This window comes from Clostridium zeae, from assembly GCF_017312485.1.
GTDB classification, from domain to species: Bacteria; Bacillota; Clostridia; order Clostridiales; family Clostridiaceae; genus Clostridium_AR; species Clostridium_AR zeae.
Window position 1 is genome coordinate 672635 of record NZ_BMBA01000002.1, and the last position, 115343, is coordinate 787977.

Genomic DNA, 115343 nt, shown 5'->3' on the forward strand with positions numbered 1-115343 from the left:
ACTGGAGCTTCTGGTCTAGGTTTAGTTGCTTTTGGATATTTCTTCAACAATATAGGTGGAGTAGTAAATCCTGGTTCTCCAGTTGCTTTCAATGGATCAGTTCAAAACGGTTTGGGATTTACACCTATTTCAACCTTTGTATCAATCGTGACTTCAGGATTATACGAAGCTAGATTCATAATTATAGCTGCAGATGATAATCTTCAAAGTATAGCCCTTAGAATTAATGGTACTCTGATAGTTTCGACAACAGTTTATTCTACCCCTAATGATACCAATCTTATTATAGGGCAGGCTATAATTCCACTGTCAACTTCAGAGACAGTAGAATTAATTAATAACTCAGAAACCCCAATAATATTAAATTCAATTAACTCTGTATCTGCATCATTGATTTTGACTAAATTAGATAGTTAATAAATATAAAAAAATCGCTAAAGCAGCAATCTTTAGCGATTTTTTTGCGTTCTTCTTCTCAGAATCATTATGATTGCTAAAACTATAGGTAACCCTACACCTAAAATCACAGATACCGGCGTCCATATATTAGCCAGAAATTCGATATAGTCATTATGATCCCTTCCTAGATAATTAGTAATAAAGACACAAATTATAGATAATGGTATCAATATCATTGGATCTTTTTTCACTCTTGTTGATTGCTTGAAACTATACATTGAACAATAAAGCATCACAACCGACTGCACAAAAAGCCCCCAAACAAAAAAACTAACCATTATTAATTCATATCTAGGCAAATACTGTGTTAATTCAGCACTTCTTACTTGTTGCATGCAAACTACTACAAATTGTTTCATTACATCAGCACCAAGAACTCCTGTCTCAAAAACTGGCCATATTATTACACTAATTATACCTAGCAGGGTACCCCCTAATGTTATCTTGTTGATATTTTTCTTATTATTGAGTATCGGATATATAATCAGTATTGATAATATAATCATTGATATATCAAGAAAAACATAAGGACTAGCTGTAACATTGGCTATTATCCCCCTATCAAATAGGGGCTGCAAATTCTGAACTCTAAAATCTCTAAAGGTTCCAAGAATCATAGTTATATTTATTAACATTGTCATTATAAATCCGAAAAAGGAAAATCTAATTATTACTTCTATTCCTAGCCATGCACCATATGTACACAATGCTATGTATACTATACATAGCATTAAAAATGGAGTTTGTGGAAGCAGATATTCTTTCAGATGCAACATAAGAACATTTGAAGATATGGTGAAAGCTACTGCAAAATATATTCCTAATATTATACCAAGAAGGTATGAAGACCTAGGTCCAATAGCCTTTTTTGTAAATTGTACTATGCCATCTTCACCAAGTCTAATTGCTATTAAACTAGTTAGCATAACAATTAAGGTTCCTATCATAAAGCCTATAAGCATAGAAGTCCACACATCTCCTCCTACCTTCCTTACCACTATGCCAGAAGTTATACCTATAGCCTTTCCATAAATAAGATTAGGAATCATAAAAAAATACTGCAACCTACTTATCTTTACCTTCAACCTTTTCTCCTCCATTTATCTTTTCATTCTGTATCGGGATTTGGAATAAAGAACTAGAATCTACATTTATTTTGGCCTCTACTTTTACTGAAGCCTTTCTAAACTTTTCCCCCCATTTATATTTCAAATTTTTATCCCATTGCTCCTTATTTTGTATATGAACAATCCTACCAAAAGCAACAACATCGCTATCGAATTCTGTTTGAAGCTTTTTTATCGCATCTTCAGTATCACCTTTAATTTTTGCTTCTATTAAATTTTCTACTTCTTTTTTAAATATATCAATTGATACATTTGATACTTCATCTTGTTCCGTAATCTCACCTACGGCATTAATATTTATAGCAATCTGAGGGGTATCATCAACAATTGTAGATTTAATTTTTGTTTTAATATCATGAAGCTCAACAGTAACTCTTTTATTGTTTAACAAAATTACGGGTAAAGCAACTGATAATATAGAACTTTTAACTTTTTCTCTTACAAAATTTATTCCTCTAGTTTCATCTGGAGTTAAGAAACCTACTAGTTTATCATCTTTTAATACACCAGCTCCTACTAACTCTACTTGAGTATCTTTTTTAGAAGTATTGGTAACCATATTCAATTGAGATATGATTGGTTGTTGCGAATCACTTTTATAATCCCTAAAGATCGTCAACATATCAGATTTAATGCTCTTTGCAGGCAACTCACCATACTTATATAGTCTAGCTAAAGATAACGCCGGAATACTTTCCATACCAGTCTTTGCTTCAATATAAGGTCTTGCTTCTCCTTTAACTACTGCTACCCATGTTTTCATTCTTAATTCACTATTGTGTGTGAAAAAATCTATGACTGGAGTTATACTATCTCTTGCAAGATCCTCTCCAATTACTATGATATTATTGTGGGCCCACATAATCCTTCTTGATGACATCTTTGCAACATTTCTTATTGCATCAAAAATCGTCTTACCAGTAGCTGTTCCCACCCATACCGGTTCACTACTTGCTCCTTTATTCCCTCCACCAGCTTCATTAGGCTTTGCCACTTGCACTGTTACTGAAAACTCATCTTCATCTTTTTTATCTACACCAACAGCCATAACTAACCCCAACTCATTGATTTCTCTCATATCCCAGCAACCCTGAAAAAGTGTTGCAGTTATACATATCTCCAAAATCGCACATAATCCTCTAAGTTTCTTCATATGTAATCACCACTTTCTAAACCGCATATACAAAATCAACTTTTTGGCTTCTCAGGTTTGTTTCCTTCTGCTGACTGCCTATAACTCTCCTTTGCTCCATAAACAGAAGAACGTTTTTTCATGGCCCATAAAGGCGCTTTAAACAACATATCCCTTCTACCTCTAGAAACTACTGGATCTAACGTCCCTAAGAACTGCACACCGAATGATCTTAGTGATAATAAGTGAAGCGTTATAAAGATACCTGAGCCTAAGAACCCTAAAATTCCAAAGATTCCAGTACAAATAAGAATTAAAAATCTCGTTAATCGTAAGGAATAGGAAGCACTGTAAGCAGGTATTGCAAATGAACTTATTGCCGAGCCTGCTACCATAATAACAAGTAGTGGTCCTACTAATCCTGCGTTAACTGCAGCTTCTCCAATTACAAGAGCTCCAACAATGCCTACAGCCTGACCTATCGGTTTAGGCATACGTAATCCTGCTTCTCTCATAAGTTCAAACATAAATTCCATAAATAATGCTTCCAGAATTGACGGAAAAGGCACCCCTTCCCTAGAAGAAGCAATATTCAAAGCCAATGGTGTAGGTAACATCTCTTGATGGAAAGAAACTAACATAACATATATAGATGAAAGTGTCATCGACATAATCAATGCAAATACTCTTAGCCATCTTAAAAAGGTTGCTATTTGAAATCTCTCGTAATAATCATCTGACGCCTGAAAAAACTGCCAAAACACAACAGGTAATATTAAAACAAAAGGACTGTTGTCAACAATTATAATTATTTTTCCTTCTAATATTGAAGCACATGCTTTATCTGGTCTTTCAGTTACTTCAATCTGAGGAAACAAAGAAAAAGATGAATCTTCTATCATTTCCTCTATATATGCACTGTCCAAAACAGCATCTATATCAATTCTATTTAACCTATCATTTAATTCTTTTAATACATCTTTATTTACAATTGAATCTATATAAGCTAAAGCAATATCAGTTTTAGTTCTTTTCCCTATTTTTAATGAGTCAAATCGCAAATCATAATCTCTTATCCTTCTTCTAATTAATGCAGTATTAGCTCTAATGCTTTCTATAAAACTATCTTTAGCACCTCTTATACTTGCTTCATTACTTGGTTCAGCTATACTTCTCATCTGAAATCCACGTGTTGATATAATCATACCCTGATCTATAGTATCTATAAAAACAATAGTGTCTCCTGCTAATAAGCCATCGAGGAGCTTCTCAAAATCCTTTGATGTAGTAACTGATTTAGATATAATTCCTTTACTTATCAATTGGTCTAATGCATTATTTTCTTGCGGATTTATGTTTTCGTTTTTTCTCGACATAAGTGGTCTTAGTAGAATATCGTCTATCTCTTTGGCACCAACTAACCCATCTATATAAACAGCCAACGCATTTTTATCCCCAAACATAGGTATAGTAAACTCCCTATACATTACATCTCCACTACCACCAAGCTTGCCTTTTATGAAATTTATATTATTGTCCAATTGAGTTGCTACTACTCTATTTTCCATTTATAAGCATCTCCTAATTGCACTGCGAAATATACAATTGTAATTATATCCAATAAGGATATTAGTTATACTAAATCAAATTTAGCAAAAAGAAAGAAGCCACTGAAAAATGGCTTCCTTAAATCTTATGTCTATGCAAGATTATTATCCCACTATCTTTTAATTGTATTACTATAAAAACAAGTAATATTAACATAATATTTTTTATAATCACCGGAACTTTATATTGTATATTCAGTATATATAATTAATCTTCTTCACTTTCATAATCAGACACTCTTTCTGGATTTATATAATCATCATATTCTTCCAAATAAGAATGCTTCACGCCATCTTTTTCCCATCCTATTATAGAATTCATGTTTACATTCTTTGCTGCATTAAATATAGACTTTTCTACATCTTTGAAATCTTTTTTCAAGTTTTCTATCATTTCTTTTATTTCATATCTCTTATTTCCAACCTTCTTTGCAGCAACCATACAAGCACAGTTAAGCGGCCATATTCCCGCATTCTGAGTGAATCTTTTTATATATGTTTCTTCCACGTAATACATCGGTCTTATTAGCTCCATACCTTCAAAGTTATCAGACTTTAATTTTGGAAGCATCGTCTTAAAACTTGCTCCATAAAGTATGTTTAGCATTGTAGTTTCAATTACATCATTGTAATGATGCCCTAGGGCAAGCTTATTGCAGCCTAATTGCTTTGCTCTATTGTAAAGTGCTCCTCTTCTCATTTTTGCACACATATAGCATGGATAATCCTGTGCTATCTTATCTACTATATCAAATATACCTGACTCAAAAATTGTTATTGGTATATTAAGATGTTCGCAGTTACTTATAAGCAATTCTTTTATTTGAGGATGATATCCAGGATCCATAACAATAAATTCCAGTTCAAAATTCATCTGCCCATGTCTTTTAAGCTCTTGAAAAAGCTTTGCCATAAGCATAGAATCCTTACCGCCTGATATGGCTACAGCTATCTTGTCTCCTTCTTCTATCATCTTAAAATCTTTAATTGCCCTTACAAACTTTGACCATATATTTTTCTTATAAGTCTTTCTAAGACTTCTTTCTATCTCATCAAGTGACTTTCGTTCATTAAATGGAACAACTATCTCGCATCCATTTCCAGCTATACCGCTCATATGTTCACCTCATTATAATATTTTGTACAAAATATTATAACACCATTTATCATTGTTTTTCAATTTCTTATAACTTTATACTAGTAACTGAATCGTTGTAAAATACTTCCACTACATCTTTACTAATTGATATAGAAGGCTTATTTTTCCACAATTCTTGAAAAGCATTATCATAAGGATGTGCTAGCACAGCTGAGCCAAAAATGTACTCACCTTCCTCTATAGTTGCATATAATCCTGGAATTTTCATCTTACTTGGATATAATATATTTGAATTTGGAGGAGTGTACTTACTTAAAACATCTCTATTATTAAGCAAATCCACTAATGCTGATCTTCCATTATCTCCGTTACAAATAACATACTCTCCTTCTTTACAATGATCTTGTATCTCTGAAGCTACTACTGGAAATCCACCTTCAACAACATCAAGCTTTCTTTCTGTATTTACTATATGAAGTCTTACGTGCCACTGTCCTAAAGCAATTAGCCATGTTTTTATCTTAACATTTTCCCATGGATGCCACTCTGAAAAAATAGTATTTCCTTCTATTTTTACCTGATCACATCTACGTCTCGTTCTATAATAATTGTCTCTTTCGCTTAGAGCTAAAGCAGAATCAAATGCAAACTTATCAAGGCTATAATTATCTTTTGAAATATTAAACCCAAAATGATTGGAATACGCAAACTTTGTGTATTTTTCCTGAGTATAGTTGGGTTGGAAATCCGCATATTGCCCTGAAGTCAAGCAGAATACATGTTTTGATCCTTCATCATGATTTAATATCATAAACGCTGGTTTAATAGAGTGTATTTCATCAAGTCTCGGCAAAGTTTCTTCTTTCACTATCCAAAATTCATCTTCTTTTTTTAATGCTAATATCAAAAAACTCTTAAATGCCCAATAAGGAGATCCTGGTGCATTATACTCCTCAGCCATAGATATGTTTCCATACCCATATCCAATGGTTAATAATCCTTCATCTGAAAGTATAGGTTGCTTTATCCACCACCTTAGGTGTCTTAATATTATTCCCTTCATTACACCTAAGGAATAAGGCCTCAAGTCTGCATAAACCATAGCACTCCAAAAAGCACACTGCGCAAATCTATAAGTTAAACTTCTTCCAAAAGGAAGTGCTTTTCCTTCTTTATCGAACCAGTAAATAAAATCTTTGGCAAAGATATATGCTCTTCTCTTAAATATTTTAGCTCTCTCAGAATCCTCACTCTTCATAGCTTTAGCATATATAAGACCATAAAAATGCATTGCGAAGGATATATAGTAATCTCTTTGATTAGTTAACCCATCTGAATACCATCCATCTCCTATATAAAACTCTTCTATTCTTTGCAAGCTTTCTTCTAAAATCTTTTTATTAAATTTCCATCCTACTTTCTTTAACCCTATAGAAACAAGTATTCTAAAAAAGTGCCAATTATTATCAGGAACTTCTTTTTGTATCTCTATACTAAGCCAATTTAAAAAATTTGCCTTCTCTTCTTCATTGAAATAATCTAATAGTTTGTCACCAGACATTATCAGTCCTACTCCATAAACGGCCATTTCAACTAACTTTTGAGAATAGTCTTTAACCTCTCCCCAATATTCCTTATGATTAGGATTAGTACCATTTTTAATGCCTTCAATAAAGTAGCTTAGTTCTTTTAACTCTTCTCCACTTGCCAGACTAAAAAACACCGCCCATAAAGGTCTTGAAAAAGCTTCAAAACCAGCTACTTTTTTACCATAGTGAGCTTCTGTAACTCCAAAATTTAAATATGCTTTTCCTTCTGAAAACTTATTCATCATAGGTTGTAAAAATTCTTCTGTCAATTTTACTAAATCAGATTTATTTTCTATAGCGACCATAAAGACCTCCATCTCCTTTTAGACACCCTTTTTTTGATGTAGGATTCCACTTTTAAATTATAGAATTGTCTCAGTTATTTACAATGCTACTTTTTTTAGATTTGCAGTTCTTTTTCAATATAATTTTCTAAAGAATAAAAAAGTCAACTATATTCAGTTGACTTTTCACTAGCTTACTTTCAGTATTCTTTTTACATTGTTCACATAGGATAGTTTCCTTAGTAAAACTAAACCTTCTTCAATCTCACCTTCTGTATATCCATCAACTAATAAGCCTATCTCATTATCAAATATATCAATAAACTCAGCAGCCAAAAATCTACCATTTAATTCTTTAATAAGATTCTCCTTATTATCTGTATGAATTCTAATAAGACTTTGAACCTTTTCTTTTAAATTTGACTCTATATTAATTTTTTCTTCTGAGAAACTATTTATTACAATACTATTTTTATTTAAAGCTAGATCAATAATATCTCCATATACAGCTGAAGCTGTAGGAAGCATACCAGCTCCACTACCTTTAAAGACTAATTCACCAACAGCATCTCCACTGACAATAACTGAATTAACTTCATTGTTTACTCTGTAAAAATCTGATTCACTGTCTATCAGAACAGGTTTTACAGAAGCAAAAATCTTGTTTTCTTCCTTTTTGCTATAAGATAATAACTTTATCTTACAGTTTGCTTTCTTTGCATATGCAAAGTCCTTACTATCAATAGATGTTATCCCCTCAACCTCTATATCCTTCCAAAAAACTCGCTTTTTAAAAGCCAAAGTTGAAAGTATAGCAAGCTTTCTAGCTGCATCGTACCCTAACACATCTGAATCTGGATTTGCTTCGGCAAAGCCTAGCACTTGTGCTTCTCTAAGAGCTTCTTCGTATTCGACGCCTTCTTCATACATTTTAGAAAGTATGAAATTAGTAGTCCCATTTATTATACCTTTTACACTTCTAATATCATTACCGCTTAAGGATTCAGTAAGTGGTTTTATAATTGGTATTCCTCCTGCAACTGAAGCTTCAAACTTTAATGAAGCTCCATTATCCTTAGCTAATTCGAAGAGCTCATCACCGTATTCTGCAATCAAATCCTTATTAGCAGTAACAACATGCTTTCCAAGTCCTAAAGCTTTTTTTACGTATTGGTACGCTGGATTAATTCCACCAATTACCTCTACGAGTATATCCCACTCCTTAGAAAAGACTTCCTCAAAATTATCTGTTATCTTATCATTTAATTTTTTCATAATATGCTTTTCTTTATGTTTTACTAATATTGTTTCAACTTGGATTTCAGCTTCTCCATCTCTATTTTTGTTTTTTTCAATTAATTCTATTAGTCCTGTTCCAACCACACCATACCCTAATACTGCTATTTTTTTCATATAAGCCTCCCTTTTCATTAAGATCCTACTATAGAATTTTTAAGCCAGTTATCATATAACCTTATTCCATCCTCTTTCCAGCTTTCAATTATGTCATTACAGGGATTATTTTTTACAAAATAATTTTTTGGTATATTTATTGGTAACCCCTTGTTCAAATCTCTAAAATACTCATTTTTTAAAGTTTCCTTATGATATTCACAATGACCTAATATATACAAAGAATTGTCATCAATTATTACATACTCTCCTGCTTCATCTGATCTTGCAATAACCTTTAAAGCCTTGCAAGCTTCTACATCAGCACTTACTAGTTTTGTATGTCTAGAATGAGGAGCAAAAAGATTATTGCTTATACTTTCTAAAATCCAGTGGTTTTCTAATTTATTATGGTCAAATATTCCAAAGACCTTATTATCACAAAGTTCTTTACGAATTCCATGATAATGATTTAATGCCGCTTGAGCTCCCCAACATATAAATATGGATTTTTTATTACTTTTCTTAGCAAAGTCAAGTATTTCATTTAATTCATCTATATAGGATACTTCTTGAAAATCTAACTTTTCTACAGGTGCTCCTGTTACAATTAAACAATCCAATTCATTTTTTATATCGTTAAAAGCTTCGTAATTTTCGACTAAATATTCTTTTGGAACAGACTTGCATTCGTGTGTAACAAGCCTTATAAACTTAACCTCCATATTTAAAGAAGTTCTAGATAGCAATTCTAAAAGCTGCCTTTCTGTTTCATACTTATTTGGCATTAAATTTAGAATTCCTATTTTAGGTAAGTTCTTTTCAACTCTGTCTATTACAATATTTTTATTATATTTTATTAAATCTGCTCCCATTAATTTCGATTTACAGTATATAGTCATACCTAGCTTACCTCCTCAAATTTAAAATCTATATAAAATCGCTGTTGTATATTTAAAAGTTAATAATAAAAAAGACTACCTAATATGATTTTTAAAAAATCATAGGCAGTCTTCTATCAGAAAATAATCCGTTATTGATGTAACACTTCGGATTAAAACTTCATAGTTTCCAAACGAACTAGTACATCTCTAAAACTATCTCTATAAAAAAATAAAAACTATTTTTCTATAGAGATAGAGAAATAGCTTAAAAAACATTGCAAATATACAATTCCAATGTGTTTAGCATATATCTATTATCTCTCAGGAATATAATCCTGCAGGATTTAGCACAATTCTAGCTAATGACTGCTAGCTGTTGCTAGGCTTCAAAGGGCCAGTCCCTCCACCGTTCTTGATAAAAGACCTAACTATTCAATTATGTTTGCTCTAATTATACAAGAAAAGTCTATATGTTCAAATATCCAATTAGGATAATAGGAGTGAAACCGCAAGACTATAACTCTGATTTTCTCCTATTATCTCTATTTTTTATCACTTTTCTCTTTTTTTCTATTAATTGCTTTCTTTACTATTCTTATCAGTTTGCTCAGTTTTTTCACTTTCACACTTTTTTTCTTGAGCTTTTTCTGCATCTCTGCACTTAAAACATTCTTTATCAGTATACTCTTCTAATACTTTTTCCATGTTTTCAGTATCATAATCATCTTCTATAATAAACGGAACAGATATAACAGCTATGTTCCTTCTCTTAAGTAATGTACTTCTTAAGAACATTGCAGTTTGGTTATGCAGTGCATTTCCCCACCATTTTTCTGCATTAAACTGAGGTATAACAACAGTAACCATATCTTTTTTACTTTGTCTGAAGTTGCCATTTTCAATAAAATCAACTAATGGATTAACAACTTCTCTATAATCAACTTCTCTAACTATAAGAGGAATTCCCATTTCATATTTATCCCATTTTTCTTTAAGCTTAGCTGTTTCCTCTTCATCAGTAGATGCATGGAAAGCAGTTATATCATCAGATAAACACTTTGCATAGTTTATTGTTTTTACAACAGCCTCATTTAAAGCTCCTACTGGAACGATAAATCTTTTAGCAGCATTACTATTAAATACTGGGAAGTAGTTATTATCTAAACTTAATTGTCTAGCCACTTTAGCGTAATGTCTTCTTATTCTTTTCATAAGAAGCATTAATGATGGGATAAGTATTATAACTACCCATGCTCCATGCTTAAACTTAACTATAGATATCACGATCAAAGTTATAAATGTTATTGTAGCTCCTAAACCATTTATAAAAGCTTTATGCTTCCAACCTGGTGCTTTTGTTCTTACCCATCTCATTACCATACCACTTTGAGATAAAGTAAAGGATATAAATACTCCAATAGCATATAGAGGTAACATTAAGTGATTTTCACCCTTAAATACAATAACCAATATAGCTGCTGCAACTGCAAGTAATATTATACCATTTGAGAAGCTTAACCTATCTCCTCTTTTAGCGAACTGTCTTGGTGCAAATCCATCCTTAGCTATAAAAGAAAGCAATAATGGAAAATCTGAAAAAGCTGTATTTGCAGCCATTATAAGGATCAAAGTAGTTGCAAATTGCATTACGAAGAACAATAAACTATTTTGTCCAAAAACTTGGCCAGCAATTTGGGATATAACTGTTCTATCTCCACCTGCTGTTGTATGATAAATAGTTGAAAGGTATGATACACCTCCAAATATAATCACAACTATTAGGAATAATAAGCTTAGAACTCTTTTTGCATTCTTAGTTGCAGGTGCCTTGAAGTTAGCAACTCCATCACTAACTGCTTCGATACCTGTAAGAGCTGTACAACCTGCTGCGAAAGCTCTTAAGAATAAGAATAGTGTCATATCTCCAATTGTATTTTGCATTTGTGCTACTTGAGCTGTTTCAACAGGAACATATCCATATATAAGATACTTAATAACACCAACTGCTATCATTAATAAACTAATAAACAAAAAGAAGTATGTAGGCACACTGAATAACTTAGCTGATTCCCTAACTCCTCTTAAATTTCCAACAGTCATTATAGTTATTATAAGTAAAGTTAACGGAACTCTAAATTCTAAAAGTGCTGGAAAAGCTGAAGTAATTGCTGCAACTCCAGCAGTGGAACTTACTGCCACAGTCAATATGTAATCAGTGGTTAGTGATGCACCAGCTAATAAACTTGGTGTTACACCTAAGTTCTCTCTCGAAACAATATATGAACCCCCACCTTTAGGGTAGCTATCGATAGTTTGTCTATAAGAAAAAATCAAGATACACAACAATGCAATTATTGCCGCAGTAACATATATTAAGTACTTGTATGAAAGTATACCCATTACTGGAATGAGCACTATTAGTATTTCTTCACAAGCATATGCGACTGAAGAAATTGCATCAGATGATAGTATTGGAAGACCTCTGAATACACTAAACTTTTCATGTGTGATTTGTGATGATTTTAAGGGCTCACCAATTACCTTTCTTTTTATCTTTTCCATAAGAATCCTCTCCCGAAAATATTTCTAAATAATTAATGGAACAATTTTGTATTATATCAGTGTGTGCTATAAGCTTCAAATTCTTTAAATTGATTTAAATTCATAATATATTAACATATTGTAAGATGTGATGATTCTATTTATGCTAATTACCTATTTATAGTCGAAAACCGTCCAATATAGCCAAATTTAGCATGTACTATTTTTTTGTATTTTCATAATTTTATATCAAATAATCTTATTTAAGTTATAATATACTATTTGCAGACACATTTTTTAATAGATGTAAACATTTAACCAATTGATATCAGCTAGTTGTACTTTTTCCCATACTTATTATATAATTAAATAATTAATAAAAGCAGCCCATTTATAAAATAATAACATTAATTTAATTTTCTTTTTGTATATGAAGTATAATTAAGATTAAGTGTCTTTATTTTATGTTAAATATTAGAATTTATTTATCTTAATATTATATAACATAGTTTTATGATCTTATTTCATAAAAAAGAGGTGATACAGATATGATTATTTATTTAATAAGGCATGGCCAAACAGAATGGAATCAGAGCTTTAGATATCAAGGAAGTAAAGATGAGGAATTAAATTCTAAAGGACTAGACCAAGCTAATAATATTGCTGAAACTTTAAAAAATTGTGCTATTAGCAAAATATATTCGAGCCCTTTAAAAAGAGCTCTAAAAACTTCAGAACCTCTTGCTAACAAGCTTAGCATTAATGTGGATATTATAAATGAATTTAAAGAGATCAATCTTGGTAAGTGGGAAGGGAAAACCTGGGATGAAATAAAAATTGAGTATAAAGAATTTTTAGAAACTTGGTCTAAAGATATTGCTGGTATTGCTCCCCCTGAGGGTGAATCTTACCTAGAGCTTAAAGAACGAGTTTTTAATGCACTCTATTCTCTTTTACCTAACAATAATAGTAATATAGCCATGGTATCTCACGGTGCAGTTATTAAAGTAATTTTATGCACTATTTTACAAATACCTCTTCAAAACAGAGCCGCACTAGACATTCCAAACGGAAGTATAGCCGTGATAGAATATCTTGAAGACAAAAATTCCTTTAGAGTATTAGCTGTAAATTCAAACTTTAACTTTGCTGAAAATTAGAAATATTTCAATATAAATTCTTTTTCACCCCATCTTCCTTTACAAAAATAGCCTAATGATTGTGCTAAATCATTAGGCTGTTTCTATAAGTTTAATAGTATCTTATTAATTTCTTCACTTACATTTTTTCTTTCTTCATACACCCATTCTTCATCAAATTCAAGCTTAAAATTTCTTGAGAAGGAGTAGTACAAATTAATTTTTTGATAATAATTCTCCAATTCCTTCAAGTCATAAAACTTAAGACCTGGCTTTGTAAGTGTATTACTTTTAGCCACAAAATGCTCATCCACATAATTTATAAAAGCTTTCATTATATCCTCATTTGATATATCTATCGGAATTCTCATAAGCTTCCATTGCTTTTCTTCTGGTATCTTATAGCTTTTTACAGCATCAAGGATAACTAAATATTCACTAACATCCATTTTTCTATAATAATGTAGTTTTTCCTTTTTTGTACTCCACAAAGCTAATTTTTCCCTTAAAGATAAGCTTTTTATTTTTAGTATTTCTTCGCTTGGTCCTAGAACTGCTTCTTCTATTACTTGATCTTCTACTAAAAGGTTTTCTTCTATAAAATTCTGGTTATTTCCACTGCAAGCAACGAAGCCTTCATCGTAAATTCCTTTTCTTCCTGCTCTACCGCCTATTTGCTTTACTTCCTGACTTTTTAGGAATCTAATTTCATTTCCATCAAACTTCTTTATATCCATGAATACTATTCTTTTTATTGGAAGATTAACCCCCATCCCTATAGCATCAGTAGATATCAAGATTTTACTACTTCCGCTTATAAAACTTTCATATTGCTTTCTTCTTACTTCAGGTGGGAGATCCCCATATATTAAGCTGGCCCTCATCCCCAGAGAAGAGTAATGCATTCCAAGCTCTAATACTCTCTTCTTCGAAAATACAACTAGTGCATCACCTGGATTAATGTCTTTTAATGTGAAAGCTTTCTCATCTACTATCAACGGAATCTGTCTTTTATATTCAATTATCTCATATTCATCTTCACAATCTTCTAGTATTTCAAGCAAAAGTTCTTTTGAATTTTTTGCACCGCAGACATGTATTTCCTTACATCTAAGCCCTAGCAATGCTCGAGTCCAGGCAGCCCCTCTCTGATCATCATCTATCATTTGAATCTCGTCTATTATAGCTATCTCATATTGTTCATTTATATCAAGCTTCTCTATTGTGCAAGAAATATGTTTCGCATCTTCATGTATTATTTCTTCTTCTCCAGTTATAAGATTGCACTTTATGCCTTCATTGTTAAGTCTTTCATAATTTTCTAATGCTAATATTCTTAAAGGAGACAAGTATATTCCTTTTTCACATTGCTTTAATCTTTGCATTGAATTATAGGTTTTTCCAGTATTAGTGTCTCCAAGATGTAAAAATATTTTTCTTTTTATAGCTCTTGCTCTCCTATATTCATCCTTAGGATTTCTAGGAAATACTTCATCAAACTCCTGTGATATTATCTTAGGTATATGTTCAGCAATAAGTACGCTTATAATCCCTGAGCTAACATAGCTTTCAAAATTATTTCTTACAATTGAATAAAAATCAAAAGATGAATTATTCTTTTTATTATAATCCTCAAGAAGTCTCTCAGAAATATAATTTAAAACATCAACATATCCATCATAAACTTTATCATAATCCCTAAGCTCCTCTCTTCTAAACTGGCTTAGCTCCTTAAGCTTTTTTCTAACTGAAGCTTCATGTTCCCATAATGCATTAGTTTTAGTATGTCTTACTATTTCATCAATTTGTTGAATTTGATTCTTTATCTTTCTAAAATTTCTCTCATCTGCTCTCTTCATCTAATTTACCCCTATGCTTACGGTGTAACCCGCATTTTCCCTATAAATTGTTATATTGTTATATTCTAATATTCTCACAAATACTTAATTGCTAATTTACTAATTTGATCAAATATTTGTTGCACAAGTCTCATACTCATTATATAAATACTTAGCTACTGCTTTAATACTATTTTATCAAGTTTTCCCATTAGAAATCAACTTCCTGAATTTATAAACCAATATGCTTTACACTGTCTTATTTCAATCTTTAAAACATAACTTAACCTATGATCTACAATCAATAATATTATTAAGCCCAAATAATAAATTCACAACAGTTCTAATTTCCCACAAATTTAAACTTTCAATACTCTTAAATATAAGTTTAGGCTGAGAAAAAAATTCTCAGCCTTAATTTAAACTATTCTTCACATAGGTATCTTCCCATTAGTATTCCCATCACTGAGGCCATCATAAGTCCTCTTGTCCAGCCGCTGGAGTCTCCTAAACAGTGAAGATTTTTTATATTTGTTTCAAATCTTTCATCTAAATTAATCTTGTTGCTGTAAAACTTTATTTCAGGTCCATATAATAAAGTTTCACTACTTGCAAAACCAGGAACTACAACATTCATAGCTTGTATAAAATTAAGTATGTTGGTCATAGTTCTATAAGGGATAGCTGAAGTTAAATCTCCTGCTACCGCATCTGGCAATGTATATCTAACATTTGATCTATCTAGTTCATAGTCCCAAGTTCTTTTTCCGTCTAATATGTCACCATATCTTTGAACTAAAATCTTTCCATTACCAAGCATGTTTACAAGTTGAGCTACTTTTTTACCATATTCTATAGGTTGATTAAATGGTTTTGAAAAATTATGAGAACTTAGTATAGCTAAGTTTGTATTATTTGATTTCTTTTCTTTAAATGAATGACCATTAACTATCGCTATATTATCATCATAATTCTCTTGAGCAACAAAGCCTCCTGGATTTTGACAGAAGGTTCTAACCTTATTTTTGAAGGGTGCCGGATAACCTATGAGTTTTGATTCATAAAGCACTTCATTAACTTTTTCCATTACTTCATTTCTTAATTCCACACGAACTCCTATATCAACAGTTCCTGCATAATGGTTTATGTCATGCTTAACACACATATCATTAAGCCAGTCAGCACCCTTTCTTCCAGTGCCAACGATAATTTTATCTCCAAATACATCTTCATCTTTTGATTTTGTCATAGCGTCTGTGATTTTTATTCCTTTAGCTTCCCCATCTTCTATTATTAAATCTGTCACTAAAGTGTCAAACCTTATTTCTATTCCTGCTTCTATTAAATAGTTTTCTATTCTATAATAAAGTTCATGAGCTTTTTCAGTTCCAAGGTGCCTAATAGGACAATCAACTAGCTTTAACCCTGCTTCTATAGCTTTTCTTCTTATTTCTTTTACTTCTTCCTCATGACCAAGTCCTTCAATTTTTGGATCAGCTCCAAATTCTAAATATATATTATCAGTATAATCTATAAATTGTTGTGCTACATTTGCTCCTATAAGGTCTGGAAGATCTCCACCCACTTCGTAGCTTAGAGATAACTTTCCATCTGAAAAGGCTCCAGCTCCAGAAAATCCTGTAGTTATATGACAATAAGGCTTACAATTTACACAGTATTTTGTTTTTTCTTTTGGACAATGTCTCTTATCTACACTTTTTCCCTTTTCAACAATTAAGATTTTCTTATCTTTGTTTTGTCTTACTAGTTCTAATGCTGTAAATACTCCTGATGGACCTGCACCTACAATAATGATATCATATTTCATAATAACCATCCTCCTCAAAATAACTGATGACTGTATTTTTACTTATAGCCAAGAGCTTTTTACGGTAGCTCGGTAGATACATCTAGCCCATATTACTAGATTTATATAAGTGAACATTGTTAAATTTATAGACAATAATATTCTTCCCAATACGAAAGTTTACAACAAATTCTTAAGAAATACAACAGTTTTATTTAGAAGTAAATGTTAATTTTTTATTACTTTTACATTTTACTTAATTACTCTTCTTCAAGTACTAATCCATCTTTTTTCCCTTTATTTAAAAGTTTATTTACTTTTCTGTATTTCTTGCTTTTAAACACTATATCAAAGTCGTAATCTTCCGGATAAAGCTCACCTTTACTAATATATTTAGAAAGCCTTTTTTGGTTAATCTTTATTTTCTTTTTCATTACCATAACGCCATATTCGCCTTTTGAATTTTCTTCTTCGCATATTATGCCTGTTCTATTCATGAAGCCAATAAATACTGAATCGCCTATTTCAAACAGAGGTTTTTGACTTTGTTTTTGTCTCTCTATCTTTCCATTAATCTTGTTAGAAGATTTTATATTTGAAACTTGCTGATAATGCTTTTCCTTCTCCTCTTCTCTCTCATCTTTTTCTAAAGCCTTTTGATCAAAAATTATATCACCATAATCTTTATTTTCCTTATAAGTTACCTTATGAGCTCTTTCTATTATTTTCTTATCCATTCCTAGTCTAAGCGCTATTAAAAATGCATTACTTTCACCAGGTTTTCCTATATTAAGTTTGTACTTTGGTTTAAGAGTATTTATATCAAATTCCATCGAACCATTTATAAAACCTTCATGATCTTTAGCAAAATCCTTTATTTCATTATAGTGAGTAGTAGCACAGATAATTGAGCCTTTCTCATAAAGTTTTTCTAAGACAGCTACAGCTATTCCCATACCTTCTCCCGGATCTGTTCCTGATCCAACTTCATCTAATATTACCAAGGTATATTTATCTGCCATCTCTAGAATACTTATAATATTTTTTATATGAGAAGAAAAAGTACTTAGATTTTGTTCGATGCTTTGCCCATCACCAATATCGGCTAGTATATCCCCTAACATTGTAAATTCACTATTTTTACCTGCTGAAACATGCAGTCCTGACTGAGCCATGATACTCAACAATCCAACTGTCTTTAATGCTACTGTTTTTCCACCTGTATTGGGACCTGTAATTACAAGCCCTTTATACTGTTCACCTATAATAAAATCTAAAGGAACAGCATTATTTCCTAGCAAAGGATGCCTTCCTGCGTTTATCTTTATTATATTCTTAGCATTAAAGGTAGCCTCATTTCCATCAATAGACTTACTATATCTTCCTTTCGCCAACAGAAAATCATAATAACTCATGCCCTCGATGTTTATATTAAGCTCTCGCTCATAGGATGCAACCATAGCAGTAAGCTCTGATAGAATTCTATATATCTCTTTTTCTTCTTCAAACTTTTCCCCCTCAAGCTCATCTTGGTATTTCTTTACTTCAGCTGGTTCAATAAATACTGTAGATCCACTTTGAGATTTGTCATGAACACTACCATCAAAATTTCTTTTATGCTCGCTTTTAATAGGAATAACATACCTTCCATTTCTTTGACTTACTAAGGAGTCTTGTATATAACTTTTATATTTGTCGTTTCTCAAAATATTATCTAACTTAGATTTGATTCTCTCTTCTAAAATAAATATCTTTTTTCTGATTTTTTGAAGCTTATTACTTGCTCTATCATCTACCATACTCCTAGAAATTGATTTATCAATTTCCTGCTCTACTTCCTCCATTTCATATAGAGACAAACCATAGGAACTTACCGATGGCGCCACTTGTTCTTTTGTTTTCATAAAGTTCTTAAGCCTTCTTACATCTTTTAATAAACTACCTATAGACTCAAGCTCTTCTGCAGAAAGTATCATACCCTTTTTCAGTTTTTCTTGAATAATAGTTATTCCTTTTAAACTATGAATTGGAATACTTGAACTTATATTTACTATTGCTCTTGCCTCTGTTGTTTCTCTCATATGCCTTTTAACAATATTTATATCCATATATGGCTCTAATTTGTCTATCTTCTCCTTAGCTAAATCTGACAACGCAAACTCTTTTAGTATTTCCTTTATTTTATTAAACTCTAATATTTCGACTGCTTTATTATTCAACTTTTATTCCTCCAATATTTTTAAAGTTTTGTTTTCTTCGTTTATCCTTGATTGATTTACCTACAATGCTCATATTTCATTCCTCCCAGGATTTTTTTAATCTTTAACTTAGACTGTGTTTAAGGAGTTCCTATGTCGAAACTTAATTTATACTTGTTTGAAAATCTCGGCTTCTGGGGATTTTCGGGCATGTATAAATTAATAGTTGAGTTAGGAACTCTATAAAACTCTCTATCACTTAAACATAGTCTCATTGAAAATTTTTATATAAAATCGCTAATGCGACTTTAAGCATAAAAAACTTCTAAAACCATTAAAATGTCTAGGTTTAGCCACCTTGCTAATTCTATAATCTCCTAAACAAAAAAAGCTGTAAGTGAAAAACTTCTTCACTTACAGCTCTGCATTTCATTTTAGAGAATAGCGTTCCTTTTCTATAATTTATATCTATTTCATCTCAACATATAATCCACATAATAGATTTTAGTCATTAAGACATATATAAATTAAATTCACACAAGGATTACTATAGTACCTCATTAGGTATACATATATCTGAGAGCTTATTAACATAAACTTATTTATATTTATGATTATTTAGCCCAATAAAAAAACCGCTGAAGCGACTTTCTTCAGTGTTTTTTTAACGCATCTGCCTTTCCGAATGCATATGAGGAAAATCTGGCAGGCGACATATTCTTCTTTTTTTATTCTTTAACTTATATTATGACTTAAGTCTGTTCGCATAATTACCCACAGATATAATTGAGATATAAATTCCTAAAGAATAAAAAAAGCTGTGTACAAACACAGCTACATATACCTTATAAAAGAATGCTGCTTATGATGTTTCACTAAGTTATGTCTAAAAGTGCATCACAAATAAGCCTCAAATCAGGCTCCTTTTGCAAAATTTAGACCATATTCAATTTACTTAGTTTGAAACCTCAGCATTCATAAACATTCTCCTTGTTACTTTAAGATAATCTAATTATAGCATTTCCAAAATAAAAATTTCAATACCTTTAACCTTACTTTTAAAGTCCAGCTTCTGGGTCTGCAATCATATTTATTGTTGTTTGTCCTAAATTGCCGTTGTGATTTATAGTTTTTATTGTTGGAACCATAAATACTCCTAGTAATACAGCTACTAAAACTAATCTTGCAAATTTCTTTTTCATTATTAACCACCTCATAAATATATTTTTATTAAAATTGTGTTTAATATTATTGTTGAAATTTAAACACAACCAAATATTCTTATTCATCTAGTAATATAGGCTTCAATTTATGTAATAAACTAAGACTTTCTTCAATATTCCCTTCTTTTGTGCTTATTTCTATAAGCTTATATATTGCATAACTTCTGCCCTTATCAATATTATCTTTATCCAAAGTGTCTAAGAGCATCTGCGCTGCTTCTTTTACTTTTTCTAAATCGCCTATAAGTTCATATACTTTTATTAAATGCTTATATACTTCAACCAGAACAGTAAATTGTTTATATTCCTCAGCAAAATTTATAGCTAATTCAAATATCATAATACCTTCATTATAAAGTCCTTGCTTTAAGAATATCTTTCCTTTTGTATCCAAAATAATAGAAATAAACTCTCTATTTCTTAATTTTTGCGCTCTATCAATGTATTTTAAGCTTTCTTCAAATTCTTCATTCTTGTAATGGTATTCAGCAATATTGTTGTAAATCATTGACCTCGTATCTATATCATCTTCTTTTAAACTTTCAATTATTTTTAGATATTCCTGAAGAACTTCTTCTTTTTTACCAATTCTTAAATAAGTATTAGCCTTTAATATTCTAGCCTTTAATAACTCTTCGCTTTCTGCACTTATATTCTTTGCTAGTATATTTCTTTCTATTACTTCTAGACACTTTTCATATTCTTTTATTTTTGAATATCCTAAAGCTAAATTGTAACTAGCCTTTATAAAATACACATCATCATTTTGTTCTTTAGCATACCATAAGGCTTGGCTAAAATAAAAAACTGCTTCTTCATCCTCATTTCTTCTAATTTTACATACACCCATAGCATTATAAATATATGGCTGCAATGAATTTCGATTAAGTTCCTTACATCTTCCTAATGAACTACTGAAGTTAGTAAAGGCATTCATATAATCTGCTTCTACAAAATATCTCTCTCCATTAATCTTATATGCATTAATTAACATATCACTTAACTGATACTTTTTTGCCACAGCTGTAATTTCTTTAAGTACTTCGTGTGTGATTTCCTTTTTTGAAAGTTCATTTTCGCAGAAAAATCTTGCATCTTCTTCAGGAAGCCTATAAAAATACTCATCATCTAGATTTATATTAATGGACATTTCTTTAGCTATCGAGTTAAATTTCCTTGCTAATATCTCAGAACTCTTCCTGCTTATTTTCCTTTTTCCGCTTTCCATCATGCTGATAAAGGCTCTTGTCATATTAACATCTTCTAAAAGTGATTGATTGATTCCAAACTGCTTTCTCATGAGCCTTATCTTTTCGTTAGGATTATAGAAATCCACCTAAACCGCCCCCGTTTTATATAAAAATTAACATTAGTTTATAAATATATATTTAATTATATTCCTATTTTTACAAAAAATCACTATATTTTTATATTTCAGTTAATTATTTTATTATTTTGCTGTCATTAATCTTATTTTCCACTCAATTCAGTATATCTCTCCTCTTTTACACTTAAACAAATCATTTATAAGTTTTGCCTTATTATAATTTCATAAAAAAAGCTATATTAAACTTTTTAGTTTAATATAGCTTAAATTCGCGCTATTTTTAAGATTATACTATTATTTTTCTTCACCTTTTATTATTCTCTTTATATTAGCTTTATGTCTAAATATCAAAAGAGCTGCAGCAAATACAGTACAAAGCACTACAGGATTTGGATATCTAAATAGTATTGCAGCCGCAATTAGTGCAATAGCAAGAATCATAGATCTAATAGATACTATTGATGTAGCCAACTTTAATATAAAGAAAACTACTGCCGCAACAATTAACGCTTTAGGAGCTAAAAACAAAAAAACCCCTGCTGTTGTGTTAACACCTTTTCCACCTTTAAATTTCAGAAATATAGGGTAGTTATGTCCTACTATAGCGCTAATACCTATAATTGCAAGTAATATATTTTTATCAAAATTAATACTTATAATTCCTTTATTTATTAAGTAGCTTGTTATTGCTACTGGAAGTAATCCCTTTAATATATCAACAACTTGAGTTGCTAGTGATATATAAGTTCCACCTATTCTTCTTACGTTAGTAGAACCAATATTGCCACTTCCAACCGTTCTTATATCTATTCCTTTAATTTTTTTAATCAAAATGTATCCTGTAGGTATAGATCCTGCCAAATATGCTATTAAACTTAAAACCAAAGATATTAAAATGTCCATCAATTCATTTCCTTTCATTTGTTGTTACATTCAGATATTTGCAATTTAATATATCAACTCACATTTTATATCTATAATTAAAGCTTTATTGTCTTAGTTATGGAGTTGTTATATGTATCAGATAATTATACCCTTTATATTTTGATAAATTGACCATTAAATTTATCTACCTTTACTATAATAAATGAAAAATGCTTTTAAGAAAACAATTTTCAATATTTTTTTAGAATTTTTTATGATTATTTTATATAAACCAAATTAATCCAACAAATTTTCCTTTGTAAAAAATATCCCATTAAAATATCTATATTTAGTGACCACAAGAATTTCACACTTTCCTTTACAGTAAAAATAGAGCGAACTAGTTTACTTCGCTCTATTCTACATTTCTATATATAGGTGAACCTCTTGATACTTATAATTTATGTGTTAATATTTAGGCCATGTTTAAACACGGTACTTTAACAGCACAAATATTTAAAATTATTGTTTTACTTCAGACCAAATCTTATCAAACTCAGTTACGTGATCTCCAATATCTTTTAAATATTCTCCCTTTTTAACCTCATCATCAGGAGGATAAACCGCTTCATCCTTCATTATCTTATCGCCTATATATGGATAAGCTGATGTATTAGGATTTCCATAAGGGAAATATTGAGATATTTCTGCACTTATCTCAGGCTCCATAATGAAATTAATAAACTGTTCTGCAGCTTTTACGTTTTTAGCTCCTTGTGGAATAACAAAATTATCTTGTTGTAAGAAGAGTCCTTCCTTAGGAATCACATATTTAACATTAGGATTATCTCTTCTAGCCAGGCTCGCTTCTGCTCCCCAAGCAAATATTACTTTTGATTCACCATTAATCAAGCTTGTTTTAGGACTATCACTATCATAGGATTTAATATTAGGTTGAAGTTTTTTCAGTTCTTCTTTTGCCTTTTTTAATGCTTCAGGACTTGTCTCATTTAATGAATACCCTAATCTCTTTAAAGTCATTCCAATAATAGCTCTTTCATCATCTAAAACCGTAAGTGAATTTTTAAATTCCGGCTTCCAAAGATCTGCATAACTAGTTATAGTTCCATCCGGAACTTTTGAACCATCATAGGCTATTATACCTGCAAGCCACATATAAGGCACACTATACTTATTTCCTTCATCAAAGGGTAAGTTTAAAAATTGGCTACCTATATTCTTTAAATTAGGCAAAGCTTCTGTATTCATAGGTTGAATTAAATTTTGCTTTTTTAGTATCTCAACCATAAAATCGCTGGCAACAGCTATATCATACTGTCCCCCACCAGCCATAAGCTTTGCTAACATCTCTTCATTTGAAGAAAAAGTACTATAGTTCACTTTAATATTATAAGTCTGCTCAAACTTATCAATTACTGACTGCGGTAAATATTCTGACCAATTGAAAACATTAAGAACCTGTTGTGGTTCTTCATTAGCCTTAGCATATGCCCATACCCCATAACTAGAACTTCCAACTAACACAAATATAGCAGTAAGTATACCACCTACTCTTTTCATGCTTAAATTAACATTTCTCATAACTACTGAAAGTACAATTATTATAACAGTAAAAAGCAATATTATCGTAGATAATGCGTTTATTTCAGGAGTAACTCCAAATTTAACCATAGAGAATATCTTTAAAGGTAAGGTTACACTTCCTGGACCAGCTACGAAAAAGCTTATTATTACATCATCTAAAGATAATGTAAATGCAAGTAACCCTCCTGCTATAACGCCTGGCATAATTATCGGTAAAGTAACATAAAAGAAAGTTTTAAATGCACTAGCACCTAAATCCATAGCTGCTTCCTCTACTGCCTTATCAAAACCATCTAATCTTGTTCTTACTACAGCCACAACATAAGCTACACTAAAAGTCACATGTGCAATTATAAGAGATAATCTTCCTAAATCCATCTTCACTATAGAAAAGAAAGCTAGGAGAGAAATCCCCATGACTATTTCAGGTATAACAAGTGGTATATATAGAATAGTATCAAGAATTTTTTTCCCTCTAAACTCATATCTATATAAACCAACTGAAGCAAGTGTACCAATTACAACAGAAATTATAGTACTAACAATTGCTATTATAAAGGAATTCTTAACTGCCTCTAATATACCTGCATTATGGATTAAACTTTGATACCATTTAAAAGTAAATCCCGTCCAAACTACATTTAATTTCGATGAATTGAAGGAAAATGCTATGAGTACCATTATCGGTACATACAAAAACATATACATTAAAAAGGCATAGGATATTTTTAATATGTTTCCTTTTTTCTTTTTCATTATTAAAGCACCTCCCTTTTATCGACCTTACCACCAAGTTTTGTATATAAACTTATGAGAGCAATCATTATTATTATCAACACCACTGAAATTGCTGCCCCAAAAGGCCAGTCTCTAGCAGTTAAAAATTGATTTTTTATAAGGTTACTCATAAGAACAACTTTGCTACCTCCCATTAAATCCGTCACAAAAAACAAGCCAAGGGTAGGGACAAAAACTAGCAACGAACCAGAAAGAATGCCCCCTTTTGTTAAAGGAAGTGTAATCTTTAAAAATTTATCTACTGGTCCAGCTCCTAAATCATCAGCTGCTTCTAGAATTCTCATATCAAGCTTTTCTATAGAAGAATATAATGGTAGAACCATAAATGGGAACATCATGTAAAGCATACCTATCATTACGGCAGTATTATTATACATTAGATGAAGTGGCACTTTTATTATTCCTATATTTAATAACAAGGTATTTATAATTCCTTCTGTACGCAATAATATAATCATCGCATAGGTTCTAACCAAGGAGTTTGTCCAAAAAGGCAGTATTATTAAAAGCAACAATATTGGTTTTATCGCTTTATTTGCTCTTGCAATTATAAATGCAAAAGGATACCCAAATATTAAACAAATTACTGTTGTTCCAATTGCAATAAGTAGAGATTTAAAAAATATTGTTATATACAAAGTATTTATAAGTCTCGTATAGTTATCAGCAGTGAATGAATACACTACATCTCCTACTTCACCTCTAATACAAAAGCTTACAATAACTATAAGTGCTAATGGAATTAAGAAAAACCCTAACATCCATAAAGCTATCGGAGCTGTAGTTATAAGCTTTGCTAAGAGATTATCTTTAAAAATTTTCCTTTTCAATATACTCACCTCTTATGCTTTTATAACTACAGTGTTCTGAGGATTCCAAGTTACGAATACATCCTTATCGAAATCCTTGAACTTGAAGTCATGTCCAATTGGTTCATTCACTACTATTTCTTTTCCATTTTTCAATAACATTACTGTTTTCACACTTGAACCTATGTAAATTCTCTCTTTAAATTTGCATTGAAGCCATACATCATTTTCTTCTGGATTTTCCTTTATCGTTATCCTTTCAGGTCTAATTGAAACAGTAAATTTCTCACCTATTTCATAATTCTTATTTGGAATCCTTATAATGTCTTGCTCTTGTTCAAGGTTAAGCAGCACTTCAGCTTCCTTAATTTTTATAGCTTCCCCATCTAAAAGATTAGTTTCGCCTAAAAAATCGGCTACAAATCTTGTTTTAGGATTCTCATAAAGTTCCTCTGGAGTACCTATTTGTTCTATAATACCTTTATTCATAACCACAATTCTATCAGACATAGTTAAAGCCTCTTCTTGATCATGCGTTACAAAAACAAAAGTTATTCCAAGCTGCTTCTGAAGATGCTTGAGTTCCAATTGCATCTGCTTTCTAAGCTTTAAATCTAACGCGCCTAAAGGTTCATCCAAGAGTAAAACCTTAGGATTATTTACTATTGCTCTAGCAATAGCAACACGCTGCATCTGCCCCCCACTTAACTGCGAAGGCATTCTATTCTCAAAGCCTTCTAGTTGAACCATGGCCAGCATTTCAGCTACTTTACTCTTAATATCACTTTTTGAAACTTTCTTCATTTTTAACCCAAAGGCTATGTTATCAAAAATATTCATATGTGGAAACAACGCATAGTTTTGAAACACTGTATTTACGCATCTTTCATGCGGCGATTTATCTGTCATATTATCACCATCTATTACAATATCTCCAGCACTTGGCGTTTCAAAACCAGCAATCATTCTTAGTGTAGTAGTTTTACCACAACCACTAGGACCAAGTAAAGTTAAAAACTCACCCTTCCTAATATCAAGGTTCAAATCATTTATAACATTTTCACCTCTATCAAAGCTTTTACTTACATTAGACAATTGAAGAAAAACATCCTCTGTCACACCTTAACAACTCCTTTTTTATTAATTTTTAAATTTAGAAAAAAGAAAACCCCCTTATTGGCTTCACTGCCAAAAAAGAAGTTTTATTTATTAATAGATAAATAAGTTAATTTCTAACCTATTCATCCTTAGTTATAATTATTCATAATTGGATATTATTATAACTGAAAAAAATATAGCATATTATCTTCTAAATATCAACACTAAAATACTGATTTACACTATATTTTTTCACGAAAAATATATTTTCGTAATCCACTCTAAAAAATCACACTTACAAAGTCATTTTGTAATATATTGTTATAAATTTGCATATATCTCGCATAATTTTTCACAATATAAAGAATATTTTATCATGTTCTTTGCAATAATTAATATTCATACTCTCCCACATTTTCACAAATTGATATCTTTAAATTTTTATCATCTTGAAGCTTCTTGTATGAACACAAAAATTCATTTAGCTCTACATCTTGAAGATCAATCTTCTTATTACTTTTTAATATGACGCTATCGCCTTCCAATATTAGCTCTAACTCATTTACTTTATTACTAACTTTGTAAGTAAGTACACTCTTAGGAACTGTTTTACCTTTATATTTCTCAGTAAAACTAATAGTTTTTCTCATAGCTTCATAATTTTGACCAGCTCCCAAGTTTCCAACAGAATTAGGATTAATTCCTAACATTTTAGCTTGGTTTTCTATAAAACTAGGATCAAATCCATATCTCTCCATAAGTTTTTTTTGCATATTAAAGAACTTTTCTTGTGAAATATTATTCTCTTCCATATACTTCATTATTTTTGTAGTAAAATCAGCCATAGATAGTGTACCTTGAGCTACCGAGTAATACAAACCGTAGATATAGTCTTCAAACTTATCTACGTCTTTATCCTTAGCTTTATTTTTGAGTTCATTAAAATCTACTATTTTATCATCCATTTAACTTTTTACTCCTTCCTATTATTTAAAATTTTTATACGGCTGCACCACTTCTTATTAAAAATGGACTTATGTTCGGACTGGTACATCTTTATATAAATTTATTGAAAATTCTAAAACATCTTCATTAATCTTATTATAACAAATCAATCTTAATATACTATTAATTATTTATTATATTTATATCAAGATTTATGCAGTTTATAAAAATATGATACTAAATTAGATAAACTACCACTGCAATTTCAATATCTATATGTTGATTCTTAATAGATTTTGATAATTTTAGATAAAATTAAAGGACTTTATTATTGAATAAAGTCCTTTAATAATCTGCTAAATAAAATATACAATGCTATCAGTACTATCTTTATACTTATTGACCAAATCTTCAAGGGTTATTGAATCAAAATAATCATTTATTTTCTTATTTATCATATCCCAAAGATTATCATTTATACACTTATCTAAGCTATCTATATCCTTATCATGATTTATATCTACTAAAACCAAACTACCTTCTAAAATCCTAAGTATCTCTCCTACAGTTATCTCACTTGGAGATTTAGGTAAAGAATATCCTCCTTGTGCACCTTTTCTGCCAATTACTAAGCCACTTCTTCTAAGCACACAAAATATCTGTTCAAGATAACCTTCTGATATATTTTGTCTCTCTGAAATACTCTTAATAGTAACAGTTTCTTCTCCTGAGTTAATCGCTAAATCTATTAATGCTTTTAATCCATATCTTCCTTTAGTTGAAACTTTCACAAAATCACCCATCCTACATTCTTATGTTTTTATTCTACCTATAAATGAACCTTTTCATAATTAAATTTATATTTCCAACTCCTTCTCTCAGAACTCAGAGAAGTTTTGAAAATAGATTTCATATGGAAGTATTTCATCGTTATATATGCAAACTGTATATATCCTATCTATATTATACAAAATTTAAAATAATATAATCAACTACCGATGTACAACTTCCTAATTTAATTTGCATTTTAGTTTCTAGAGATGAATCACTTCATACCTAAATTTATATTTTCAAATTCTCCTCTCAGAACCCAGAGTAGCTTTGAAAATAGATTTCGGATTGAAGTGTTTCATCTTTAACTGCTCTCTCTATGTTCATTTCTAAATATTAATTACTAAATAATTTTATTAATGTATCTCTACTTTGATAAATTAATCCTTCTACCTTACAATATACAATTCTTCCAGCTCTCTATTAATTCTTTCTGGGATAACATAATTATTATTTCTAAAATACAATTGTGGCATAGCTTCTCTATAGTAACTAAGCAGAACTACTAGAAAAGTTTTCATACTTATCTGTATATTATAATTCAAACTTTGAGCTATTGCATTTCCATTTGAACTATATATTGATAATACACCTACAAATCTATTTTCATCCCCTTTACTTGTAGTAAATAAACTTTCGTTTATAGGATCATCAGTAACCACATTATTATTATACTTTAATAACTCCCCATCATTTTCTTTAAGATGTAATGCTAAACCAATGATAAAGCTTCTTAGGCTTATTTGTATATTTGAATTGGCAAAAGGTACTATTGAGTTTCCATTAGAAATGTAACCACTTAAAAAAGTAAAAACTCTATTATCATTATAATAAACATTACCAGTTTGACAATTTATATTATTCCTTAAATTATCACTATCTCCAGACTCACGATTATTGTATCTGAGGTCATAATAATTATCAGTATCTTTTTTACCCTTACCTCTTTTCAACAAGCTCACCCAATAAAATTGATTATATTAGTATTTTATAATTATAATCAAAATTTGTTATTGTAATTAATAATAAAGCCTAAAAATAAGTTTTTTAAAACAGATAATTCCTAATAACTAACTATGGTCATTAGGAATCATCTATATATTCTATAATACTTTCGTTGGTAAAGTCATTATAAATTCGCTACCTTCGTTCAATTTACTTCTCACTTCTATCGTTCCACTGTGTAAATCAACCAAATTCTTTACTAAAGTCAACCCAATTCCACTACCCATTTTATTAGTCATAGAATTATTATCTACTTGACTAAATCTCTGGAATATCATACCTTGATCGTCTTCAGATATCCCAATACCTGTATCTTTTACAGTTATCCTTACATGCTCATCTAAGTCATTTATTAATACAGTTATTCTTCCACCTTTATTAGTGAATTTGACTGCATTAGAAAGAAGATTTATCACACATCTTTCAATTTCAGTAGGGGCACATTCAATCTTTTTCTCCTCAATATCTGGATCAATTATAAGTTCCAATCCGTTGTTTTCAATATAATCTTTCATTGAAAGTGCTGTTTCTTCAACTACATTAACTATGTCAGTCTCAATAAATCTAAGCTTATATTGCCCAGCTTCTATTTTTGACGAATCTATTAAATCATTAATAACCTTTAATAATCTATTAGAATTTCTATCCACGATATCCATATAGCTTTTAAGTTTAGGTTTACTTATCCTATTCTGTTCCTCGTCATAGCTATTTACCAATTGTACTGCTGAAAGAATAACATTTAACGGAGTTCTTAACTCATGAGATAAATTGACAAAGTAATTATTTTTAAATTTTTCATTGTCTATTAATTTAGCATATAATTGTTCATTTTCTTCAAATTTACTTTTAAGCTCTGAAGTTCTTTGTTTCACTAAGTTTTCTAAAATATTAACATAATTCCATATAAAATATGCAATAGCCACAAATATAAGAATATATATTAAATAAGCATAAATTGATTTCCATGGTGGTTTAGTTATTATTATTTTTATACTTACAGGCTTACTCCAAACTCCACTACTATTTTTCCCTTTTACTTTAAATACATAAGTGCCACTATTTATATTAGTATAGGATGCTATGTTTCTATTGGATGAATAAACCCAATCCTTATCTACACCTTCTAACATATAAGCATATTCATTTTTATTTGTATTCTTATAGTCGGTAACAAAGAAGTTAAAAGTAAAGTAGTTTTCATTATACTTAAGCTGCATTTCATTCTCAATATTAATATCCTTATTGAAAACTTTAAGCTTCTGTATTGAAACTGTTGGTGCATATCCTGTTTGAATGATTTCAGAAGGATAAAAACTATTTAATCCGTTTATACCTCCAAAAAACATTTCTCCAGACAACCCTTTATAAAAAGAATATTCATTAAACTCGTTTCCTTGAAGTCCATCTGATTCATCATAATTTACAAAGGTATTCTTATTTACGTCAAACTTTGAAATTCCTCCATTAGTGCTTACCCATGGATTATTATATTCATCTATTAAAACCCCGTACAAATAATTATTAACAAGTCCATCTTTTTCTGTATATCTTTCAAATTGCTCTTTTTCCTTATTTAGTCTATTTAATCCATGATTGGTTGCAATCCATATGTTACCTATACTATCCTCTGCTATAGATTTTACACTATTAGAAGTAAGAGAATTTTTATCATTGCTATCATTTCTATATATATTTATCTTATTTGATTTTCTATCAAATCTTATAAGTCCACCATCTAGACCACATCCAACCCACATTATACCTTCTTTGTCTTCATATATGTATGAAATAAAGCTATCAGTTACACCATTCTGCTTAAATAGGTCTTTATAATGAGTAAACTGACCACTATTTATATCTAAAGAATCCAAGCCATCTCTAGTACAGATCCAAAGAATTCCGCTCTTATCTTCATATGTAAACTTAACATTTTTATCTGCAATAGAAGTATTTTCCGTTTTATCCTTCTTAACGCTAGTAGTATACAAGTTAAAGTCTTTAGTATTCTTATTAAAATCATATAACCCATTTTCAGTAGATACCCAAATATGACCTTTAGCATCTCCACTTAAACTTGTTATTCTAGAATTGGACCCATTTTCATAGTACTTAACCTCGCCAGTAGACCTATCAACCATGTTTAGAGTTCCAGAATTTGTTCCAACCCAAAGCATTCCTTCATTATCTTCATATACACCGCTTATCATATCATCGCTTAGACCATTTTTTTCAGCAGGATTCATAGAATAGTTTTTAAAATTTACATAAGGCTGAACAGTACTTATTCCTTTATTTGTTCCTACCCAAATAAGTCCTGATCTATCTTGATATATACTTACGACATCATCATTTACGAGGCTTTTTGGATCATAATACTTGTTTCTATAATTAACAAACTTATTTGTAACGCTGTCGTATTTACTCAAGCCATTATTTGTTCCTACCCATAAGTTTCCTAAAGAATCCTTATATAAGGCTTGGATACTATTTGATGGAATTGAGTTTTTGTCCTCAACTTTATTTCTAAACTCTACATAAGTCTTCTTATACTTGTTATATTTTCTAAGTCCACTATCATATGTACCAGCCCATATATTTCCACTACTATCTTCACATATCTTTGTTATATAATTACTATCATTACTTCCATCTGAATTTTCGTTACTAAAATATCTTGTAAATTGTTTTTTAGTAGGATCATAACTATTAAGCCCATTTTTAGTTCCTATCCATATCAAGCCATCTAAGTCTTGAAACAAGCATGTTATAAAATTATTACTTAAACTATTATCATCCTTTGGATTATTGCTGTACCTATAGAAACTATCTGTAGCTTTATTATATATATCCAATCCTGCTGTAGTTCCAGCCCATATATTGCCATCCCTATCCTTTAAAAGAGCCCACACATTGCTACTGGATAAGGTATTGACATTCTTTTCATCACTTGTATACCTTGTTATTTTTTCTGTACTCGGATCAAGTTTGTTCAATCCTTTACTAGTCGCTAACCATATTAATCCATCGTTATCTTCAACAATATCATCTACGTTATTTGAAGTAAGACTGTTCTTAGTGTCCAATTCATATTTATAGGTCTTATACTGATGTCCATCATATCTATTAGCACCATCAGAAGTTCCTATCCACATATATCCTTTTGAATCTTGTATAATAATTTGAGCAGATGTTTGAGATAATCCATTTTCAGTTTCAACTCTTTTGAATTTCGTATCGCTTTCAATTGCGCTAGCTTTAGTAATGTCCATTGATACACATAATATAAATATAATAACGAAGTTTATTAATTTTTTAATAATGCCCTTACTAATATAGACCCCTCCTACAAATGCTGTAAGATTATTCTCTGCATCTTTTATCATTTTTCAACATAAATATACATTTATTTTACCTTATTAGTTACTTAAACTTCAAGTGCTATTATTTTTTTGTTATAAATAAAATACTATTAAAGGGTTTATAAAACATGTTACTTCAGTAAACTTTTTCAAATCAATATAGTTATATATAATTTTTATAATTTTTTAAAATTTAACACACAACTATTAAAACAGTGAAAAAGAAGATGCTTAGCTTATCTAAACACCTTCTTTTTTATGAATACTAAATATATATTTTCAATTCTTGTTTACTATTAAAGGAATTATCTATTATCCCTCCACCTAAACAGCTATCTCCATCATAAAACACAACAACCTGACCTGGGGTTATTGCCTTCTGTGATTCGTTAAATTCTACTACACAACAATCATTTTCTTTTATATAAAGTGTTACATCTTGATCCTTTTGTCTATACCTAAACTTAGCTGTACATTTAAAACTACCTATTTTTGCTTTATCACTTATCCAATTGACATCAGTAGCCAAAAGCCCATATGAATATAGTTTAGGATTTTTCTCTCCTTGAACTACATACAATATATTGTTTAGTAGATCCTTCTCAGCCACAAACCAAGGATCTCCTTCTCCACCTATTCCTAATCCTTTTCTTTGTCCTAAGGTATAGTGCATTAATCCAAAATGCTGTCCCTTTACCTCTCCATCAAACGTCATAATTTTTCCACTCTTAGCAGGAAGATAATTATCTAAAAACTTATCAAAATCACGTTCTCCTATAAAACATACTCCAGTGCTATCTTTTTTATCTGCAGTAGCGAGACCATTTTCCTTGGCTATTTTTCTTACTTCTGATTTATTAAGGTGCCCTATAGGGAACATACTTTTAGACAATTGATATTGATTAAGTTCACAAAGAAAATATGTTTGATCTTTATTAGAATCATTTCCTCTGATCAATCTATATTCTCCGTCCTTAAAATCAACTTGAGCATAGTGCCCCATTGCAATATAGTCCGCTCCCACCTTCATAGCAAATTCAAGAAAAGCTTTGAACTTTATCTCCTTATTACACATTACATCTGGATTAGGTGTCCTCCCTTTTTTATATTCAGACAAGAAATATTGAAATACTTTATTCCAATATTCCTTAACAAAATTAACAGTATAGTACGGTATATCAAGCTTCTGACACACTCTTCTAACATCATCATAATCATCTACTGCAGTACATACACCGCTTTCATCTTCCTCGTCCCAGTTTTTCATAAAAACCCCGATAACCTCATACCCTTGCTTTTTAAGCAACAGCGCTGCAACAGAAGAATCTACTCCACCTGACATCCCAACAACCACTCTTGTATTCTTTGGATCCTTTGTCATCTTCGTATATCTACCTTTCCATCTATATTGATGCACCACTTCGCAACGGAATTTATATTTTAAAATTTTCTCACCAGAAGCCGTGAAAACTTTGAAAATAATGTTAGGCTTGAAGTAGTTCATCTTTAGTTTTGTTAAGTATTATAATACACATTACTCCCGTTTTCAATGTACTGTTTTATCCAGGTATTTCTTAGCGAAGTTCATTTAAACATTATAGGTAAGAACACTTCTTTTTTACTATTACCAGCTTTTTAATATGCCTTTGAAATTAATTGGTTATACAGGAGACGCTCTATGAGCGAGCTATTAGAATTAAATGATTTTTTCAGATGGAATGGCGTTAAAAAACTGTACTGTTCGAACGAAGTGAGTTATACAGTTTTAGCTGCTTCATTGGAAAAAATTATATTAATTCTTCACGAAACTCATCAAAGCATTGAAGGTAGGAGCACCTTAATTTCAGTTAATATGAAAAAACCAGCATTTCTGCTGGTTTGTTTACTCCTTAAGTAAATTAAAACTATTAGTTTATAAACGATTACTTTTTCTTTGGATTTTTCTTAGTATCTTGTTTTTTACCGTTATTTTTTGTTGAACCACTCTTGCTCTTTCCCTTATCAGGCATAATATCTCCCCCTGGCACACAAATATTATATTAATAATTCAAGTTGTTTATCTATATGTTCCAGGAGGTAGAATTATTACTCTGATATTAGAGTTTTATTTTTTACATTTGCTTACTATGCCTTCATAGAGGTATCTAAGATACTCTGTATCTATATTATTTTCCTCTAACTTTTCAATTCTATTTTTAGCTTTATCAAGACTTTCCCTTGCCTCAGTCCAATCTTTATCCTTTATACATGAACTTGAATATTGCAAAAGATAATCTATTTTTAAAACCAATTCAGCAAGCTCTTCATTCCCATCATTAACTAAATCAACTAAAATTGAGTATATCTTTGGAGATGCCTTTGTTTTTGCTGTATTCAATAAATCATTATTTCTAGCATTTACTTTTGCCATTTTTATCACCTCTTTAGTTATATTTTATGTTTATTCTATAAATAAGCACTTCATTTGCTTTTCCTATATAGGATAATTTTTTAATAGTATCGAACACTAAAGTGGTATATCTCAAGACATACCACTTTATAATCTAATCCATATTTTATTATCCCACTATAAAACATGCCACCGCAACTATTAAGTACACACTCATCAATTGAAGCCCTTCAAGCCAGTTAGACTCTCCATCATAAGCAACTTTATTTGCAATTATAACGGCTAATACCAAAGAAATCAACTCATACTTATTGAATATTAAGGCCATAGGTGTAAAAACTAGGCTCAATAGTACTAAAACCGGAGCAACGAAAAGGATTATTTGTAGACTTGATCCTATAGCTATCTCTACTGATATATCCATCTTGTTCTTTAGAGCTGTAACTATAGCTGTTGAATGCTCTGCCGCATTTCCTATAATAGGAAGGATTATAAGTCCAACAAATAAATTACTTAAATGTAATTGTTCTGTCATAGGTTCTATACTTGATACAAGAAACTCACTCTCAAAAGCAACAAATATAGTTGCAACTACCAATACCATTACACTTTTTTTCTTGCTCCATTTTCCTGTAAGAGCTTCATGCTCAGTTCCAAATATATCTTTGTGTGTAAAAAATGAAAAGTATAAACTACTTATATATATTAGTAGCATTATAACAGCTATTAAAACACTAAGATTTTCATATTTCATAGGATTAACATCAGCTACACTTATGTTATCTGTAAATGCAGCAGGTATTATTACACCTATTATAGCGAAAGTAAGCATACTCAACGAAAAATTGATACTGTTTTTAGAGAACTTCTGCACCTTAAACTTAGTTCCACCAATAAACATGCTTGCACCAAGTACTAATAAAATATTTCCTATTATGGACCCCGCAATGGATGCTTTAACTACTTCTAGCAGCCCCGCCTTAAGCGAAAATATAGCAAGTATTAATTCAGTAGCATTTCCAAAAGTAGCATTTAGAAATCCTCCGAGTCTTGATCCAAGGTATACTGACAATTCCTCAGTCGCTTCACCCATAAGTCCAGCTAGCGGTATTATCGCTAAAGCCGTGAATACAAAGGTAAGTATTGGACTTAGATGAAATACTTCTTTAGATAAAAAAGAAACTGGTATAAAAATTAGTAAATAATATAGTTTATTCATAAATCCCCCTAAAAAATAGTATGATACCACAATATATTTATATTGAACAATTTACCAAATTACCTTGCTAATTGCAATAAAAATTGTAATTATATTATATAATTCCACACTGATACATGAATTAAACAAATATTATATATTTGTTTAAAAATTACTTTATAAAGCAATACTATATGTAGATGTCCCTATATATAAGTTATAGATATAGAAAGGAATTTTATTATGAGTATAGATAGTAACTTAAAATGCCAAAAATGCTCTAGCAATAATTTAGAGATTAAACGTGAAGCTACATATGTTTATACATACGATATAAGTAGTTCAAGTTCTGATAGATCAATTAGAAGAGCAGAAGAAACACCTTTTATGTTTGATGATAGAAAAAAAGTTAAAGAAAAAGACTTTCTACATTGTAAAAATTGTGGAACAATATATGAATTTTCTGTAGATGATATTAGTAATAATGTAGAATTTACTATAGTTCAAAAAGCCATTCGCTCAGATTATCAAGAAACTCCAGAATTTTTAGGATAAATTTTCTGTTTTAGAAAATAGGTAGAGTAAATAATACATTTACCTACCTATTTATACTAAGGTATAATTTAACTAGAATAATTTATTATAAAGTTTTAATAATCTCATAATTTATATTGAGATACATTTGGAGGTTAATTGCATGAGTATAAACAATGATAAGTCACTAGTTTATGTAGGCACGTACACTTATGGTGATAGTAAAGGTATATATTCCTTTGAATTCGATCATAAAAATCATCAAATAAGCAATCTACAGCCAGTTGCTACACTTGCACACCCTACATACGTAATTACTTGCAAAGAAAGAAACCTATTATACGCTGTGTTGAAACAACAAGATTTCGGAGGAGTTAGATCTTTCAAAATAAATAACGATAATACTCTTACTGAATTAAATACTGTTCTGGATGAAGGAAAGTCACCTTGTCACCTTTCCTTTGATAACGAGTATAAATATGTCTTCGCTGGCAATTATCATGAAGCTACTATAACAGTACTTCCAATTAAAGAAGGCGGTACACTCGCTTCCCCTACATCAGTTATTAGACATACTGGAGATGGTTCTGGGATAGTTGCTGACAGACAAGAAAAACCTCATGTTCATTATTGCTATCTTACACCTAATGAAAAACATCTATCAGTAGTTGACCTTGGAAGAGATTCTATAACTTTTTATCCATTTGACAAAAACACCGGAGTATTGGACGAGCAAAGCAAAAAAGTTATACAATCAGAACCTGGTTCTGGTCCACGCCATCTAATATTTCACAAGGAGTTTAACTTCTTTTACGTTATAAATGAGCTAAATGCTAATGTGGATGTATATAGTTATGAAGAGCCTGAACTTGTTATAACAAAGTTACAAACAATTAATTCTCTTCCTAAAGATTACGAAGGGCATAATCTCGGTGCAGCAATAAGAATTTCTCCTAACGGAAAGTTCTTATATACTTCAAATAGAGGTAGCGACACCATCTCAATTTTCAAAATTGATGGCAGCTCAGGATTACTTACTTTTGTTGATTATATTTCAACCTTTGGTGAAGGTCCAAGAGATTTTTCCTTTGATCCAAGTGGAAATTTCTTAATTGCAGCAAATCAAAATACTAATTCAATAATTTTATATAAAGCAAATGCTGATACTGGCCTATTAGAAAAGCTAGAAAGTGATTTAGCTGTACCTAATCCTGTTTGTATCTCCATAATTAACAATTAAGTTTCAACCGTTCAAAGGGTTCCAACTTCAACTATTAATTTATACTCTTAGAATTTCCCAATAGGTATAAATTGAGTTTTAGTAATGGAACCCTTTATTTATATGATTTGTTTAAGAAAATTATTGAAATTAATTGGCTATACAGGAGACGCTATATGTGCTAGCTATTAGACTATGGTAAATCAATGTAGTTATTATTTAATAAAAATTTTACTATCTCATACAACGCATCACAATAAGTTTCTTGTAGACCAGATTTTGCTTCAATTACTTCACCGTTGTTATTTTTCAAACTTACAACAACTTCATACTGTTGATTATTTAGGTTAGGTGCTGGAAACTGTCCAGTATAATCCTGAACAATTTCGATAAGCTCTCCTACTTTTACATCATATCCATATTTTAAAAGTAATTCATCTTCATGCTTATCATCTCTTTTGTATTCATCTCCTAAGTACTCTCTTGTAAGTCCTGTAACTAAAGAAAGTAGCTTTATCCTATCGTCATACCCAATTTCTTTTAACTGCCTTCCTAATAAATGTTGTTTCATACTATAAGCACCACCTTAAATTTATATTATTATTCTTATTATTTACCTTATATCATTTTTATGCAATTAAAATTTTTATAATTTTCTAAACAATAAACTATATGCTTATTAAGCTTTACAAGTAATGCAATTACCATATTAAAATCTTCCACTTACGTTTGATAAATAATATTTATATTTATCGGTAATTATAAAACATAGAGATTTTTATATTTTTGATTATTCAAAAGTAATGTATTGAAATAAATAGATACTTTCATTGAATACATCAATTAGTTTTGCAAATAATTCTGGTACTATCCTTCAAAAAAGCATATCAATATGTACAAATCATAGAAAAATTAGAGGTGTTAAATATGGATACTTTTAATGTACAAAGAGAGGAACTAGAAAGAATTTATGGAAAAATTAGTCCTTTCGAATTTAAAAACAGACTTATAAGCTTAGCAAATGGACAAAAGGAAAAAAGCGCTCATGCACTACTAGATGCAGGAAGAGGTAATCCAAACTGGACTGCAGCTACTCCTAGAGAAGCATTTTTCACCTTCGGATTATTTGCTGTTCAAGAAACAAGAAATACCTGGTCAGAAGGTGATCTTGCTGGAATGCCTAGACGTCAAGGTATTGCAGATCGTTTTTATAATTATGTAAAATCTAATGCAACCGCACCAGGAATAGATTTACTAAAACGAATTATAGATTATGGCATAGTTGAAAAAGGATTCGATCCAGATACTTGGGTTCAAGAGCTTACTGATGGAATAATAGGTGATAACTATCCCTCACCAGATAGAATGCTAATTCATATTGAACAGCTTGTTAATTCCTATTTAGTTCAAGAGATGTGTTATAATAAGCCACCAGAAGGCAGATTTAACATCTTCGCTGTAGAAGGTGCAACAGCTGCTATGTGTTATATATTTGATTCTCTTATAGCAAATGAACTGTTGGCAAGAGGTGATAAAATCGCCTTAATGACACCGATCTTTACTCCTTATCTAGAGATACCTCTTTTACCTAGATATAATTTTGATGTTATTAAAATAAGAGCCACAGAACTTACTGAAGATGGTACACATACATGGCAATATCCTAAGGATGAACTAGACAAATTAAAAGATAAATCCATAAAAGCCCTGTTTGTAGTTAATCCTAGCAACCCACCTTCAGTAGCTATGAAAAATGAATCAGTTCAAGTCATAGTGGACATTGTAAATAATCATAATCCAAATCTAATGATAATATCTGATGATGTTTACGGTACCTTTGTTCCCAAATTCCGCTCATTGATGGCTGATTTACCATACAACACTATCGGCGTTTATTCATTTTCTAAATACTTTGGGGTAACTGGTTGGAGACTTGGAACTATTGCTTTACATGAAAGGAATGTATTCGATAAACTTTTAAGAATGCAGCCAGAATCTATAAAAGAAGAACTTAGACAAAGATATGGTGATTTATCTTCAGATCCAGATAATGTTCTTTTCATTGATAGGATAGTTGCTGACAGTAGGCAAGTGGCACTGAATCATACAGCTGGTCTTTCTACACCTCAACAGGTACAAATGGCCTTTTTCTGTGCATTTTCCTTGTTGGATGATAAAAATGTATATAAACAACAAACAATTGATATATGCCACAGACGCCAAAAACTACTTTTTGATGGATTAGGACTTGATCTTAGAAAAGATCCATATGATGCTGCGTATTACACAGAATTTGATTTATTAGAGTGGGCTTGCCATTATTATGGAGATGAATTTGCTGAATATCTTCAAAGAAATCATAAACCAATAGATATCTTGTTCCGTTTAGCTGAAGAATCTTCTATAGTACTTTTAAGCGGAAGTGGGTTTCATGGTCCTGAATGGTCCATTAGAATTTCCCTTGCAAATCTAAGTGACGAGTCTTATTCTCGAATAGGTGAAGTACTCCACAAGGTTTTAGATGAATACGTACATTCATGGCAACTTTCATTTTCACATGTATAAAATCAAGCTTTAAAACAAATTAACCTATTGATGCTTAAGGTGTAGTTTCTCATCATCAATAGGTTAACTCTATACCACTTCTAGTCCTCAAATATATTTAACTCCCCTTATATCTAAGGAACGAATTTTTCAAAAATTCTTCCAAAAGCAGTACATTTATATAAGATTAATATCTTAGGAGGCAAAATTATTTATCTATAATTACTATATAATAATAGGCTGTTTAAAAATATTGTTTAAATTAGTTGGTTAGAGAGGAGATGCTATATGAGCGAGCTATTAGAATTAAAAGATTTTTTCAGATGGAATGGCGTTAAGAAACTGTACTGTTCGAACGTAGTGAGTTTACAGTTTTAGCCATGTAATATGACAAAATCTTATTAATTCTTAGCGTAAGCTCATTAAAGCATCGGATGTCTAACCTATTAATTTCAACCTATAAATTTAAGCTATTTAACTATCTTATTTAGTGCTTGGTCTAAATCATATATTAGGTCATCTGCATCTTCAATACCTATAGATAATCTTATTAGATCTGGTGTTACTCCTGCAGAAAATTGTTGTTCTTCATTTAATTGAGCATGTGTTGTACTAGCTGGATGTATTACTAATGATTTAGCATCTGCAACATTTGCAAGATGTGAGAAGATTTTAAGACTTTCAATAAAGTTCTTTCCTTCTTCAGTTCCACCTTTTATACCAAAAGTAAATATTGATCCTGCACCCTTAGGGAAGTACTTTTTAGCAAGCTCATTATATTTGTTTCCTTCTAATCCTGGATAGCTAACCCAAGAAACTAGAGGATGTTTACTTAAAAATTCTACTATCTTCTTAGTATTAGAAACATGTCTTTCAACTCTTAAGGATAAGGTTTCAAGTCCTTGAATGAATAAGAAAGAGTTAAATGGGCTTATTGCAGCTCCAGTATCTCTCAATAATTGAACTCTAGCCTTAGTAATATAAGCAGCAGCTCCTACATCTTGTGCGAACCTTATACCATGATAGCTTTCATCTGGTTCTGTAAGACCTTTAAATCTTCCACTTGCTATCCAATCAAACTTTCCAGCATCTATTATTACTCCTCCGATTGAAGTTCCATGTCCACCTATAAACTTAGTAGCAGAATGTACTACAATATCAGCTCCAAACTCAATTGGTCTTATTAGATATGGTGTACCAAAAGTATTATCAACGATTAGTGGAATTCCATTTTCATGAGCAACAGCTGCAACTGCTTCTATATCAACAAGGTTTATTCCAGGATTACCTATACTTTCAATATAAAGTGCTTTTGTTTTTTCTGTAATTGCATTTCTAAAGTTTTCTGGATCGTCTGGGTTTACGAACACTGTCTTTATTCCATACCTAGGAAGGGTAGCTCCAAATAAATTATATGTTCCTCCATATAATGTACTAGCTGCTACTATTTCATCACCTGCTTCTGCAATGTTTATGATAGCATATGTTATAGCAGCTGAACCTGATGCAACTGCAAGGGCTGCTATTCCGCCTTCAAGTGCTGCTATTCTCTTTTCAAAAACATCTGTAGTTGGGTTCATTATTCTAGTATATATATTTCCTGATTCTTTTAATCCAAACAGATTAGCTCCATGTTCAACGCTGTTAAATACATATGATGTCGTTTGATATATTGGAACCGCTCTTGATCCCGTTGTTGGGTCCGCCTCTTGTCCTGCATGTACTTGTAATGTATCAAATTTTAAACTTCTTTCTTCACTCATCTTAATCTCTCCTCATTTTAAATAATTTATTTTCTATAATGACAAATACTAAATTTATTACAAACTGATAAAATCAAATAATTTTATTAACATTGACTCTTTAATTTTTAGAGAATAAAACAAAAATACCCCCTTTCTCAAAAATGTATGACGAAAGAAGGTATAATTAACCACAAAACTCTACCATCTCTCATCTTTCCTTAGGTAATGATCCTAAAGCAGGATTTGGCACCTTTTCAGATAAATGGATCTGAAGGTTGCCGAGGTTTCGTAGGGCCAGTCCCTCAACCTCTCTTGATAAGAAATATAAAATATTAAATTATTGCATTTTAGTAAAATAAAAAAACCTCTTTACTGAGAAAGAGGTATGATAAACACACATACTTATCTCTCAGCTAACGCTGTTGGACTTAGCACCATGTATAATGAAATACTGGTTGCTGGGCTTCACAGGGCCTATCCCTCCACCACTCTCGATAAGGTCTTTATTTAATTTAAATTGCTTGTTCTTATTATAATTACTAAAAAATAGGTTGTCAACAATAATTTTTATATTTTTATTAATGTAAATTGACGCAGGAAAATATTGCCTATTTATGTGTCATTATATATTAACTATACATACCTATATAAGAGATAACTTAATAAAAAATATTAATTACCGGAGGATATCTTATGAGCGACGTATTTAAGATGAAAGATGAGTTTAAGCTAGACTATGCAGAAGCTTATGTATTACCTCAACCCTTTAAAGATCTATATGATATAAAGACTGCTTTTGAACGTGGCACTATATTCAATGATTTATATAGACCTTACGAAAAAAAGAAACATGGGAGGGAGTACTAATGGAACAAAAGAAATTACTTTCTATGATTCAACAAGTTGGTTTCTATCTAGTGGAACTTAATCTTTACCTAGATACTCATCCTGATTGCCAGGAAGCATTAGAAAGATTAAATTATCTTTCCGAAAAACTTACAGCACTAAGAAAAGAATATTGTTGCAACTTTGGTCCTTTAACTAACTACGGTCTCCAACCGGCTGAATGTTGGGATCAATGGGTTTCAGAACCATGGCCATGGGAAAGAGAAGCAAATTAAATTAATGGAGGAATACTGAATGTGGTATTATGAAAAAAGATTAGAATATCCAGTAGATATTAAAACCCCTGATTTAAAAACAGCAAAGATTATTATGACTCAATTAGGTGGCCCTGATGGAGAACTTGGTGCTTCTATAAGATACTTAAGTCAAAGATATACAATGCCTACAGGAAAAACAAAAGGATTATTAACTGATATCGGAACAGAAGAATTAGCTCATTTAGAAATAATTTCTTCAATGATCTATCAGCTAACTAGAAAAGCTACACCTGAGCAAATAAATGCTGAAGGCTTTGACTCCTACTACGTTGTTCATGGTACAGCTGTTTACCCTTCTGACCCAAATGGCACTCCATGGACTGGTGCATATATACAATCAACTTCCGATCCAATAGCTGACTTACATGAAGATATGGCCGCTGAACAAAAAGCTAGAGCTGCATATGAAAGATTAATTCAATTAATCGATGATAAAGACGTACTTGATGTATTATATTTCTTGAGAGAAAGAGAAGTTGTACATTTCCAAAGATTTGGTGAAGCATTAGTGCAAGTTCAGGATCATTGTAAAAAGTAGTAATTACTTAGAACATCTTTAAATATACTACACACTATGAAAGGTGTTTTTCGCTGTTTTTATTTGAGAAAATAAAAATTGAAAAGGCTATTAGCATGATTTTTTTTGCTAATAGCCTTTTCGAATTTATGGATGTACCACTTCGCAATAAAATTTATATTTTCAAATTCTCCTCTCAAAATCCAGAGGAGTTTTGAAAATAGATTTCGGATCGAAGTAGTACATCTTTATTTATTTTACCAACCTACTCTAATTATAAGTCCTTTAGGATCTCCAACTTCAAGATAAGCTGCTTGCTGATTAACGTCGTCATAACAGAAGCCATATGCAAGCTTATCTATGCTATGATCATGCCAGAATTTAGCATAGTAATTTGCTGGAGAAGCTTTATAGTATGCAGTTGGATTATTCCAATTTGCAGTATCAGTATATACATGTCTATTTATCGCAGCACATATTTGAGGATTTTGTTGTAGTCCATTTGTTCCTAGTAATATATCTTGTGTTGAGTAGCTTGAATATCCTGCAAAGTAGTTAGCATTTGCTCCACCTACTGCAAAGGAACCATGTATTGGTGCAACAATTCTATATGGTGCTTGAATTGTAGCTAAAGACTTAAATTCTGTTGGAACTTCATTTTGGTATTTTGTAAATATACCTGCTCTAGTCTCTGATTCAAGTTCACCAACAGTTTTATCGTAGTTACCTGCTTTATTAACTAATCTGTGTTGTATTGGGAATCCAAATCCATCAACTCTTGTTGTATTTCCATGATAGCCAGTATTATCTACTGTAAACTCAACAAAATCAAAGTAAATATCTCTGTTTGGATCTGTAGGATTGTCTACGTTAGGTCCTGCAAAGCCTGTATCATAAGTCTTTATATAACATGGTGACCCAACACTTAAGAACATTCTTCCTGATGTTATCTTAGGCATTTGTACCCAATTTGCTTCACTAACTTTATGATAGATATTAGCATAATTAACGCCGTTCTTTGTTAAGTGACCTGAAGCATCATTTAATGCATTTGATATTGGTACTAAATTGCCATTTAAATCTAAGTAACACCATTTTCCTGTAGCAGGGTTTATTCCTATTACTCCCCAATATATATTACTATCTGCATATGCTCCATTTGTTCCATTCATAACCTTAACATTAACTGCACCACTTACAGTCGGTGTTGGTATTGAAGAAGCTGTAATTGAGTATATTGAACCACTTGTTGTGGGAGGATTAGTAGTACCTGATCCTACAGTATAGTTAACCCACGCTGTATCATATGCTGGTGTTCCATTGTTGTAAGTAAATGCATAAGATATAACATTTCCTGAAGCAACTGTGACGCTTTGCTCATATCTGCCTGTTGCGCTGTTATAAGTCATTCTAAAGTTTTGTTGAGCACCTGAGTTTATCTTATAATGTACATCTACCCAGGTAGTACTTACATTAGATTTGAACCAAATAGTAGCTGTGTTTCCTGATACACTTACACCGTTTGTATAATCTGCTGCCTTAGCAGTTACACCCGATAAAAATAATCCCATGAAAAGTAGAACAGTAAATATAGATACTGTTTTATAAATCTTTTTAAACATAAATTTACCTCCTATAGATATAAAAATATTTTAGTACGAAATTTTAATAGCAAAAACAAGCCAATTTAATTTTCAAAATTGAACTTAAACAAATTATTTAAAGCTCTTTTCACCTCCCCAAGAATACTAAACCATTTATAAAATATAGATATTTCATTTCTAGTTATAATGGCTGAATATTATATTTAGTTGTGTAAACGTTTAGATAACAAGACAGATTTGAAATTGGAGTATAAAATTTTGAAATGACATACCTATTGGTTTGTTTTGTTTAGAATTATTACATTAAGAATTTTCACAAGAATGTTTACGACTATATCATGTATTTTTATTAAATATACATGGTAATTTTAGAAATTTTGATTTGGATACTATATAGAAATTATATTAGATATTTACCATCCTTAGTTATTTAAGATACAAGTTTCATAAACTATTAATAATAAGTATTATATTATATTATATATTAATACCCTATTAAACACAGATAAAGATACGATTCGTTGCTTCATTTATTATTTAATTACATTGATTACATATAAATGTTACCTTCATTTACTTATATTGTCAATATTGATTTCCAAATATTTAATTCTTTATTTATTTTTAAATTTTCATATAAATTAAAATTTATTTTTTCAAAATTATACCAATTAAAATACGAAATAATCAATTTTTATACAGTAAAAAATTAGGGCTTTGCATACTTTTTGTTTGCAAAGCCCTATCTATTATAAAAAACATTGTATGCCTGTCAGCTCCACTTTCAGGTAACTGCTGCAACATGTTTCATATACTTATTTATATTAAAATCACTTAACATTTGTTCCTAATTATTTTTATCTAACAAGAATTTTTTCCTTTAATTTTTCAATCACATATTCATCAGTTGCTGGTTGTTTTTCTGAAGCTTCCATCACAGATATAAGTGATTCATTTATTTCCTCCTTAGTTACTATATTATTTTTAATTAAAACATCTACTAATGCATCTACTTTATATGAGTATGTACTCAACATATCTGCTACTTTTTTTATTGCATTATCATCCATTTGCATCATCTCCTATTTTTCTTTTTTCTTGCTTCTTACTGGTACAAATTCTGACAATGTATCATTCGGGTCTATATTTACGTAATCGCCGTATTCATTTTTCTTTAATCCTAATGAAGCCATCTTTTTTCTTGTATTTTTAATCTTAGTTGCCATAATTAGTTTGCCTCCGATTCAAGATTAAATTCTTTTATTTTGCACATTGTATCTAATTCCAACAGGATTCTTAAATGCAACCTATTTTAAAATTGCTCTTCTCTTATATGTTTACCATTTAAAGCTTGTTTATACTGTATAAAAATCATCCATAATCTAAATTAATTTTTATTATGAATTAACTATAAAATTAAGGTGCTTCTTTATAACATAAATAAAGATTTTTATGAGAAGCACCTTGAATTATTGCAATCTTTATCTTGCTGTATCACCAGATTTTACAAATAAAAGTTTATATGCTTGAATTAATACAAATGGTAATAATGCTAAACCATAAACCCAAACATATTGAGAAATATTAAGAGGTACTACTTCAAATACACCCATTATAGGCTTAAAAGTAAGGACTAAAGTAAGCAATGCTACACCTAATATAACTGCATACCATACAAATGGATTTGCAAATACTCCAACTTTAAATATCGACTGTTTTGCTCTGCAATTAAAACCATGGAATAATCTTGAAAGACATAGTGTTGCAAAAGCCATAACTGTAGCTACTGAATGATCTCCAGTTGAAAGTCCTATATGGAATGAAAGCATTGTAACTACTGCTATTATCAAACCTTCTACAAGAACTTCTAATCCAAATTCTTTACTTAATATTGGAACATTTATATTTCTCGGCTTTTGTTTCATTATATTTTTATTATGAGGTTCAAGTCCTATAGCTATAGCAGGTAAACTATCTGTTAGCAAATTAATAAATAATAAATGAACCGGAGCAAATGGTATTGGTAGTGCAAATAAAGTTGCATAAAGTACTGATAAGATTCCTGCTGTATTTCCTGACAATAAGAACTTTATTGAATTTTTTATATTTTCATATATACTTCTACCATTAGATATAGATTTTACTATGGTTGAAAAATTATCATCAGCTAGCACCATAGCTGCGGCATCCTTTGCAACCTCAGTACCTGTTATACCCATTGCTATGCCTACATCTGCTTGTTTTAAGGCAGGACCGTCATTTACACCATCACCTGTCATAGCAACTATGTTCCCTTTTTCTTGCCAAGCTCTTACTATTCTAATCTTGTGTTCTGGAGATACTCTAGCATATACTGATATATTCTCAACTTTTTCTCTAAGTTCATCATCTGTAAGCTTTTCTAATTCATAACCTTCCATAGCTTCTGCTTCATCTTTTAAAATACCTATTTGCTTTGCTATTGCCGAAGCTGTTATCTTATGGTCACCAGTTATCATAACAGGCTTTATACCTGCACTAATACAATCAGCAACTGCTTTCATGGATTCTTCTCTTGGTGGATCCATCATAGATATAAGTCCTAAGAATATTAAATCTTTTTCATCTTCTAACCCTATATCTTTTTTGTCATCAATTTCTTTATATCCAAAGGAAAGCACTCTTAATCCTCTTGATGAAAAATTCTTATTAATCTTTTCTATATCCTTTTTATGAGCATCTGTTAATGGCTCTTTTCCTTTTGAGGTTTCTATCATTGTAGCTCTCGATAAAAGCACATCTAAAGCCCCTTTTGTCACCATCATTTTCATGTCATTAACTTCATTTAAAGTACTCATAAGCTTTCTATCTGAATCAAATGGCACTTCTGCAATTCTCTTATACTTATCTCTTATTTCTAATTCATCAAAGCCATATACTTCACCAAAATTAACTAAAGCAACTTCTGTAGGATCGCCAATTTCTTTCTTCTCAATAGTCACTGCATCATTACAAAGTAAAGAACTTAAAACTAACTTTTTTTGTAATTCATCTTCTTTGTTAAGTTTATCTTTTTCTATTACTCTGTTATCTACATAAACATGTTGCACTGTCATTTTATTTTGTGTTAATGTTCCGGTTTTATCAGAGCAGATTACTGATATACTTCCAAGACTTTCTACAGCATGAAGCTTTCTCATAATCGCATTTTCTTTAGCCATCTTTTGAGTTCCGAGTGCTAACACTATAGTAACAATGGAACTTAAAGCCTCTGGTATAGCAGCCACTGCCAATGAAACTGCAAACATAAAGGAATCTATGATGCTGTTTCCTCTCATTACATTTAGGGCTAAAATAACAACTGAAATAGCTAGTATTACTATAGCTAGCTTTTTACCAAAGTTATCTAAGTTTACTTGAAGTGGTGTCTTTTTTTCCTTAGCACTTTGAAGTAAGTTTGCTATTCTACCTATTTCAGTGTTCATTCCTATATCAGTTACAAGTACTACTGCTCTACCATAGGTCACAAAGCTGCCTGAAAACACCATATTTTTTCTATCACCAATAGCTACGTCTGCAGAATTTATTACCTCTGTATGTTTTAAAACACTTTCCGATTCTCCTGTAAGAGAACTTTCATTTACCTGCAAACTATAGTTTTCTATTATCCTACCATCTGCACTAATATGATCACCTGCATCAAGATAAATGATATCCCCTACAACTATTTCTCTAGAAGGTATTTCAATTCTAGTGTTATTTCTCAAAACCTTTGCTACTGGAGATGACAATGCCTTTAAACTACTTAGAGACCTTTCTGCTTTAATATGCTGAACAGTACCAAGTATAGAATTTATTATAACTACAACTAGGATAACTATTGCACTTTCTAATTTACCTAAGAATGCTGATATTATCGCTGCTGCTAATAGAATTATAACTAAAAAATCTTTAAATTGACTTAAGAATACACCTATTGCACTTAACTTTTTACCTTCCTCTAATTCATTAAATCCATACTTTTCTCTCCTTTGAGTAACTTCATCATCCTTTAGTCCACTTTTATTAACGTCTAAAAGTTTCATAGAATCATCTATAGAATCGCTATAAAAAGCACTCATCGAATTACTCCTTTCGCTATTTACTTTAATATTCCCATCTTTAATATTTTTGCTAATTATCAAAATATCAACCTCCAAAATAATTAGAATTTGAATAAAATAACATTTATCGTTTAGTAAATTTAACCAAATTAATTAGCTGCAAAAAATAAAGACTCTATAGCTAGAACTATTCTAGCTATAGAGTCTCACTAAACAACGTTGTTAGCAAAGCCGGGAAAAATCCGAATTGACGACCTTGCTCTTAATAGAATTAAATCTATCAAGAAGTTACTCCCTCTACAGGGTACACATTACCTTATATTAAGTTTGTTAATATTATATTACTAGGTATCTACTCTTGTGTCAACCTTATTTTTATAAACTTAACTTCAAATTTATCTACGTTTAAGAATATTGTTAAAATTAATTGGTTATACAGGAGATGCTATATGAACGAGCTACTAGAATTAAATGATTTTTTCAGATGGAATGGCGTTAATAAACTGTACTGTTCGAACGTAGTGAGTTTACAGTTTTAGCCATGGAATATGAAAAAATCATATTAATTCTTTGCGAAGTTCATTAAAGCATTGGATGTATGACCAATTAATTTTAAGACGTGCTTTAACAGCATCTAGAAATTATATATTCAAACTTTCTTTAAGTGCTCTAATTTCTTCATCCTTTTTCGCCATCATCTCTTTGTAGTCTGCTTCCATTCTGCATAAGTTTTTATTTAGCAGATTTATCATAGAAGCCATTTCATCAGCACTTCCTGATATTCTATTAAAAAGAAGAAGGTTAGATTCGAGTATTTCTGGAATTTCTCTATGTGAATATCTTAATTGATGATCTATTTCTCCATACCCTTCTTCAAATATGGTTCTTACTTGAATTTCAGCTATAACCTTTTGGCTAGTTGGATAAAATTCTATAAGATAATGAACCGATCTGTAGCCTGACTTTCTAGACTTGATTTGAATATCTAACTCTTCAAATCTTTTAGTATCATCACCATCTCTTACATTTGCAGTAATCTCTATTACCTTCCAAGTATCTAATATGAACCTGTGGATTTCTTCCCAATCTTGCTTGAATATATGAATTGCTCTTATTCCTATAAGATCGTTTATTTCCTCTTTATAATTATCCACACTAAATTGAAAATCATCAGTATATTTATTTTTTCTATCCTCTGTCTTCCTAATAACTTTTTCTATAAGTCTTTCAGGATATTTAACTCTAGACTTAACTGAGTGCACTTTTGGATGAGTTCTAAGTATATTTGCAATAAAATCAGCCTGACTTTCATAAGTATCTTTTACTGATATATAGTCGCTGTAAATCTCTTCAAGAACTTCTGTATTAATGTTATTTTTCTTTATATCAGCTTCTGCAAAGGGATATTTTTTAAAAAACTGTTCTATATTTAGCTTGTTTATCATTAATTCACTCATCCTTTTCTTATTATATTTGCAATTTAAATCTTTTAAATAAAATATCAATTAAACTTCTTACTTAGTCAGATAAAGATTTAAAAGTATAAAGCTTCACATTTAAATAATATTCATTTGTATACATATATAATTTTACTCCAAGTTGGATACAAGCGCTTCAAACTTTAGGGGCATTCTATCAATCCACTGTCCTATTTTATTATAACCTAAACCAACTCAAATTCGTATTGTTATTATCTTGAACAATACAAGAATAAGCATTACCGCATTTCCTAAAGTTATCCTTATCACTTGCAATTACTTAGTTTATCTATCATAAAAACTTTATACTTCTATACACAATAAAATAAGGTCAGAAGCATGTACTGCCGCCAACCTTAATTGTATTTTATCTACTTTTAATTATTTCATCGATAAGCCCATAAGCCTTTGCCTCTTCTGCTGACATGTAATTATCTCTTTCCATATCTTCTAAAAGCTTCTCAGCAGGCTGACCTGTATTTTCACTATATATTTCAGTTAATCTCTTCTTGGTTCTTAAGATTTTATCCGCATAAATTTTTATATCTGTCGCTTGGCCACTTAGCCCTCCTGATATAGATGGTTGATGTATCATTATTTCACTGTTTGGAAGTGCAAATCTCTTTCCTTTAGTTCCACCAGCAAGTAGGAAGGACCCCATACTAGCAGCCATACCTAAACAGATAGTTGATACATCACATTTTATATACTTCATAGTGTCATAGATAGCAAGCCCTGAAGTAATCACTCCACCGGGACTATTTATATAAAAAATAATGTCCTTATCTGGATCTTCTGCTTCTAAAAATAGCATTTGAGCTATGATTAAACTTGCTGTAGTATCATTTACTTGATCACTTAATACTATTATTCTGTCCTTTAAGAGCCTTGAGTAAATATCATAAGATCTTTCTCCTTTGTTCGTCTGTTCTACAACCATAGGTACATAACTCATATAAATCTCTCCTTTAAGCAAAACTTTTTATAGTTACTATACTCCTCAGCATTATTGATTGAAATATCATATAACTGCATGCCTTAATTTCATCATAGAAATTACTAAGATTATATATAATTCAACTGATGCCATGCCAGCTTTATGCAGCTTTGCAGGACATACTTATTGCAGACGAAGAAACCTTTGTAATCTTTGCTATTTCTAGCTTTTTATATAGCAAGACTCTCTGCTGTGTCTTTCTAATCTTACTTGGTGAAACTCCAAACATCTTTTTAAAGGCTCTCGAGAAAGCCTCTTGAGAACTAAATTGATATTTTAAAGCTATATCAACAATCTTTTCTTTTCCTTCCACAAGATCTTTAGCTGCCTCAGTAAGCCTTCTTTTTCTTACATATTCCATAACTGGCTCACCAGCTATATTATGAAATACTCTATGATAATAATATTTAGATAAGTAAGCTGCTTTTGCAATATCCTCAAGAAGAATCTTCTCACTAAGATTATTTTCAATATATTCAATTGACTCTTGAATTTTATCAATATAATCCATATCATAACCTCCAAAATTTAGCACTGTGTTATATAGCTCGTAATTTAATTAACTATAAAAGTTTTTATATTTTAACTTAATTATAAAGCCTTAAAAGCAAAAAATCCTGACATTTATTGCTCATATCATATAGATAACTTACTTAATATATAAAATTAAAAATATTGTTGAAATTACTTTTATATTTACATTGAATTAAATAGCATAATAACTTAGTATACTATTATATATGATTATAAAGTTTCTATGATATATATTATATCTTGAAACCTTCATATTTTTAAAAAGTATTAAAGTAAAGAAGATTAGATGTCTATAGTACATAAAATCTGAAACATACGAAAGGGTGACACAAAATGAGCAATTTTAATTTTACAAATTTAAAAAATTCTAATTTAAAAGTTTCTGTATCAAGTAATAGCCAAGAGGAACATACTCATGGAGGCCGTTATGAAGGAGCTTTAAAAGATGGTAAGAAGAATGGTTTCGGAATTTTTACATATAGCAATGGGACTAGATATATTGGTTACTGGAAAGACAATATGTTCCATGGAGAAGGTACGCTTTCATTTACAAACGGCGAGTTATATCAAGGCAATTGGGAAGAAGATGAAATGAATGGCTATGGTATATATAGCTGGCCAGATGGTGAAAGATATGTAGGCGAATGGAAGGATGGCTCAAAAACTGGTAACGGGATTTATATCTGGGACAATGGTGATCAATTTATAGGTCTGTGGAAGGAAGATAACCGTGAAGGTGATGGAATTATGATTTATTCTGATGGTGAAAGAATCATAGGTACTTGGGAAAATGATGAACTGCTAAATAAATTAGTATAATAACCTTCTAACATCTTATGATTAGTAGTAGAGCTTTAAAAGTTATAACAATAGACTTTTAAAGCTCTCTTTTTAATATATTATACGTCAAATGTATTCTTCATAACCTGCTCAATGATTTTTTCATCCAAAAGTGATAGATAAATTTAACCCACAGCTTTATTTTTCTGATATAAATAAAAGATGGTTGCTTGCTCCTAGAAATTCAGGCTTTTCACAACAATAAAAGTGATAGTTAAGCCAAGCTTTATAACTTTCATCATCCATTGCATTAATTTTATCTGCTAACAATTCACTTAAGCCATCTGTAGCCACTTCTCCACAAACTGCTAGATTAGAACCCTTAAGTAATTTTCTACAATCATCCACTGTATGGAATACAAATGGAAAGTCTACAACCTTAAAAGTTTCATGATCATATTCCTTGCCCATTAAAAAATTAGAATCATAGCACATTGCTTCAGTTGTAATAACCATATCATTAGAAATAAAAGCAAAAAACATCTTAGCATTATCTGTGCTAACTCGTTTTACTTCCTTTATGCAAGCTAACTTGTCCTCATTTTTCTTTAAATGATATAGTGGACCAAAACATAAAATAATATCATAAGCTTTATCCTTTATCATTGATAAATTAACTGCATTGCCTTGAAACACTTCGAGAGAAATATCCTCGGTTATTTTATTTTTAATTTGCTTAACATGCTTTTCCACCAATTCAATGGCTGTAACCTCAAACCCTCTTTTTGCAAAATATAAGCTGTATTCTCCTGTTCCAGCTCCCAAATCTAATATCTTCATACCCGGTTTAAGATATTTTTCAATCTGTCTCACAGTTGTTAAAAACTCGATTTGAGTTGCTTTAGTAGATAACCTTGAGGATTCGTTAAAAATATCATAAATGGCTGAAACCTGCTCTTCTTCATTTTCAATTTTAGAAACTTCTTTAATATTCATATACTCTCCCCTACTTCCTTATAGATTTTATAGCACTACCCAATCCACAATTAAGTCCTGTTGATTTTATAGCACTGATCTTAACTCAATTTATAAAAAATGAATTATCAATACTATAAATTTATTAAACACTATTCTAACTAATCCAGCGGTTATTGTCAAATAATTGAAACTATGTTATATAAAATCATTTAATAAGTTTTAAGTAAAATATATACAAATTTTTCTTGACTACAAGCATACCTAGTATTACTATGTATATATAAGATACCTAGATTTACTAGGTATACATAGGAGGTAGTTATGAAAGTAAGCAAAGAACTTCTAAAAGGAAGTACAACTATTATTATTTTAAGCCTACTTAAAGATAAATCCATGTATGGATATGAGATGATAAAAGCAATCGAAAACAAATCAAATGGAATCTTCGCCTTTAAAGAAGGTACACTCTACCCCATACTTCACTCACTTCAAAGTGATAGTTATGTGGAGTCCTACTGGGAAGAGAGCACAGAAGGTAGAAAAAGAAAATATTATAGGATAACTAGTGAAGGTGAAAAACACCTAAAAGAAAAGAAAAAAGAGTGGGAAACTTATAAAAACGCTGTGGATAGCTGCTTATGGGAGGGCATAGTATGGGGATAGAAAAAAATTCATTTGATAAATTTACTGAGGAAGTTTGTTCTCTGATAAAATGTACTGAGGTTCATAAAGATATAAAGGAAGAGCTAGCTTGCCATCTTGAGGATATAAAAGAAGAATATATAGCTCAAGGTTCAAGCTTTCAAGAAGCAGAAAAGCTTGCAATTTCTCATATTGGAGACAGCGAAAAGATTGGTTTTGACCTAAATAAGGTATACAAGAAAGTACCTGAATATAAAACTTTGATAATATGTTCATTATTTGTGGCCTTTGGTCTTTTTACCCAGTTTTCAATCTTTAAAAATGCTCCTAAGGTAATGTCATATAGTAACTACATAACAACTATTGTATGTACCATATTAGGAAGCTTAATAGCAATTACTGCTTACTTGTTTGATTATAGAAAAATCGAAAAGTACTCATGGCAAATATATTTCATAACAAACTTTGTTTTCCTCTTAATAGTGTCTTTTCCATATAAAATTAATCTTATCATAGGAATAAAACTAGTAGGAAAGAACTTTGATATTGCACTAGCAGCAATTATATTAAATTCAATTGCCTTAAATGGCATATTGCCTAAATTGACTAATGTAAAATATTCAATAATCAAAAAGTTATCTCTAATAGCTTTATGTATTTATTTAATATTAATATCAAATCAGTATTTTTGTGTAGCGTTATTTTCAATTTTTTCTATAATTTTATTGGTAAACTCTAAAATAAAGATAAGATATATAATAGCTACCATAGGTGCAAGCATATCTGTAATTTATTTTGCTATGTTCACTACACAATATAGATATTATAGGTTAATAGATCTCTTAAATTTTAGAAATAACACTAGTGAAGTTAATTCTTTAAATGAAATAATCCAAAAAATAATTTCAGCTTCAAATCTATTTGGAAATGGTATATCAACTGAAATTTTATCAAATACTCCAGTTATAAATGAAGGCTTAATTTATACTTATATAATTTATACTTTCGGTTGGGTTGTAGCATTAACGCTTTTAATATTGATTCTATTTTTATTAATCAATCTTTTCAGAACTTCTAAGTCTATAAAAAACCAGTATGGAAGAAATTTATTCACATTAATATCCTTTATATTAGCTGTTGAATTTTTATTATCAGTAGCTTTAAACTTAAATTTAATTCCATTTGTATCTGCATTTATGCCATTTTTGGGTTATAGTCCTTTTTCTACAGTTGTTAATTTAACTCTTATAGGCATAATTTGTAGCATCTATGGCAGAAAAAATTTAAGCAAATCCTTAGTTAAAACTAAATTACAGATTAATAATTAAAATTAAATGGTTGAATGGATTAATTCTTTCAGCCATTTTTTAATTTAACTGTATTGAAATTAAGTCTTTATCTAACTATTGTTTGAATATGAATTAGTCATGTTTAAAATATTCCTTTATTTCCTCTGAAGCTTTAAATGCACCAAATACATTAATATTATTGATTGTATTCTTAATCAAATCTAAAGAAACATCTTCCGTTTGATGCTTATTTATAAACTGTTCAGTTATATTTTCATTCTTCGTTAATTCATTATAGCTACACTTAAAAAACTCGTCCTATTATTATATACCCCTTTTTTATCAGCAAATCAATTTTTCCTAAATCCACTATGTTCACATTTACGCTCACTTTTTCTATATTCATAATAATCCATCCTCCCCACATAATATTTTAGTAATATAATTGTATTATATTACTAATTGTAAATAAATTAAATTTATTTAATTTTATGTATAAACATAATTCAAGGTAATTTTTATTTGCGACTTTTTGCATCTACCTTCATCAAGATGATATAATTAGGTTAATATGTAAATTAATAGTTGTTAAATTGAATCGCTAATGAAATTCAAAAAAACTAAATAATCTATTACCAATGGAATGAATGAAATGATTGTTTTAAAATATTCGAAAATTCTATTTTAAAGGGAGATTTTTATGGGTGGTATACTATGGCTTTTAATAGTGTTATGTTGCTGTATATGGGCGGCAATGGACGCTTCTGCTAGAGATAAATCTGGATGTTTAGTATTTATTCTAGTGTTATTTCTCGGACCAATAGGCCTAATAATATGGTTACTTATTAGACCAGAAAAGTAATATATCAGAATTTGTAACCGAGTGTTTGATTTAAAAGTCTATGCTTAAGAATATTATTTAAATTAAATGGTTAGGCAGGAGATGCTATATGGGCGAGCTATTAGAATTAAATGATTTTGGCAGATGTAATGGCGTTAAGAAACTGTACTGTCCGAACGTAGTGAGTTTACAGTTTTAGCCATGGAATATGACAAAATCATATTAATTCTTTGCGTAAGCACATTAAAGCATTGGATGACTAACCATTTAATTTAACACAGTGCCTTAACATCACAAAATCAATTTATCTTTCTAAATCAATTTCCCTAATTCTATCAGTTATCTTTGCTAATTTATCTGAACTGTTTCCAAGAATTCTTATAGTTATCATTTTTTCATGATTTATGCTCGCCCCAGCTATGATGCCCTCTTGAGAATTTAGATAATCTACCACTTTATCTCTAAACTCTTCATTTATTTTATCATTTATCATATAAACATTAGCCTGATGAGTAAATCCTTCGTAATAGCCTATTTCATCTAGATTTTGCTTCTTTGGTTCAAGAAAGGTATTATCAAAGAAAATTAACTTTCCATCGTAATATAGCTTAGTTTTTGATGAGTATATATTGAAATCAAATCTTTCTCCAGACATATATCTTCCACAGGATAGTATTTCTCTATATAACAGCTCACTTCCATTTTCAAGATGTATATCTGATTCACTAAAAAAGTTAGATCCCTTAAATGGCATTGTAGGCATTAGAAAATACTCAAACCTACTGTTCTTTTCTAAGCTTACTTTAAGTTTTTGATAAGCACTGTCTTCCTTCATATTGAATATCTTACTGTAAGATTGTGAGTATATATGAAGTCTAGCACCTTCTTTAATCCTAAAGTTTAAGAAATACTTATCTCCCTCTAATATTCCTGGAGATACATTCATCATACATAGCTTCATAATATTATATTGTTCATCATAAAAAGGTCTTATAGTTTTAAAAGGAGCTGTAAAATAGCTATCTTCTAAAATACTCCTTCCTCTTTTAACTGAAGCTATTATATCGATATGACTATCTTTTTCGTAATTATTGCTCATTACACGCCCTCAAGCAGAACATTTTCTTTAATCCAGTTTATTACCTTATCTAGTCCTACCTTGTTATGAAGATCTGTAAAAATAAAAGATTTAGTTCCTCTCATCTTTATAGAATCTCTTTCCATTACCTCAAGACTTGCGCCAACATATGGTGCTAAATCTATCTTGTTTATAATAAGAAGATCTGATCTTGTTATTCCTGGGCCGCCTTTTCTAGGTATCTTATCTCCTCCAGATACATCAATAACATATATAGTTGAATCTGCTAAGTCTGGACTAAAGGTAGCAGATAGATTGTCTCCACCACTTTCTATAAATATTATCTCTACCTCTGGAAATCTTTTTGCCATTATATCCACAGCTTCAAGATTCATAGAAGCATCTTCCCTTATTGCTGTATGAGGACAACCACCGGTCTCTACCCCCATGATTCTTTCCTTTGGAAGTATGCTGTTTGCAGTCAAAAACTCCGCATCCTCTTTTGTATATATATCGTTTGTTATTACAGCTACGCTGTATTCTTTACTCATTTCTCTTGTAAGTCTTTCGATTAATGCAGTTTTCCCTGATCCAACTGGACCTGCAATTCCTATCTTTACGTAACTCATATATTCACTCATGTTGACTACTTAAAAATCAACATTTCCTCCTCTCCAAAATCACATTAACTATTAGCATATATCTTTAAAATCTCGCATACAGAACCTCATAAATTTCAACACAATACTTAATTTTAAGACATATACAGTCTAGAATATAAATCCTCATGCTGCATTGCTCTTATATCCGCCCCTATACTACATCTTCCGATATCATTCATGGTAAGCTCCAATATTTCCTGGGTAATATTCGACATAACTTCTTGCAAACTAAACAATGCTTTTTGACCATCTAACTGTCCTAAGGGAACAAGTTTAGTACAGTTATTTATTATTGAAGAAGCTTGATTATATACATACGCCATCAGAGCTTCTTCCTTTGATATATCGCACTCTGCCGCAAAAATTCCAAAAGAAATGCAGTACTGTCCATAAGCTTTTTCTTCTTTTACAGCTTTCTCATACAAATCAATAAGTTCGGTCTTTTTTATAGTGTTAACAAGCTTAATAAATCTAGTACATAGCTTCATACTACCTTCCTTTATTTCCCGTGGTGCCTTAGAGCAGGTAAGCAAACCGTCAAGTTCTAATATTCTATCTACATCTCTTGCTTTTGCATACTCATAGGCTAACTTCACAGCTAATCCATCATTATATTTTACACTACTTGTAAGCATGTGCTTTAAATATTCCTTTGATGATTCACTGTCCTTTACAATTCCTTTTTGTACATAGGTTTCAAGTCCATTTGACTGAGTATAAGAACCTATTGGAAATATTGAGTCAGCAATCTGAAGTAGTGTAAAAAACTGATTACTAATGTTCATGCTCATGGCTATGTCCGTGGCTATGACTATGGCTGTGAGTCTCTAAACCATTTATAAGTCTAGCTGAAACCTTCTGTGGATTAAACTTATTTTTCTCCAGCAGCTTCATCAAGGGTTCATCATAAGGCACAAGTATTTCCTGCTGATGCAAAAACAGTGGAATGTGTTTATTTCCAATCTCGTAACATATTCTTCCCATTTCCTCCATAGTTGAAGGCTTTATAGAAATAGCTTCACACTCAGGTATATTTACAATCACTATAAATTCAGAATCATCATGAAGCACATCCTTGTGATTAAGTTTTCTGCTTCCATCCAGTCTAATTCCAACTTGTCTTCCGCTAGAACTTACTTTCTTTATTATCTTTTTATTAACTTCATACCACTCTATATCCACAAAGTCTATTTCTTTCCCATGGACATCGAAGTCTTCTAAAGTTCCTAGAATATTTTCAACTAACATAAATTACTCCTATCTAACTGGTAATTTATAAATATATAATCATGTGATTTTATATTTATATAATTATGTGTTCTTTTAATGTTATAAATATATATTTATATGAATATATAGGCATATCAACGGTTTGAAGCATTTCTTTTAAAACAAGAAATATCTCTGAGCTAAGGAAGCTTCCTTAATTGGTTTACAGGTCACATGCTGTCCATCAACTTTAACTTCATAGTTTTCAGGATTTACCTCAATCTTTGGAGTCTCTGAATTTAAAATCATATCCTTTTTACCGATATTCCTACAGTTCTCTACTGGAAGCACAGTCTTATTAAGTCCTAGCTTTTCTATATTTCCATTTTCTAAAGAGGCCTTAGATACAAAGGTCATACAGCATTTATATTTTGCTTTGCCGAAGGCTCCAAACATATTTCTATATATAACTGGTTGAGGAGTTGGTATAGATGCATTTGCATCTCCCATTCTGCTTGCAGTTATCATTCCAGCCTTTATTATCATCTCAGGCTTTACTCCAAAAAAGGCAGGCTTCCACAATACTAAGTCAGCATATTTTCCAACTTCAACTGAACCTACATATTTTGATATACCATGGGTTATCGCTGGATTTATTGTATACTTTGCCACGTATCTTTTTGCCCTAAAGTTATCACAACCTAAATCATTATCTTCTGGTAAAAGCCCTCTTTGCTTCTTCATCTTGTCTGCAGTCTGCCAAGTTCTTATGATAACTTCTCCAACTCTTCCCATAGCCTGAGAATCTGAACTTAACATGCTAAAGATCCCCATATCGTGGAATATATCCTCTGCAGCTATAGTTTCTGGTCTTATTCTTGAGTCCGCAAAAGCTATATCTTCTGGTACTTTCTTATCTAAATGATGACAAACCATAAGCATATCTAAATGTTCATCTATAGTATTCACTGTATATGGTCTTGTTGGATTTGTAGATGAAGGAAGTATATTAGGAAAAGATGCTATTTTCATAATATCTGGTGCATGACCGCCGCCTGCTCCTTCTGTATGATAAGTGTGAATAGTTCTTCCACCTATTGCTGCTACAGTATCCTCTACAAAACCTGCTTCATTTAAAGTATCAGTATGAATAGCTACTTGAACATCATATTCATCTGCTACTGCAAGACAAGTATCTATGGCTTTAGGAGTGCTTCCCCAATCTTCATGAAGCTTAAGTCCAAGAGCACCAGCTTCCACTTGCTCTCTTAAGGCGTCTAAAGAAGAAGAGTTTCCTTTTCCTAAAAAACCAAGGTTCATAGGAAATTCTTCTGCTGCTTCAAGCATTCTTTCTATATAAAAAGCTCCTGGAGTGCAGGTAGTAGCATTAGTTCCGTCAGCTGGACCTGTGCCTCCACCAATCATTGTAGTTATACCGCTGTACAGAGCAGTTTCAATCTGCTGAGGAGATATAAAGTGGATATGAGTATCTATTCCACCAGCAGTTAATATCATTCCCTCTCCAGCTATAGCTTCGGTGGATGCCCCTACTATCATATTTTCATCAACATTATCCATTACATCAGGATTTCCAGCTTTACCTATACCTACAATCTTTCCATCCTTTATCCCTATGTCCGCCTTAAATATTCCTGTATAATCCAATACTAAAGCATTAGTTATAACTAAATCCAGTACACCTTCTGCTCTTTTATCTAATGCTGACTGTCCCATACCATCCCTTAGAGTTTTGCCTCCGCCAAACTTACACTCATCGCCATAAGTTGTATAATCCTTCTCTACTTCTATGATTATATCTGTATCAGCAAGTCTTACCCTGTCTCCAGTGGTTGGTCCATACATATTAGCATAGTCTCTAGCCTTTATTCTAAAGCTCATATTACTTCACCCCTTTAAAAGAGCTTTCTCTTGCTCTATTCAAACTATCCTCTTTATTAGCTTCATCAGTAGCTCCAGAAGTCAATCCATTAAGTCCATATACCAGCTTCTTACCACCGATTTCAACTAATTGGATTTCTTTTTCTTCACCCGGTTCAAAACGTACTGCAGTACCTGATGCTATATCAAGCCTCATACCAAAAGCTTCAGCTCTATCAAATTGAATACACTTATTCACCTCAAAGAAATGAAAATGTGAGCCTACCTGAACTGGTCTATCTCCAGTATTGGAAACAACTAAAGTCTTAGTTTTTCTTCCTTCGTTGCATATAATATCTCTATCTTTAACTATTATTTCACCTGGTTTCATTTTAACACCTACCTTATTGGATTATGGACAGTGACTAGTTTTGTGCCGTCTGGAAAGGTTGCTTCTATTTGAACTTCATCAATCATTTCAGCTATTCCCTCCATCACATCCTCTTCCTTTAATATCTTTGTTCCAAGGTTCATAAGCTCTGTTACAGTTTTCCCATCTCTCGCTGCTTCCATAAGCTCAGAACATATAAGAGCAACTGCTTCAGGATAATTAAGCTTTAAGCCTCTATCCTTACGTTTTCTTGCAAGCTCTCCTGCATAGTGAAGCATTAGCTTTTCCATCTCTCTAGGAGTAAAATACATAAAAACACCTTCCCTTTCGAAATAATAAAAAAAGGCATCTCTATTAAGAGATACCTCATTGTATCAATATTCTATATTTGTTTTGTTTATGTGGAATATTTTTCTTATGGCAATATTATACCCTCACTACTAAATTACTACAATTATTTTTTTACTTAGCATATCTTCATTTCCGGATATTTATGTATATATATCTGAGAATTCAATTTTTATCTTTTCTACGTTAGACAGACTACCTTCTATACTTGCTTTTTGCTTTTTTTCAACCTGCTTTATAGGAAGTTCAATTATGAATTCGCTGCCTTTTCCAAGTTCACTTTTTACAGATATTCTGCCCTCATGGAGTTCAACTAGAGATTTCACTAATGACAAGCCAATTCCGCTACCTTCTGCTCTTCTTCTTAGTGTACTGTCTACCTGCACAAATCTATCAAATATTTTATCCTGCATCTCTTTTGGAATACCTATACCGTTATCCTTTACTGAAACCACTATACAATCATCTTTATCATAAATATTAATCATTATAAAGCCTCCAGCTTCTGTAAACTTAATTGAATTAGATAACAGATTGAGTAATATTCTTTCAATCTTATCATGATCAAAGGCCATATACTTTTCTTCTACCTCTGTATCAAATATAATTTCTATATTTTTCAGATTTGTATATTCAACAATGGACATTGAAATATCTTCAATAACTCTTATAATGTCGTCATTTGATAAATCTAAAGTGAGATTTTCTACTTCAATCTTATTTATATCAATAAAATTATTTATTAATCTAAGAAGCCTAAAGCTGTTTTGTTTTAATATTTTTAGATATTTCTTAAAGGCATCGTTTTCTATAACTTGTATTTCCATTAATTGAACACAACCAAGAATAATATTTAAAGGTGTTTTAAGCTCATGTGACATAGTAGCCATAAAGTTCGCCTTTAAATTACTGTATTCCTCTACCTCATTAATTTTTTGATTATAGCCTTCTGTGATTTGATTAAAGGCATCTACAACCTCTTCATATTCATCTACCCTATTACTATCAACCTTGTAATTTTTATCTTTGTAAAGAGCCTTATTGGTTGCATCCTTTATCTTGTTGATTGAGTATATATGCTGTCTTCCAATAAGAAAAGCTATTATAAACGAAACAATATATACTAGTATTAATGCCATTAAGTCATTCTTTACTCGTTTTATCTCACTCCCTGTTATCTCCGATATAGGTGATGTTGCATAACAACTCCAGCCAATATCTTTAATCGGATAATCTACCCCCACTTGCTTTGTGCCATCTAAGTCTGATATTTTATAACTATATCTAGAAACCTCTCCCTTAAGTGCCTTCCATGCATTGGAGTTTTGTGGAATCATTCTTTGTTCATAGGATAACCACTTGCTGTCATTTGCATAAACAATTCTGCCATTCTTATCTATCAATCCATATTTACTTGACTTTCCTGTTCTTGTTGCAGGCAGTACACTATCTAATCTTTTTATATCAATATTGCTTATAATAATTCCTTGTAATTCACCGTTAACTCTTATAGCTCTTGCCACTGGAATTATTAAATCATATCCATTTGATGCATATCTTAAATCTCCAATTACTTTATCTTTTCCTTGCATTATAGCTTGTACATAATCTCTATCTGATATATTTTTCCCTCTAACCCCAGCACTTGTACTTGTTACAACATCACCATTTGGTTTTAGCCAGGTATAGCTAAATATACCGTTATCATAAGGAAGCACAGCATTCATAAATTGTTCTACATCACTCTGTGTCCACTCTTTGTTTAAAGCCATGGAAAGTCCAATTGAGTATTGATTTGTCCATACCTTAGTAATATAGTTTGTAAATGAGCTACTTATGGCTTCGCAATAGTCTTGACTTGAATTCAATTCTTGATTAATACTTGAAGTAAAATTACTTTTTATTTCATATACTACTAGGAAGGTTAATGGTATAAGTGTAATAAAAATTAATATAAATAATTTTCTTCTCATACCAATAAGTCTATGTTTACGCTTTTTCATAATCTGACTCCTTTTCACCTTTTAATCCATTAGAAAAGCCCAGCCTTAATTTTATAGCATTGTTGTCTTTTTAAGCCTCCATAACCTAAATTATATTTTCATTTTACATAATTAGCAATATTATTGTATAATTGTAAATATTTTTCACACAAAAAAATGTAATATGACAGAAAGACCTTAGAAAAAAAGTATGGTGGAGATTTAAAGAACTTATTTAAAGATGAAGCCTCATTAGATAGCTTTTTAAAAAGTTAAGTGAGATTATCTAAGAAAAATAACAAACTCCCTTTATGTACAAAATAATCTATATGATTTATAATAAAATCAATTTACATTCGAAGTATAGACTAACTGTTGATTAAGCATTTATATACTATATGAAAGGATTGATAAAAATGGCTGAAGTAACAATGTGTCAAAGCTGTGGTTTACCATTTAACGAAGAACATAAACATTTTATAGCAATAGAACCAAACGGTAATAAAAGCATCTACTGCACCAATTGTTATAAAGACGGAAAATTTATAGACCCAAATATATCAATGAAAGAAATGATTGATCTAATTGTGCCTATTTTGGGAAAAGCAATAGGCGAAGAAGAAGCAAGAAAAGAAATGACAAATTTATTACCAACTCTTAAACGTTGGAAATAAGCATACTCTGCATAAAACTTAATACACAATATTTATATATAAAAACAGAAGAAGCCTGATCATTAAAGGCTTCTTTTAATATTGCTATTATACTTAAATTTTATTATAAATTTTTAAAGAAATATTATTTCTCGTCTTCTAACTGTTCAACTATGAATCTATCAAACTCGATATCTTCAATGAAGTTATCTTCATTAAAGGTAGTCTTTCTTCTTCTATTGTACTCTCTTGTGTTAGTGTCTAACCAATAAGGCTTTGAAATATCAAACTTGTCACAAAGTTCATTTATACATTCTTTTACAGCTACTTCAAAGTTATCTTCATTATCAGATGTAGCCACATCATCCATAATTATTTTATTATTTTTAATCACTTTTCCCCATATTCTTATCATAACACCTGTCCTCCAACTATTCATCAGTACTGCTATATTATAAAGTGTACGTTATCATTTTAATAATATATTTCATTTTGTTCTTTAATTTAGAATATCAATTTACCCCTGTCTTAAGATCCTTCGGCATAACCTTTCAAACAAGTACAAATTAATTTTTCTAATGCAATCATATACTAAGTTTTTCTTAGGATTATACTCTAATATATTAATATTATCAATACGGTAAAATTGATAATACTTTCCTTCCACTTCCATATCTAAATTTTTACCAACACCATTTTACTTTTTAGTAATCGAAGAAGTTTAAATAATTTTATATAAATTATCTTATAATCCATTCTTTCACTTACAATTTTTTATTCAAAGTCTAATAACTAAATTATTCCACATTACTGTACAATTCCTTTCAAGTTAAAAAATTCCCTACCGATAATAGAAACACAACTATACGATTAGGGGGAATACAGATGAGAAAAAAGTCAGGAAAGAAAACTAAAGGCTTAGCTATAAAGACAAAGCTTACTTTAGTAATGGTCTTATTATTAAGTATACCTGTACTGGCATTAGGGATAGCCAGTTATTACGTAGCAAGAATACAGCTTGAAAACAGTGGAAAAGTTATATTAAAAAACAGTGTAGAAATGACATTACAAATAATTGATCAAAATCAGAAACTTGTGGATGAAGGTAAGTTAACTCTTGATGAAGCTCAAGAAAAAGTTAGAGAATATATGCTTAGTAAAAAACAATCAGATGGCACACGCTCTATTAATAAAAATTTAAGTTTAGGACAAAGTGGTTACTTACTTGCTTATACACAAGATGGGGTTGAAGCAGTCCATCCTACTTTGGAAGGTAAAAATGTATTAGAATCAAAAGATAAGAAAAATGGTTCCCTATTTGTTAAGGACCAAATTAAAATAGCTAATGCTGGTGGAGGATATTTAACCTATTGGTGGACACTTCCTAACTCAGATAAAGTTGCAAATAAAATAACTTATCAAAAAACCGATACTCATTGGGGATGGGTAGTATGTGCAGGAACTTACATGAATGATTTTAATAGTGGTTCGAATAATATTCTTATTACTACTCTTATAGTGTTATTAGTAGTGCTTATTTTAGGTTCTGCGGTAATTATTCTGTTTGCCAAACACATATCTAATCCTATTAAACAGATTAGTAACGCTGTAGATGTGGTAGCTTCAGGTGATTTAAGCATTGAAAAAGTGGAAATAAAAAGTAAAGATGAAATTGGCAATCTAAACGATTCCTTCAACATTATGGTTAAGAATATTAATGAATTTATTGGTTCAGTAAAAGATTCTGTTAATGTTGTTTTTGACTCTTCTAAATTATTAGATGATATTGTTTATGAAAATACAGCTTCAATAACCGAAGTTGCATCATCCGTTGATGAAATTGCTAAAGGCTCAAATCAACAGGCCAGAGAAACTGAAAATGGAGTTACTAAAATAAAAAATTTATCAGACAAAATTGATTTAGTGACAAAGCTTACTATAGAAACCAACGAGGTTGCCGTTGAAACTGCTAACATAAGCAATAAAGGACTACAAGCAATTGAATTACTTTCTAAAAAATCAGATGAAAACAACCAAGCTACTGAAAAGACAAGTGACATAATTATGGAAGTTGATAGAACTTCTGTAGAAATCGGATCTATTACTGAAGCCATAAGCCAAATTTCAGAGCAAACAAATCTATTATCTTTAAATGCTGCCATAGAAGCTGCAAGAGCTGGCGAGCAAGGAAAAGGCTTTGCTGTAGTTGCTGAAGAAGTTAGAAAGTTAGCTTCACAATCTTCAATATCCGCTGCAAAAGTTAAAGAATTAATTCTTGGAATACAAGATAAATCAAAGGCTGCCGTAAAAGCTATGGAAAATGGAAAGATAATAGCAAAAGAACAAACTAACTCTGTTATAGAGGCTAAAGATATCTTTATTGAAATACTACATTCTATAGAAAAGATTACAAACGACATGAAGAATTTAAAAACTTACAGTATTGAGATGGATAAAGAAAAAAATGAAATAGTTGAAGTTTTAGAAGTTCTTTCAGCCTCAACAGAAGAGAATTCTGCTGCAACTGAGCAAATTTCAGCTACAACTGAACAGCAATTAGCAAATGTAAACCAAATAGCTCAGTATACCCAAGACTTAAATAAATTAGCTGAGAAACTTAGACAATCAGTTAATACCTTTAAAATTTAAAGTAAAGAAGCATTTTCTTCATCAGAGGAAAATGCTTTTTTTAACTCAAATTTTAAAATTATTAATATAGTTATATTTCAACTAATCTATAATAACAATTTTATAACAAATAGAGTTAATCTTTGCGAATTATATGTTGATTGATATATAAAAAAACAAATTTACTAATTTCAATAAGTATATTATAATAAATAAAGATTAAGGTATTATCAAAAAGCATTGCAAAATCGTTACATTAATAACAAAATAATAACTTTTGATAATATTAAATATTTAAAAGGAGGACAACATATGAAAAAGAAGCTAAGTTTCAATCAAAACTTGCTGATAGGCTCATTATTATTCGGACTATTCTTTGGTGCTGGTAACTTAATATTCCCAGTTCAAATGGGACAACAAGCTGGAAATCATGCTTTTACTGCTACTATTGGATTTTTAATAACTGGTGTAGGACTACCTATTCTTGGTATCATTGCTTCAGCTCTTTCAAAAAGCGAAAGCTTGTTTGATATGGCAAGACCAGTTAGTTCAAAATATTCAACAATATTTACATGTTTATTGTACTTAACAATCGGTCCATTATTTGCAATTCCTCGTACTGCTACAGTGGCATTTGAGGTAGGAATCCATCCATTTATTTCTGATGAATATTTAAAACTAGGACTTATTATTTTCTCATTTATATTTTTTGCAGTCACTATTTATTTTTCATTAAAACCAGGTCAGATTTTAGATTGGGTAGGTAGATACCTTACTCCTATTTTCTTGGTATTATTATCGGTTTTATTAATAGCTACCTTCATGAATCCTATGGGACATGCAAGTGACTTTGTAGCTCAAGGCAATTACGTAGCTCAGCCATTATTTACTGGTTTATTAGATGGATACAACACAATGGACGCCTTGGCTTCAGTAGCCTTTTCTATAATTATTATTTCTAATATTCAAAAACTAGGTGTTAAAGATTCTAATTCAATTGCTGTTGAAACCAGTAAGTCAGGCTTAGTTAGTGTTGCTGGTATGGCTATCATATACGCTTCCTTAGCTTATATGGGTGCTACAAGTTTAGGTAGTGTAAGTCGTGCAGATAACGGCGGTGCTATACTATCAATGGTTAGCAATCATTATTTTGGTGTTGTTGGGCAAGTATTATTAGCTGCTATTGTAGGAGTTGCCTGTGTAAAGACAGCTATTGGTTTAATAACCTCATGTGCTGAAATGTTTAGTGAGATGTTCCCAAAAACAGTTTCTTATAAGAAATACGCTATTGCTTTTACACTTTTCTCATTTGTAATTGCTAACTTTGGGTTGAGTAATCTTATAAAATTCTCTATCCCAGTGTTAATGTTCCTTTATCCATTAGTAATCACTTTAATTTTGTTATCTCTATTAGCTCCATTCATCAATAAGCAAAGTGATATATACAAATGGACCACTGGATTAACAGTTGTTGCAGCCTTCTTTGATCTTCTAAAAGCACTTCCACAGCCTCTTGCTGGAAATGCTGTAATTACTCAGCTTGTTAGCTTTGCTGCTTCTCATCTACCAGGATATAATTACGGATTTGGCTGGGTTATACCTGCACTTTGCGGATTTATCATTGGTTTAATTGTCTGGTGTGTTCGTGGAAAGAAAGTAAGTGCTGCATAAAGAAACTGTATAAAGATGAACCACTTCAATCCGAAATCTATCTTCAAAACTCCTCTGGGTTCTGAGAGGAGAATTTGAAAATATAAGTTTAATTATGAAGTGGTTCATATATAGATAATTATCACTTCCATAGAATTTTAACTGCTTTTTAGATTTTCTGCACAGGAGCTTCTAAACACAGATAACTTTTATGGAAGTGATTTTTTAAATTTTGGTGCTGTTAAAGCACCGTGTTGAAATTAAACATATCTTTAATTTTAATGCTGTACGTCTTTCTTACCGGATAATCTTATAGTAATATATTTACATACAACTGTCATAGTCAAAAATAGAATAAAAGAATAGGTATGTTTCCACGCAAGTGGTTCATAAATATTGATCCAAATTGCTATAGGTTCCTCAATATAAGCTCCTATAGCAGATAATACTATATTAGCCGTTATGAAGGCTTTCCAGTTTGAATTATATTGGAATATCAGCATAGATACGATAGGAATAAAAACTAAATCATGTACTAAGAAAATTCCCACTGGAAGCATTCTTATTGGATATCTCCATAAAACAAAATTAACACCTACTACATCCATAACTGTAGCCATTAGACTAATCATAAGTCCATAGGTTAAAATCTCAAAACTTCTTTTTCTATCTAGTAACTTATATAATAAAAAAATTGGGATAATTAAATATATAAATTTTATCCACCATTGCCAAGTAAATAGTTCGTAATTATACCAATGCTGAAGCGACAAGTCAAACTCTGTCTGTTTTAGTTCAAGTATTTTTTCATGTAATGACTCCCTGCTAGAATTCATATACTTTCTCCTATTTTTAATTATTTTTCCAGGCCCCATCTTATAAATATTATTCCCTTGATTAATATAATTTATATAAAGGAGTGATACAAATTGTCATTAACATCTATAGTTCTTAATTTAATGTTCAAAAAGGGAGACGCATTAAGAGATAAAGGACTTACTACTCCTAAAAGCATCAAAAGGCATGTAAATATAAATTATTATGGAGACACGACTGAAGAACACTTGCTTGACGTATATAATCCATTAGAGAACGAAAAACCTCTACCAGTAATAATTTCAATTCATGGTGGAGGCTGGGTTTACGGAAATAAGGACACCTATCAGTTTTACTGTATGAATTTAGCTAACTACGGATTTAATGTAATAAATTTTAGCTATCGCCTTGCTCCAAAATATAAATTTCCTGCTGCTCTAGAGGATGTGAATGCAGTCTTTCATTGGGTAAAAGAAAATGCTGAGGAGTTTAACTTTGAGCTTAACAATTTGTTCGTTGTCGGTGATTCAGCTGGTGCTCAGCTTGCAAGCCAATATGCCGCTATAACTACCAACTGTGAGTATGCGAAACTCTTTAGCTTAAAAACTCCTGATATCAAAATAAAAGCGATGGGATTAAACTGTGGCATATATGATCCTCTTGATAGATTAAAAAATATAGACAATATCTTAATAAATAGATTTATTAAAAATTTACTAAGAGATTATCTAGGTAAAGATGTTTATGAATATGAACGAGAAATGGATTTTCAATCAAATATTACGCCTTCATATCCCCCATCTTTTATCTCATGTAGTATTAATGATATATTGATAGGTTGCAAACCTGTGTTGCTTGATAAATTAAAGGCTTTAGGTATTACTCATATTTACAAAGAATACGGTCATAATGACAAGTATGCTAACCATGTATTTCATCTTAATATAAGAAATGCTGAGGCAATAAAGCTGAATGATGCTCAAGTAGCATTTTTTCTTAGGTTTACCGATAATTAAAAGCATAATCGTTGGTTGTGTTTAAAAACTGTACTAAAATTATGGTTTTTTATAATTTATTTTTCTAAAACAGCTCTTTGCCTATATTGATAAGGCGAACAGTCATAATATTTCTTAAAGGTTCTTTAAAAGTGATCACTGGAATTATACCCAATAAGCTCTGAAATCTTTTCTATAGTCATATTGGCGTTCTTTAAATATTCACAGGCATCGGACATTTTTAATCCTGTTATTAGTTTCATAAATCTTAATCCTGTATTCTTTTTAATTAAAAAGCTCATATATGCTTCGCTATAATGAAAAACTTTGGATAATGAGTCCAAAGTTAAACTAATGTACTTTTAGGCACGGTAATATAAATAAAAAATAAGAAACAAAGATTCTTTCTCAAAGGACCTTTGCTTCTTATTTTTTATGCATTCTTTATTAGAGTAATATGATACAATTAAAACTTATTTGTTTGTTCCTTTTTATATTTATTCAACCTTTCATTGAGCTGTTTTGCTTGTGCATGTCCGTCTATATACATCATTGCATAAACAACTACTTTAACAGCAAAAATTATAATTATATATAATAGAATGTTATTACTATCAACGGCTTTATTTGGACTAAATAGCCATAACCAAACAAATATAATAACATCTGCAAGTGTAGAAAAAATGAACAAATTAAAATTTTGAGTCTTTTTATCTAAATCATACTTATTTACAAAGGCAAACTTGAAAAATACATATGCTGAACTCAATAATATAACTTGCCAAAGTAGCGAGGTTTCAATTACTGCAATAGAGTTACTACTGAAATAAATTGTGACAACAATCATCAAGAACCCAAAAGCTTTAAAAAAATCTTTCAACATAAATTTCAAATACTCATTAATTTTCATAATACATCCTCCTTATAACCCTAATTCTTTTTTTAGTATTGGAACATATTGTCTGGAAATATATACCTTTTCTCCATTTTGTAATAAGGCTTCAAATCTACCATAAAAAATTGGACTTACAGATTCTATTTTTGCGATATTTAGGATAGTGGATTTTGATGCTCTAAAAAATCCAAGATTCTCATATTCTGTCTCAATTTCATAAAGCCTAAGCCTAGATTCGAAAACCTTTTCTTCACAATAAATGAATACTTTATTGTCTACTGATTCGAAATAAAAAACATCTTTAGGATTTATTACATGCATTTGTAATCCTGTAAGCCCAATAATCTTTTTAGAAGAGGCTTTAATATAATGAATCATCTGCAATAACGATTCATCAAGTTCATTGCATCTTACTATTATTTCAGGCTCATTTCCGTCAGGAATATTTTCAATAGTAACTTTCAATTGGCTTCCCCCCTCACTTCTCTTTCTATGTTTTCAGTATATGTTAGTAGCTCTCTACATTCAACACCCTATATAGTAAGCTACAGTTTTTGAGAAGTAAGTTGCTTCATCGGAAGGATATGCTGCATAGTAATATATATTTTGTCATGCAAATGATGAAGTTTTATATGAGAATATTAAGTTGGAACAATTTTATAACTAAATAAAAAAATAATAGTTTACATTAAAATAACCTATGATTTTAAAGCAAATCATAGGTTATGCATACTGGCTTATTTTCTCTAGGATCTTTTACAATCTCCGCATCAATATTAAATAATACTTTAAGGTTCTCTTTAGTCATAACTTCATCTGGATTTCCATCACAAACGATGTTTCCTTCTTTTACTCCAACCATATAATCAGCAAATCTAGCTGCATTGTTAAGCTCATGGATTACCATAACTATGGTTCTATTTTGCTTTTCATTTAAATCCTTTAGAAGTTCTAATATCTCCAACTGATGAGCTAAATCCAAGTAAGTTGTTGGTTCATCAAGTAATAGAATATCAGTCTGCTGAGCTAAAGCCATTGAGATCCACACTCTTTGTCTTTGTCCTCCAGATAAAGCTTCTATTGGTCTAGACTTAAATTCTTTCATTCCTGTAACTTCTAAAGCCCAATCAATAATTTCTCTATCTTCCTTTTGAATCTTTCCAAAACCACTTTGATGAGGAAATCTTCCGTAAGCAACAAGTTCTTCTACAAGCAGCCCATTTGGTGCTTGAGGACTTTGTGGAAGTACAGCCATAACCTTTGCTATTTCTTTAGAATCCTGCTTTTTTATATCTTTTCCATCTATATAAATGGCACCACTTTTAGGTTCTAAGATTCTAGCCAGGGTTTTTAAAATAGTTGATTTACCACAACCGTTAGCTCCTATTATAGTTGTTATCTTTCCTTTAGGTATATTTAGATTTAACCCTTTAACTATATCTAAATTACCATAAGATATATCTAGATTTTCTGTATTTATAATATTCATATTTATGTTACTCATAATTACCCTCCAGCAATATATACATTAACTTTTAGCATCTATCTCATTAAAATTTTTAGAAACTTTTTATAGTCCATATGATTAACCACTTAATTTCATCACGGTACTTTAACATCGCCTATTGCTTAAGCATTAGGTATACGAAATAAGGAACTCCTATAATTGATAACACTATTCCTACAGGTATCTCTGCAGGTGCTAGTAAGTTTTTAGCTACTATATCCGAAACTAAAAATAGAAAAATACTTATAAGTGCTGATGTTGGTATCAAAACCTTATGCTTTGGACCAACTAATCTTCTTGCAATATGTGGTGAAATTAACCCTAAGAAAGAAATTGTACCTGAAACTGCAGTGGCTGCTCCAGCTAAAGCTACAGAAAAAAATAGCAGTTTTCTTCTTTCTTTTTCTACCTTTACACCAAGTCCAGTTGATAGCTCATCACCTAAATTAAGTACATCAAGATATCTTGCTTTATATAGTGTAAGTACTAAAAATATAACTATCCATGGAAGTGTCGCAATTACATATTTCCAGTTTGCTCCCCATATACTTCCTGAGATCCATACCATAACTCTATTGAACTCTTGAGTAGTAAACTTAAGCTGGAATATTATAAGCATTGCAGTAAATGCAGAGTTTATACCTATTCCAACCAATATAAGCCTAGATGGATTTATCCCTTTTTTCCATGCCAAGGAATATATCAAGATTGCAGCTATGAAAGCTCCAGAAAGAGCCAAAATTGGCATTGTATATATAGTTATATCACTGATAACAGCGTAGGTATTTCCGCTAGTAAAATATATATATACTACTACTGCAAGTGAAGCACCTGAACCAATTCCTATTATTCCTGGATCAGCCAAATCATTTTTAGTTATCCCTTGTAAGATGGTTCCTGAAGTTGATAAGCCTATAGCTACTAAAACAGCAATTATTATTCTAGGTAGTCTGAGAGTAAATAATACCAATTCATCTTTTCTTGTTCCTTGTCCTATAAGGGTTTTCAAAACATCTATTGGCTTTATAGACAAAGAGCCCATGTTTAGACTTACTATAAAACTGATTATTATAAGTGCAGTTAATATAATTGATATATATTTAAATCTTTTATTTCCACTTAACATGTTCATTAAAGCTTATCCCCCTTTCTTACAAGGTATATAAAGAACGGTACCCCTATTAATGCTATCAGTGAGCCTATAGGAGTTTCATAAGGCTGATTTATCATCCTTGCAGCTATATCACAATAAACCACAAGTGCAGCCCCTACTACAAGCGAACATGGAATTATGTATCTATAATCCGGACCAACTAATCCTTTAACTATTTGTGGTACTATAAGACCTACAAAGGCTACATTACCAGCAACTGATACGGAGGCACCACAAAGCATAATCACTATAACGATACCTATAAATCTTATTAAATTTGTCTTTTGTCCAAGTCCTATAGCTATTTCTTCGCCTAAACTTAAAATAGTTATTTTGGGTGACAATATAATTGCGAAAACAACTCCTACTAAGCCAACCATTCCAAGAAGCTTTACTCCCTGCCATTTAGCTGTTGTAAGTCCACCTGCAATCCAAAAACTCAATTGCTGTGATAAATTAAAATACATAGCAATAGCAGTTGCCAAAGATATTAGAAGAGTTCCTATGGCAGTTCCTGCTAATGCAAGCTTTACTGGATCAGTTCCCTTAATTGATCTAGAACTTAAAAAATACACTAATATCCCACTAATACTCGCTCCAGCAAAAGCAAATATCATAAGCCCAAAGCTTCCAATGTTAAGCTGCATAGAAAATGCAATTGCGATTGTAAAGGTAGCTCCTTGCGTTATTCCCATAATTGAAGGCTCTGCTATAGGATTTCTTGTAATCCCCTGCATTACAGCCCCTGAAACAGCTAAAAAACCTCCAACTAATGCTGCTGCAATAGCTCTTGGCATTCTTAAATCTCTAATTATTTGATTATCGACATTGTCTTTAGAGTAAAAAATACTATTGAAAACTGTATCCAAACTAATATGCTTTGCTCCGAGAGACATGGACAATCCTATCCCAAATAATAAAACAGCAGCTCCAATAACTACAATTAATGATGCTACTACAATCCTAGATTTCTTATTTTCCTCATTACCTTTTTCAGCTAAAATCATTGATGTTTTTATCCTCCTCTTAAACAAAGATAAAGTATTATGTACATAGAAATTCTGATGTATCCATCTTTATAAATATCAACTTCTATTTAAAATACATTTGGGCAAAATGTTATAAATGCAATTTAGGATGACTAAAATGTAGTCTTAGCCATCCTAAATTTTATTGTTCTGTTTATATTTATACTGAATTGGTTATTGAAATTATTTACCTGCTAATTTTTCTTTTATTCCATCAAGAAGCTTTTCTTTTCCTATTGGTTGATATCCTTGTACGAAGTAAGGAGCACTTTCTAACTTAGTAACTTTTCCATCCTTAACAGCCTTAAGATTCTTGTATACTGCACTGTTTTGTAAGTCATTCCAATCTGCATCAGTTGCTATTACAATTAGGTAGTCTGCTTGTATTTGTGCTAAACCCTCCATAGTTACAACTGGTAAGCTTATACCTTCTTGTGGAGGAAGATTTGTAGGCTTAGCTAACTTCATATCATCATATAACATTGAACCTATTCCCGCACCTGTTAAAACATAGAACTTTCCTGCACTTGCAAGCACTGTGAAGTATGTAGTTTTATCACCATTCTTCTCAGCTATAGCTTTTCCAACGGCTTGTGCTTTAGCATCATAATCTTTTAACCAAGTTTGAGCTGAAGTTTCTTTTCCTAATACCTTTGCAACATCAGTAAGATTTGTTCTCCAATCATTCTGGTAATCCTTAAGTACAACTACTGGAGCAACTGCCTTTAATTGATCATATATCTTATTTTGTCTTTCGCTCATTATAATTAAATCTGGATTAGTCGCAATAATAGCTTCTACATCCATAGTATCTTTCATCGAATGTCCTACAACCTTAGCACTTCCTAGCTTATCTTTCACGTATTCTGGAACTTCTGTTGTCTTATATGAATCAACATTAGCAGTTGCTACTGGAATATCTCCAAGTATTGCAAGAGCTTCACTTGATCCTGAAACATCAACTATTCTTTTTGGATTTGTTGGTATAGTAACATCACCTTTTACAGTGCTTACTACCTTTGTGTCGCTTTCTTTTTTAGTTTCTTCCTTATTTGTTGATGCACATCCAGCTAATACTCCTACTGAAAGTACTGTAGCTAATAATAAACCTAAAACACTCTTTTTTTTCATTACTATTCCTCCTAGAGTTTTACCTTAAACATATTTTTGTTAGATTAATATCAAACTGTATTACAATGATAATCATTTTCATTTATTACCAAGAATCATTATACCAAAAATGGTTTTTATGTCAATGTAATTATCTTCCTACTTTATAAAGAAATTTTATGCCTATGTATTGTACCTTTGTTTTTTCAATGGTTTAAAAAAATGAAAAAGGTAATTATGCTATATATTTTATATAACATGAATTACCTTTTCTTCAAAATTTATTAAGTTTAACTTTTAACATTGCTCTTGAATAACATAGCAAGATACGTTTAATTTGACTTGATAAATATTTATTTACTTAATCTTGTAAAACTTGCCTTCATGGGGCTTTACTTTAACACTAAGAATTTCACTTGAAAGCTGTGAAGCTTCATGCTGCCATAAATCTCTTATAGTAATCTCTCCAGTTATATCTATTTCCTTAAGAGCTATACTAATCGCTCTCTCTTCCTCAGATAAATTGAATAAGGCCACGTATTTCTCTTCTTTTCTTCCTTTAGCTGTCCATATAGCTTTTTCTTTATCTCTATAAAACTCCTTGTTTGAATTAGAATACTTCAATACCTCTAAAACCTCTTCATTTGTTATAAGCTCTAAGGTCCACTGATCATTATGTGTCATCTCTCCTCCAAACATAAGAGGTGATCTAGCTATAGACCATAAAGTCATTAAAGTCCTCTGCTCTCTCCTTGTAAAGTTAGTCCATTTTCCTTTGCCTTCAAACTGATGCTCTCTAAGACAAATATGTCCAAAAGGAAGCATATCTGCATCTGGCCAATGTGTAGGTCCCATATGTTCATTCCAATTTCCTAAAAGTTCAAATTGCTTATATAGCTGCTCCCAAGTGTCCCAAAAGTCTCCGGAGATTCTCCACATATTTGCATATTTCTTTAAATGTTCTGCTTCTTCTAAAGGCGCTGGTCCAGGTGACAAGCTAAAGACCACCTCTCTACCACAGTTATCTAAAGCATTCTTTATAAGTTCAACTTCTCCTTTTGCATAAGGAAAAGATAGATCATCTACTTTTATATAATCTATTCCCCACTCTGCATACATATTTATTATAGAACTATAGTACTCTTGAGCCCCTTCTTTTGTAGCATCTATTCCATACATATCAGTATTCCATGGACATATAGAATTAATATCTGCAATATCCTTTGCAAACTTATCTGAGCCTAATATTTGAGTATTTTCCTTTACTGCCTGTTTAGGGATGCCTCTCAATATGTGAATACCAAACTTTAATCCCTTGCTGTGAATATAATCGCCTAAAGCCTTAAAGCCTTTTGCATCTTTGGCACTTGGAAATCTATTTACTGAAGGAATCAGTCTCCCATATTGATCCATATCTAAAGGAGCATATGGATGATACTCAGTTGAATCTGCTGTTGGTTCGTACCATTGAATGTCTACCACTACGTATTTCCAACCATATTCCTTTAAATACTTTTCCATATAGTCTATATTTCCTATTACTTCTTCTTCTCTTACACTTGCACCATAGCAATCCCAGCTATTCCATCCCATAGGAGGCGTTAATGCTATATTTTTACTCATCTATAATCTCTCCCTTTTACTATATATTTTCTTAAAATTGCATTATAGAGTTATCAATTAAAAGCACTTGTTCATGTCTATAATCATTGATTAATAGCACAATATTGCTTAAAATATAATTACAAATTTATGTTATCACCTGTGTGTATACGGCACAATTGTAATATAATGCTTTTGGAGGGTAAAATATTGCTATACGGAAATTCTACACAATATCAAAATTCTTTTGGTTTTCACTTTCTAAATTCGCCTAAGAATTCTCTTTATCAATTAAAATCAATAGGTTGGGAGATACGTACCTCAAAGAGCTACAGCTGGGATGGTATGAAGAGAAATGAGGACAATGAACATTGTATCTTTCAATACACTTTATCAGGTTCAGGTGAAATTCGCATTAAAGACAAGATTTATTCACTTAAAAAGGGTGATGCCTTCCTGGTAAAAATCCCAGATAATCATCATTACTACTTACCTGAAAGCAGCGATAAATGGGAATTTATCTATATACATCTATACGGACAAGGTGCCATTAATGAATGCACTGACCTATTAACTTCTTATGGAAATGTGTTTAAGCTATCATCTAATTCTCCAGTTATAGCTTACCTTTGGAAGGTTTATTGGGATGCAGTAAATAACAATATAGAAAATGGATATCAAACTTCTTCCTTTGCATATAATTTTATAATGGATTTACATAGAAGTAAGAATGTATTAGAAAGTAATATAAGCAACAAATACAGCTTAAGCATTGAGAATGTAATAAATTTTATTGAACATAATTTTTCTACTGAACTTACTTTAGATGATTTAGCAAAAGTGGCTACCATGTCTAAATTTCACTTTAATAGAACCTTTAACACTGTAGTTGGTACTACCCCTTGGAATTACCTGACTAAAATAAGACTTGAAAAAGCAGTGGGATTACTGCTTAAAGATAATATATCCATTGATTGTATTGCTAAAAAAGTAGGTTTTTCTGGTGAGAACTACTTCAGTAAAGTATTCCGAAAATATCTTGGTATGTCCCCAGGAAGATTTAGAGAAGAACATTTTGAGATAAATAACTACTCACTTAAACTTTAGATGTACCACCTCATGCTTAAATTTATATTTTCGGATTGAAGTGTTTCATCTTTTTCTATAATTTATCACAATTGAATCACCAATTACTGTGAATTATAATTATTATATATCCTAAAAAAGGGGGGATTTTATGAGAAAAAAGCTAACCTTACGAACTATAGGCATATATATTCTTGCAGCTATTGTAATCGGTTTAATCATATTTTTATTCTTACCTAGAAGCACTAAGAATAAATATGACAAAGAAGCAAATGAAAAACTATTAAATGCAACGCACAAAAGCTATACTCCAATAAATTACTCTACAAATAAAGGCTATAAAGATCGAACCTTTTATGAAATATTCGTAGCATCCTTTAATGACAGTAATGGAGATGGACTCGGTGATCTAAAAGGTGTAGAACAAAAGTTAGATTATCTCCAAAGCTTAGGCATATCGGGAATATGGCTTATGCCTATAAATGAAAGTCCAAGCTACCATGGTTATGATGTATCTGACTATTATAATGTTAGAAAGAAATACGGTACCATGGATGATTTATATAGTCTTATAAACGAAGCTCATAAAAGAGATATTGCGGTATATATGGATTTAGTAATAAACCATACTAGCACTAAAAATCCATGGTTTATTGAATCCCTAAATAACAAAGATAGTAAATACAGAGATTATTATCTTTGGACACAAGATTCTAAAAAACTTGATGAATATTCTAGCATAAACACCATGCCTTGGAGAGCTATAAGCAAGGATAATATTTATTATGGAATATTCGCAGAAGACATGCCTGACTTAAACTATGACAATCCTGAGGTTAGAAAAGAAGTAAAAGATATCGCTAAATACTATCTTGATATAGGGATGGATGGCTTCCGTTTAGATGCTGCTCGCCATATATACGATGGAGAACTAGATAAAAATCTTAAGTGGTGGAAAGAATTTAACAGCTACGTAAAGAGTGTTAATAAAAATGCTTTGCTAGTAGGTGAAGTTTGGGATAAGACAGAAGTGGTTTCTGACTACTTAACAGCATTAGATTCTTGTTTTAATTTTGACTTAAGTACTGATATCGTCAATTCAGTTAAGGATAATAACTTTAAAGATTTAGCTTCTGCATATTCCTTTATGCAATCGGTTGCTCAATCTAAAAACAAAGATTATCTGGACAGTACCTTCTTAGGCAATCATGACATTAACAGAACAATGAGTACTTTAGGTTCAGTAGCTAAATGTAAAACTGCTGCAGCAATACTTCTTACGCTACCAGGTACTCCTTATATCTACTACGGTGAAGAGACGGGAATGACTGGAGTAAAACCGGACGAAAAGATACGGGAACCTTTCATATGGGATGACAAGGATAAATTAAAAAATACAAGCTGGACCTCGGTAAGCAATGACAACAAATCAATAGCTGTCAATATCGAAGAAAAAAATAAAGATTCTCTCTTAAATTTTTATAAAGCTTTCATTAAACTTAGAAATAATAATCCTGTTTTAAGATATGGTAGCTTTGAAGCCTTAAATACTGGTAATTCTAAAGTATTAACTTTCACTAGAATTTATAAGGATGAAACCATAAGTGTATTTATTAATAGCAATGATGATGATCAAACAATAAAGCTATCTCCATTTAAAGGCACCGTACTATACTCCTCAGAAAGCTTAAGCGGTGATATTAATATAAGAAATGAGTTAAAGCTCAAAAAGGGGGAAATTTTAATAATTAAGAATACTAAATAGATATACTACTTTTAGACAAAACTCAAATTATCAAGAAACTTACTAGTACTCCTGATGAGAAAACAATATAGTTTACACAAAAAAATGGGATAGAGCTATCTTTTAAGCTCCATCCCATTTTTCACCTAAATTTTTCTGGATGTTTTACTTTCATAGATAAAATGTGACCACAGTCCGTGCATATTTCTGCAATAACATCTGAGCCTGTGGAAAAAATACTATCAATCGGGTACATTCTTCCCTGTGCCATATGTTTTCCTAAGCCAATTTTATTACTTCCACAAACAGGACATAGCTTTTCACTCATAGAGCCCCTCCTTACATCCTTTTTTAACCCTTAAATAATATAAAATGCTATTTATAGTGAAGATACTATATTCTATTAGTGCAACACCAAATAATACCATATCTATTATAAATATTTCTTCTAAACTTCTTTTTTTCGTCACCATTATATATATCCAAAATGAACTTACTATTGCATAAATTATTATCATAGGCACATACAATATACAATAATAGGTGGCTACCTTTTTTGCATGGCTTATTTTATCAGCGATATCGCTATACATCTTTGGAGCCTCTCCATTTTCGTCATAATCCATGGCCCATATATTCCATTTTTCAGTTCTTGAATTTGAACTAAAGTATAATTTCCATCCAACTTCTTTATTTATTTCAAAATATTCTTTAGTCACTTGCCTTTTAAAGTCTACAGAAAACTTCTTATTTACCGTACTTCCTTTTAGAAAATAGAACTTTCCACCTGTCTTACTTATCTTATATAAATTAAAGCCTCTTTTTTCCATTTTTTCAAGCCACAATTCTAGTTTATCTGGATATGTGACCCATGCAATTTTTCTCTTAACTACACTTTTTTTCTTACCAATATATATTTCATCATCAATATCTTTATAAGCATCATAATTACAAGCAAATTCAATTCCCTCTGCATATTCTATTCTCTTAGTTGATGATTTCACTTTAAAATGTGTATAAGCTAAAAATATACATATACTTAATTGGGCTAGTAAATATAATATTCCTAGTATGTTGAGAGTCTCACTGTAGTTCACTTGTACTTGCTTTAAGCGTAAAATTGATTTAGTAAAGAATCCTAATATTAGTGGAAATAATATAAAAAATCCAAGTGCTGTGCCAGAATAATTTATAAGCTTATTATTTCTTTCAATAACAGAATTTCTGCTTGGCATTATATTTATGTCCTCAGATTCATTGATTAATATCTTCCATCCTTTATGCTGCGAAATTATCCTCCAACCACTGTTATCTAAGCTTTTAGAGATATAATTACTTTGATTATTATCGTATATGATTCTATAGAACACTTTACTCTTTTTTGCCTTTATTAACTTAAATATTCTAAGCCCAAAGTCTACAGACTCTAACTTATAGCCTCTTAAACCCATATCCCGTAACCATTCTTCTGTTTTCTTAATATCATAACTCCAAAAGAGTCTTACTACTTTCTTATCCATTAAATCTCCCCCCTAACTGCCTTGCATTATTATTTAGTTCTTCTAACCTACTAATCTCCAATTTTAAAAGCGACTTTCCAAGTTCCGTTATTTCATATATGGTCTTTCTATCTTCATTAGAGTAAACCATAACTATTTCATCCTTCTCCATCTTACTTAGTGTTCCATATACTGTGCCTGATCCAAGAATTATTCTACCTTTAGTTAGACTCTCAACTTCTTTTATTATTCCATAACCATGCTTTGGCTCATATAAAGACAATAATATATAGAAGGCTGTTTCAGTCATCGGCAGATATTTTTTTATAACTTTTTCTTTTTCCATATAATCCTCTAAGCATCATTTATATTGATGTCTCACCTATAATTAATTTTAGATTTTAAATTATCCCATCAGAACTTGTGAGAGCTTTAAAAATAAATTCAGTATCAAAGTTCTTCATCTTTAATTAATAATCAAAAGCTAATATGTCACAGCGTGACATATTATACTTATACTATATCACACTGTGACATATATTCAAGAATTATTTTCCATATATTCAATAAATTTTAATGTTATACAAGCAATTCATAAAGTAGTATTATATTTATAGATCATGAAAGTAGAGTTATAATAAATTAAACAGCGTTACCAAACTCCTTTCAAACGCGCATTTTGTGCGTAACTTTTTAAAAAGTTTTAATTTTAAAAAGTTATAATTTAAAAAATTTTAATTTATATAAAGTTAAAAAGTTATAGAAATTGGAGGTGCTATTTTGAAAGTATTAGTAACAGGCTTTACCCCTTTTGGAGGAGAAGCTATAAATCCATCCTTTGAAGCAGTAAAGGCTTTACCAGATAAAATTAGCGAAGCTGAAATAATAATTCTTGAAGTGCCAACGGTGTTTCATGAATCAATAGAAATCTTAGATAGAGCCATTGAAATGAATAAGCCTGATATAGTTATTTGTGTAGGTCAAGCAGGCGGAAGATTCGATATAACTGTTGAAAGAGTTGCGATAAATATAGATGATGCACGAATTGCGGACAACAAAGGAAATCAGCCTATTGATGAACCCATATTTTCCGATGGACAGCCAGCTTACTTTGCTAATGTTCCTATAAAGGCAATGGTTAAAAAGATTAGAGAAGCAGGTATTCCCGCTTCGATTTCGAATACAGCTGGAACCTTTGTATGCAATCATATTATGTATGGTTTAATGTATCTTATAGATAAGAAATATTCAAATGTAAGAGGAACTTTTATACATGTTCCATATATTCCTGAGCAAGTAGTTGATAAATATAACGCTCCTTCTATGGAATTGAGTTTGATTACAAAAGCATTGAAATTAGCTATACAGGCAGCTATAGAAAATAATACTGATGCTATAAAGGTCCCACTAGGTACTTTATGTTAGATATATAAGCACTCATTTAAAAATGAGTGCTTACAATCTTATTAAGAAAAGGCTATGTTTAAGAGTATTGTTGAAATTAATTGGTTATAAAGGAGGTGCTATATGAGCGAGCTATTAGAATTAAATGATTTTGTCAGATGGAATGGCTCTAAAAAATCGCTAATCGTTCTTTATTAGTGATTTTTTTACGCATCTGCCTTTTCTGAGCGTACGTGAAGAAATTCTGGCAGGCGATATATTTTTACTTTTTACTTTTTAATCATATAGCATTTTTTATTTTATTAAATTTAAGATATAAATTTTTTATAGAATGCATGGATTTTTAAAAAGTAAAACTGTACTGTTCGAACGTAGTGAGTTTACAGTTTTAGCCATGGAATATGATAAAATCATATTAATTCTTTGCGTAAGCTCATTAAAGCATCGGATTGATAACCACTTAATTTCAACACGGTGCTTTAACATCGCCTAAGAAAAAAGTATTTTAATACACAGCTAATTAGACATTAATCTGTTTCTCTTTTACTGGCAAAAGTAAATCTATTTGAATTGTGCTGTCTTCTGGAGATACCATGTATTTGTTTATATAATTAAGATGCTCCTCCATACACTCTCGTTCTATAACTTCTTCTTTGTAATTCAACTCATATTTATCATTATTTTGTGCACAATTATATAACCTAAACCATTCATCAAAAGCTCCCATTGGAATCATATAAGCGCAATACAGTCCACCTTGAAAATACTTTTTAGTAAATGGTGGTTTCACTTCAAATCCTTCTGGTATAGTAACCCATCTTTCATAGCCGTGATCACTTCCATCCGGAACATTCCCATTGGGATTATTAAACCCGTAATGTCTAAAATCCGGCTTAACTTCATGAAGCCTTGACTCTCTAATAAACTTATTCAGAAGCTTTCCTGTTTCGATTTCTGGTAATCCACCTATACAATGAACACTAGCAACTGTAGCAGGTGGAAGGTATATGATTCTTACATCCTTATCTTGTAATTTGTTTAAATTTTCATTTGCCTTATTTAATTCTTCCATGGATTTTTCTCCTTTAAGATTAATTTTAGAAAGGCTTAAAGGTTCGACAATTTTTAAAATATCCTGATCTTCTAGCAAATCGAAATTGATACCAATTTTTGTACCTTCATTTAACCGTTCAATTAAACTATTTAAGCTATTCTTAATTGTAGCTAAAGCTGCTATCTCGTTATCAATCTCTGAAATGTTCTCTAAGAATATTTCAACTATGTGTGTTTGTTCAGTATTTTGAAAAATAGATTTTATATGCTTTAGAGATATGCGTAATTTTCTCAAAACTATTATCTGTTGCAATCTTCTTACATCTGATTGATCATAAGTACGATACGCATAATCCTCTTTCTTTTTACTTTGCAAAATTCCTATTTGTTCATAATACCTCAAGGTTCTTGTTGAAATATTAAAATTCTTTGATACCTCACTAATTGTCAATAAATTCATTCCTTCAGCTCCTTTCTGACTTAATGATAAAGTACGACACGACGTCAAAGTCAATAGTTTCCAAATCTTAATTAAGCAAAAATTTAAATATATCTTTCCTCGCAGAATACAACTTCTAATTTGTATTATATAAAATTTTTCCAACTAGTTGCAATCTATTACACGATGCAAATATGCCATCTTATATATAAATTAGAACAATTTGTTAATTAAGTAAAAACATCCTTGACTTACATAGAAGTTCTAGGTAAGCTATATACATAGAACTTCTATGTAAGGAGGTGCAATTTTGCTATCAAAAGATTTAACTGCAGCATCAACGAGACCACTTATACTTTCATTTTTAGCTAAACAGGAAAGCTATGGTTATGAAATAATAAAAAACATTCAAGAGTTATCGAATAATGAAATAGTCTGGAAGGATGGAACTCTTTATCCTGTTCTAAAAAAGTTATGTGAAAGTGATTTAGTTGAATCTGAATGGAAAACTGTAGACGGAAGAAAAAGAAAATATTATAGAATAACAAAAGCTGGCTTAAAAGCCTTAGAAAGCGAAAAGCTTCAATGGCAGGTAGTAAATGATACTTTGAATAATATGTGGGGGGATTCTATATGTTTCAATTAGAAAAATCATTATCAGACTGGAAGAAAAGGCTAGCGGCAAGTAATTCACTAACTAGTTCTGATATTGAAGAACTAGAAAGTCATCTACTAGATGAAATAGACGCGCTTAAGAAAAAGACCCTAACTGAAGAAGAAGCTTTTTATATTGCTTGCAGTAGAATAGGATCAGTGGATCTCCTTACAAGCGAATACAGCATAGTTAATTCAAACTTTTTATGGATAAAGAAATTCCTTTGGCTCATTAGTGGATATTTAATAATACGCTTTTCAGAAAAACTAATAACAACTTTATCAATTTTTATTACTACCACATTCTTTAAAAGAATTGATTTACATGCTCATGAACTTACCTACATAAGTTTTGCTATTAATATTCTTTTATCAATAACAATATTATGTATTTTATTCCTACCGAAGATTAGAGGAATTGCATACTTTCAAGCAAAGTTTAACTACCTACTTGTATATAAAAAATGGCTACTAGTAATAGTATTTATTATATTCGTCTTTATGAATACAATGGGATTTTCATATATAAGCCTTCCTATGATTAGAGAATCAGTGATGTCTCAGCAGTATGGTTATATATCAACAGGAAATCAATATTCCACTTTTATCTGGACTACTACTTTATGCTTATTATTTATTTTATTATCTTTTAGAAGTTATAAGAAGCAGATTAATTAGATGTTGATTTTTAATATAAAATTATTGAAAAACGATAAGGAACACTATATACTTTATACCATACATTGGAAATAAATTGTTATATGTAGATATGGAGGATATATTATATGCGCAAACTTTTTCTAGGCATTATTCTTATACTGATACTTTTACAATCAATAGTTTTATATTTGTTTTTCAGTGATAAACTTTCGCTGTATCCAAATAACTTAGTAGAAATAACTTGGCTCTGCATATCTTCATTATCTATTTTATTTGGAGTTTTATTTTTTATAGTAAATAAGAAAGTAAAGGTACCAACCGTAACAATAGCGACTGTTTCATTCTTTGGAATAGTTATGTTTCCATTTATGATTTTTAAGATATGGATTATTGTATTTATTACAATTCTACTGGCATTTGCTTTACATCTTTATACTTACAAAGATAATAAACTTTCTATACTGCCAGTAATATCATCAATTATGGGAATTTATTCACTTGGACTATATTTGCTAATGCACTGGATTGCTTCAATGTAGATAAATTTTTAAAAATTGGATTATATTTTAATGAACTTAGACACATAAGCTTAACTATTGATATCTTTAATTTTAAAAGAGCGAAGTATTCTTAATAATACTACGCTCTCGATCATTAGCTTAGTTGTCTCGTCTAATTGCACTTTTAACCACAAATAATAAGTATCACATTAATGTTATAAATAGTAATTAATAATTTCTATATTTTAAAATTTTTAATATACCGTATATATTTTGAATTTATAAAATATATCGCTTACTTGTCCAAATCAATCTATCTGAGACATTTTAATATGTTCCTGTAGGCCAGTCTCCCATAGTTGTATAACTATTTCCTAAATTACTAATAGAGTTTTTACTAACAACTGGCACAACAAGCATTGAAACTAAAAAAACACCAAGCAAAACTTTTGATAGCTTTTTAAACATTTAATTCTCACCTCATTTAGTTATTATATCAATATTATATTATATATAAACCAACTTTACACCATATTTGTTTAATAATTACACTAAAATATTACACAAATTCTTCAAGTTTATTTAATAATTCTAAAGATTCATTACGCTCTCCTTCAATAGCTGCTACTTGTGCAAGCTTATATATTACATATCCTTGCCCATCTTGTTTCCCATTATCTTCTAGTGTCATGCGAAGTCTATTCATTTTTTCTTTTATAGTATTATAATCATTTTTATACTCTAATACCTTTACTAACTCTCTATATAGTTCAACAAGTGTATGAAAATTTTTATATTCTTCTGCCATATCTATTGCTAACTCAAATAGCATTATACTTTCATCATATATCCCTTGCTTAAAAAGAATTTTACCTTTCCCACCTAAAGTACTTGGCAAAGCTTCCTTATTTATCTTAATTTTTATTCTTTGAGCTTCACTTATATAATGCAGACTATTTTTGTAGTCCTCCACCTCATAATAGTAATCAGCTATACTTTGGTAAAGTAACCCCAAAACAACTTCATCCTTATTACGCACTATGTCAACAAGTTCAAGATATTCTTTAATCGCCTCATCTAACTTTCCAGTCTCAAGAAAAACATTTCCCCTCATAAGCTTAGCGTTATTAATATACACTTCATAAGCTTTATCTTTATTAACTAATATATTTTCTTCAATTATTTTTAAACACTTATCATATTCTTTCATGTGTCCATAAGCTACGGCTAGTGAATGATTAGCTTTAAAATACGCTAACTGATCGTCCACTTCCATAGCATAACAAGATCCCTGACTATAGAAAAATACCGCTTCTTCATAATCACTTCTCATTATCTTACAGTAACCTAGACTATTATAAACTTGAGGTTGCTGTTTATACATTCGTAATTCTTTATATTTCCCCAAAGCATTATTTAGATCTATAAATGCTTTAGAATAATCTTTTTCATTAAGATATATTCGTCCATTAATCTTATATGTATCTGCAAGCAAGTCATCTAAATTAAATCTTTTTTCTATTTCAATAAGTTCCTCTAACTTTTTATGATTTAATTTTTCTTCATCCTTCAACTCATTTTGACAATAATATCTTGCATCTTCCTCTGGCTGTCTGTAAAAATATTCATCATCTATGTCAAGTTTTACTGATATTCTATCTGCAATTTCTTTAAATCTTTCAACTAGTCTTTTAGAGCTAGCTTTACTTACAGATCTTTTTCCACTTTCCATCATGCTAATAAAGGCTCTAGTCATGTTAATACCTTCTAGTTCTGCCTGATTAACTCTAAACTTTTTCCTCATTTGCTTGATTTTATCGCTTGGATTATAAAATTCCAAAATACTCCCCCCATTTACTATCTATACACTTTTTAGATACACTTATTTATCATTATGGTTTTTCCCCAAACATAAAGTTACCCATTAATAGAAATAAATGTTAATCAACAATAATATATTAATTGAATCCAAGGAAAAAAGCAAGGTGTCCATCAAGCTAGTTATCAGCGATTCCTAGCTTTTAATACGTTCTATTTTCTCTCTATTTTTATAAAAACTATAAAAAAACACTCTCTCAATATCTTACGTGGCTTAACCAATAACTTTCTTCACCACAATTTAATTATTAATGTATATTAAGCGATTTTAAGTAACAAATCAAAACCGATACAGTTAATTTGTAGAATTATTACATATTTACCTTATTTTTTGAATAAGAAAAATTTTTACTAAAAAATTTAGGAAAGGTTCAAAAAATCAAACCTTTCCTTCCAAATACTATATATGTTTAAGAATGTTTTGAAATTAATCTATAAGCCCAAACTCCTTCATTGCATTATAGATTCCATCCTCAAGAATGCTTGAAGTCACATAGTTTGCTTCTTTCTTCAGAACATCTACTGCATTTCCCATAGCAATTCCTGTTTTTACTGTTTTAATCATCTCTATATCATTGAAACCATCTCCAAAGGCAAAGGTATCCTCCATATTCATCCCTGTTAATTGTATAAAATGCTCAATAGCATGGGATTTTCCCCAATCTTTAAAGGATACATCTGCAGACATATGTGGTCCATGAGAATTAAAAACAAGTTGATCTTTAAAATATTCAATGCATTTGTTCAAGCTTTCTTCTTTCGAATAAAATATATCTAAGGTATTAACTTTAATCTTATCTATATCCCATTCCTTTAATAAGTAAGGTTCACCAGTGAACATAGAATTGTACTCCTCAACTCTTGCATGGGGCATGTTATAGGCGTAGCCCTCATGAAGACCATTAAAACAACAGCTTATACCTAACTCATCAAAAGACTTTTGTAACTGTTTTACTGTGTCTAAATCAATTAATCTATGATAAACATCCTTACCTTCATGAACTATATGAGTACCATTTCCTGCTATATACCCATCGAACATGTCCTCCCCAAATTCTTGAATGATAAATCTAATCGGTCTCCCACTGCAGACAAAAGCTAAATTACCTCTTTTTCTAAACTCTCTTATAGCTACCTTAGTACTTTCTGGCATTATAACTTCCTTGCCATTAGAGCTAATTAATGTTCCATCTATATCAAAAAACGCTATCTTTCTTTCCAAGTTTCTCACCCCATTTTATCACTAATACTTATCTGCTTAAATTTTGTGCTAAAGTATTGGTAAATCTATATATTTTTATAATTTTAGGCTATTTTAAAAATACTTTCGAAATTAAGTGGTTATACAGGAGATGCTATATGAGCGAGCTATTAGAATTAAATGATTTTGACAGATGTAATGGCTCTAAAAAATCGCTAATCGTTCTTTATTAGTGATTTTTTTACGCATCTGCCTTTTCTGAACGTATGTGAAGAAATTCTGGCAGGCGATATATTTTTACTTTTTACTTTTTACTCAAATAACTTTTTATTTTCTTAAATTTGAGATATGAAATGTTTATAACGAGTATTGATTATTAAAAAGTAAAACTGTACTGTTCGAACGCAGTGAGTTTACAGTTTTAGCCATGGAATATGACAAAATCATTTAATTCTTTGCGAAGGCTCATTAAAGCATAGGATGTATAACCACTTAACTTGTCGAACATTTAAAAAATTACAAACTTTATATGTCTGTAAAATCAATTAGTTTTATATTATTAGCTTCTATATATTTAACTAGCTTTTCACTCTTTAGAGTTACAAGTTCATACGCTCTTTGAGTATTATAACTGCTTAAAGTTAAAAGATCTTTATCTATATAAGCCGGATGAGTCATCAACTCCATCTCATTCAAGTACTTATTTTCTTCTAATATATTTAAAAGAGCTTCTTCACTTATATTTTCCTGTCCGTAGAACCTTTCACAAAAATTGTGAGAATGTATAACACCTTTTGAATCCATATACTTTTCAGCATCTCTTGTAAGCCCTCTCATCGGAACTCCTAACTCTTTAGCAAACTGTACAGCAATTGCAAAGTTTTTAGTTGTTGCACCGTGGTGGAAATCAATATGAGTTGGCTTAAAGCCTGTACTTAAAAATTTATCTATTTGAGCTCTGTACTCTTTTCTTATTTCTTCTTCATCGGCAGCTTCTATTTTTTCGAAACTATGTTCAAAAAATCCTTTTTCATTAACTAAGGTTTTTAATCCTTCACTTAGAGGTTTACCTGCAGTAAGTACTAAATGTATACCTACTTTTAAGTTTTTGTTTTGTCGCATTAACTCTATTCCATGTTCAAAACCAGGTGCATTTGTAAGCATTGAAGTTGAGGTTACAATCCCTTCTTTAAAAGCCTCTAATATTCCTAAATTAACACCTCTTGTAAATCCAAAATCATCTGCATTTATAATTAGTTTCATACAGAATTCCCCCTTATACTCTTATCAATAATTTATTTAATTTAATAGAATCTTAATTTATACATAAAAACTTTTTATAGCACACCTATAAGTATAGATAAGTAAACCTTTCCATTCAACCATTGCTATGTAAATATTTATGTTTTTCAAATTCTGAAAATATCAGTAGTCCTATATTATGGAGTCCTAGTTCAACTATTAATTTATACAAGCCTGAAAATCCCAAGAAGCTAGGATTTTCAAACAAATATAAAGTAAGTTTCGACATAGTAACTCTTCATTAAGGTATATTATTGTAAAACTTAATTAATACTTATAATATCCTTTATATTTATAAAATACCTCAAGAGGTTATAATTTTCTTTACATTAGAAAAGTCACTGAAACAAACTTATTCAGCGACTTTAACCTTTGCTATAATGCTCATATAAACTTTTCAACCTAAACTCTATAAACCTTCTTGACTTTATTATCCATAGATGTATAATAAATCAAATATAATAAACTCATGTTAATCTAAATTATTTTTATATTTAAGAGAGGATTATCTTATGAAAACTAAGCATAATAAAAATGAAAATTCACTAAATACTAAAATTTGTACCATATTAATTTACTTTTTATGGCTCCTGTTAGCAATTGTAATATTAGGCACTTTCTTTCTATGGAATAAAACAAATAGCTTTACATATGTTATCTCTGGAGCATTGGTAGTTATAGGTCTATTTATAAATATCCACCAATTTAAAAAAGTCAAATCAAACAACTAGAAATACTTTAAGAAAACCGCTCCACTATTCATTCCCATAAAATCAGAGCCAATAGCTAGTAAAATAATTTCATCTCCTATTTTAAAATCATTTTTATCTGTGAAATCTTTGAAGTTTCTTATTATATCTACATCCCCAATATGTCCACCAAGATAGTTATTATAAAAATTCTCATCTGGAACCTTATACAACTTATAATAGGTGTTAAAAAAATTATCAGCTATGTTCTGAATTATTATTTTATTAGCATTCTTAAATTTTTCTTCATTTGAAGCAACCAATTTGGCAAATACTCTTCTCATAGCCTCAAAGGTCCCCATTTTGTTCTTTAAATAATTATAGTACGGATCAACTAACTCTGAACTTTTATCAAAATTATAGGCTGCAACGCTCATGCGACCATTAGATGCCGAGGTTGAACCAACTATATTAAATCCTTTTTGATCTATGTCATCTCCAATTAGCATTATGCCTGCTCCATCACCTAATATAGTAAATTCTATAAAGCGCTCTTCATCATTACTCAAAAAATAAGGTGATATTATTAATGAAAATTCACCTTCTATTACATTAAGTGAATTTGCCATTTTTATGGCTTGAATTGTACTTGAACAATCTTGGTTAAGTATCACTACTGTTGCATCATTAAATTCAAATTTCTCTTGAAGGTAATGTGGGACACTTATATTTCCACCATAAATATATTCTTCGTAGCTTGTATAGAAGATTGTTTTTATCTTAGCTTTATCTATATCAAGTTTATCAAGCATTTTTGAAACAAGCTTAGATAACACCTCAACAATTTCATCTTTTCTTCCAACTGCTATACTGTGCAAATCTGTTTCCTTAACATACTTTTCAATACTTTCATAAATATCATTGCCATTACTCGCTTGTCTAAATTGGTTAGAATTAAAAAGTATTTCCTCTGCTGAAACTATATTCTCAGGAATATAATAATCTGAATATAAAATCTTAGCCATTATACACCTCTGCTCCTTTATAACTTTTTATTGATGATTTCGCTGAATTATATATATCTTCCATTAGCTTTATTCTCTCGTAAGATTCATGTATTGGTATACTCTCTCTTCTGCCTTCCACTACATCAACTAAAAACTCAAGCTGGTTTGTATAATAATTGGCAGCATCAAATTGTAATTTTTCTTTATTGCCTGTAGCCTTTTCCTCTATTAAAATATTAATTTTGAAGTTACCAAGACAGGCCCTAAAAAAATCTTTTACTACTACCTTTACCTTTTCAAATTCCAGATGCTGTTCTACTTTATATGGAAGTTCAAAGGAAGCTATAAACCCTGTTTCAAAATCATTTTTATACCTCATCTTTGCTGAGAAAGTAGAATCAATACCATTAGGTCCATTAAAACTAGAGTTACCTTCATAGGAAATCGGATTAAGCCCTATTACCTCCTGTAAAAATTGAAACCAGTAACAGCTTAAGTCATAAAAAGCCCCTCCCCCTCTTTCAGGAAAGTTTCTATAGCTATTAACATTATTACCTTTTGGCACTATGCATGTATAGGTGTTTATCATTTCAAGCCTTCCATACTTATTAGAAGTAATCATCTCTTTTATAGCAGCTTGCCAAGGATGATGTTTTAACATAACACCTTCTAAGAGCTTAATATCTTTTTCTGCTAACTCACTTAGTATCTCATCAAACTCAGCTTTATTTAAACACATAGGCTTTTCCACTAGTATGTGCTTTCCTGCTTTAATGGCTTTTATTATCCATTCTTTATGAAGATCATTTGGAAGAGCTATATAAACACAATTTATAGCTTCACATTTAAGAAGTTCTTCGTAGCTGTCAAAAGCCTTCTCTATACCATACTCTTTAGCATACCTTCTTGCATTCTCTGAGTTTCTGCTTGCAATTCCATAGACTCTAAGTCCTTTAACTTGTTTTGCCGGAGTTATTATGGCCCTAGGCACTATGCTGGAACAGCCTATAATTCCTAGATTTATCACAAAATCACCATCCTAATTTCCATGCAAGTGAAGAAGGTTGCATTTTGAACAAACAGGGGTAAGCTTACTGCTTATAATTTCTCTTACCTTTTTGTATTCCTCACTGTGCCATATTTCAGATACACTTGCATTATTTAAATTACCTATGGTAAACTCTGAGAAAAATTTACAAGAAGACACGGCTCCATTAGGATAAATATCCATTCTAGTTGACACCGCAAGACAACTTCTCTTTTGAAGATTCTCCACTTCTGTTCCTAATATAAAATCATCTACATCCTTCATATCTAAATCAGGTTGAAATCTTACTCTTATATCCCAAACTCTGCTGTTTATCTTTTCTATCTGTTGCTTAAGAATCTCTATATTTTCTGGTGAAACCTTATAAGTAAAGGAATGCCAGCTTTTATCCTTCTTATTATCGTCTATCCACGAGAAATTTTCGTTAAAATAGTTATCCATATTGCAAGCAGTTTCTTCTGCTATATACCAAGGATAACAAAGCATTAACATATCTACTCCCATTTGTTCAAAGAATTCAACTAGCTCATATAGTTTAGGTATGACGCTGTCGTTGATCACAGTATGAATAGAAATCTTCCCTTTATAAACACATTTTTTCTTTAAGTCTAGTAAGGTATTTAAGCTCTCCATAGTCTTATTGAAGTTTCCCTTACCTCTAATTAGATCATTATCTTCTTCAAATCCTTCTACAGGAACTAAAAGTTCTAGATTATCTGATAGTTTGATTATAGAATCAAGCTTTTCAGGTATAAGCAATGCATTAGTACACATAGCAACTTCTCTAGGGTCATCTACAAGCAAATCTGTTAGTTCGTCAAAATGCTTATACACTAAAGGTTCTCCCCCCCACAAATATAACCTAGATTTTACTTTTTCAGTTTCCTCAAGTACTTTTTTTAAAGTATCCAATGATATATCTGTCTGCTGCTCTTGCTTGTCCATATTTCTATGAAAGCCCTTTTCGTTCCATTCATAGCAGTGCTTACATCTTAAATTACATCTATTAGTTAGCTTTATTCCAACTACCTCTGGAAGCTCCGTTGCATAGCAGGGATTATTTTTTCTATTTCTTAAAGGATCTGATATATTTTTTATAGTCCTCTTTAGTACCTCTAAGGACTTCTCGTCATAATGAACTTTTGTTTTAGGCTGCATTATTTTACCTTCTTTCAACCTTTAATTTTATATAGATGTACAATTCTTAAATCTATTATTTTTCTTCTTATTTATTGTTAAAAACAATGTGTAACTATGCCGCTATAGCATTAAAGCAACTTACATAGCTACACATTAATAGGGGTGGCATTATTTAAATACATATAATCTTAATTTATATAAATCTCTAACTCATCTTCTAGCTTATACTTGTTCGGCAATCATCATAAACCGTGATTATCGAACAAGTATAACTTAACTTTTTGTATTAAAGCTCTTTATATACTCTGAAGTGTAGTCCTTAGTTAATGCTTTCTGCTTTAAAAGATTAATGTGCAGCTTATTTAATATTTCCATATCAAAGCCTGCCTCTTTCCACTTATCGTAACTTATTCCAAAGCCTAAGCTCTCCCAAAGCTCTGCATTCTTTTTTTCATGATCTCCAAATGGATCTAATAGAATTATAGGAGTGCAAGCATTTAAGGAATCAATAAGAGTTCCCCCACCTGGCTTACTTATCATTGCTTTGCAGCTTTTTGCCAGGTCAAAAGAAGGGTGATATTCATCCTTAGTGACAAATTCAGGCTCTTTATTAACTATAATTTCTGCAAAAGGAGGAAAAACAGCTTTTTTATCTGTCTCATCCCTCCAGGCTGTCCACTGAGGGTCCACCATAAAATATCTATTAGCAGCATTTTTATGGCTTGCCTCTTCTTTTTTATAAGCTATTATATCTAACCCAAAGCCCTGTGCTTCAAGTTCAGGAATCTTATCTCTATATGTTCCCATACCCCATCCACCACCGTGAATCATAAATCTATTTTCTCTTTCATCAAAAGGAATAACTTCATCCTCTTCAATTCCAATTGTGTACTGCACTTCATTGTTAGCATAATCAAAGAGAAAAGTTTCATCATAGTTATCTGAGTAATTTTGTATATATTTATTTAAGGACTTCCATGAAGGAGATGGCTTGCAATCTATATAGACAATCTGAGCATTTATTTTTTCAAGCTTGAATCTTTTCTTATACTCCTCAAGTAGGAATATCCAATGCCCTGATAAAACTATAAAGTTTTTAACCTCATTTTCTTTCCATGAATTTAATAGCATGTCCACTTTTTCCACATCAATACTTTGTCGTATATCCCAAGGCATTCTTTGAGCTACAAGCGCAGCCTTAAAATTATCGTGGTAAGCTGTTTTATTTATTAATATATTGTCTCTTTTATCTTTAACAACATAATTTTCAAATACTACAACTTCTGATTCTATATCTTTCTTCATAAAATTATTGTTAATTAATAGTCCTGGAACATAAAAACCTAAGCCGAAACCAGAGCATAATATAACCACTTTACTGTTCATTTTTCCACCTTCTCATTTTGAAAATTTTATTTATCAATTAGAACTACTTATGCCTATTTCCTTTAATGCTCTTATGAGAATGTTTGCTAGTTCTTCAACCATATCAATATCTTTGTAGAACATAGCAAAATAGAATCTTCCTTTATAGTTATTTAAGGTTTTATTCATGTCCAATAGCTTATTTATGAATATAGTATTGCTACTCAAAGGCATTATACCTTTGGCAAAAGAAGGTTTAAAAAGTATGTTGTTTCTTGAGAGTGCATTAAGAATATCAGAGTAATTTATATCGTTATTGAAGGATACATTTAGAAAAGTAAAACCACAATTTAACCCAAGGCTATGAGCGTATTTATCAAGCTCATGTTTAATAAGGCTCATGGATTTTCTTGCATTTATTTCTACTATTGGACATATAGTTTGATCCTTTAAAACCATCGAATCTACACAGACATCTCCATAGTATCCGTCTTCATAAAGCTTTTTAGCTGTTTTCTCCATTATTTCAAAATAGGATTGTTTCTTGATAAACTCCATAAATTCTTTATCAGGAGTATACGATCCAAGATAGGATAGCCCTGTATTTCTTACTTCCTGTACAGATATGATTTCAAAGCTTCCATCTTTATGAATTTTGAACTGACACGAAAAATCTTTTGCTTTTTCTAGCAAAGGTTCAACAATAAACTCTACCTTTTTTCCTTTTTTCTCTTGCATTTCCACATATGATACTATTCTCTTAAGTATGCTTTCGTTTGAAATTATTAAATTACCTTTTCCAGACACACCAAAGGAATCTTTTATTATTATGTTTCCTAAGTCTAAATACTTCATTCCTTCTTCATAAAGCTCTTTTGAGGAATAAATCAATTTAATTTTATTGTTAGTTCCTAGTTCAAGGTTAAGCTTAGATGAATATATTTTTGAATTTACTTTTTTTATAACTTCTATTGTTGGATAATTAAACTGCCTATGATATAAACCGCTCAGTGTATAAGCTTCTGGCAGAACTGCAAAGGTTTCTAGATTGGCTTCTTCAGATAAAAGTTTCTTAACTTCAGTGTTTTCATTGGTTATTAATAATTCACATATATTTTTATTTTTCTCTTCTTTAGATTTGTCCTCAGAAAGGCTTGTACTATTATATTTAAACTCAAAACCTAATTCTTTCAAATATTCAAGTTGATTAATATCAAGCTTATATCTTGTAAGAACTGTATCATCGTTATCACAAAGAATTAAAAGTAGTTCATCCATAGCCTTTACTATATTTTCAGATTGTTTATCAGGTATTTCAGGTAGCTTGGCTAAGTTTTCTTCTCTCCAATACTTTTCAGCATTAAATTCTCCATAATAGATGCTTTTACTCATATATTGCACCTTTTTGCATCTCTATATATTCACCAAAAGTATCTACTGATCTTAGACAATCCATATCAAATTCATCAAAGTCTATTTGGATATCAAACTCATCTTCTATTTTTAAAATAATATTTATAAGTTGCAGAGAATCAATACCTAAATCGTTTAACAAATCAGTAGAATTAAGTATTTTTTCCTCTAAAGACTCATCTTCTTTTACTTCGCATATTATTTTTACAATCTTTTCACTCATAAGTTTCTTCCCCCTATTATTATAAACATTTTTTCTTTTAAATTGTTATTATAATATTAATATATCACACCACTTTGTTTTGTCAATAATTCCAAACTTTACTTTTGTTACTAAATCTGCTTATTTATAAACAAAAATAAGATTTAGCAGAAAGAGTTTTTTTGCTATGCTTCATCTAGATTAACTTTTGAGCTAATATTTTAAATTTCTGTGAATTTTAATAATTTTAGGAATCACTTTGTAATCACACTTATGGATGTACCACTTCGTAATAAAACTTATTATTTTTAAATTCTCTCACCAGAAGCCGTGAGAGTTTTAAAAATAGACACTCAATTAATTGAGTGTCTACAATTTTACTTAGGCAGATGATTTATAAATATCTCCAACTCTTTTTCTGTTAAAAATACCTGTCCAATTCGTCCATGCCTATTGTCCTGTCTTTTATCCGTATGAAAGTCTGATCCAGCGGTATAGAACCAACCTTTCGTCTCTGCTATAGCTTTAAAGTAATTGGTATCCTCAGAAGTATTTTTAGAATATATAGCTTCAATTCCGTCAAAGTTTAATTTTAAAATATCTTCTAAAAACTCTTTTTTTACTTTTACGGGATGAGCTAGCACTACGCAGCCTCCAAAATGTCTCAAAATATCTATACCTGTTCTAGTATCTATTCTATTCTTTAGTCCATCTCTTGTTATCTCTATCTCAGATCCTATAAGTGACTTGAGTTCCTCTATCTCATGGTTTCTAATATGTTTTAATACTTTCTGGAATGTTATATCTTTGTATTTATCATTCATAAAATAACTTAAAACATGTACTTTTTTTCCTTTGTATCTTGTTGATAATTCTAAGCCAGCTATAACCTTAATCCCTAATATATCTCCATTTTTTTTTGCTTCTTCAACGCTGTCAGTTGAATTATGATCTGTGATTGCAATTATGTCTAAACCCTTCTCTTTTGCCATAACTATGATTTCAGAAGGGGTGCTATCCCCATCTGAAGCAACACTATGCATGTGAAAATCACCTTTAGTATACATCTCTCTCTTCCTTGTAAATTAATCCTTATATATAATATCCAAATATTAACCATTAGTTACCAATTAAGATTTATTATCAATTTATTAATTAAATAATAAAAGACCAAGACCTTCACAGTTGTATCCTGGAAAGTCTTGGTCCTAACTTTTTTTACTTCTTTTCGTAATTTCACCATACTATACTTTTTGTTATATCTCATAACATACAGATGCTTGAGTATCCAAAACACTTACTATATATTTTGCAACTTCTAAGTGCACTGGATGAGCAAGATATATATCCAAAGCTTCTAAGGATTCAAATTTGGTAATCAGTATTAAATCATAAGCTGTCTTACTAGGCCTGATATTTATTTCAGTCTGTATATCTATTAAAGTCTCTATTTTTCCTTTCATGCTTAAAAGTACTTCCTGTGTTTTTCTTATACTTTCAGCATCCTTATCTTTCAATGTTATAAGCAAATTATTTACTATCATTTTTTACCTCCAATAATTTTATATTTATTAACTGTTAATAGAAATCAAATTTTTTATTTGGAACTGTTCTACCTTTATATAGTACGTATTATGCCGCCATCAATAGTATGTTCACTTCCGGTGATGTAAGAAGCTCTGTCTGACACAAGAAAAGCTACAAGCTCCGCTACTTCTTCTGGTCTTGCTGGACGACCAAGAGGTATTCCCCCTAAAGTATCCATTAATTCTTGACGTGCACCGTTATAATCAGTTCCAGAATTCTGTGCCATTCTTTCAATAAGACGTTCTGCGGCCTTTGTTTCTGTAAATCCTGGTGCTACTGTATTTACTCGTATTCCGTCAGGACCAAATTGAGTTGCTAGATTTTTGCTGTAATTAGTTAAGGCAGCCTTTGCTGCTGAGTATGCCATCGTCATATTTCCTGGAAGTCTACGTTGGATAGAAGATATATGAACTATGACACCATTATTCTGCTTAACCATATATGGCAAAAATCCACGATCTAATCTTACAGAAGAAAATAGATTAGCATTAAAGGTCTCTATCCAGTCTTCATCACTAAGTGCTAAAGCTCCAGCTGTGGAAGATGAAGAGCCACCTACATTATTAATTAGTATATCTATGCCTCCTAATTTATCAATGGTCTCTTTAATGATTTTTTCAGTTCCCTCTATTGTACTTACATCCGCTTGAATAAATCCAACAGACTTTGGTAGATCTTGTGAGACAGTTCTAGCAGTGGTTACAACTGTTGCTCCTGCACTTAGCAAACGTAATACGATAGCATTCCCAATACCTTTTGTTCCCCCTGTTACCAACACTCTTTTTCCTTCAAGTTCTTTACTTATATCCAATGATAATGAACTATTTCCCATAACATATGTACCTCCATGCTTTTTAATTTAATTCTTTATATATAAACCACTTCGATTTTGTAAAACTAAGTTAATGAACGTGCTTTATATTAATGATAATTTAAGCACTAATTAGTTTTTAGATTGAAGTAGTTTATCTATATCTCTAGTATAAATAATAAAACCTGACCACAGTACGTCAGGTTTTAGAGTTGTATTTACTTAACATATTATTTAGGCGAATTGCTATCTCCTCTCTAATGCTTTGAGGTTCTATCACCTCCAGCACTGTACCAAAAGATAATAGATAATTATAAATCCATTCGCCCTTAGGCATGGAAACACTCACTGTATAAGAACCATCCTTATTTTTCGCAATATTTTCTTCATCAAAATCATCGTATACACGGTAGGCTCCTTCTGGAGATATTTTCAGAATAAGCTTAATTTTTTCTTGATCTGCTTCAACTGTAGAGTTAGTTGTATATTCCTTTGAGTTTTGATGTACACAGCGCTCTTCAGTTATATAAATATTCGTAATACGATTTATTTTAAAAGTTCTTAATGCCTCTTTTTCTAGGCAATATCCTTGGAGATACCAGTCCTTATGTTTAAAGAGGAGTTTAAAAGGCTCTATCTTACGCTTCCTTTTCTCACCATTTGAATTGAAATAAGAAAAAGTAATTACCAGTTGTTCAAGTATTGCATTTTTAAGTAAACTGAAAGCTTCTTTTTGATTTTTCTCACTTCCCCATTCTGAAAAATCAACTTCAATCCAAGTAATATTACTTTTCTTAAAAATCCTACTCAATTTTGATAGCACCTCGTCAAGCTCAGGATATTGCACTGCTGATAAGCTTTGTAATGCAAGTAAAACTTTATCCTGCTCTTTTTCAGAAAGTAAAGATTTATCAAGCACAAACTTATCCACTAGTGAAATTCCTCCACCTTTACCTTGGCTTGCATATATAGGAATTCCAGCTTGACACAAAGCATCAATATCCCTATATATAGTTCTCACAGATACTTCAAACTTTTCAGCCAATTCACCTGCTGTTATCGACTTCTTTTCCATTAATAAATATATAATTTGAAACAATCTACTAATCTGCATAACATCACTCCAATAAAACTTTTGAAACTATTAAAATTTTTAAGGTTAACTAGCTTAAGAGTTTTTTTATTTACTTGTACAGTAAAAGTATAAATCACATAACTTGACATCCTCATGTCATATTATGTGATTTATTTATTAGGCTATGCTAAATTTTTTTAAATTAAGTGGTTAGTCATCGGATGAATAACCACTTAATTTTAATACGGTATTTTAACAATACCACTTATTAGAATATTAGTTAAATTGCATCTTCTGGAAATATAACTCCGCCTTTATTTCTTGCAATTGTTTGTACTTCACTAACAATTAAGCTATGATCTAGCATTTTATAACAGCTTTCTAAATCATTATTTTCGATCATGCTAGCAAATTCCAAAAATTCATTAACCATTCTATGTTTATAGTTATTTTCATTGATTTTTGAACTAGTTCCATCATTCATTAATAGTTCAAAGCTTTCACAAACATTAGCTGGAGTGTCTTGATATATGCAGCCTTTATCACCTTGGATATTGTTTGCAATAGGTGCTTTACAATCTTTTGCTCCAACACAAACGCATTTAAATTTTCCATAATCTAATATCAAGATTCCTGATGTATCTATACCTCTTTCAATATTTGGATAGTACTCAATTTCCTCAGGTTTTCCAAATAAGCCTACTACATAATGAATATTATATATATTTAAATCCATTAATGCCCCACCAGCAAATTTAGGATTAAAAGCAGGTAATATATTTCCTTTTTTAAAACTATCATATCTACTAGAATATTGAGAATAGTTGCACTGTACAATTTTAATATCACCTAAGCTTGGAAGTAATTCTTTAATTTTTTTATAATTAGGAAGATATTGATTAGTAATTGCTTCAAAAATAAATAATTGTTTTTCCTTAGCCAAATTACTCAAAGTTACTGCTTGTTTATATGTTGATGTAAATGGTTTTTCAACGATAACATTCTTATTTGCTTCTAAGGCTTTTTTAGCAAATTCAAAATGAAGATTATTAGGTAATCCAATATAAATTGCATCTAAATCCATACTTAATAATTCATCATAATTGTAGAAAAGCTCCTGTATACCATATTCAGCCTTAAACTTTTCCATTGCCTCTTCATCTCTTTCAGTTCCACAAATAGCCACAAATTCTAAGTCCTTTAAATTTGAACTTGTTGATAATAAATCCCTTACTATCATTCCTGCTCCAACAATACCTAATCTCATATTATTTCCTCCTCTTCTTATGAAAAACAAATCAAATTTAATTAAGAATATTAATTCTTTTGAATAATTCTAATTCCATTTTCTCCTGCTATAATTAACTTGGTGACTTCTCTGGTAAACAAAGAAGTTCCAACTACACCTACAATATCATTTAGCTTGTTATTTAATTCTTTGAAATCTTCTATAGCATTGAACTTTACATCTAGTATAAAGTTACCATCATCAGTTACTAAGTATCCATCCTTACTATTAGTAGTTCTGACTAAAGGATCTCCACCTAAGGTTTTAACCCTTTTACTTACATAACCTAAGGAATCTTTAACCACTTCTAAGGAAATAGGATATATAACACTTAATTGTTTCTTATACTTTTGTTCATCTATCAGTAAAATATATTCCTTTGCCATTGAACCAATTAATTTTTCTTTTGTAAAAACGCCTCCACCACCTTTGGAAGCATAGAAGTTTTCATCTACTTCTCCGCACCCATCAAAAGCAACATCTACTTCTTCTATAAAACTTGTTGGAAGTACTTCAATCCCATTTTTAATGCAAATACGCTTTGTACTATCAGATGGTGTTACGATCCTAACTTTAAGGTTATTTTCATCCATAGCTTTGCGTAACAAATCAATTAAACAAGCAATATTTCTTCCTGCGCCTAGACCAATTACGCTATGATTTTTTATAGATTCCATAGCTTTTTCAGCACATAATTTTCTTAAATTATCTTCATTCATACTGTTTACCTTAAATCCTTTACTCCAGTTTCTAATATGTCCATTTGCAATAAAGTCTGTTCATCAGTTATGGTTTTATCTTTGCCATTTATAATTGCTTCATATAAATCGTCATATACTCTACCATAATCACCCTTCACTGATTTTACTTTTTCCTCATGGATATCACCATTGTCATCAACATATGTAAGCACACCATAATGGCTAAGGGTATCCACACCAAAATCCTTATTTTCAGGCATATAAAATAGTTTTAAATGCTCTTCTTGGCGATCTTTTGTCTCTTTAACAAAGCAACCTTTCTTTCCATACACTACAAAGCTTGGTCTTCCCTTCACTCTAAAGAAGCTAGATTTCACCGATACTTTTAAGGTTCCATAATATAAATCCAAGTCAAAATAATCATTCATCCTGCCTGAACCAAGTAATTGTCTCACATCATAATGAATATCATCTGGCTTACCAAAATAACTAATTACTTGATCCAAAGTATGACAGCCATGACCATATAAATATGATAAGGAAGGTTTAAATTCTTTAACAGCTTCAGGCACCTCTGGTCTATAATAATCAAAATGCATTTCTAACTCTATTAACTCGCCTAGCTTTCCTTCTTCTATAACCTTTTGAACAGTTAAGAAGTCACTATCAAACCTTCTATTTTGATAAGCTTGCACGATTAAGCCTTTTTCTTTTGCTAAAGCAAATATTTCTCTTGCTTCTTCTGATGTTTCCATAAATGGCTTTTCTACTAAACAATGCTTATTATGTTCTAGTACCATTTTTGCATAGTCATAATGGCTATTATGCATTGTGCAAATCACAATAAGTTGTATTTCTTGGTCATTTAACAATTCCTCTAAATTAGATGTATAATTAACGCCCTCAATTCTATTCCATTTTTCATTTTCAGGATTTCTTTGGTAGATTGTTTTCACCTTTATATTTTCTCTTTGCAGAACAAATGGAAGATGATATCTGTTTGTACTCTTCCCATTTCCTATATAACCAATTGTAAGCATAGTTACCTCCTCAAAACAATTTTTACCCTATATATTTTTTAAGCTGAACTTTCTTCATATTAATATTCTTAGTTGCCTCTTTAGCTTTATTATAATAATTCAACTAGTCTTTCTACAAACTAAAGTATTTCACCTAAAATGGTGAAATGCTTTAAATTAACTGTAACTAAAATAATCCTATAGTCAGTTGTCTATACTTTTGACTATAGGATTATTTTACTGTAATTTATTTTTAGGCTATATTTAAGAAAATTATTGAAATTAATTGGTTATACAGGAGACGCTATATGAGCGAGCTATTAGAATTAAATGATTTTTTCAGATGGAATGGCGGTAAAAACTGTACTGTTTGAACGTAGTGAGTTTACAGTTTTAGCCATGGAATATGACAAAATCATATTAATTCTTTGCGTAAGCTCATTAAAGCGTCGGATGAATAACCAATTAATTTCAACACGGTTCTTTAACAGCGCCTATTTTTATAACCATTAACGTATTCTACTATCATGTCTATATCATTTTGATCAATTTCAGGCTTTATTCTAATGAAAGGAATATTAGTAATATCAGCTATTGTTGAAGTTGTTATTATTAAATCTACACTTTTTAGATTTTCCTCATCTTCATACATAAATTCTTGATAACCATAAAATCCACAAACCTCCACTCTTTCTCCAAAGGCATTTTGAATTTTATCCTTAATAAGGCTTAATATTGACTGATCATAATCACAAACAATTACTGTATTTAATTTATATTTCCATATTCCACACATAGATACCAAATGAAGAGTTATGTAAGCTAAATCAATAAGCGGCACATCCAAATTCAATTTTTTCTTAATAATCAGAGTAATCTCATTTGCCATCTTAAATTCTGTCTTATAGGATTTAACGACTTTTTCATCTATTTTATTTGATATGCAATGCCTATATTTCAAACGATTTATCATTGGAGTAATATATAAAATCAGCTTATATTTATAATCTGGATTATTCTTTAAATCTACCTTGAATTTTTCATATAAAACTATCAAATACTCCTCTACTACTGAAGTAGCTTCTTCTTTCTCTATATCTTTAAATTTAGTTCCACTAAGAAATTGCTTTGACCTAAAATACTCCTGCAAGTTAAGCCATTCTGCCTTTGATAACTTCACACTTAGCTGATTTTCTACTTTTTCACGTATTGCAGAAATCACTTCCATTAACTCACCGTTTACTTCATCAAAACCGTTTAAATTAAAGCCTAATTTGTTACGCTTAATGGCAATCAATATCTCATAGCATAAAAGTTGATAGCTGTGTCCCGATAGATAATAATTATATCTTCTGCTTTCCTCACTTACTATGTAGTAAATATCTTTAACTGCTGTGACAGCATCAGCTTCTTCAAATAAGTAACTCCAGTATTTTGAAACAGTGCTTAAATTAATCCTTATTGCTAGAACCCAGCTTATAATATTTCTTTTTTCTTTTTCTGTTGCATTAAGTGTAATTCCCTCAGTTAAAGAATAGCTTATTCCTAATCTTAAATTTTTCTTTAACCATTTATTTATAAACGTAATGTCATTATTTACAGTAGCATCTGACACACTTAAGGCTTCTACTAATTCTTCTATTGAGATATTCTTTTTTATTGTCAATTTTAGTAATATGTACATTTGTCTATCTATAGGTAAACTTGGTGTTTCAATTATATATTCATAATCTAATACTTTTCTAATAATATTATTTTTCTTTACAATATCTTTATTTGCTTTACTAAGGGAATAACCTCTTTTTAAACTAGCTTCAACCTTCACATCATATTCTTTCAATAAATCATTGATTTCTTTAATATCATTTCTTATTGTGCGAATCGTAACATTACAAAGTCTAGCTAATTCATTTCCAGTTATGTACTCATCTGTATTTAAGATTATATTTAAAATATCTCGATGTCTTCGATTCAAATTTATGGTCACCTGCCTCATATATAAATAAACGAATCTACTTTTAATATTTATATTATATATACATATTAAAAATAAAACTATTTATTTTTGATTTTAAGTATTATACCTAAATCAATTAAGTTAGATGGGCTTGTTCTATAAATATTTAGAGGCATTAGAATCAACAATATATCGATAACAATTTTACACTATTATTATACACTTTTTATTTAGCCGATCCTAAATCAAAAGTAAAACAAGTCTCATTTATTCCATCACTTTGAACATAGATGTCACCATTCATTCTTGTGACTATTTCCTTTGCTATTGATAACCCTAAACCTGCACCTTCTTCTTTGTGAGATTTATCCACTTTGTAAAAGCGGTCAAATATAAGCTTCAAGTCTCCATTATTAATTGAAGATCCTGTATTGTGTACAGCTATTATAACTCTTCCATTTTCACTTTTTGCAGATAAGGTTATTTTGCTGACGCCTTTAGCAAATTTTAATGCATTGTCTATTAAAATAGTTAGCACTTGGCTAATACGATCTATATTCCCTTTAGCGTATATCTTTGAACTTCTAGGTTCTATAGTAAAACAAATGTTTTTTCCCTTAGCAAGAATTTCAAACTTATCTTGTTGATCGTACAAAATATTTAAAACATCAACAATTTGAATATCGAAAGGCTCTTTTCTTGATTGAAGTCTGGATAATTCAAATAAATCATTTACCAATCTATTTAGTCTCTCAATTTCATTATAAATAACATCATAAAAGTGTCTTCTCTTTACATCATCCTTAACCATTCCTTCCTTAAGCGGAATAATTAAGCCTTTTACGGCTGTAAGTGGAGAACGTAGCTCATGGGATACATTTGCCACATAATCTCTCCTAGTCTGCTCAAGTCTAGCAGCTTCAGTGATATCACGAAAGAGTACAACAGTTCCTACAGAAATATCTCCTTCTGAAAGTATAGGAGATGCTGAAATCAGTATTGTTTTCTCATTTACAATGCAGGTAGCTGTTTCAGTTTTTAGATTTTCTATTGCTGCTAAGGATACTTTATATGTTTCTTTATAAATATCTCCTTTTAAATCTTTTATGCTGTTTACTACTCCAAACATCTTTTCAAATGTACTATTTTTTAAACTTATCTCCTGATCCATATCAAAGCATAATAGCCCATCACTCATAGAATTAAGTATCTGCCTTAATAAATTTCCCTCAATTGTGAGCGAGTTGATTGTGCTAGATAGTTCACTAGCTAATTGATTCAACGTAACTGCCAGTTGACCGATTTCTCCACTATAATTTCCCTTTGCTCTAACTGAAAAATCTCCTTCTGACATAGCTATAGCAACTTTTCGCATTTCAACAAGCGGATTTGCCATTTTTTTAGATGCATAAAAGACAATTGGCCCCAAAACTGCAACTGTAATTAGCATTAAACCTAGCAATCCTGTATTTATACCAAATATTATTGTATTAGCAGAAGCTATCTTTTCCTCTATATATGCTCCGTAAAAGGTATATAAGGTTACAGTTAATCCTATGGAAATCAATATTAATACTGACATTACTATAAAAATAGTTTTTACAACTGAGCTCTTTACGTTTAAATATTCTTCTTTTTTTCTCATAGGCTACCCTCAAACTTATATCCTACCCCATAAACAGATTGAATTCTCTCTGCATACTCTCTAGGCAAATGTGAACGAATTCTATTAATATGTGTATCAATAGTTCTCCTATCCACATAAGTATAATCCGCTCCCCATATCTCGTTTAACAGCTCATCTCTTGATAGTACAACTCCTGGATTTGATAATAGCATAAATAGTATTTCAATTTCTTTAGGAGTAGCATTAATTGAAGAATTTTCTAAAGTAAGTTTGTAGATTGATGCATTTACTTCAAGTTCCTGAAATTTTATGACTGCTGACTTCTTTTTTATACTTACATCTTCTAGCCTTCTAAGTACAGTTTTTACTCTTGCGACAACTTCCCTTGGATTAAAAGGTTTCACAATGTAGTCGTCAGCTCCCAGTTCTAATCCTAGAAGAATATCAATTTCTTCTCCCTTTGCTGTAAGCATAATAATAGGCACCTTAGATACCTTACGAATCTCTTTGCATACCTCAATACCTGATAGATGTGGCATCATTATATCCAAGATAATGAGATCAAAATCATTTTCTAAAGATTTTCTTAGAGATTCTCTACCATCATAAACACTTGTATATAAAAAATTATCAGCCTCTAGATATATCCCAAGAGAACTATGAACTGCCATATCATCATCACATATCAAAATATGTGCCATATAAACTCCTCCCTGCTATTTTTAATATTTAATATATAATTTTATTATATATTAATATTTTTATCATGGCATCACATAAACACCAATGCCTATTAAACCTGGTCCTACATGAACACCTAAAGCGGGACTTATGGTTCCTACTAATTTAATCTTGCATTTAGGAATTAGCTGTTCTATTTTATCTTTAATATGTTCTAAGTCTAATACCTCTCCACTGTACATAAGAGCAATCTCAGCTTTATTTCCCTTACTTGCAAATTCTTTTGCTAAAGTGACAGCTTTGCTAATACACTTCTTTGAGCCTCTTTCTTTCCCTGCAATACAGTAAGTACCGTCTTCTCCACAGGTAATCACTGGCTTTATCCCAAGCGCAGCACCGATCATTGAAGCTACTCTTCCTATCCTCCCACCCTTTCTTAAATATTCTAAGGTTTCTACACAGAAAAAGATCTTTGAGTTTCCATATTCTTGTTCTAGTGACATTATAGTTTCCTCATAGTTTTTTCCTTCTTCAAGGTGGTTTGCTGCTGATATTGCATACAACCCACTTCCTATACTTATGTTCTTTGTATCAAATAGATATATTTCAATACCTTTTTCTTTAAATTCATCACTTATTAATCTAATAAGATTGAAGGTACCACTCAAATTACTTGATATACTTACAGATATGACTTTCTTGTAACCATCTCTAATAATCTCCTCAAATATTTCTTTCGCATCGCTATACTCCGGTAATGATGTTTTTGGAATTTCTTCATTTAGTCTTTTATAAACTTCTTCTGGTAAAATATCAATTCTATCTCTATAAGATGCATCCTTATAATTTATACGAAGTGGCACTGAATATATCGGAAACTTAGCCATGTATTCTTCTGGTACATCACAAGAAGAATCAACTAAAATAGCAAAATCATATTGATTATTCTTTAAACCACTTTTATTTGATTTAGTATTCATAAATAACATCCTTTCTATTAATATTTAACTCTTAAACTATAAAAACTTTAATTCGATTTTATTTAAAGTACATAGTAAATTCTTTAACCTTAGTACTTACTCGCATCTATTAATGGTTGTTTCAATAATAATGGACTATTTCAACTTTTCCTTTATAATTTATATACCAGTTAATTCTATGCTGTATTCTTCTTTTAGGGATTCTATCAGATCCTTTACTGAAAGTAATTTAGTTATTTTATGAGCATTTTGTCCTGCAAACACAAATCCATTTTTTAAATTTCCTTTTTTCGCATTAAATAATGCCAGAGAGATACAATAAGGACTTTTTTTATAATCACAAGTTTGAATGCATTTGAAAGGACAATTAAAAGGATGCTTTAAATCATTCTTTGCATCATCTATAAATCTATTTCTAATTGCTCTTCCTGGTAATCCTACAGGACTTTTTATTATTACTATATCTTCTTCTTTACAATCGATATAAGACTGTTTAAACTCCATGGATGCATCACATTCATACGTTGCGACGAAACGAGTCCCCATTTGGACTCCTGATGCCCCCATCTTTATAAATTTATTAATATCTGCTCCTGAGAATATTCCTCCACCTACAATTACTGGTATATTCACATCATGCTTCGTCTCATATTTTTTAATTTCATCTAACACTTCTGGAACTATTTTTTCCAAAGAATAATTTGAGTCATATATTTGTTCTTCCTTAAACCCTAAATGTCCACCAGCCATAGGACCTTCAACCACAAAAGCATCTGGTACATAATTATATTTTTCAATCCATCTTCTGCTTATAATGCTTGCAGCTCTAGCTGAAGATACTATTGGAACCAACTTTGTCTTGCTTTGCTTATCTACTAAATTTGGCAATTCCATCGGCAACCCTGCTCCAGAAAAAATTATATCAACACCTTCTTCAACAGATACCTTAACAATTTCCTTATAATCAGATAGTGCTACCATTATGTTTACACCAATAATTCCACTAGTTTGTGCTTTTGCCTTTCTTATTTCATTTCTAAGTGCTCTTCTATTAGCTTCAAGAAAGTTAGTTCCGAGGTCTTTTTCCTCCATCCCTGTTCCCACAGCAGAGATTACCCCAATCCCCCCTTCTTTTGCTACAGCCGACGCTAAAGTTGAAAGAGATATTCCAACCCCCATTCCACCTTGAACTATTGGCAACTTAGCAACTAAATCTCCAATGACTAGACTTGGCATACTTTTTAAATAATTTATTTTTTCACCCATAAAAATCAAACTCCTCTTTTAAAATTGGTTATTATTAAAACGATTCATTAAATTTGCTTAATTAGTAATCGATTACTAATTTTATGATGTTATTGTTGTGCTTTTATTTAATTATATTGAATGGCTATAGCAATTTCTATAAACTTAACAATAGTTCACAATTGTATATATTTCGTAATTTTACTATAATACTGCCTAGCAATTTCATTGAATTTAGCACTAGCTTCTTCTTATACAATTAGCATCCTTATGCTACTAAAATAAAAGCAAGAAATAATCATACTTTATATGATTATTTCTTGCTTTCTCATAAATAGTTATATATAAATAATAAACTCTATTCTATCTTCAAAGCTTTTTTCTCCAATCTAATATTTACTTCTTTACGAAGTAAAACATAAGCTACTGAACATAGAGGAATGAATATAATCATCCCTGGAACTCCGAAAGTTTTTCCACCTAGGGTTATAGCAAATAACACCCAAATTGATGGTAATCCTATAGAACTACCAACAACCTTTGGATAAATTAAATTATCTTCTAATTGCTTAATTGCTACAAAGATAAATAAGAAAATACCTGCTTTTATAGGTGAAACCATTAAAAGCAAAAAGGTACCTAAAGCACATCCTATAGCCGACCCTAACACTGGAATAATTGAAAAGAAACCAATAACTATACTAATTACAAGAGCATATGGTAACTGGAAAAGCATCAAGGTTATAAAAAACAGCATTGCTAAAATTGCAGATACAGTACATTGACCTGTAATAAAGTTTGAAAAAGTTTCACTGGTTAAATTTAATACTTCTAGTATTGAATCTACATTTTCTTTTTTCATGAAGGCATATAATAATTTTTTAAACTGGATACCTAATCTCTCTTTCTGTGCCAATATGTATATAGCAAATATGAATGCTAGTATAAATTCTACAGTAGCACTTGCAAAGGTTGTTGCCGCCTGTAATGTTGAAAGCACAGCCGTGCTAGCGCTATTAAAAGCAGTAGATTTTACAGTGTTAAAAATATTCTCCCAATCTATCCCCATGTTATTAACTAGGTTTGTAACATTATTAGACAACCATGTATTGCTGTCTAGCCAGTTCTGAAATGCTATTGTAGAACTATCAAAGGCTGTTGGTAGTATTTTAACTGTGTCAATAATATTTGGTATAATGATTGATGATATTGATGCTAAAACTCCGAGTATAAGAAAGCAGGAAAGCACTATACTGATGGCTCTGTTATATTTTCTAATTACTTTTCCTGGACCTCTCCTTTTAAGCTTTAACAATTTTTTAGATATAAATGTAACTGGTATATTGATAATAAAGGCAATACATCCCCCTAAAATAAATGGGAAGAACAATTCATATACACTGCTTAACATCCCCATTACATTATTCCACTGGTTAAATACAATATATAATGCAAATGCTAAAACAAGTAAAATAGTAATTTTCCCTCTAAGCTTCTTTTCTAACTCCAATGTAATATCACTTCTTTCTTCAAATCATCATTTTTATTAATTCTCACATTCTACAATTTTATTTGTTTTCCTCTCCTTATTGTACTTGAAAAGTAGACACAATTCTACAATATTAACATTTGTTCACATTCTCCGATTATTCGATAAGAGAACCTTACCAGAATAACATTTAAATATTTTAACTACTATATGAGCTAACGTCCTTTTTCATTGATATTGCGCATCAATCATAAACTACCATATAAAATAATTGTTATATTTGCAGTTAAACCATAACGTTACACATCCATCATTATAAATTGTAAAAGTAGTAACTATGTAATAAAAAAATATGCCTTTACTAACAAAAGCATATTTGATGAAACATAATGTAATTGCTCACAAAAAACTTCTTTCCTATATCAAATAAAACCTGACGTTATGTGGTCAGGTTTTAACAGTTACGATTATTTTACAATACAATATTATAATTATGCATATATACTATCTATAAATTTCAACTTCGTCTAAATCAGGAAGTGCAGATATCGCTCCCAATTTAGTACATACAATCGCTCCAACTTTATTTGCAAAACTTGTTATTTCTATCATCTTATCAAAATCTTCAACTAACTTTTTAGTATCATCTAATTTAGCTATTTTGTAAAGGCATGCTCCAACAAATGCGTCTCCAGCGCCAGTTGAATCTATAGATTTAATCTCTATACTATTCACTTTAGCAATCTTTTCACCATTTGATATAAGTGTACCTTCCTTACCCAAAGTAACTGCTACTAATTTCGCCCCTAAATCATGAAATTTTTTTATTCCACTTTCTATATTATCTTGTCCTGTGATTATTTTTATTTCTTCTTCACTTACTTTAACTAAATCTGAATACTTCAAGCATTTCCTACTTATTTCAATAAACTGTTGAATTCTCCCATTCCAAAGATCAACTCTGTAGTTAGGATCAAACGATATAAAAATATTTCTTTCCTTCGCTATAGCCATTACTTTAAAATAAGTTTCTTTTAAATTACCTCCAAGAAGTGCTGTTGCTGAACCAAAATGAATTATTTTTGAGCTAACAATACTATTTTCATTTAACTCATCGAAGCTTAACCCCTCATCTGCACCTCTATTAAAAACAAAATCTCTTTCACCATCAGACTCAAGGGATACAAAAGCAAGAGTTGTACTTGCTTTGTTATCAAGCACTAACATTGAAGTATCAACATTTACATCTTCAAGTGTTTTCTTTAAGAATAATCCGAAAGGGTCATTCCCTACCTTACCTGCAAATGAAGCTTCTCCTCCAAGCTTTGATATTGCAGCTGTTACATTAGCTGGAGCACCTCCAGCCTTTTTTATAAAGTTTCTTCCCCCAATTAAATTAGAATTTATATCAGAACAAATAAAATCAATAAGTAATTCGCCAATGCATAATATTTTACTACTCATTTTAATCCCTCTCTTTCTCACAATTTTCACTATCCTAAGCTTTGATATAGATC

Annotated in this window: 103 protein-coding genes, 1 pseudogene and 4 riboswitches; of the genes and pseudogenes, 23 read left to right on the plus strand and 81 right to left on the minus strand. The window is 30.7% G+C overall.

Going from position 1 to position 115343, the window contains the following annotated elements; translation table 11 throughout:
* Positions 1–417 (plus strand): annotated as a pseudogene (locus J3477_RS12465) (hypothetical protein); the annotation flags it as partial.
* Positions 418–449: 32 nt separating this feature from the next.
* Here J3477_RS12465 and J3477_RS12470 read toward each other — a convergent pair.
* The 8 genes from J3477_RS12470 to J3477_RS12505 form a co-directional block, all read right to left on the minus strand.
* Complete coding sequence (locus tag J3477_RS12470; protein WP_206870276.1) at positions 450–1544, minus strand: GerAB/ArcD/ProY family transporter; 1095 nt, start codon at positions 1542–1544, stop codon at positions 450–452.
* Positions 1525–2739: a Ger(x)C family spore germination protein gene (locus tag J3477_RS12475; protein ID WP_206870277.1), complete on the minus strand. Its 1215-nt coding sequence runs from the start codon at positions 2737–2739 to the stop codon at positions 1525–1527. Before J3477_RS12475 ends, J3477_RS12470 begins: the two co-directional genes overlap by 20 nt.
* 35 nt (positions 2740–2774) lie before the next feature.
* Positions 2775–4286 (minus strand): spore germination protein, encoded by a 1512-nt coding sequence (locus J3477_RS12480; RefSeq protein WP_206870278.1) that lies wholly within the window; start codon positions 4284–4286, stop codon positions 2775–2777.
* Between the two features lie 247 nt (positions 4287–4533).
* The gene (locus J3477_RS12485) at positions 4534–5442 is read right to left on the minus strand and encodes a tRNA 2-thiocytidine biosynthesis TtcA family protein (RefSeq protein WP_206870279.1); all 909 of its coding nucleotides are present in this window, start codon (positions 5440–5442) and stop codon (positions 4534–4536) included.
* Between the two features lie 67 nt (positions 5443–5509).
* On the minus strand, positions 5510–7318 hold the full coding sequence (locus J3477_RS12490) for a DUF2264 domain-containing protein (protein WP_206870280.1): 1809 nt from the start codon (positions 7316–7318) through the stop codon (positions 5510–5512).
* Positions 7319–7486: 168 nt separating this feature from the next.
* Positions 7487–8710 carry a homoserine dehydrogenase gene (locus J3477_RS12495; protein WP_206870281.1) on the minus strand — a complete coding sequence of 408 codons (1224 nt, stop codon included), beginning with the start codon at positions 8708–8710 and terminating at the stop codon, positions 7487–7489.
* 17 nt (positions 8711–8727) lie between these two features.
* Positions 8728–9591 carry a homoserine O-acetyltransferase/O-succinyltransferase family protein gene (locus tag J3477_RS12500; RefSeq protein ID WP_206870282.1) on the minus strand — a complete coding sequence of 288 codons (864 nt, stop codon included), beginning with the start codon at positions 9589–9591 and terminating at the stop codon, positions 8728–8730.
* A 293-nt stretch (positions 9592–9884) separates the two neighbouring features.
* A riboswitch (SAM riboswitch) is annotated at positions 9885–9995 on the minus strand.
* Positions 9996–10146: 151 nt separating this feature from the next.
* Entirely contained in the window at positions 10147–12135 is a 1989-nt protein-coding gene (locus tag J3477_RS12505) for an APC family permease (RefSeq protein WP_206870283.1), read from the minus strand.
* A gap of 527 nt (positions 12136–12662) precedes the next feature.
* Here J3477_RS12505 and cobC point away from each other — a divergent pair.
* Complete coding sequence (gene cobC / locus J3477_RS12510) at positions 12663–13274, plus strand: alpha-ribazole phosphatase (RefSeq protein ID WP_206870284.1); 612 nt, start codon at positions 12663–12665, stop codon at positions 13272–13274.
* An 83-nt stretch (positions 13275–13357) separates the two neighbouring features.
* Here the strand turns inward: cobC and J3477_RS12515 are convergent, their stop codons facing one another.
* The 14 genes from J3477_RS12515 to mnmA form a co-directional block, all read right to left on the minus strand.
* Entirely contained in the window at positions 13358–15112 is a 1755-nt protein-coding gene (locus J3477_RS12515) for a helicase-related protein (RefSeq protein ID WP_206870285.1), read from the minus strand.
* A gap of 403 nt (positions 15113–15515) precedes the next feature.
* Positions 15516–16919 (minus strand): NAD(P)/FAD-dependent oxidoreductase, encoded by a 1404-nt coding sequence (locus tag J3477_RS12520; RefSeq protein WP_206870286.1) that lies wholly within the window; start codon positions 16917–16919, stop codon positions 15516–15518.
* Between the two features lie 25 nt (positions 16920–16944).
* A riboswitch (purine riboswitch) is annotated at positions 16945–17048 on the minus strand.
* Positions 17049–17158: 110 nt separating this feature from the next.
* Entirely contained in the window at positions 17159–19117 is a 1959-nt protein-coding gene (locus J3477_RS12525) for an endonuclease MutS2 (protein WP_206870287.1), read from the minus strand.
* Between the two features lie 1037 nt (positions 19118–20154).
* On the minus strand, positions 20155–20298 hold the full coding sequence (locus J3477_RS12530; protein WP_206870288.1) for a hypothetical protein: 144 nt from the start codon (positions 20296–20298) through the stop codon (positions 20155–20157).
* Positions 20299–20377: 79 nt separating this feature from the next.
* Complete coding sequence (locus tag J3477_RS12535; protein ID WP_206870289.1) at positions 20378–21655, minus strand: helix-turn-helix domain-containing protein; 1278 nt, start codon at positions 21653–21655, stop codon at positions 20378–20380.
* A gap of 285 nt (positions 21656–21940) precedes the next feature.
* A complete protein-coding gene (plsY, locus tag J3477_RS12540) occupies positions 21941–22549 on the minus strand; it encodes a glycerol-3-phosphate 1-O-acyltransferase PlsY (RefSeq protein WP_206870290.1) in 609 nt (202 codons plus the stop codon).
* Between the two features lie 483 nt (positions 22550–23032).
* A complete protein-coding gene (locus J3477_RS12545; RefSeq protein WP_206870291.1) occupies positions 23033–24871 on the minus strand; it encodes an extracellular solute-binding protein in 1839 nt (612 codons plus the stop codon).
* A gap of 2 nt (positions 24872–24873) precedes the next feature.
* The gene (locus tag J3477_RS12550) at positions 24874–25674 is read right to left on the minus strand and encodes an ABC transporter permease (RefSeq protein WP_206870740.1); all 801 of its coding nucleotides are present in this window, start codon (positions 25672–25674) and stop codon (positions 24874–24876) included.
* An 81-nt stretch (positions 25675–25755) separates the two neighbouring features.
* Entirely contained in the window at positions 25756–26841 is a 1086-nt protein-coding gene (locus J3477_RS12555) for an ABC transporter ATP-binding protein (protein WP_206870292.1), read from the minus strand.
* A 371-nt stretch (positions 26842–27212) separates the two neighbouring features.
* A complete protein-coding gene (locus J3477_RS12560; RefSeq protein ID WP_206870293.1) occupies positions 27213–27785 on the minus strand; it encodes a DUF3867 domain-containing protein in 573 nt (190 codons plus the stop codon).
* Between the two features lie 336 nt (positions 27786–28121).
* Positions 28122–28556: an RrF2 family transcriptional regulator gene (locus J3477_RS12565; RefSeq protein ID WP_183276323.1), complete on the minus strand. Its 435-nt coding sequence runs from the start codon at positions 28554–28556 to the stop codon at positions 28122–28124.
* A 429-nt stretch (positions 28557–28985) separates the two neighbouring features.
* The gene (locus J3477_RS12570; protein WP_206870294.1) at positions 28986–29549 is read right to left on the minus strand and encodes a hypothetical protein; all 564 of its coding nucleotides are present in this window, start codon (positions 29547–29549) and stop codon (positions 28986–28988) included.
* 150 nt (positions 29550–29699) lie between these two features.
* Positions 29700–32987, minus strand: a complete 3288-nt coding sequence (locus J3477_RS12575; RefSeq protein ID WP_206870295.1) for a ligand-binding sensor domain-containing protein — start codon at positions 32985–32987, stop codon at positions 29700–29702.
* Between the two features lie 241 nt (positions 32988–33228).
* A complete protein-coding gene (gene mnmA, locus J3477_RS12580; RefSeq protein ID WP_206870296.1) occupies positions 33229–34344 on the minus strand; it encodes a tRNA 2-thiouridine(34) synthase MnmA in 1116 nt (371 codons plus the stop codon).
* A 297-nt stretch (positions 34345–34641) separates the two neighbouring features.
* On the opposite strand from mnmA, the gene J3477_RS12585 reads away from it, so the two are divergent.
* On the plus strand, positions 34642–34860 hold the full coding sequence (locus J3477_RS12585; protein ID WP_206870297.1) for a hypothetical protein: 219 nt from the start codon (positions 34642–34644) through the stop codon (positions 34858–34860).
* A gap of 207 nt (positions 34861–35067) precedes the next feature.
* Here J3477_RS12585 and J3477_RS12590 read toward each other — a convergent pair whose 3' ends face one another.
* Positions 35068–35373, minus strand: coding sequence for a hypothetical protein (locus J3477_RS12590; RefSeq protein WP_206870298.1), 306 nt, complete (start codon positions 35371–35373; stop codon positions 35068–35070).
* 148 nt (positions 35374–35521) lie between these two features.
* Entirely contained in the window at positions 35522–36571 is a 1050-nt protein-coding gene (cax, locus tag J3477_RS12595; RefSeq protein ID WP_206870299.1) for a calcium/proton exchanger, read from the minus strand.
* Between the two features lie 222 nt (positions 36572–36793).
* On the opposite strand from cax, the gene J3477_RS12600 reads away from it, so the two are divergent.
* Both J3477_RS12600 and J3477_RS12605 read left to right on the plus strand, forming a co-directional pair.
* The gene (locus J3477_RS12600; RefSeq protein ID WP_206870300.1) at positions 36794–37105 is read left to right on the plus strand and encodes a hypothetical protein; all 312 of its coding nucleotides are present in this window, start codon (positions 36794–36796) and stop codon (positions 37103–37105) included.
* Positions 37106–37247: 142 nt separating this feature from the next.
* Positions 37248–38324, plus strand: a complete 1077-nt coding sequence (locus tag J3477_RS12605) for a lactonase family protein (protein WP_206870301.1) — start codon at positions 37248–37250, stop codon at positions 38322–38324.
* A 172-nt stretch (positions 38325–38496) separates the two neighbouring features.
* Here J3477_RS12605 and J3477_RS12610 read toward each other — a convergent pair whose 3' ends face one another.
* The gene (locus J3477_RS12610) at positions 38497–38874 is read right to left on the minus strand and encodes a hypothetical protein (protein WP_206870302.1); all 378 of its coding nucleotides are present in this window, start codon (positions 38872–38874) and stop codon (positions 38497–38499) included.
* 356 nt (positions 38875–39230) lie between these two features.
* Between J3477_RS12610 and aspD the strand changes: the two genes are divergently transcribed.
* On the plus strand, positions 39231–40868 hold the full coding sequence (gene aspD / locus J3477_RS12615; RefSeq protein ID WP_206870303.1) for an aspartate 4-decarboxylase: 1638 nt from the start codon (positions 39231–39233) through the stop codon (positions 40866–40868).
* Positions 40869–41317: 449 nt separating this feature from the next.
* Here aspD and J3477_RS12620 read toward each other — a convergent pair whose 3' ends face one another.
* Positions 41318–42610: a homocysteine synthase gene (locus J3477_RS12620; protein ID WP_206870304.1), complete on the minus strand. Its 1293-nt coding sequence runs from the start codon at positions 42608–42610 to the stop codon at positions 41318–41320.
* 187 nt (positions 42611–42797) lie between these two features.
* A riboswitch (SAM riboswitch) is annotated at positions 42798–42914 on the minus strand.
* Positions 42915–42991: 77 nt separating this feature from the next.
* Positions 42992–43093: riboswitch (SAM riboswitch) on the minus strand.
* A gap of 192 nt (positions 43094–43285) precedes the next feature.
* Between J3477_RS12620 and J3477_RS12625 the strand changes: the two genes are divergently transcribed.
* From J3477_RS12625 to J3477_RS12635, 3 genes are read left to right on the plus strand one after another with little or no spacing between them, the layout of a single operon-like run.
* Positions 43286–43459, plus strand: coding sequence for a spore coat associated protein CotJA (locus tag J3477_RS12625; protein WP_206870305.1), 174 nt, complete (start codon positions 43286–43288; stop codon positions 43457–43459).
* Positions 43459–43713 carry a spore coat protein CotJB gene (locus tag J3477_RS12630; RefSeq protein WP_206870306.1) on the plus strand — a complete coding sequence of 85 codons (255 nt, stop codon included), beginning with the start codon at positions 43459–43461 and terminating at the stop codon, positions 43711–43713. The genes J3477_RS12625 and J3477_RS12630 overlap by 1 nt, the downstream gene beginning before the upstream one ends.
* 19 nt (positions 43714–43732) lie before the next feature.
* Positions 43733–44293 (plus strand): manganese catalase family protein, encoded by a 561-nt coding sequence (locus tag J3477_RS12635; RefSeq protein WP_206870307.1) that lies wholly within the window; start codon positions 43733–43735, stop codon positions 44291–44293.
* 236 nt (positions 44294–44529) lie between these two features.
* Here the strand turns inward: J3477_RS12635 and J3477_RS12640 are convergent, their stop codons facing one another.
* The 7 genes from J3477_RS12640 to J3477_RS12670 all read right to left on the minus strand — a co-directional run bounded on the left by J3477_RS12640 (position 44530) and on the right by J3477_RS12670 (position 52944).
* Positions 44530–45894: a glycoside hydrolase family 64 protein gene (locus tag J3477_RS12640; protein ID WP_206870308.1), complete on the minus strand. Its 1365-nt coding sequence runs from the start codon at positions 45892–45894 to the stop codon at positions 44530–44532.
* 839 nt (positions 45895–46733) lie between these two features.
* A complete protein-coding gene (locus J3477_RS12645; RefSeq protein WP_206870309.1) occupies positions 46734–46946 on the minus strand; it encodes a hypothetical protein in 213 nt (70 codons plus the stop codon).
* Positions 46947–46958: 12 nt separating this feature from the next.
* Positions 46959–47102: a hypothetical protein gene (locus tag J3477_RS12650; protein WP_206870310.1), complete on the minus strand. Its 144-nt coding sequence runs from the start codon at positions 47100–47102 to the stop codon at positions 46959–46961.
* A gap of 255 nt (positions 47103–47357) precedes the next feature.
* Complete coding sequence (locus J3477_RS12655) at positions 47358–49976, minus strand: cation-translocating P-type ATPase (protein WP_206870741.1); 2619 nt, start codon at positions 49974–49976, stop codon at positions 47358–47360.
* Between the two features lie 623 nt (positions 49977–50599).
* On the minus strand, positions 50600–51403 hold the full coding sequence (locus J3477_RS12660) for a RelA/SpoT domain-containing protein (protein ID WP_206870311.1): 804 nt from the start codon (positions 51401–51403) through the stop codon (positions 50600–50602).
* A 400-nt stretch (positions 51404–51803) separates the two neighbouring features.
* Positions 51804–52391, minus strand: coding sequence for an ATP-dependent Clp endopeptidase proteolytic subunit ClpP (clpP, locus tag J3477_RS12665; RefSeq protein WP_183276304.1), 588 nt, complete (start codon positions 52389–52391; stop codon positions 51804–51806).
* A gap of 142 nt (positions 52392–52533) precedes the next feature.
* On the minus strand, positions 52534–52944 hold the full coding sequence (locus J3477_RS12670) for a helix-turn-helix transcriptional regulator (protein WP_206870312.1): 411 nt from the start codon (positions 52942–52944) through the stop codon (positions 52534–52536).
* A 356-nt stretch (positions 52945–53300) separates the two neighbouring features.
* Here J3477_RS12670 and J3477_RS12675 point away from each other — a divergent pair, with 356 nt between their 5' ends.
* Positions 53301–53786 carry an MORN repeat-containing protein gene (locus J3477_RS12675; RefSeq protein ID WP_206870313.1) on the plus strand — a complete coding sequence of 162 codons (486 nt, stop codon included), beginning with the start codon at positions 53301–53303 and terminating at the stop codon, positions 53784–53786.
* Positions 53787–53945: 159 nt separating this feature from the next.
* Here J3477_RS12675 and J3477_RS12680 read toward each other — a convergent pair whose 3' ends face one another.
* Positions 53946–54743, minus strand: coding sequence for a class I SAM-dependent methyltransferase (locus tag J3477_RS12680; RefSeq protein ID WP_206870314.1), 798 nt, complete (start codon positions 54741–54743; stop codon positions 53946–53948).
* A gap of 303 nt (positions 54744–55046) precedes the next feature.
* On the opposite strand from J3477_RS12680, the gene J3477_RS12685 reads away from it, so the two are divergent.
* Entirely contained in the window at positions 55047–55388 is a 342-nt protein-coding gene (locus tag J3477_RS12685) for a PadR family transcriptional regulator (protein WP_206870315.1), read from the plus strand.
* Positions 55379–56695: an FtsW/RodA/SpoVE family cell cycle protein gene (locus tag J3477_RS12690; protein ID WP_206870316.1), complete on the plus strand. Its 1317-nt coding sequence runs from the start codon at positions 55379–55381 to the stop codon at positions 56693–56695. The genes J3477_RS12685 and J3477_RS12690 overlap by 10 nt, the downstream gene beginning before the upstream one ends.
* 265 nt (positions 56696–56960) lie before the next feature.
* On the opposite strand, the gene J3477_RS26400 is transcribed toward J3477_RS12690, so the two are convergent.
* The gene (locus J3477_RS26400) at positions 56961–57062 is read right to left on the minus strand and encodes a ribbon-helix-helix domain-containing protein (protein ID WP_206870317.1); all 102 of its coding nucleotides are present in this window, start codon (positions 57060–57062) and stop codon (positions 56961–56963) included.
* A 294-nt stretch (positions 57063–57356) separates the two neighbouring features.
* On the opposite strand from J3477_RS26400, the gene J3477_RS12700 reads away from it, so the two are divergent.
* Positions 57357–57518, plus strand: a complete 162-nt coding sequence (locus tag J3477_RS12700) for a hypothetical protein (protein ID WP_206870318.1) — start codon at positions 57357–57359, stop codon at positions 57516–57518.
* A gap of 283 nt (positions 57519–57801) precedes the next feature.
* Here the strand turns inward: J3477_RS12700 and J3477_RS12705 are convergent, their stop codons facing one another.
* The 8 genes from J3477_RS12705 to J3477_RS12740 all read right to left on the minus strand — a co-directional run bounded on the left by J3477_RS12705 (position 57802) and on the right by J3477_RS12740 (position 65066).
* Positions 57802–58596, minus strand: coding sequence for an urease accessory protein UreD (locus J3477_RS12705; protein WP_206870319.1), 795 nt, complete (start codon positions 58594–58596; stop codon positions 57802–57804).
* Positions 58596–59204 (minus strand): urease accessory protein UreG, encoded by a 609-nt coding sequence (gene ureG / locus J3477_RS12710; RefSeq protein ID WP_206870320.1) that lies wholly within the window; start codon positions 59202–59204, stop codon positions 58596–58598. Before ureG ends, J3477_RS12705 begins: the two co-directional genes overlap by 1 nt.
* A 125-nt stretch (positions 59205–59329) precedes the next feature.
* Positions 59330–60028: an urease accessory protein UreF gene (locus J3477_RS12715; protein WP_206870321.1), complete on the minus strand. Its 699-nt coding sequence runs from the start codon at positions 60026–60028 to the stop codon at positions 59330–59332.
* Positions 60012–60485, minus strand: coding sequence for an urease accessory protein UreE (gene ureE, locus J3477_RS12720; RefSeq protein ID WP_206870322.1), 474 nt, complete (start codon positions 60483–60485; stop codon positions 60012–60014). Before ureE ends, J3477_RS12715 begins: the two co-directional genes overlap by 17 nt.
* A 138-nt stretch (positions 60486–60623) precedes the next feature.
* A complete protein-coding gene (gene ureB, locus J3477_RS12725; protein WP_206870323.1) occupies positions 60624–62345 on the minus strand; it encodes an urease subunit beta in 1722 nt (573 codons plus the stop codon).
* A 1-nt stretch (position 62346) separates the two neighbouring features.
* On the minus strand, positions 62347–62715 hold the full coding sequence (gene ureB / locus J3477_RS12730; RefSeq protein WP_206870324.1) for an urease subunit beta: 369 nt from the start codon (positions 62713–62715) through the stop codon (positions 62347–62349).
* Positions 62716–62723: 8 nt separating this feature from the next.
* Positions 62724–63026 carry an urease subunit gamma gene (ureA, locus tag J3477_RS12735; protein ID WP_206870325.1) on the minus strand — a complete coding sequence of 101 codons (303 nt, stop codon included), beginning with the start codon at positions 63024–63026 and terminating at the stop codon, positions 62724–62726.
* A gap of 180 nt (positions 63027–63206) precedes the next feature.
* Positions 63207–65066, minus strand: coding sequence for an ATP-binding protein (locus J3477_RS12740; RefSeq protein ID WP_206870326.1), 1860 nt, complete (start codon positions 65064–65066; stop codon positions 63207–63209).
* A 395-nt stretch (positions 65067–65461) separates the two neighbouring features.
* On the opposite strand from J3477_RS12740, the gene J3477_RS12745 reads away from it, so the two are divergent.
* Positions 65462–65719 carry a zinc ribbon domain-containing protein gene (locus tag J3477_RS12745; RefSeq protein WP_206870327.1) on the plus strand — a complete coding sequence of 86 codons (258 nt, stop codon included), beginning with the start codon at positions 65462–65464 and terminating at the stop codon, positions 65717–65719.
* 124 nt (positions 65720–65843) lie between these two features.
* Here J3477_RS12745 and J3477_RS12750 read toward each other — a convergent pair whose 3' ends face one another.
* The gene (locus J3477_RS12750; RefSeq protein WP_206870328.1) at positions 65844–66113 is read right to left on the minus strand and encodes a hypothetical protein; all 270 of its coding nucleotides are present in this window, start codon (positions 66111–66113) and stop codon (positions 65844–65846) included.
* 470 nt (positions 66114–66583) lie between these two features.
* Between J3477_RS12750 and J3477_RS12755 the strand changes: the two genes are divergently transcribed.
* Both J3477_RS12755 and brnQ read left to right on the plus strand, forming a co-directional pair.
* Positions 66584–68347, plus strand: coding sequence for a methyl-accepting chemotaxis protein (locus J3477_RS12755; protein ID WP_206870329.1), 1764 nt, complete (start codon positions 66584–66586; stop codon positions 68345–68347).
* A 291-nt stretch (positions 68348–68638) separates the two neighbouring features.
* On the plus strand, positions 68639–69997 hold the full coding sequence (gene brnQ, locus J3477_RS12760; protein ID WP_206870330.1) for a branched-chain amino acid transport system II carrier protein: 1359 nt from the start codon (positions 68639–68641) through the stop codon (positions 69995–69997).
* 257 nt (positions 69998–70254) lie between these two features.
* Here the strand turns inward: brnQ and J3477_RS12765 are convergent, their stop codons facing one another.
* The gene (locus J3477_RS12765) at positions 70255–70812 is read right to left on the minus strand and encodes a CBO0543 family protein (protein WP_206870331.1); all 558 of its coding nucleotides are present in this window, start codon (positions 70810–70812) and stop codon (positions 70255–70257) included.
* Positions 70813–70905: 93 nt separating this feature from the next.
* Between J3477_RS12765 and J3477_RS12770 the strand changes: the two genes are divergently transcribed.
* Complete coding sequence (locus J3477_RS12770; RefSeq protein WP_206870332.1) at positions 70906–71808, plus strand: alpha/beta hydrolase; 903 nt, start codon at positions 70906–70908, stop codon at positions 71806–71808.
* 125 nt (positions 71809–71933) lie between these two features.
* Here J3477_RS12770 and J3477_RS26405 read toward each other — a convergent pair whose 3' ends face one another.
* The 8 genes from J3477_RS26405 to J3477_RS12810 form a co-directional block, all read right to left on the minus strand.
* Entirely contained in the window at positions 71934–72131 is a 198-nt protein-coding gene (locus J3477_RS26405; RefSeq protein ID WP_371876601.1) for a helix-turn-helix domain-containing protein, read from the minus strand.
* A gap of 122 nt (positions 72132–72253) precedes the next feature.
* A complete protein-coding gene (locus J3477_RS12780; RefSeq protein ID WP_206870334.1) occupies positions 72254–72697 on the minus strand; it encodes a DUF3021 domain-containing protein in 444 nt (147 codons plus the stop codon).
* Between the two features lie 12 nt (positions 72698–72709).
* A complete protein-coding gene (locus tag J3477_RS12785; protein ID WP_206870335.1) occupies positions 72710–73147 on the minus strand; it encodes a LytTR family DNA-binding domain-containing protein in 438 nt (145 codons plus the stop codon).
* A 241-nt stretch (positions 73148–73388) separates the two neighbouring features.
* Positions 73389–74171, minus strand: a complete 783-nt coding sequence (locus J3477_RS12790; RefSeq protein WP_206870742.1) for an ABC transporter ATP-binding protein — start codon at positions 74169–74171, stop codon at positions 73389–73391.
* A 133-nt stretch (positions 74172–74304) separates the two neighbouring features.
* Positions 74305–75321 carry a FecCD family ABC transporter permease gene (locus tag J3477_RS12795; RefSeq protein ID WP_206870336.1) on the minus strand — a complete coding sequence of 339 codons (1017 nt, stop codon included), beginning with the start codon at positions 75319–75321 and terminating at the stop codon, positions 74305–74307.
* On the minus strand, positions 75321–76349 hold the full coding sequence (locus J3477_RS12800) for a FecCD family ABC transporter permease (protein ID WP_206870337.1): 1029 nt from the start codon (positions 76347–76349) through the stop codon (positions 75321–75323). The genes J3477_RS12795 and J3477_RS12800 overlap by 1 nt, the downstream gene beginning before the upstream one ends.
* 204 nt (positions 76350–76553) lie before the next feature.
* Complete coding sequence (locus J3477_RS12805) at positions 76554–77501, minus strand: ABC transporter substrate-binding protein (RefSeq protein WP_206870338.1); 948 nt, start codon at positions 77499–77501, stop codon at positions 76554–76556.
* 336 nt (positions 77502–77837) lie between these two features.
* The gene (locus J3477_RS12810) at positions 77838–79103 is read right to left on the minus strand and encodes a glycoside hydrolase family 27 protein (RefSeq protein ID WP_206870339.1); all 1266 of its coding nucleotides are present in this window, start codon (positions 79101–79103) and stop codon (positions 77838–77840) included.
* Positions 79104–79292: 189 nt separating this feature from the next.
* Between J3477_RS12810 and J3477_RS12815 the strand changes: the two genes are divergently transcribed.
* Positions 79293–80189 (plus strand): AraC family transcriptional regulator, encoded by an 897-nt coding sequence (locus tag J3477_RS12815; protein WP_206870340.1) that lies wholly within the window; start codon positions 79293–79295, stop codon positions 80187–80189.
* Positions 80190–80319: 130 nt separating this feature from the next.
* Positions 80320–81933, plus strand: a complete 1614-nt coding sequence (locus tag J3477_RS12820) for an alpha-amylase family glycosyl hydrolase (protein WP_206870341.1) — start codon at positions 80320–80322, stop codon at positions 81931–81933.
* A gap of 121 nt (positions 81934–82054) precedes the next feature.
* On the opposite strand, the gene J3477_RS12825 is transcribed toward J3477_RS12820, so the two are convergent.
* From J3477_RS12825 to J3477_RS12835, 3 genes are read right to left on the minus strand one after another with little or no spacing between them, the layout of a single operon-like run.
* Positions 82055–82240 (minus strand): transcription initiation factor TFIIIB, encoded by a 186-nt coding sequence (locus tag J3477_RS12825; RefSeq protein WP_206870342.1) that lies wholly within the window; start codon positions 82238–82240, stop codon positions 82055–82057.
* On the minus strand, positions 82233–83432 hold the full coding sequence (locus tag J3477_RS12830) for a DUF2812 domain-containing protein (protein WP_206870343.1): 1200 nt from the start codon (positions 83430–83432) through the stop codon (positions 82233–82235). The genes J3477_RS12825 and J3477_RS12830 overlap by 8 nt, the downstream gene beginning before the upstream one ends.
* On the minus strand, positions 83425–83757 hold the full coding sequence (locus tag J3477_RS12835; RefSeq protein WP_206870344.1) for a PadR family transcriptional regulator: 333 nt from the start codon (positions 83755–83757) through the stop codon (positions 83425–83427). The genes J3477_RS12830 and J3477_RS12835 overlap by 8 nt, the downstream gene beginning before the upstream one ends.
* Before the next feature lie 434 nt (positions 83758–84191).
* Here J3477_RS12835 and pcp point away from each other — a divergent pair, with 434 nt between their 5' ends.
* Positions 84192–84836 (plus strand): pyroglutamyl-peptidase I, encoded by a 645-nt coding sequence (gene pcp, locus J3477_RS12840; RefSeq protein ID WP_206870345.1) that lies wholly within the window; start codon positions 84192–84194, stop codon positions 84834–84836.
* Between the two features lie 499 nt (positions 84837–85335).
* On the opposite strand, the gene J3477_RS12845 is transcribed toward pcp, so the two are convergent.
* Positions 85336–86328: a MerR family transcriptional regulator gene (locus J3477_RS12845; protein ID WP_206870346.1), complete on the minus strand. Its 993-nt coding sequence runs from the start codon at positions 86326–86328 to the stop codon at positions 85336–85338.
* Between the two features lie 289 nt (positions 86329–86617).
* Between J3477_RS12845 and J3477_RS12850 the strand changes: the two genes are divergently transcribed.
* From J3477_RS12850 to J3477_RS12860, 3 genes are all read left to right on the plus strand, one after another.
* Positions 86618–86953 carry a PadR family transcriptional regulator gene (locus J3477_RS12850; protein WP_200266752.1) on the plus strand — a complete coding sequence of 112 codons (336 nt, stop codon included), beginning with the start codon at positions 86618–86620 and terminating at the stop codon, positions 86951–86953.
* Positions 86941–87639 (plus strand): permease prefix domain 1-containing protein, encoded by a 699-nt coding sequence (locus J3477_RS12855; protein WP_206870347.1) that lies wholly within the window; start codon positions 86941–86943, stop codon positions 87637–87639. The genes J3477_RS12850 and J3477_RS12855 overlap by 13 nt, the downstream gene beginning before the upstream one ends.
* Before the next feature lie 107 nt (positions 87640–87746).
* Positions 87747–88160 carry a hypothetical protein gene (locus J3477_RS12860; protein WP_206870348.1) on the plus strand — a complete coding sequence of 138 codons (414 nt, stop codon included), beginning with the start codon at positions 87747–87749 and terminating at the stop codon, positions 88158–88160.
* 288 nt (positions 88161–88448) lie between these two features.
* Here the strand turns inward: J3477_RS12860 and J3477_RS12865 are convergent, their stop codons facing one another.
* The 24 genes from J3477_RS12865 to J3477_RS12980 all read right to left on the minus strand — a co-directional run bounded on the left by J3477_RS12865 (position 88449) and on the right by J3477_RS12980 (position 115290).
* The gene (locus J3477_RS12865; RefSeq protein WP_206870349.1) at positions 88449–88589 is read right to left on the minus strand and encodes a hypothetical protein; all 141 of its coding nucleotides are present in this window, start codon (positions 88587–88589) and stop codon (positions 88449–88451) included.
* A gap of 91 nt (positions 88590–88680) precedes the next feature.
* Positions 88681–89961 carry a helix-turn-helix domain-containing protein gene (locus tag J3477_RS12870; protein WP_206870350.1) on the minus strand — a complete coding sequence of 427 codons (1281 nt, stop codon included), beginning with the start codon at positions 89959–89961 and terminating at the stop codon, positions 88681–88683.
* A 465-nt stretch (positions 89962–90426) separates the two neighbouring features.
* Positions 90427–91221, minus strand: a complete 795-nt coding sequence (locus J3477_RS12875) for an HAD family hydrolase (protein ID WP_206870351.1) — start codon at positions 91219–91221, stop codon at positions 90427–90429.
* Between the two features lie 504 nt (positions 91222–91725).
* Positions 91726–92463 (minus strand): chitin disaccharide deacetylase, encoded by a 738-nt coding sequence (chbG, locus tag J3477_RS12880; RefSeq protein ID WP_206870352.1) that lies wholly within the window; start codon positions 92461–92463, stop codon positions 91726–91728.
* 766 nt (positions 92464–93229) lie between these two features.
* A complete protein-coding gene (locus J3477_RS12885; protein WP_206870353.1) occupies positions 93230–94216 on the minus strand; it encodes a beta-ketoacyl-[acyl-carrier-protein] synthase family protein in 987 nt (328 codons plus the stop codon).
* The gene (locus J3477_RS12890; RefSeq protein WP_206870354.1) at positions 94209–95225 is read right to left on the minus strand and encodes a Gfo/Idh/MocA family protein; all 1017 of its coding nucleotides are present in this window, start codon (positions 95223–95225) and stop codon (positions 94209–94211) included. The genes J3477_RS12885 and J3477_RS12890 overlap by 8 nt, the downstream gene beginning before the upstream one ends.
* A 12-nt stretch (positions 95226–95237) precedes the next feature.
* On the minus strand, positions 95238–96404 hold the full coding sequence (locus J3477_RS12895) for a radical SAM protein (RefSeq protein ID WP_206870355.1): 1167 nt from the start codon (positions 96402–96404) through the stop codon (positions 95238–95240).
* Positions 96405–96659: 255 nt separating this feature from the next.
* Positions 96660–97772: a UDP-glucuronosyltransferase gene (locus J3477_RS12900; protein WP_206870356.1), complete on the minus strand. Its 1113-nt coding sequence runs from the start codon at positions 97770–97772 to the stop codon at positions 96660–96662.
* Between the two features lie 33 nt (positions 97773–97805).
* Positions 97806–99143 (minus strand): hypothetical protein, encoded by a 1338-nt coding sequence (locus J3477_RS12905; protein WP_206870357.1) that lies wholly within the window; start codon positions 99141–99143, stop codon positions 97806–97808.
* Positions 99136–99387, minus strand: coding sequence for an acyl carrier protein (locus J3477_RS12910; RefSeq protein WP_206870358.1), 252 nt, complete (start codon positions 99385–99387; stop codon positions 99136–99138). The genes J3477_RS12905 and J3477_RS12910 overlap by 8 nt, the downstream gene beginning before the upstream one ends.
* Before the next feature lie 356 nt (positions 99388–99743).
* Complete coding sequence (locus J3477_RS12915) at positions 99744–100433, minus strand: PHP domain-containing protein (protein ID WP_206870359.1); 690 nt, start codon at positions 100431–100433, stop codon at positions 99744–99746.
* A 189-nt stretch (positions 100434–100622) separates the two neighbouring features.
* The gene (locus J3477_RS12920; RefSeq protein WP_206870360.1) at positions 100623–100910 is read right to left on the minus strand and encodes a Dabb family protein; all 288 of its coding nucleotides are present in this window, start codon (positions 100908–100910) and stop codon (positions 100623–100625) included.
* 74 nt (positions 100911–100984) lie between these two features.
* Positions 100985–101785 carry an SDR family oxidoreductase gene (locus J3477_RS12925; RefSeq protein WP_206870361.1) on the minus strand — a complete coding sequence of 267 codons (801 nt, stop codon included), beginning with the start codon at positions 101783–101785 and terminating at the stop codon, positions 100985–100987.
* Between the two features lie 178 nt (positions 101786–101963).
* Positions 101964–102878, minus strand: coding sequence for a helix-turn-helix transcriptional regulator (locus J3477_RS12930; protein WP_206870362.1), 915 nt, complete (start codon positions 102876–102878; stop codon positions 101964–101966).
* A gap of 241 nt (positions 102879–103119) precedes the next feature.
* Positions 103120–104106 carry a Gfo/Idh/MocA family protein gene (locus J3477_RS12935; RefSeq protein WP_206870363.1) on the minus strand — a complete coding sequence of 329 codons (987 nt, stop codon included), beginning with the start codon at positions 104104–104106 and terminating at the stop codon, positions 103120–103122.
* Between the two features lie 50 nt (positions 104107–104156).
* Entirely contained in the window at positions 104157–104846 is a 690-nt protein-coding gene (gene rpiA, locus J3477_RS12940; RefSeq protein WP_206870364.1) for a ribose 5-phosphate isomerase A, read from the minus strand.
* A gap of 5 nt (positions 104847–104851) precedes the next feature.
* Positions 104852–105868, minus strand: coding sequence for an oxidoreductase (locus J3477_RS12945; protein WP_206870365.1), 1017 nt, complete (start codon positions 105866–105868; stop codon positions 104852–104854).
* Between the two features lie 463 nt (positions 105869–106331).
* Entirely contained in the window at positions 106332–107822 is a 1491-nt protein-coding gene (locus tag J3477_RS12950; protein WP_206870366.1) for a BglG family transcription antiterminator, read from the minus strand.
* A gap of 208 nt (positions 107823–108030) precedes the next feature.
* Entirely contained in the window at positions 108031–109449 is a 1419-nt protein-coding gene (locus J3477_RS12955) for an ATP-binding protein (protein WP_206870367.1), read from the minus strand.
* A complete protein-coding gene (locus J3477_RS12960; protein WP_206870368.1) occupies positions 109446–110132 on the minus strand; it encodes a response regulator transcription factor in 687 nt (228 codons plus the stop codon). Before J3477_RS12960 ends, J3477_RS12955 begins: the two co-directional genes overlap by 4 nt.
* 63 nt (positions 110133–110195) lie before the next feature.
* Positions 110196–111092, minus strand: a complete 897-nt coding sequence (locus J3477_RS12965) for a DegV family protein (protein ID WP_206870369.1) — start codon at positions 111090–111092, stop codon at positions 110196–110198.
* 159 nt (positions 111093–111251) lie between these two features.
* Positions 111252–112358: an NAD(P)H-dependent flavin oxidoreductase gene (locus J3477_RS12970; RefSeq protein ID WP_228731273.1), complete on the minus strand. Its 1107-nt coding sequence runs from the start codon at positions 112356–112358 to the stop codon at positions 111252–111254.
* Positions 112359–112695: 337 nt separating this feature from the next.
* The gene (locus J3477_RS12975; RefSeq protein ID WP_206870370.1) at positions 112696–113847 is read right to left on the minus strand and encodes an AI-2E family transporter; all 1152 of its coding nucleotides are present in this window, start codon (positions 113845–113847) and stop codon (positions 112696–112698) included.
* A 483-nt stretch (positions 113848–114330) separates the two neighbouring features.
* A complete protein-coding gene (locus J3477_RS12980) occupies positions 114331–115290 on the minus strand; it encodes a carbohydrate kinase family protein (RefSeq protein ID WP_206870371.1) in 960 nt (319 codons plus the stop codon).
* Positions 115291–115343: the final 53 nt, after the last annotated feature.

Bases quoted from the DNA above. Each gene is read 5' to 3' on its own strand.
- chbG (WP_206870352.1), bottom strand. From the start codon at position 92,463: ATGAAACTAATTATAAATGCAGATGATTTTGGATTTACAAGAGGTGTT.
- J3477_RS12970 (WP_228731273.1), bottom strand. From the start codon at position 112,358: ATGGGTGAAAAAATAAATTATTTAAAAAGTATGCCAAGTCTAGTCATT.
- J3477_RS12935 (WP_206870363.1), bottom strand. From the start codon at position 104,106: ATGAGATTAGGTATTGTTGGAGCAGGAATGATAGTAAGGGATTTATTA.
- plsY (WP_206870290.1), bottom strand. From the start codon at position 22,549: ATGGACATTTTAATATCTTTGGTTTTAAGTTTAATAGCATATTTGGCA.
- J3477_RS12690 (WP_206870316.1), top strand. From the start codon at position 55,379: ATGGGGATAGAAAAAAATTCATTTGATAAATTTACTGAGGAAGTTTGT.
- ureE (WP_206870322.1), bottom strand. From the start codon at position 60,485: ATGTTAGTTGAAAATATTCTAGGAACTTTAGAAGACTTCGATGTCCAT.
- J3477_RS12795 (WP_206870336.1), bottom strand. From the start codon at position 75,321: ATGAACATGTTAAGTGGAAATAAAAGATTTAAATATATATCAATTATA.
- J3477_RS12475 (WP_206870277.1), bottom strand. From the start codon at position 2,739: ATGAAGAAACTTAGAGGATTATGTGCGATTTTGGAGATATGTATAACT.
- J3477_RS12895 (WP_206870355.1), bottom strand. From the start codon at position 96,404: ATGCAGCCTAAAACAAAAGTTCATTATGACGAGAAGTCCTTAGAGGTA.
- J3477_RS12655 (WP_206870741.1), bottom strand. From the start codon at position 49,976: ATGAGTGCTTTTTATAGCGATTCTATAGATGATTCTATGAAACTTTTA.
- J3477_RS12945 (WP_206870365.1), bottom strand. From the start codon at position 105,868: ATGCTTACAATTGGTTATATAGGAAATGGGAAGAGTACAAACAGATAT.
- J3477_RS12560 (WP_206870293.1), bottom strand. From the start codon at position 27,785: ATGGATGATAAAATAGTAGATTTTAATGAACTCAAAAATAAAGCTAAG.
- J3477_RS12920 (WP_206870360.1), bottom strand. From the start codon at position 100,910: ATGATAGTAAATAATTTGCTTATAACATTGAAAGATAAGGATGCTGAA.
- J3477_RS12645 (WP_206870309.1), bottom strand. From the start codon at position 46,946: ATGGATGATAATGCAATAAAAAAAGTAGCAGATATGTTGAGTACATAC.
- J3477_RS12765 (WP_206870331.1), bottom strand. From the start codon at position 70,812: ATGAATTCTAGCAGGGAGTCATTACATGAAAAAATACTTGAACTAAAA.
- J3477_RS12660 (WP_206870311.1), bottom strand. From the start codon at position 51,403: ATGATAAACAAGCTAAATATAGAACAGTTTTTTAAAAAATATCCCTTT.
- J3477_RS12485 (WP_206870279.1), bottom strand. From the start codon at position 5,442: ATGAGCGGTATAGCTGGAAATGGATGCGAGATAGTTGTTCCATTTAAT.
- J3477_RS12515 (WP_206870285.1), bottom strand. From the start codon at position 15,112: ATGAAGAGAGCAGATGAGAGAAATTTTAGAAAGATAAAGAATCAAATT.
- J3477_RS12960 (WP_206870368.1), bottom strand. From the start codon at position 110,132: ATGGCACATATTTTGATATGTGATGATGATATGGCAGTTCATAGTTCT.
- J3477_RS12810 (WP_206870339.1), bottom strand. From the start codon at position 79,103: ATGAGTAAAAATATAGCATTAACGCCTCCTATGGGATGGAATAGCTGG.
- J3477_RS12900 (WP_206870356.1), bottom strand. From the start codon at position 97,772: ATGAACAGTAAAGTGGTTATATTATGCTCTGGTTTCGGCTTAGGTTTT.
- J3477_RS12635 (WP_206870307.1), top strand. From the start codon at position 43,733: ATGTGGTATTATGAAAAAAGATTAGAATATCCAGTAGATATTAAAACC.
- aspD (WP_206870303.1), top strand. From the start codon at position 39,231: ATGGATACTTTTAATGTACAAAGAGAGGAACTAGAAAGAATTTATGGA.
- J3477_RS12910 (WP_206870358.1), bottom strand. From the start codon at position 99,387: ATGAGTGAAAAGATTGTAAAAATAATATGCGAAGTAAAAGAAGATGAG.
- J3477_RS12590 (WP_206870298.1), bottom strand. From the start codon at position 35,373: ATGGCAAAAGTAAATGCTAGAAATAATGATTTATTGAATACAGCAAAA.
- cobC (WP_206870284.1), top strand. From the start codon at position 12,663: ATGATTATTTATTTAATAAGGCATGGCCAAACAGAATGGAATCAGAGC.
- ureG (WP_206870320.1), bottom strand. From the start codon at position 59,204: ATGAGTTACGTAAAGATAGGAATTGCAGGTCCAGTTGGATCAGGGAAA.
- J3477_RS12625 (WP_206870305.1), top strand. From the start codon at position 43,286: ATGAGCGACGTATTTAAGATGAAAGATGAGTTTAAGCTAGACTATGCA.
- J3477_RS12915 (WP_206870359.1), bottom strand. From the start codon at position 100,433: ATGTATACTAAAGGTGATTTTCACATGCATAGTGTTGCTTCAGATGGG.
- J3477_RS12610 (WP_206870302.1), bottom strand. From the start codon at position 38,874: ATGAAACAACATTTATTAGGAAGGCAGTTAAAAGAAATTGGGTATGAC.
- J3477_RS12680 (WP_206870314.1), bottom strand. From the start codon at position 54,743: ATGAATATTAAAGAAGTTTCTAAAATTGAAAATGAAGAAGAGCAGGTT.
- J3477_RS12685 (WP_206870315.1), top strand. From the start codon at position 55,047: ATGAAAGTAAGCAAAGAACTTCTAAAAGGAAGTACAACTATTATTATT.
- J3477_RS12585 (WP_206870297.1), top strand. From the start codon at position 34,642: ATGAGCGAGCTATTAGAATTAAATGATTTTTTCAGATGGAATGGCGTT.
- J3477_RS12980 (WP_206870371.1), bottom strand. From the start codon at position 115,290: ATGAGTAGTAAAATATTATGCATTGGCGAATTACTTATTGATTTTATT.
- J3477_RS12820 (WP_206870341.1), top strand. From the start codon at position 80,320: ATGAGAAAAAAGCTAACCTTACGAACTATAGGCATATATATTCTTGCA.
- J3477_RS12550 (WP_206870740.1), bottom strand. From the start codon at position 25,674: ATGTTAGGGTTTTTCTTAATTCCATTAGCACTTATAGTTATTGTAAGC.
- J3477_RS12885 (WP_206870353.1), bottom strand. From the start codon at position 94,216: ATGGCTAAGATTTTATATTCAGATTATTATATTCCTGAGAATATAGTT.
- J3477_RS12545 (WP_206870291.1), bottom strand. From the start codon at position 24,871: ATGAAAAAGAAAAAAGGAAACATATTAAAAATATCCTATGCCTTTTTA.
- J3477_RS12750 (WP_206870328.1), bottom strand. From the start codon at position 66,113: ATGATAAGAATATGGGGAAAAGTGATTAAAAATAATAAAATAATTATG.
- J3477_RS12600 (WP_206870300.1), top strand. From the start codon at position 36,794: ATGAGTATAGATAGTAACTTAAAATGCCAAAAATGCTCTAGCAATAAT.
- J3477_RS12640 (WP_206870308.1), bottom strand. From the start codon at position 45,894: ATGTTTAAAAAGATTTATAAAACAGTATCTATATTTACTGTTCTACTT.
- ureB (WP_206870324.1), bottom strand. From the start codon at position 62,715: ATGAAACCAGGTGAAATAATAGTTAAAGATAGAGATATTATATGCAAC.
- J3477_RS12630 (WP_206870306.1), top strand. From the start codon at position 43,459: ATGGAACAAAAGAAATTACTTTCTATGATTCAACAAGTTGGTTTCTAT.
- J3477_RS12495 (WP_206870281.1), bottom strand. From the start codon at position 8,710: ATGAAAAAAATAGCAGTATTAGGGTATGGTGTGGTTGGAACAGGACTA.
- J3477_RS12925 (WP_206870361.1), bottom strand. From the start codon at position 101,785: ATGGGAAATAGTTCATTATCATTGGATATAAGTAAAGAACTTGAAGGA.
- J3477_RS12505 (WP_206870283.1), bottom strand. From the start codon at position 12,135: ATGGAAAAGATAAAAAGAAAGGTAATTGGTGAGCCCTTAAAATCATCA.
- J3477_RS12830 (WP_206870343.1), bottom strand. From the start codon at position 83,432: ATGGATAAGAAAGTAGTAAGACTCTTTTGGAGTTATGATATTAAGAAA.
- J3477_RS12650 (WP_206870310.1), bottom strand. From the start codon at position 47,102: ATGGCAACTAAGATTAAAAATACAAGAAAAAAGATGGCTTCATTAGGA.
- J3477_RS12860 (WP_206870348.1), top strand. From the start codon at position 87,747: ATGCGCAAACTTTTTCTAGGCATTATTCTTATACTGATACTTTTACAA.
- J3477_RS12715 (WP_206870321.1), bottom strand. From the start codon at position 60,028: ATGAGCATGAACATTAGTAATCAGTTTTTTACACTACTTCAGATTGCT.
- J3477_RS12955 (WP_206870367.1), bottom strand. From the start codon at position 109,449: ATGAGAAAAAAAGAAGAATATTTAAACGTAAAGAGCTCAGTTGTAAAA.
- J3477_RS12605 (WP_206870301.1), top strand. From the start codon at position 37,248: ATGAGTATAAACAATGATAAGTCACTAGTTTATGTAGGCACGTACACT.
- J3477_RS12575 (WP_206870295.1), bottom strand. From the start codon at position 32,987: ATGATAAAAGATGCAGAGAATAATCTTACAGCATTTGTAGGAGGGGTC.
- ureA (WP_206870325.1), bottom strand. From the start codon at position 63,026: ATGTATTTTACTCCTAGAGAGATGGAAAAGCTAATGCTTCACTATGCA.
- mnmA (WP_206870296.1), bottom strand. From the start codon at position 34,344: ATGACAAAGGATCCAAAGAATACAAGAGTGGTTGTTGGGATGTCAGGT.
- J3477_RS12675 (WP_206870313.1), top strand. From the start codon at position 53,301: ATGAGCAATTTTAATTTTACAAATTTAAAAAATTCTAATTTAAAAGTT.
- J3477_RS12790 (WP_206870742.1), bottom strand. From the start codon at position 74,171: ATGAATATTATAAATACAGAAAATCTAGATATATCTTATGGTAATTTA.
- ureB (WP_206870323.1), bottom strand. From the start codon at position 62,345: ATGAGCTTTAGAATAAAGGCTAGAGACTATGCTAATATGTATGGACCA.
- J3477_RS12705 (WP_206870319.1), bottom strand. From the start codon at position 58,596: ATGAGCAATAATTACGAAAAAGATAGTCATATCGATATAATAGCTTCA.
- J3477_RS12745 (WP_206870327.1), top strand. From the start codon at position 65,462: ATGGCTGAAGTAACAATGTGTCAAAGCTGTGGTTTACCATTTAACGAA.
- brnQ (WP_206870330.1), top strand. From the start codon at position 68,639: ATGAAAAAGAAGCTAAGTTTCAATCAAAACTTGCTGATAGGCTCATTA.
- J3477_RS12755 (WP_206870329.1), top strand. From the start codon at position 66,584: ATGAGAAAAAAGTCAGGAAAGAAAACTAAAGGCTTAGCTATAAAGACA.
- J3477_RS12825 (WP_206870342.1), bottom strand. From the start codon at position 82,240: ATGAGTGAAAAGCTATGTCCTGTTTGTGGAAGTAATAAAATTGGCTTA.
- J3477_RS12835 (WP_206870344.1), bottom strand. From the start codon at position 83,757: ATGGAAAAAGAAAAAGTTATAAAAAAATATCTGCCGATGACTGAAACA.
- J3477_RS12480 (WP_206870278.1), bottom strand. From the start codon at position 4,286: ATGGAAAATAGAGTAGTAGCAACTCAATTGGACAATAATATAAATTTC.
- J3477_RS12700 (WP_206870318.1), top strand. From the start codon at position 57,357: ATGGGTGGTATACTATGGCTTTTAATAGTGTTATGTTGCTGTATATGG.
- cax (WP_206870299.1), bottom strand. From the start codon at position 36,571: ATGAATAAACTATATTATTTACTAATTTTTATACCAGTTTCTTTTTTA.
- J3477_RS12845 (WP_206870346.1), bottom strand. From the start codon at position 86,328: ATGAATTTATTGACAATTAGTGAGGTATCAAAGAATTTTAATATTTCA.
- J3477_RS12865 (WP_206870349.1), bottom strand. From the start codon at position 88,589: ATGTTTAAAAAGCTATCAAAAGTTTTGCTTGGTGTTTTTTTAGTTTCA.
- J3477_RS12530 (WP_206870288.1), bottom strand. From the start codon at position 20,298: ATGAAAAAGAAATTTGCAAGATTAGTTTTAGTAGCTGTATTACTAGGA.
- J3477_RS12490 (WP_206870280.1), bottom strand. From the start codon at position 7,318: ATGGTCGCTATAGAAAATAAATCTGATTTAGTAAAATTGACAGAAGAA.
- J3477_RS12520 (WP_206870286.1), bottom strand. From the start codon at position 16,919: ATGAAATATGATATCATTATTGTAGGTGCAGGTCCATCAGGAGTATTT.
- J3477_RS12620 (WP_206870304.1), bottom strand. From the start codon at position 42,610: ATGAGTGAAGAAAGAAGTTTAAAATTTGATACATTACAAGTACATGCA.
- J3477_RS12500 (WP_206870282.1), bottom strand. From the start codon at position 9,591: ATGACTATATACTGTAAATCGAAATTAATGGGAGCAGATTTAATAAAA.
- J3477_RS12670 (WP_206870312.1), bottom strand. From the start codon at position 52,944: ATGGATTATATTGATAAAATTCAAGAGTCAATTGAATATATTGAAAAT.
- J3477_RS12740 (WP_206870326.1), bottom strand. From the start codon at position 65,066: ATGAAAAAGCGTAAACATAGACTTATTGGTATGAGAAGAAAATTATTT.
- J3477_RS12905 (WP_206870357.1), bottom strand. From the start codon at position 99,143: ATGAGTAAAAGCATCTATTATGGAGAATTTAATGCTGAAAAGTATTGG.
- clpP (WP_183276304.1), bottom strand. From the start codon at position 52,391: ATGAGTTATGTACCTATGGTTGTAGAACAGACGAACAAAGGAGAAAGA.
- J3477_RS12800 (WP_206870337.1), bottom strand. From the start codon at position 76,349: ATGATTTTAGCTGAAAAAGGTAATGAGGAAAATAAGAAATCTAGGATT.
- J3477_RS12805 (WP_206870338.1), bottom strand. From the start codon at position 77,501: ATGAAAAAAAAGAGTGTTTTAGGTTTATTATTAGCTACAGTACTTTCA.
- J3477_RS12855 (WP_206870347.1), top strand. From the start codon at position 86,941: ATGTTTCAATTAGAAAAATCATTATCAGACTGGAAGAAAAGGCTAGCG.
- J3477_RS26400 (WP_206870317.1), bottom strand. From the start codon at position 57,062: ATGAATATAGAAAAAGTGAGCGTAAATGTGAACATAGTGGATTTAGGA.
- J3477_RS12965 (WP_206870369.1), bottom strand. From the start codon at position 111,092: ATGAATACTAAATCAAATAAAAGTGGTTTAAAGAATAATCAATATGAT.
- rpiA (WP_206870364.1), bottom strand. From the start codon at position 104,846: ATGAATGAAGATAATTTAAGAAAATTATGTGCTGAAAAAGCTATGGAA.
- J3477_RS12930 (WP_206870362.1), bottom strand. From the start codon at position 102,878: ATGCAGATTAGTAGATTGTTTCAAATTATATATTTATTAATGGAAAAG.
- J3477_RS12780 (WP_206870334.1), bottom strand. From the start codon at position 72,697: ATGAAAATTAATGAGTATTTGAAATTTATGTTGAAAGATTTTTTTAAA.